General features: G+C 58.6%; 108 protein-coding genes, 1 tRNA gene and 1 pseudogene (2 of these 110 cut by a window edge). 70 read left to right on the forward strand and 40 right to left on the reverse strand.

The annotated features are described in order from the left end of the window. A protein-coding gene (locus tag VM554_11850; GenBank protein ID HVJ09066.1) for a sigma 54-interacting transcriptional regulator crosses the window boundary here: on the forward strand, positions 1 to 595 show its 3' portion. Its footprint begins 278 nt before the window's first position; 595 of the gene's 873 nt are visible here — the last part of the coding sequence; its start codon lies beyond the left edge, outside the window; it ends in the stop codon at positions 593 to 595. A gap of 70 nt (positions 596 to 665) precedes the next feature. On the opposite strand, the gene VM554_11855 is transcribed toward VM554_11850, so the two are convergent. Next, the gene (locus VM554_11855; GenBank protein ID HVJ09067.1) at positions 666 to 935 is read right to left on the reverse strand and encodes a DUF2277 domain-containing protein; all 270 of its coding nucleotides are present in this window, start codon (positions 933 to 935) and stop codon (positions 666 to 668) included. A 132-nt stretch (positions 936 to 1,067) separates the two neighbouring features. Between VM554_11855 and VM554_11860 the strand changes: the two genes are divergently transcribed. The 5 genes from VM554_11860 (at position 1,068) to VM554_11880 (ending at position 8,705) form a co-directional block, all read left to right on the forward strand. Next, positions 1,068 to 2,849, forward strand: a complete 1,782-nt coding sequence (locus VM554_11860; GenBank protein HVJ09068.1) for a DUF885 family protein — start codon at positions 1,068 to 1,070, stop codon at positions 2,847 to 2,849. 29 nt (positions 2,850 to 2,878) lie between these two features. Then, positions 2,879 to 3,718 carry a pyrroline-5-carboxylate reductase gene (proC, locus tag VM554_11865; protein HVJ09069.1) on the forward strand — a complete coding sequence of 280 codons (840 nt, stop codon included), beginning with the start codon at positions 2,879 to 2,881 and terminating at the stop codon, positions 3,716 to 3,718. A 281-nt stretch (positions 3,719 to 3,999) separates the two neighbouring features. Beyond that, positions 4,000 to 6,381, forward strand: coding sequence for a phosphoketolase family protein (locus tag VM554_11870; GenBank protein HVJ09070.1), 2,382 nt, complete (start codon positions 4,000 to 4,002; stop codon positions 6,379 to 6,381). Next, the gene (locus tag VM554_11875) at positions 6,371 to 7,555 is read left to right on the forward strand and encodes an acetate/propionate family kinase (protein HVJ09071.1); all 1,185 of its coding nucleotides are present in this window, start codon (positions 6,371 to 6,373) and stop codon (positions 7,553 to 7,555) included. The genes VM554_11870 and VM554_11875 overlap by 11 nt, the downstream gene beginning before the upstream one ends. A gap of 172 nt (positions 7,556 to 7,727) precedes the next feature. Continuing rightward, complete coding sequence (locus tag VM554_11880; protein ID HVJ09072.1) at positions 7,728 to 8,705, forward strand: COX15/CtaA family protein; 978 nt, start codon at positions 7,728 to 7,730, stop codon at positions 8,703 to 8,705. A 101-nt stretch (positions 8,706 to 8,806) separates the two neighbouring features. Here the strand turns inward: VM554_11880 and purU are convergent, their stop codons facing one another. From purU to VM554_11915, 7 genes are all read right to left on the reverse strand, one after another. Next, entirely contained in the window at positions 8,807 to 9,661 is an 855-nt protein-coding gene (gene purU / locus VM554_11885) for a formyltetrahydrofolate deformylase (GenBank protein ID HVJ09073.1), read from the reverse strand. A gap of 98 nt (positions 9,662 to 9,759) precedes the next feature. After that, the gene (locus tag VM554_11890) at positions 9,760 to 10,914 is read right to left on the reverse strand and encodes an aminopeptidase P family N-terminal domain-containing protein (GenBank protein HVJ09074.1); all 1,155 of its coding nucleotides are present in this window, start codon (positions 10,912 to 10,914) and stop codon (positions 9,760 to 9,762) included. A 43-nt stretch (positions 10,915 to 10,957) separates the two neighbouring features. Then, positions 10,958 to 12,544 carry a ribulokinase gene (locus VM554_11895; GenBank protein HVJ09075.1) on the reverse strand — a complete coding sequence of 529 codons (1,587 nt, stop codon included), beginning with the start codon at positions 12,542 to 12,544 and terminating at the stop codon, positions 10,958 to 10,960. Between the two features lie 110 nt (positions 12,545 to 12,654). Beyond that, complete coding sequence (locus VM554_11900; protein ID HVJ09076.1) at positions 12,655 to 14,085, reverse strand: L-fucose/L-arabinose isomerase family protein; 1,431 nt, start codon at positions 14,083 to 14,085, stop codon at positions 12,655 to 12,657. 23 nt (positions 14,086 to 14,108) lie between these two features. Then, the gene (locus VM554_11905) at positions 14,109 to 14,321 is read right to left on the reverse strand and encodes a hypothetical protein (protein ID HVJ09077.1); all 213 of its coding nucleotides are present in this window, start codon (positions 14,319 to 14,321) and stop codon (positions 14,109 to 14,111) included. Positions 14,322 to 14,353: 32 nt separating this feature from the next. Next, the gene (locus tag VM554_11910) at positions 14,354 to 16,159 is read right to left on the reverse strand and encodes a sodium:solute symporter family protein (protein ID HVJ09078.1); all 1,806 of its coding nucleotides are present in this window, start codon (positions 16,157 to 16,159) and stop codon (positions 14,354 to 14,356) included. 47 nt (positions 16,160 to 16,206) lie between these two features. After that, positions 16,207 to 16,917 (reverse strand): L-ribulose-5-phosphate 4-epimerase, encoded by a 711-nt coding sequence (locus tag VM554_11915; GenBank protein ID HVJ09079.1) that lies wholly within the window; start codon positions 16,915 to 16,917, stop codon positions 16,207 to 16,209. 466 nt (positions 16,918 to 17,383) lie between these two features. Here VM554_11915 and VM554_11920 point away from each other — a divergent pair. Next, positions 17,384 to 19,055: pseudogene (locus tag VM554_11920) on the forward strand (beta-galactosidase). Then, a complete protein-coding gene (locus VM554_11925) occupies positions 19,050 to 19,283 on the forward strand; it encodes a Beta-galactosidase C-terminal domain (protein HVJ09080.1) in 234 nt (77 codons plus the stop codon). Before VM554_11920 ends, VM554_11925 begins: the two are co-directional and overlap by 6 nt. Before the next feature lie 85 nt (positions 19,284 to 19,368). Here VM554_11925 and VM554_11930 read toward each other — a convergent pair whose 3' ends face one another. Further along, positions 19,369 to 19,740 (reverse strand): response regulator, encoded by a 372-nt coding sequence (locus VM554_11930; protein ID HVJ09081.1) that lies wholly within the window; start codon positions 19,738 to 19,740, stop codon positions 19,369 to 19,371. A gap of 236 nt (positions 19,741 to 19,976) precedes the next feature. On the opposite strand from VM554_11930, the gene VM554_11935 reads away from it, so the two are divergent. From VM554_11935 to VM554_11960, 6 genes are all read left to right on the forward strand, one after another. Next, positions 19,977 to 21,323: a nitrate/sulfonate/bicarbonate ABC transporter ATP-binding protein gene (locus tag VM554_11935; protein ID HVJ09082.1), complete on the forward strand. Its 1,347-nt coding sequence runs from the start codon at positions 19,977 to 19,979 to the stop codon at positions 21,321 to 21,323. Then, a complete protein-coding gene (locus VM554_11940) occupies positions 21,320 to 23,062 on the forward strand; it encodes an ABC transporter permease subunit (protein HVJ09083.1) in 1,743 nt (580 codons plus the stop codon). The genes VM554_11935 and VM554_11940 overlap by 4 nt, the downstream gene beginning before the upstream one ends. An 18-nt stretch (positions 23,063 to 23,080) precedes the next feature. Further along, a complete protein-coding gene (locus tag VM554_11945; GenBank protein HVJ09084.1) occupies positions 23,081 to 24,976 on the forward strand; it encodes a CHASE3 domain-containing protein in 1,896 nt (631 codons plus the stop codon). 32 nt (positions 24,977 to 25,008) lie between these two features. Next, entirely contained in the window at positions 25,009 to 25,449 is a 441-nt protein-coding gene (locus VM554_11950) for a response regulator (protein HVJ09085.1), read from the forward strand. Continuing rightward, positions 25,428 to 26,960, forward strand: coding sequence for an ATP-binding protein (locus tag VM554_11955; GenBank protein HVJ09086.1), 1,533 nt, complete (start codon positions 25,428 to 25,430; stop codon positions 26,958 to 26,960). Before VM554_11950 ends, VM554_11955 begins: the two co-directional genes overlap by 22 nt. Positions 26,961 to 27,144: 184 nt before the next feature. Continuing rightward, the gene (locus tag VM554_11960) at positions 27,145 to 28,212 is read left to right on the forward strand and encodes an oxidoreductase (protein HVJ09087.1); all 1,068 of its coding nucleotides are present in this window, start codon (positions 27,145 to 27,147) and stop codon (positions 28,210 to 28,212) included. Between the two features lie 109 nt (positions 28,213 to 28,321). Here VM554_11960 and VM554_11965 read toward each other — a convergent pair whose 3' ends face one another. Then, positions 28,322 to 29,326, reverse strand: a complete 1,005-nt coding sequence (locus VM554_11965) for a LacI family DNA-binding transcriptional regulator (protein ID HVJ09088.1) — start codon at positions 29,324 to 29,326, stop codon at positions 28,322 to 28,324. A 375-nt stretch (positions 29,327 to 29,701) separates the two neighbouring features. Between VM554_11965 and VM554_11970 the strand changes: the two genes are divergently transcribed. From VM554_11970 to VM554_12005, 8 genes are all read left to right on the forward strand, one after another. Continuing rightward, entirely contained in the window at positions 29,702 to 30,301 is a 600-nt protein-coding gene (locus VM554_11970) for a TetR/AcrR family transcriptional regulator (GenBank protein HVJ09089.1), read from the forward strand. Positions 30,302 to 30,306: 5 nt separating this feature from the next. Continuing rightward, positions 30,307 to 31,644: a TolC family protein gene (locus VM554_11975; GenBank protein ID HVJ09090.1), complete on the forward strand. Its 1,338-nt coding sequence runs from the start codon at positions 30,307 to 30,309 to the stop codon at positions 31,642 to 31,644. Between the two features lie 55 nt (positions 31,645 to 31,699). Then, positions 31,700 to 32,734 (forward strand): efflux RND transporter periplasmic adaptor subunit, encoded by a 1,035-nt coding sequence (locus VM554_11980; protein HVJ09091.1) that lies wholly within the window; start codon positions 31,700 to 31,702, stop codon positions 32,732 to 32,734. After that, positions 32,734 to 33,687 carry an ABC transporter ATP-binding protein gene (locus tag VM554_11985; GenBank protein HVJ09092.1) on the forward strand — a complete coding sequence of 318 codons (954 nt, stop codon included), beginning with the start codon at positions 32,734 to 32,736 and terminating at the stop codon, positions 33,685 to 33,687. Before VM554_11980 ends, VM554_11985 begins: the two co-directional genes overlap by 1 nt. After that, positions 33,680 to 34,621 (forward strand): ABC transporter ATP-binding protein, encoded by a 942-nt coding sequence (locus VM554_11990; protein ID HVJ09093.1) that lies wholly within the window; start codon positions 33,680 to 33,682, stop codon positions 34,619 to 34,621. Before VM554_11985 ends, VM554_11990 begins: the two co-directional genes overlap by 8 nt. Continuing rightward, entirely contained in the window at positions 34,618 to 35,751 is a 1,134-nt protein-coding gene (locus tag VM554_11995) for an ABC transporter permease (GenBank protein ID HVJ09094.1), read from the forward strand. The genes VM554_11990 and VM554_11995 overlap by 4 nt, the downstream gene beginning before the upstream one ends. A gap of 9 nt (positions 35,752 to 35,760) precedes the next feature. Further along, positions 35,761 to 36,894, forward strand: coding sequence for an ABC transporter permease (locus tag VM554_12000; protein HVJ09095.1), 1,134 nt, complete (start codon positions 35,761 to 35,763; stop codon positions 36,892 to 36,894). A 213-nt stretch (positions 36,895 to 37,107) separates the two neighbouring features. Next, positions 37,108 to 38,064, forward strand: a complete 957-nt coding sequence (locus VM554_12005; GenBank protein ID HVJ09096.1) for a universal stress protein — start codon at positions 37,108 to 37,110, stop codon at positions 38,062 to 38,064. Positions 38,065 to 38,079: 15 nt separating this feature from the next. Here the strand turns inward: VM554_12005 and VM554_12010 are convergent, their stop codons facing one another. From VM554_12010 to VM554_12025, 4 genes are all read right to left on the reverse strand, one after another. Further along, positions 38,080 to 38,754 carry a Crp/Fnr family transcriptional regulator gene (locus tag VM554_12010; GenBank protein HVJ09097.1) on the reverse strand — a complete coding sequence of 225 codons (675 nt, stop codon included), beginning with the start codon at positions 38,752 to 38,754 and terminating at the stop codon, positions 38,080 to 38,082. Positions 38,755 to 38,952: 198 nt separating this feature from the next. Further along, positions 38,953 to 39,441, reverse strand: coding sequence for a Crp/Fnr family transcriptional regulator (locus tag VM554_12015; GenBank protein HVJ09098.1), 489 nt, complete (start codon positions 39,439 to 39,441; stop codon positions 38,953 to 38,955). Between the two features lie 17 nt (positions 39,442 to 39,458). After that, entirely contained in the window at positions 39,459 to 40,049 is a 591-nt protein-coding gene (locus VM554_12020; GenBank protein ID HVJ09099.1) for a hypothetical protein, read from the reverse strand. Continuing rightward, positions 40,043 to 40,951: a universal stress protein gene (locus VM554_12025; GenBank protein HVJ09100.1), complete on the reverse strand. Its 909-nt coding sequence runs from the start codon at positions 40,949 to 40,951 to the stop codon at positions 40,043 to 40,045. The genes VM554_12020 and VM554_12025 overlap by 7 nt, the downstream gene beginning before the upstream one ends. Positions 40,952 to 41,227: 276 nt before the next feature. On the opposite strand from VM554_12025, the gene VM554_12030 reads away from it, so the two are divergent. Together VM554_12030 and VM554_12035 are read left to right on the forward strand one after the other, a co-directional pair. Beyond that, positions 41,228 to 43,630, forward strand: coding sequence for a glycoside hydrolase family 3 C-terminal domain-containing protein (locus VM554_12030; GenBank protein ID HVJ09101.1), 2,403 nt, complete (start codon positions 41,228 to 41,230; stop codon positions 43,628 to 43,630). Between the two features lie 121 nt (positions 43,631 to 43,751). Next, complete coding sequence (locus VM554_12035) at positions 43,752 to 44,675, forward strand: DUF5996 family protein (GenBank protein ID HVJ09102.1); 924 nt, start codon at positions 43,752 to 43,754, stop codon at positions 44,673 to 44,675. 108 nt (positions 44,676 to 44,783) lie between these two features. On the opposite strand, the gene VM554_12040 is transcribed toward VM554_12035, so the two are convergent. The 5 genes from VM554_12040 to VM554_12060 form a co-directional block, all read right to left on the reverse strand. Continuing rightward, positions 44,784 to 45,665: a Ku protein gene (locus tag VM554_12040; protein ID HVJ09103.1), complete on the reverse strand. Its 882-nt coding sequence runs from the start codon at positions 45,663 to 45,665 to the stop codon at positions 44,784 to 44,786. 106 nt (positions 45,666 to 45,771) lie between these two features. Then, positions 45,772 to 46,587 (reverse strand): nickel pincer cofactor biosynthesis protein LarB, encoded by an 816-nt coding sequence (larB, locus tag VM554_12045; GenBank protein ID HVJ09104.1) that lies wholly within the window; start codon positions 46,585 to 46,587, stop codon positions 45,772 to 45,774. Further along, positions 46,584 to 47,957: a nickel pincer cofactor biosynthesis protein LarC gene (gene larC, locus VM554_12050; protein HVJ09105.1), complete on the reverse strand. Its 1,374-nt coding sequence runs from the start codon at positions 47,955 to 47,957 to the stop codon at positions 46,584 to 46,586. Before larC ends, larB begins: the two co-directional genes overlap by 4 nt. Next, complete coding sequence (gene larE / locus VM554_12055; GenBank protein ID HVJ09106.1) at positions 47,954 to 48,841, reverse strand: ATP-dependent sacrificial sulfur transferase LarE; 888 nt, start codon at positions 48,839 to 48,841, stop codon at positions 47,954 to 47,956. The genes larC and larE overlap by 4 nt, the downstream gene beginning before the upstream one ends. Positions 48,842 to 48,863: 22 nt before the next feature. Then, positions 48,864 to 49,856, reverse strand: a complete 993-nt coding sequence (locus tag VM554_12060) for an aldo/keto reductase (GenBank protein HVJ09107.1) — start codon at positions 49,854 to 49,856, stop codon at positions 48,864 to 48,866. Between the two features lie 389 nt (positions 49,857 to 50,245). Between VM554_12060 and VM554_12065 the strand changes: the two genes are divergently transcribed. The 4 genes from VM554_12065 (at position 50,246) to VM554_12080 (ending at position 55,603) form a co-directional block, all read left to right on the forward strand. Next, positions 50,246 to 51,040, forward strand: coding sequence for a glycosyltransferase family 2 protein (locus VM554_12065; GenBank protein HVJ09108.1), 795 nt, complete (start codon positions 50,246 to 50,248; stop codon positions 51,038 to 51,040). Further along, positions 51,037 to 52,524 (forward strand): DUF6798 domain-containing protein, encoded by a 1,488-nt coding sequence (locus tag VM554_12070; protein HVJ09109.1) that lies wholly within the window; start codon positions 51,037 to 51,039, stop codon positions 52,522 to 52,524. The genes VM554_12065 and VM554_12070 overlap by 4 nt, the downstream gene beginning before the upstream one ends. Positions 52,525 to 52,618: 94 nt before the next feature. Then, positions 52,619 to 54,379: an ATP-binding protein gene (locus tag VM554_12075; GenBank protein HVJ09110.1), complete on the forward strand. Its 1,761-nt coding sequence runs from the start codon at positions 52,619 to 52,621 to the stop codon at positions 54,377 to 54,379. Between the two features lie 6 nt (positions 54,380 to 54,385). Continuing rightward, entirely contained in the window at positions 54,386 to 55,603 is a 1,218-nt protein-coding gene (locus VM554_12080) for a universal stress protein (protein ID HVJ09111.1), read from the forward strand. A 32-nt stretch (positions 55,604 to 55,635) separates the two neighbouring features. Here the strand turns inward: VM554_12080 and VM554_12085 are convergent, their stop codons facing one another. Continuing rightward, entirely contained in the window at positions 55,636 to 56,892 is a 1,257-nt protein-coding gene (locus VM554_12085; GenBank protein HVJ09112.1) for a cellulose synthase operon protein YhjQ/BcsQ, read from the reverse strand. A 241-nt stretch (positions 56,893 to 57,133) separates the two neighbouring features. Between VM554_12085 and VM554_12090 the strand changes: the two genes are divergently transcribed. Then, positions 57,134 to 57,209, forward strand: a tRNA-Lys gene (locus VM554_12090). Positions 57,210 to 57,307: 98 nt separating this feature from the next. Here VM554_12090 and VM554_12095 read toward each other — a convergent pair. Beyond that, positions 57,308 to 58,354, reverse strand: a complete 1,047-nt coding sequence (locus VM554_12095) for a UDP-glucose--hexose-1-phosphate uridylyltransferase (protein ID HVJ09113.1) — start codon at positions 58,352 to 58,354, stop codon at positions 57,308 to 57,310. Between the two features lie 48 nt (positions 58,355 to 58,402). Then, positions 58,403 to 59,575 (reverse strand): hypothetical protein, encoded by a 1,173-nt coding sequence (locus VM554_12100; protein ID HVJ09114.1) that lies wholly within the window; start codon positions 59,573 to 59,575, stop codon positions 58,403 to 58,405. Positions 59,576 to 59,753: 178 nt separating this feature from the next. Between VM554_12100 and VM554_12105 the strand changes: the two genes are divergently transcribed. The 3 genes from VM554_12105 to VM554_12115 all read left to right on the forward strand — a co-directional run bounded on the left by VM554_12105 (position 59,754) and on the right by VM554_12115 (position 62,344). After that, positions 59,754 to 60,350, forward strand: coding sequence for a DUF4254 domain-containing protein (locus tag VM554_12105; protein HVJ09115.1), 597 nt, complete (start codon positions 59,754 to 59,756; stop codon positions 60,348 to 60,350). A 241-nt stretch (positions 60,351 to 60,591) separates the two neighbouring features. Further along, positions 60,592 to 61,164: a tetratricopeptide repeat protein gene (locus VM554_12110; protein HVJ09116.1), complete on the forward strand. Its 573-nt coding sequence runs from the start codon at positions 60,592 to 60,594 to the stop codon at positions 61,162 to 61,164. A gap of 43 nt (positions 61,165 to 61,207) precedes the next feature. Then, positions 61,208 to 62,344 (forward strand): gluconeogenesis factor YvcK family protein, encoded by a 1,137-nt coding sequence (locus VM554_12115; GenBank protein HVJ09117.1) that lies wholly within the window; start codon positions 61,208 to 61,210, stop codon positions 62,342 to 62,344. A gap of 16 nt (positions 62,345 to 62,360) precedes the next feature. Here VM554_12115 and rlmN read toward each other — a convergent pair whose 3' ends face one another. Beyond that, complete coding sequence (gene rlmN, locus VM554_12120) at positions 62,361 to 63,545, reverse strand: 23S rRNA (adenine(2503)-C(2))-methyltransferase RlmN (GenBank protein ID HVJ09118.1); 1,185 nt, start codon at positions 63,543 to 63,545, stop codon at positions 62,361 to 62,363. 63 nt (positions 63,546 to 63,608) lie between these two features. Between rlmN and VM554_12125 the strand changes: the two genes are divergently transcribed. From VM554_12125 to VM554_12175, 11 genes are all read left to right on the forward strand, one after another. Next, positions 63,609 to 64,883 carry a pitrilysin family protein gene (locus VM554_12125; GenBank protein HVJ09119.1) on the forward strand — a complete coding sequence of 425 codons (1,275 nt, stop codon included), beginning with the start codon at positions 63,609 to 63,611 and terminating at the stop codon, positions 64,881 to 64,883. 194 nt (positions 64,884 to 65,077) lie between these two features. Next, entirely contained in the window at positions 65,078 to 65,632 is a 555-nt protein-coding gene (locus VM554_12130; GenBank protein ID HVJ09120.1) for a type II secretion system protein, read from the forward strand. 41 nt (positions 65,633 to 65,673) lie between these two features. After that, the gene (gene lolA / locus VM554_12135) at positions 65,674 to 66,375 is read left to right on the forward strand and encodes an outer membrane lipoprotein chaperone LolA (GenBank protein ID HVJ09121.1); all 702 of its coding nucleotides are present in this window, start codon (positions 65,674 to 65,676) and stop codon (positions 66,373 to 66,375) included. A gap of 140 nt (positions 66,376 to 66,515) precedes the next feature. Next, entirely contained in the window at positions 66,516 to 67,670 is a 1,155-nt protein-coding gene (locus tag VM554_12140) for a hypothetical protein (GenBank protein ID HVJ09122.1), read from the forward strand. A gap of 15 nt (positions 67,671 to 67,685) precedes the next feature. Then, the gene (locus tag VM554_12145) at positions 67,686 to 68,963 is read left to right on the forward strand and encodes a type II secretion system F family protein (GenBank protein ID HVJ09123.1); all 1,278 of its coding nucleotides are present in this window, start codon (positions 67,686 to 67,688) and stop codon (positions 68,961 to 68,963) included. Between the two features lie 5 nt (positions 68,964 to 68,968). Next, entirely contained in the window at positions 68,969 to 70,591 is a 1,623-nt protein-coding gene (locus tag VM554_12150; GenBank protein HVJ09124.1) for a GspE/PulE family protein, read from the forward strand. Further along, complete coding sequence (locus VM554_12155) at positions 70,591 to 71,508, forward strand: hypothetical protein (GenBank protein HVJ09125.1); 918 nt, start codon at positions 70,591 to 70,593, stop codon at positions 71,506 to 71,508. Before VM554_12150 ends, VM554_12155 begins: the two co-directional genes overlap by 1 nt. Before the next feature lie 100 nt (positions 71,509 to 71,608). Further along, entirely contained in the window at positions 71,609 to 72,346 is a 738-nt protein-coding gene (locus tag VM554_12160; protein ID HVJ09126.1) for a hypothetical protein, read from the forward strand. Beyond that, entirely contained in the window at positions 72,343 to 72,924 is a 582-nt protein-coding gene (locus tag VM554_12165; GenBank protein ID HVJ09127.1) for a GspMb/PilO family protein, read from the forward strand. The genes VM554_12160 and VM554_12165 overlap by 4 nt, the downstream gene beginning before the upstream one ends. Position 72,925: 1 nt before the next feature. Next, positions 72,926 to 73,543, forward strand: coding sequence for a hypothetical protein (locus VM554_12170; GenBank protein ID HVJ09128.1), 618 nt, complete (start codon positions 72,926 to 72,928; stop codon positions 73,541 to 73,543). A 32-nt stretch (positions 73,544 to 73,575) separates the two neighbouring features. Next, entirely contained in the window at positions 73,576 to 74,556 is a 981-nt protein-coding gene (locus VM554_12175) for a hypothetical protein (protein HVJ09129.1), read from the forward strand. 110 nt (positions 74,557 to 74,666) lie between these two features. On the opposite strand, the gene VM554_12180 is transcribed toward VM554_12175, so the two are convergent. Together VM554_12180 and VM554_12185 are read right to left on the reverse strand one after the other, a co-directional pair. Then, complete coding sequence (locus VM554_12180; GenBank protein ID HVJ09130.1) at positions 74,667 to 75,038, reverse strand: iron-sulfur cluster assembly accessory protein; 372 nt, start codon at positions 75,036 to 75,038, stop codon at positions 74,667 to 74,669. Positions 75,039 to 75,158: 120 nt separating this feature from the next. Beyond that, a complete protein-coding gene (locus VM554_12185; protein ID HVJ09131.1) occupies positions 75,159 to 75,611 on the reverse strand; it encodes a helix-hairpin-helix domain-containing protein in 453 nt (150 codons plus the stop codon). 243 nt (positions 75,612 to 75,854) lie between these two features. Between VM554_12185 and VM554_12190 the strand changes: the two genes are divergently transcribed. Next, positions 75,855 to 76,130, forward strand: coding sequence for a hypothetical protein (locus VM554_12190; GenBank protein HVJ09132.1), 276 nt, complete (start codon positions 75,855 to 75,857; stop codon positions 76,128 to 76,130). A gap of 165 nt (positions 76,131 to 76,295) precedes the next feature. Here the strand turns inward: VM554_12190 and VM554_12195 are convergent, their stop codons facing one another. The 4 genes from VM554_12195 to VM554_12210 all read right to left on the reverse strand — a co-directional run bounded on the left by VM554_12195 (position 76,296) and on the right by VM554_12210 (position 80,708). Then, positions 76,296 to 76,886 carry a YceI family protein gene (locus tag VM554_12195; protein HVJ09133.1) on the reverse strand — a complete coding sequence of 197 codons (591 nt, stop codon included), beginning with the start codon at positions 76,884 to 76,886 and terminating at the stop codon, positions 76,296 to 76,298. 37 nt (positions 76,887 to 76,923) lie between these two features. Continuing rightward, positions 76,924 to 78,075: an NAD(P)/FAD-dependent oxidoreductase gene (locus VM554_12200; GenBank protein HVJ09134.1), complete on the reverse strand. Its 1,152-nt coding sequence runs from the start codon at positions 78,073 to 78,075 to the stop codon at positions 76,924 to 76,926. Further along, positions 78,075 to 79,124: a 3-oxoacyl-[acyl-carrier-protein] synthase III C-terminal domain-containing protein gene (locus VM554_12205; GenBank protein ID HVJ09135.1), complete on the reverse strand. Its 1,050-nt coding sequence runs from the start codon at positions 79,122 to 79,124 to the stop codon at positions 78,075 to 78,077. The genes VM554_12200 and VM554_12205 overlap by 1 nt, the downstream gene beginning before the upstream one ends. Positions 79,125 to 79,292: 168 nt before the next feature. Then, positions 79,293 to 80,708 (reverse strand): aspartate aminotransferase family protein, encoded by a 1,416-nt coding sequence (locus tag VM554_12210; protein HVJ09136.1) that lies wholly within the window; start codon positions 80,706 to 80,708, stop codon positions 79,293 to 79,295. A gap of 171 nt (positions 80,709 to 80,879) precedes the next feature. Here VM554_12210 and crcB point away from each other — a divergent pair, with 171 nt between their 5' ends. The 3 genes from crcB (at position 80,880) to VM554_12225 (ending at position 82,780) form a co-directional block, all read left to right on the forward strand. Then, positions 80,880 to 81,257 carry a fluoride efflux transporter CrcB gene (gene crcB, locus VM554_12215; GenBank protein ID HVJ09137.1) on the forward strand — a complete coding sequence of 126 codons (378 nt, stop codon included), beginning with the start codon at positions 80,880 to 80,882 and terminating at the stop codon, positions 81,255 to 81,257. A gap of 33 nt (positions 81,258 to 81,290) precedes the next feature. After that, entirely contained in the window at positions 81,291 to 81,635 is a 345-nt protein-coding gene (locus VM554_12220) for a DUF190 domain-containing protein (GenBank protein HVJ09138.1), read from the forward strand. A 158-nt stretch (positions 81,636 to 81,793) separates the two neighbouring features. Further along, positions 81,794 to 82,780: a bifunctional enoyl-CoA hydratase/phosphate acetyltransferase gene (locus VM554_12225; GenBank protein ID HVJ09139.1), complete on the forward strand. Its 987-nt coding sequence runs from the start codon at positions 81,794 to 81,796 to the stop codon at positions 82,778 to 82,780. Between the two features lie 208 nt (positions 82,781 to 82,988). On the opposite strand, the gene phoU is transcribed toward VM554_12225, so the two are convergent. From phoU to VM554_12240, 3 genes are read right to left on the reverse strand one after another with little or no spacing between them, the layout of a single operon-like run. Further along, positions 82,989 to 83,702, reverse strand: coding sequence for a phosphate signaling complex protein PhoU (gene phoU, locus VM554_12230; protein HVJ09140.1), 714 nt, complete (start codon positions 83,700 to 83,702; stop codon positions 82,989 to 82,991). Between the two features lie 35 nt (positions 83,703 to 83,737). Further along, on the reverse strand, positions 83,738 to 83,959 hold the full coding sequence (locus VM554_12235; GenBank protein ID HVJ09141.1) for a hypothetical protein: 222 nt from the start codon (positions 83,957 to 83,959) through the stop codon (positions 83,738 to 83,740). 59 nt (positions 83,960 to 84,018) lie between these two features. Next, on the reverse strand, positions 84,019 to 84,828 hold the full coding sequence (locus tag VM554_12240; protein ID HVJ09142.1) for a phenylalanine 4-monooxygenase: 810 nt from the start codon (positions 84,826 to 84,828) through the stop codon (positions 84,019 to 84,021). Positions 84,829 to 85,051: 223 nt separating this feature from the next. Here VM554_12240 and hppD point away from each other — a divergent pair, with 223 nt between their 5' ends. The 6 genes from hppD to VM554_12270 all read left to right on the forward strand — a co-directional run bounded on the left by hppD (position 85,052) and on the right by VM554_12270 (position 90,577). Next, positions 85,052 to 86,182 (forward strand): 4-hydroxyphenylpyruvate dioxygenase, encoded by a 1,131-nt coding sequence (hppD, locus tag VM554_12245; protein HVJ09143.1) that lies wholly within the window; start codon positions 85,052 to 85,054, stop codon positions 86,180 to 86,182. A 4-nt stretch (positions 86,183 to 86,186) separates the two neighbouring features. After that, complete coding sequence (locus tag VM554_12250; GenBank protein HVJ09144.1) at positions 86,187 to 87,143, forward strand: fumarylacetoacetate hydrolase family protein; 957 nt, start codon at positions 86,187 to 86,189, stop codon at positions 87,141 to 87,143. Positions 87,144 to 87,169: 26 nt separating this feature from the next. Further along, complete coding sequence (locus tag VM554_12255; protein HVJ09145.1) at positions 87,170 to 88,318, forward strand: homogentisate 1,2-dioxygenase; 1,149 nt, start codon at positions 87,170 to 87,172, stop codon at positions 88,316 to 88,318. Positions 88,319 to 88,346: 28 nt separating this feature from the next. Further along, a complete protein-coding gene (locus VM554_12260; protein HVJ09146.1) occupies positions 88,347 to 88,958 on the forward strand; it encodes a flavin reductase family protein in 612 nt (203 codons plus the stop codon). 444 nt (positions 88,959 to 89,402) lie between these two features. Further along, complete coding sequence (locus tag VM554_12265) at positions 89,403 to 89,975, forward strand: YceI family protein (protein ID HVJ09147.1); 573 nt, start codon at positions 89,403 to 89,405, stop codon at positions 89,973 to 89,975. 152 nt (positions 89,976 to 90,127) lie between these two features. Further along, positions 90,128 to 90,577: a MarR family transcriptional regulator gene (locus VM554_12270; protein HVJ09148.1), complete on the forward strand. Its 450-nt coding sequence runs from the start codon at positions 90,128 to 90,130 to the stop codon at positions 90,575 to 90,577. Positions 90,578 to 90,629: 52 nt separating this feature from the next. Here VM554_12270 and VM554_12275 read toward each other — a convergent pair whose 3' ends face one another. Further along, positions 90,630 to 91,457: a response regulator transcription factor gene (locus VM554_12275; GenBank protein HVJ09149.1), complete on the reverse strand. Its 828-nt coding sequence runs from the start codon at positions 91,455 to 91,457 to the stop codon at positions 90,630 to 90,632. A gap of 1,159 nt (positions 91,458 to 92,616) precedes the next feature. Between VM554_12275 and VM554_12280 the strand changes: the two genes are divergently transcribed. The 3 genes from VM554_12280 (at position 92,617) to VM554_12290 (ending at position 94,403) form a co-directional block, all read left to right on the forward strand. Further along, positions 92,617 to 93,018, forward strand: a complete 402-nt coding sequence (locus tag VM554_12280; GenBank protein ID HVJ09150.1) for a hypothetical protein — start codon at positions 92,617 to 92,619, stop codon at positions 93,016 to 93,018. Between the two features lie 69 nt (positions 93,019 to 93,087). Continuing rightward, positions 93,088 to 93,879 carry a hypothetical protein gene (locus VM554_12285; GenBank protein ID HVJ09151.1) on the forward strand — a complete coding sequence of 264 codons (792 nt, stop codon included), beginning with the start codon at positions 93,088 to 93,090 and terminating at the stop codon, positions 93,877 to 93,879. A 35-nt stretch (positions 93,880 to 93,914) separates the two neighbouring features. Beyond that, entirely contained in the window at positions 93,915 to 94,403 is a 489-nt protein-coding gene (locus VM554_12290; protein HVJ09152.1) for a hypothetical protein, read from the forward strand. Between the two features lie 71 nt (positions 94,404 to 94,474). Here VM554_12290 and VM554_12295 read toward each other — a convergent pair whose 3' ends face one another. Continuing rightward, complete coding sequence (locus VM554_12295; GenBank protein HVJ09153.1) at positions 94,475 to 95,455, reverse strand: aldo/keto reductase; 981 nt, start codon at positions 95,453 to 95,455, stop codon at positions 94,475 to 94,477. 9 nt (positions 95,456 to 95,464) lie between these two features. Beyond that, positions 95,465 to 96,013 (reverse strand): NUDIX hydrolase, encoded by a 549-nt coding sequence (locus VM554_12300; protein ID HVJ09154.1) that lies wholly within the window; start codon positions 96,011 to 96,013, stop codon positions 95,465 to 95,467. 147 nt (positions 96,014 to 96,160) lie between these two features. Here VM554_12300 and VM554_12305 point away from each other — a divergent pair, with 147 nt between their 5' ends. After that, complete coding sequence (locus VM554_12305; GenBank protein HVJ09155.1) at positions 96,161 to 97,114, forward strand: L-lactate dehydrogenase; 954 nt, start codon at positions 96,161 to 96,163, stop codon at positions 97,112 to 97,114. A gap of 271 nt (positions 97,115 to 97,385) precedes the next feature. On the opposite strand, the gene VM554_12310 is transcribed toward VM554_12305, so the two are convergent. Both VM554_12310 and VM554_12315 read right to left on the reverse strand, forming a co-directional pair. Then, complete coding sequence (locus VM554_12310; GenBank protein ID HVJ09156.1) at positions 97,386 to 98,435, reverse strand: hypothetical protein; 1,050 nt, start codon at positions 98,433 to 98,435, stop codon at positions 97,386 to 97,388. 168 nt (positions 98,436 to 98,603) lie between these two features. Continuing rightward, positions 98,604 to 99,311: a glutamine amidotransferase gene (locus tag VM554_12315; protein ID HVJ09157.1), complete on the reverse strand. Its 708-nt coding sequence runs from the start codon at positions 99,309 to 99,311 to the stop codon at positions 98,604 to 98,606. Between the two features lie 189 nt (positions 99,312 to 99,500). On the opposite strand from VM554_12315, the gene VM554_12320 reads away from it, so the two are divergent. From VM554_12320 to VM554_12365, 10 genes are all read left to right on the forward strand, one after another. Further along, positions 99,501 to 100,310, forward strand: a complete 810-nt coding sequence (locus tag VM554_12320) for an alpha/beta hydrolase-fold protein (GenBank protein HVJ09158.1) — start codon at positions 99,501 to 99,503, stop codon at positions 100,308 to 100,310. Between the two features lie 180 nt (positions 100,311 to 100,490). Continuing rightward, entirely contained in the window at positions 100,491 to 100,736 is a 246-nt protein-coding gene (gene rpsP, locus VM554_12325; protein ID HVJ09159.1) for a 30S ribosomal protein S16, read from the forward strand. A gap of 243 nt (positions 100,737 to 100,979) precedes the next feature. Next, positions 100,980 to 101,240: a KH domain-containing protein gene (locus VM554_12330; GenBank protein ID HVJ09160.1), complete on the forward strand. Its 261-nt coding sequence runs from the start codon at positions 100,980 to 100,982 to the stop codon at positions 101,238 to 101,240. Between the two features lie 47 nt (positions 101,241 to 101,287). Beyond that, positions 101,288 to 101,911 carry a ribosome maturation factor RimM gene (rimM, locus tag VM554_12335; GenBank protein ID HVJ09161.1) on the forward strand — a complete coding sequence of 208 codons (624 nt, stop codon included), beginning with the start codon at positions 101,288 to 101,290 and terminating at the stop codon, positions 101,909 to 101,911. Positions 101,912 to 102,136: 225 nt separating this feature from the next. Then, entirely contained in the window at positions 102,137 to 102,958 is an 822-nt protein-coding gene (trmD, locus tag VM554_12340) for a tRNA (guanosine(37)-N1)-methyltransferase TrmD (GenBank protein ID HVJ09162.1), read from the forward strand. Positions 102,959 to 103,039: 81 nt separating this feature from the next. After that, positions 103,040 to 103,834, forward strand: a complete 795-nt coding sequence (locus VM554_12345) for an NIPSNAP family protein (protein ID HVJ09163.1) — start codon at positions 103,040 to 103,042, stop codon at positions 103,832 to 103,834. 180 nt (positions 103,835 to 104,014) lie between these two features. Beyond that, positions 104,015 to 104,368 carry a 50S ribosomal protein L19 gene (gene rplS, locus VM554_12350; protein HVJ09164.1) on the forward strand — a complete coding sequence of 118 codons (354 nt, stop codon included), beginning with the start codon at positions 104,015 to 104,017 and terminating at the stop codon, positions 104,366 to 104,368. Between the two features lie 199 nt (positions 104,369 to 104,567). Continuing rightward, positions 104,568 to 105,296 (forward strand): ribonuclease HII, encoded by a 729-nt coding sequence (locus VM554_12355; GenBank protein ID HVJ09165.1) that lies wholly within the window; start codon positions 104,568 to 104,570, stop codon positions 105,294 to 105,296. Between the two features lie 27 nt (positions 105,297 to 105,323). Beyond that, complete coding sequence (locus VM554_12360; GenBank protein ID HVJ09166.1) at positions 105,324 to 106,070, forward strand: PIG-L family deacetylase; 747 nt, start codon at positions 105,324 to 105,326, stop codon at positions 106,068 to 106,070. A 27-nt stretch (positions 106,071 to 106,097) separates the two neighbouring features. Next, on the forward strand, positions 106,098 to 107,240 hold the full coding sequence (locus tag VM554_12365; protein ID HVJ09167.1) for a carboxypeptidase-like regulatory domain-containing protein: 1,143 nt from the start codon (positions 106,098 to 106,100) through the stop codon (positions 107,238 to 107,240). A 20-nt stretch (positions 107,241 to 107,260) separates the two neighbouring features. Here VM554_12365 and VM554_12370 read toward each other — a convergent pair whose 3' ends face one another. Then, on the reverse strand, positions 107,261 to 107,884 hold the full coding sequence (locus VM554_12370; protein HVJ09168.1) for a protein-methionine-sulfoxide reductase heme-binding subunit MsrQ: 624 nt from the start codon (positions 107,882 to 107,884) through the stop codon (positions 107,261 to 107,263). 36 nt (positions 107,885 to 107,920) lie between these two features. Continuing rightward, positions 107,921 to 108,892, reverse strand: coding sequence for a protein-methionine-sulfoxide reductase catalytic subunit MsrP (gene msrP, locus VM554_12375; protein HVJ09169.1), 972 nt, complete (start codon positions 108,890 to 108,892; stop codon positions 107,921 to 107,923). A gap of 141 nt (positions 108,893 to 109,033) precedes the next feature. Between msrP and VM554_12380 the strand changes: the two genes are divergently transcribed. Then, entirely contained in the window at positions 109,034 to 109,825 is a 792-nt protein-coding gene (locus VM554_12380; GenBank protein ID HVJ09170.1) for a hypothetical protein, read from the forward strand. A gap of 53 nt (positions 109,826 to 109,878) precedes the next feature. Here VM554_12380 and VM554_12385 read toward each other — a convergent pair whose 3' ends face one another. Further along, positions 109,879 to 111,348, reverse strand: coding sequence for an APC family permease (locus tag VM554_12385; GenBank protein ID HVJ09171.1), 1,470 nt, complete (start codon positions 111,346 to 111,348; stop codon positions 109,879 to 109,881). A gap of 81 nt (positions 111,349 to 111,429) precedes the next feature. Between VM554_12385 and VM554_12390 the strand changes: the two genes are divergently transcribed. Further along, entirely contained in the window at positions 111,430 to 114,357 is a 2,928-nt protein-coding gene (locus VM554_12390) for a PIG-L family deacetylase (GenBank protein HVJ09172.1), read from the forward strand. Positions 114,358 to 114,709: 352 nt separating this feature from the next. Beyond that, positions 114,710 to 115,343 carry the 5' portion of a hypothetical protein gene (locus VM554_12395; GenBank protein ID HVJ09173.1) on the forward strand. Its footprint extends 1,172 nt past the window's final position, so only the first 634 of its 1,806 coding nucleotides appear in the window; its start codon is at positions 114,710 to 114,712; its stop codon lies off the right edge, out of view.

Below are 115,343 nucleotides of genomic sequence, written 5' to 3' on the forward strand. Positions count from 1 at the left end.
CCGCCAGGCTATGCTGCTTCACTTCCTCCGCTGCCGTGAGTCTTTCACGTTGGAACCCACCCCCATCCCGCTGCAGGTCGTGGTCTCCTCCACGCGATCCTTGCGCGCGCTGGTGGCCGCCGGTTCCCTGATGCCCGATCTGGCCTATCGCCTCACCGCAGTTCGCTTCTATCTACCTCCCCTGCGGGAGCGCCACGAGGATATCCCGGTCCTGGCACAAGCCTTTCTCGACAGCTTCGCCAGAAAATATCGCAAGCCGATTCAGGGATTGGGGACGGGTACGCTGGCGCGGCTCTTCTCCCACACCTGGCCTGGCAACGTGCGCGAACTCCACAGCGTACTGGAGGCTGCCGCCCTGGAGGTCGACGGACAGTGGATCCGCCCGATCGACATTGTGCTCACGCCTCCGGTGTCCATAAAGCTTGCGCAGGAGGCAGTCACACAGTCCTTGACGCGCAAGGACTGGACGCTCGAAGCGGCCACGCGCGACCACATAGCCACCGTCATGGCCTTCACCGGCGGCAACAAGAAACGTGCCGCTGGTCTGCTCGGCATCAGCCGCTCAACTCTCTATCGCTTGCTCGAACAAAGCTGAGCTTTCTTCTGCGGCATCGTGAGTGTGGCATCGTGAGGACGGCACCACATCCTGCCCGCAGCACGGAGACTCAGGCAGGGAATCTTTCCGCAGCACGAGCCTTCGCCTTTGCGGCCTCTTCCTCCCGATTCTTTGGCGGTGCGCTCGTTTCGAGCGATTGCAGCAGGCGGTTCGAGATTTCGGCGATCTGCTCCACGGCAGCCAGAAACGCTGCTTCGTTCGCCTTTGAGGGTTTGTTGAAGCCGCTGATCTTTCTCACAAATTGCAGCGATGCATCGCGAACCTCTTCGGCGGTAACGGGTGGATCGAAGTTGAATAGGTTTTTGATATTCCTGCACATTGGCTCACGCCTCCCCTGCTGGGCCTGAATCGGCTGGATAGATGGGCCATTTGGCCCGTTGCCCTATGCGCTCCAGCGATTTGCAGATAAACTTTGCATACATCGTGCCCACTCCCAGTGTGGCTTTGAAACATGACAAAGTCCAAAATACTCGCTCTCCTTCTCGTCGCGTCTACGTTGATTCCCTCTTCCCTCCTCTTTGGCCAGGGCCAGAGCGTGGAAGGACGGCGCAAGGCCCTGAATGCGGTTCTGTCGGATGTCTGGGAAGATCGTCTGCGAACATCTCCCGAGTTTGCCTCTTCGATCGGGGATAGCCGCTACAACGACCAGCTCTCGGACTACTCGATCAAGGCGTATAACGAGAATCTCGCCCGCGGCCGTGCCTATCTTCTGCGCCTCAGTGAAATCGATACCACGGGGCTGACCGATCAGGAGAAGCTGAGCAGCGACCTGATGGTTCGTGACCTGGTTAACGAGCAGGATGAAGCCCGCTTCAAGCCGTGGCAGATGCCGCTGAACCAGTTCTCCGGCCTGCACACGGAACTCCCGCAGCTAGTGGACCAGCTCAGCTTCAAGACGGTGAAGGATTACGACGACTGGATCGCCCGCCTCCACAAAATGCCTGCGGCGCTGCAGCAGATCACCGACAACATGTCGCTCGGCATGGAAGAGCATCGCATGCCCCCGAAGTATCTACTGGAGAAGGTGCTGGTGCAGGTGAACACCATCGCCGCCCTCAAGCCGGCCGACAGCCCGTTCGCCCGGCCCATCAAGAAGTTCCCAGCCACCATCTCAGCCAGGGAGCAGGAGCGCATCAGCCAGGAGACGCTCGACGCGGTCAGCCACGATGTGCTGCCGGCCTATGCGCGCCTTTCCCGCTTTCTTGAGCACCAATACATCCCGCAAGGCCGGACAGAGCCAGGAGTGTGGTCCCTGCCCGACGGCGATACCTATTATGCCTTCGCCGTGCGCCGCAGCACCACAACCAGCCTGACTCCGGAGCAGATTCACGAGATCGGACTGGCCGAGGTCAAGCGCGACGAAGAGGAGATGCTGGCCATTGCCAAAAAGCTTGGTTTCAATGATCTGAAGTCGATGCAGGCCGCCATCGCCCGGAACCCCAAGCTGCACCCCGCGTCCAAAGAGGCGCTTCTGGCCGCCTACCAGGGCCACCTGGACCAGATGAAGCCCCGGCTGCCTGAGTTGTTTGGCCGTCTTCCCAAGGCTCCTCTCATTGTGGAAGCCACGCCCTCCTACATGGAGAAAGATCAGGCAGCGGCATATTATCTGCACGGCACTGCGGATGGCTCGCGTCCCGGCAAAGTTGTCGTCAATACCTACAACGCCACCTCACGCTCACTGGCCGACGTGGAGGCGATTGCCTACCATGAAGGCCTGCCCGGTCATCACCTGCAGATTTCCATAGCCCAGGAACTCCAGGGCCTGCCCGAGTTCCGCAAGCACACCTACTTCACCGCCTACACGGAGGGCTGGGGATTGTACGCAGAGCGCCTCGGCAAGGATGTGGGCTTTTATCAGGATCCTTACTCTGACTATGGCCGCCTGGAAACCGATATCTGGCGCGCCATCCGCCTCGTCGTGGACACCGGGGTTCACTCCAAGCATTGGACGCGCGATCAAATGGTGGACTACTTCCGCCAGCACTCCGCCATTGACGAAACCAATATCCAGGCAGAGACGGACCGTTACATCGCCTGGCCGGGCCAAGCCCTGGGATACAAGATTGGCCAACTGAAGCTGCTTTCTCTGCGGGCCAAGGCGCATGAGGCCCTCGGGCCGAAGTTCGATATCCGCGCATTCCATGACGAAGTACTCGACTCCGGCGCATTGCCGTTGGATCTGCTGGAAGCCCGGGTTACGGCGTGGATCGCCCAGCAAAAGGCAGCAAAGTAGCCTATCACCAATAGAGATTGGGGAAATCGATGCAGGAAAGCGATACAGGAAACGAGTTAGCGAGCCTCAAAATTGCAGTTTTAGGCGCGGGCAAGATGGGGGGAATTCTGCTTCAGGCATTCCTGGCGCAGAATCTTTTTGCGCCAGAGCAGATCCTCGCCACGGTTGCTCATCCAGAGCGCGCCGTAGCTCTCACCGCACAGTGGGGCGTGAATGTCTCCACGGATAATGTGGCGGCCGCCCGTGCCGCAGACCTTATCCTGCTCGCGGTTAAGCCCTTTCAGGTTCCTGACGTGATGGAGCAGATCCGCCCCGTACTCACGCCGGAAAAGACCCTCATCTCGGTCGTCACGTCGGTAAAGACCAGGGCAATTGAAGATGCTGCTGGCATAGAAATTCCGGTGATCCGCGCCATGCCCAATACCCCCTCCATGCTTGGCGCCGGTGCAGCCGCATTGTGCCGCGGGCGCTTTGTGGACGCGGGACACATGCGGCTCGCCGAGCACGTCTTCCAGACCGTTGGACGCACCGTGGTCGTGGATGAAAAGAACATGGACGCCGTTACCGGTCTCTCCGCCAGCGGGCCTGCCTTCATCTACATCATCATCGAGTCGCTGGCCGAAGCTGGGGTCAAGGTGGGCCTGCCCCGCGATGTCGCCACGCTGCTGGCCGCCCAAACCACCTATGGAGCTGCACGGATGGTACTCGAGACTGGCTCCCATCCCGCCCTGCTCAAGGACCAGGTGACAACGCCCGCCGGCTGTACCATCGATGGCATCCTCGAGTTGGAGGACGGGGGCCTCCGCGTAACCCTCATCAAGGCGGTGATGCGTGCGGCGCAGCGCGCCAGGGAACTTGCCAACGACTAGCTCCTCCCATTGCAGGCGCATCCCGGATAAAACAGCACGAGGCAGCTCTTCCCGTCAGAAGAGCTGCCTCGATTCCTTTGCTGCTGGCCCTATCGGTAGAAACTCAATCTCAGCCACCTGCCGGGAAAAAACACGGCTCCCTGGCCCGGCGAAATGCATCCCAAACTTTACCGTGTGTTTCATGCCCGGGTGTAGAGTTCTCCCTGTGATACTCGTCACGAGCGAACGCAGTTCGCGCGCGATACCCTCTGTACAGCCAACATTCTTGCGAGGTATTACCGATGAATGGCCCTCTGAGCCAGGAACTTCTCTCCAAGATGGACGCCTACTGGCGCGCCTCAAATTACCTAACCGTTGGCCAGATTTATCTGAAAGACAATCCTCTGCTTGAAGAACCCCTCACAATTGACCACATTAAGCCGCGACTGCTGGGACATTGGGGAACGACGACCGGGCTGAATTTCATCTATGTGCATCTCAATCGCATCATCAATGAGCGCGATCTGGACATGATGTACATCATCGGACCTGGTCATGGCGGTCCGGGCCTGGTTGCGCAGACCTACCTCGAAGGCTCGTATACCGAGATCTACCCCAACATCGAGCAGAATCGCGATGGAATGAAGCGCCTCTTCCGGCAGTTCTCGTGGCCCTATGGAATCCCCAGCCACGTCGCTGCAGAGACACCTGGATCCATACACGAAGGCGGAGAGCTTGGCTATTCGCTCGTGCACGCGTATGGCGCGGTCCTCGATAACCCTAACCTGGTGGTCGCCTGTATCGTCGGCGATGGAGAAGCAGAGACCGGACCGCTCGCTACCTCGTGGCACTCAAACAAGTTTCTTAATCCGAAGACAGATGGCGCGGTTCTGCCAATCCTGCACCTTAACGGTTACAAAATAGCAAACCCAACCATTCTGGCGCGCATCCCGCATGCGGAGCTGGAAGAACTCTTCCGCGGATATGGCTACGAGCCTATCACCGTAGAAGGGGATGACCCGCCGGTTGTGCATCAGCAGATGGCGGCCGCACTGGACACCATCATGGATAAGATCGCCGCGATCCAGAAGAGCGCCCGTGAGGACAACAATCTGGAGCGGCCGCGCTGGCCTCTGCTCATCCTCAAGACGCCCAAGGGATGGACGGGCCCCAAGATGGTCGATGGCAAACAGGTAGAGGGCACCTGGCGCTCGCACCAGGTACCGTTCTCTGAAATGCATGATAAGCCCGAGCACATCCACATTCTCGAGCAGTGGATGAAGAGCTATAAGCCGGAGGAGCTTTTCGACGAGAATGGCAAGTTTCGCGCCGAGCTAGCCGATATCGCGCCCAAGGGCCGCCGGCGCATGGGTATGAATCCCAATGCCAACGGAGGACTTCTGCTGAAGCCGCTGCGGATGCCGGACTTCCGCGACTTTGCCATCGAGACTCCTGGGCCGGGCCAGGTGAATGCAGAGGCAACTCGCGTCCTGGGATATTTTCTGCGCGAAATAATGCGCAACAATCTGGAGACAAAAAATTTCCGCGTTGTGGGACCCGACGAGACGGCTTCCAACCGCATTGACGCCGTAATCGAGGTCACCGGGAAGCGATGGGTGGCCGAGACGCTGCCGGTGGATGAGAATCTATCCGTTGATGGACGCACCATGGAGATTCTGAGCGAGCACATGTGCCAGGGCTGGCTGGAAGGCTATCTGCTTACAGGCCGTCATGGCTTCTTCTCCTGCTACGAGGCGTTCATCCACATCGTCGATTCGATGGTGAACCAGCATGCAAAGTGGCTGAAAGTGACGCACTCGCTGCCGTGGCGCAAGCCGATTGCCTCACTCAATTATCTGCTGACCTCCCACGTCTGGCGTCAGGACCATAATGGCTTCTCGCATCAAGATCCAGGATTCATCGACCATCTGGCGCACAAGAAGGCCGGGGTGGTGCGCATCTACCTGCCGCCGGACGTGAATACCCTGCTCTCGGTCGCGGACCATTGCTTGAAGAGCCGCGATTACATCAACCTCATTGTTGCCGGCAAACAACCCGCGCCAGTCTACCTGACGATGGAAGAAGCCGAGCGGCATTGCACCGTGGGCCTGGGCATCTGGAAGTGGGCAAGCACGGACGATGGCAAGGACCCCGATGTGGTCATGGCATGCTGCGGAGACGTTCCAACGCTCGAAACACTGGCGGCGGTTGAACTGCTGCGTGAGCAGGTACCGGACATCCGTATACGCGTCGTGAACGTAGTAGACCTGATGACCCTGCAGCCAGCCGAGGAGCATCCACACGGGCTTGCCGATGGCGACTTCGACGAAATCTTCACCGCAGACAAGCCGGTAATCTTTGCCCATCACGGCTATCCCATGCTTATCCATCAATTCACCTATCGGCGACGCAATCACGGCAACATCCATGTCCGTGGCTATAAGGAAGAAGGCACCACAACCACGCCTTTCGATATGTGCGTTCTCAACAATATCGATCGCTTCCAGCTCACGCTCGATGCGATACACCGCATACCTCGGTTCAAAGACAAGGTCGATCAGGCCAATCAGGCTTACTCGGAAGCAATACAGCGTCACAAACTTTATGTTTCTGCATTCGGAGAAGACCTGCCGGAAGTAAGAAATTGGAAGTGGAAAATCAGTAGAGGAACGGATGCAAAATAAACCAATACTTGTAATCAACAGTGGATCATCTTCAATCAAATTTTCGCTTTTTCATGCGTCGGAGCACGATAGAACTAAGCTCTTTGAAGGCGCGGTAGACGGCATCGGCACTGACCGGGGCTCATTCTGGATCAAGGACGCTTCTGGCAAGAAGCTTCGTGACGAGACCCCGGCGCTGCCTACCCGGAATGTCGCCTTTAAACTCGTTACCGATACTCTTCGCAATCCCCAATTCCCCTATCCCGCCGCCATCGGCCATCGTATGGTCGCTGGCGGCCCGAACCTGACCAGGCATCAGCGCATCACGCCGGAGGTTCTCGACGAGATGGAGCGCAACGTGTCCTTCGCACCGTTGCACACTCCGATCGCTGCCTACATCATGCGAGAAGCGCGGGTTCTCTTCCCAGACGTGCCGAACTTCGTCTGCTTCGACACTGCCTTTCACACCACAATCCCCGAAGTTGCACAACGCTTCGCCATCCCCGAGAAATACTGGAAGCAGGGTGTTCGCCGCTATGGGGCCCACGGCATTTCGTATGAATCGATCGTCTACCAGCTTGAGCAGCAGAAGGCCCTGCCTGAGCGCCTGATCGTTGCCCACCTGGGCAATGGAGCCAGCATCACGGCCATCAGGAAAGGCAAGTCCCTGGATACCAGCATGGGACTGACGCCGACCGGCGGTCTCATCTCCGGCACTCGCACCGGTGATATTGATCCTGGCGTATTGCTCTACATACTGCGGGATATCAACGGCAGCGCGGATGAGTTGGAGACCATTGCGGCGAAGAAGTCCGGCCTGCTGGGGGTCTCGCAAATCTCAAATGACATGCGCGAGCTGCGCGACGCCATTGCTGCGGGGAACCAGAATGCAGCCATGGCGGTAGCTTTGTTCGCCTACTCTGTGAAGAAGTTCATCAGCAGCTATATCGGTGTCCTTGGCGGCCTCGACATGCTGGTGTTCACGGGAGGCATTGGCGAAAACGACATCGCTGCGCGTGCTGAGATCTGCGCCGGACTCGAGCACCTCGGAATCACCCTGGATGCGAAGCGCAACAATGTTCGCGGCGAGGCTGTCATTTCGAGTGAAACCTCCCCGGTGCTCGTGCGGGTCATTCCACCAGCCGAAGACCTGCTGATCGTCAACCACGTCTATAGGATGATGCAGGAAAAATAAGCCGATAAAGGCGTAAAGAGACAGCGGCGTGATGCAAATCATGCCGCTGTCTTGCTTTGCTATGGCGGCGTCAACTTCCAGCCTGGGCATAAAATACTACCTGTCAGGTTCTCTTTCGTTGTCAGACGCTTTCCCTGATGTAATAATCCGCTGTTTACCGCAGGAGCACTGGATGAACGCGCACGCCGTCGAAGTACCTGTCCCCGCTCAGAACCCCGCAAGCGGCAAACTTGCGAGCTTCGCCTGGGGGATCCTGGGCTATAACATCGCCGTCATTCTATGGGGAGGACTGGTACGTGCCACCGGCTCCGGCGCCGGCTGCGGAGAGCACTGGCCGCTCTGCAATGGCACGGTGGTGCAGCACTCACCCAGCGTCCAGACCATGATCGAAATGACGCATCGCATGACCAGCGGCATCACTTTGCTGGCTACGATCGCGCTCGTCGTCTGGACCTTCCGCGGAACAGTGCGCAGGCACATCGCGCGCATCACAGTCGTTGCTGCCGCGATCCTCATGCTGAATGAAGCATTTCTGGGTGCCCTGATTGTGGTCCTGGGCAAAGTTGCCCGCGACCAGTCCCCTTCTCGCGGAGCCTACCTCTCCCTGCACCTGGCAAATACCTTGCTGCTGGTTGCGGCTCTCACGCTGACGGCACACTTTCTTTCCCGCCGTGCCGGCTTCCTGCGCGGCGACGTAAGATACCGCTCCATCGCACTGGCTGCGCTCGGACTGGTGGCCACGCTCTTTGTCGGGGTCAGCGGTTCGCTGGCCGCGCTGGGTGATTCCCTGTTTCCCTCGACGTCGCTCCAGACCGCCCTGCGCCAGGACTTTGCCACGACCGGAACACTGTTATTGCGACTGCGCTGGCTGCATCCGGTGCTCGGCTTTACCGCTGGATTTTTCATTTGCTGGCTCGTCTACCGCAGCGTGTTTCAGCGTAGCTATTGGGACAATAAAAAGCTGGCGCTGAGCGTGATCGGATTGCTGCTGCTGCAATACGCTCTTGGCGTGGCAGATGTCATGTTGCTGGCGCCTGTGTGGATGCAAATCGTGCATCTTCTTGGTGCGGATCTCTTGTGGATCACGCTGGTAGTGCTTGCCGCCCGACTCTGCGTACAGCCGGCAACCGTTATCAAGGCCCACGCTTGACTTCATCCATTGTCGTCCGGCCGCCACACTTGTCATCCTGAGCGAAGGATCGGCTCCTACATAACCATTGTCATCCTGAGCGAAGCGAAGGATCGGCAGACTCAGTCAAAGATCACGGTCTTGTTGCCATAGCACAAGATGCGGCGCTCCAGATGCCAGCGCACCGCCCGCGATAACACCACGCGCTCCAGATCGCGTCCCTTGCCAACCAGATCTTCCAACCGGTCGCGATGGGAGATTCGCATGACGTCCTGCTCGATGATTGGTCCCTCGTCCAGCACCTCTGTCACGTAGTGGCTGGTGGCACCGATAAGCTTTACTCCGCGCTGGAAGGCTGCATGGTACGGTTTCGCTCCCACAAAAGCGGGCAAAAAGGAGTGGTGCACGTTGATGATCTTTCTGGGATATCTGGCGACAAACTCCTGCGAAAGAACTTGCATGTATCGCGCAAGCACGACCAGTTCTATGCCGTTCTCCGCCAATAGATCCAGCTGCTTCCGCTCGGCAGCTAACTTGTTGCCGGAAAGAACCGGAATGAAATGGAACGGTATGTTGTGGAAACTCGCCAGGTCGCGCGCATCTTCGTGATTGCTGATGATGAGAGCGATCCTGCAGGGAAACTCGCCAATCTGGTGGCGATAGAGCAGGTCTACCAGGCAATGCTGATAATGCGAGACAAAAATTGCGACTGCGGGACGGCATTGTCCAAAAGTCACCTGCCACTTAAAGCCATACTCCTCCGCAACCGGAGTAAACGCCGCGGCAAATCCCCGCTCGTCGAGATCGAACTCAGCGAGGGACCACTCAATCCGCATGAAGAACAGGCCCAGATCCGCGTCCTGGTGCTGATCGGCATGCAGGATGTTTCCTCCATGCTCCAGCAGAAACTGCGCAATGCCGAAGACCAACCCCTTTCGGTCGGCGCAATAGAGCAACAGGATGGCACTAGAATCCATGACGACTCCCATGACAAAAGATCTCTACAGATGGAGACAATGTTTCAGAGATAAAGGGCGAGCCGCTGAGAGTCGCCCTTGTTCAGAATGATGGCCCTCTAGCGGATCAGTACCCCGGTGGCCGAATATACCGAATCATCTACCGGCGCTTCGATTCGCGGCAGGCTAGGAGTGGGCGTCAGCAACTCCCAAGCCCCACCTTGCAGCAGCAACGTATCTTCTACCTTGCCACCGCGAATGCTCGGGTTCCAGGCAAATGCCTGGGCATCGACGACGGTGTCCGATCCTGCGGGGGTTGCTACCCATTCGCGCTCCAGGTATCCGGTGGGGCCACCCTGGTGGTGACGCTCCTCTTCACCCGCAAAACCGACCTCCTGATAAGCCTTTTGCGCCACGGCAAACAGATCGGCGCCAGTCGCGCCAACCCGCGTGGCATCCAGCAATGCAGCATTCACCTTTGACGCAGCTACAAAGCGAACGGCCAGTTCCGATGGCAGAGGACCAAAGTGAACGAAGCGCGTCATCGAGACAGAGAGGCCCCACTTCCGGCTGCAGAGGTTCAGCATGCCGAACTCCTCAAGAACCGCCCCGCGAGCCACGGCGTGTTTGTACCGCAGCACACGATCATCGGCAGCCATCAAGAGTACCGACGGCAGAATCCCGCGGCGCAGCAACGCATGGCCAATGCGGCCCTCCATCTCATACTCGGTAATGCCTGGCTCAAGCGACTCCAGCACCTCAACGGTTGCGTCGGCAGTCTGCCGGCCAAGCCATCGATAACGCGCGATCTCCGGCTCAGTCAGGCTGGCGCGAAGAGGATAGAAATTGACTGGCGTAAAGTCCGCCGTAGGATAATCGCAGCCCAGGGGGCCGCCAGCAAGCTTGCGCGCCTGGGACAACAGTTTGTCCTCGTACCAGGGATAGGTGACGGCCTCGAAGTCGAGGTCCTCGAACTCCTCCTCCGCCTGCCGCCGTGATTCATTCTCAGTGGTCAGATAGAAGCGGCGGCCCTGTGCGGTGATGAGCAGCGCGCCCACTGCGGTCTCCTGCGGGATGCAGACGCGCATCTCCACCGCTCCGCCTGTAGCCCACGCGATGTTTTCACTTCGGCGAATCAACACCGCGGCAAGCCCCTGGGCTCGCAGGAAAGCACTTAATCTGGCGTGTTTGCCTTCAATTTCCGCATTCCAAGCTGACTCCGCGACCAGCGTCTCGCCGCCAATAATCAATTCTCTGCTGATGATCTTCGTCATCCCTCTCCTATTTCGTCCTGGCCGCTACGGATCCTGACCAGGCTCAGTTGATCCTTGTTCTGGCCTCGGCGGCTATAAGGCGCAGCTCCGGCAGCACATCTCCAAGACTACAGGACTCTGACGAACGTGTTCCCAGGGCAAAGTAAGCTTTGCGGTAGAGGCGATACAGACGTTGATAGACCAGGACCGCAGCCGGATCCGGCTCAAAGGTCGTGTGCGAGAGGCACATCGCCTGCTGCGCCTCTTCGATGGTGCTGAATGCATCTGCCGCGCACATGGCGATGATGCCCGATCCAAGGCTGGTTGGCAAACCCGACGGCACCAGCACCGGCTTCCCCAGTACATTGGCATATACCTGGTTCAGAACGCGATTGTGCTGCGGTATTCCGCCTGCGTTGATCACCCGGTCGACAGGAACTCCATGCTCCGCCATTCGCTCCAGAATAATGCGCGTGTGAAAGGCGGTTCCCTCGATGGCGGCAAACAATTCGTCCTGTGCAGTCGAGAGCAGATTCCAGCCGAAAGTCACGCCGCCAAGCTCCGGGTTCACCAGCACGGTGCGGTCGCCATTGTCCCAGGTAAGCCTCAGGAGGCCCGTCTGCCCGGGCTCATAGGATTCGAGGCCCTTCGACAGCTCCGCTACTTTGACGCCCGCCCGCCGGGCAATGGCTTCAAAAATATCTCCTGTAGCCGAGAGGCCCGCCTCAATACCGGTATATTTCGGGTGCACACTGCCGGGAACGACGCCGCAGACACCAGGAACCAGTTGCGGGGCCTTCGCCATGGCAATGATGCAAGTAGAGGTGCCGACGACGTTGACCACATCTCCCTCGCGGCAGCCCGCGCCCAGGGCGTCCCAGTGAGCATCGAAGGCTCCAACGGGAACGGGTATTGCGGAGCGCAGGCCGAGTTCGCCGGCCCAGTACTGGCTAAGATGCCCGGCAAGGAAATCAGAGGTGTGATACTCGCCAGCAAGCTTGTCAACCACGCCGTCGAGTAGAGGATCGACACCGCTGAAAAAAGCCTGCGGCGGGAATCCGCCCCAACGCGGGTTCCATAACCATTTGTGGCCCATGGCGCAGACGCTGCGCATGACTTTTGCAGGCTCGGTGATGCCGCAGAGCGTGGCCGCGACCATATCGCAATGCTCCAGCGCCGTGCCGAGCTGCTCGCGCTTTTCAGGATTGTGCCGCAGCCAATGCAGCAGCTTGGCGAATCCCCACTCATGCGAATAGACGCCGCCGCACCAGTCAATCGCCTCAAGATGCTCCCGATGCGCCGCCTCGGTTATCTCCTGAGCTTCCTTCTTCGCGCGATGATCGCACCATAGATAGTAATCATCGAGTGGCTGAAGCCGGGCATCGACGGGGATAACGCTCGATCCCGTCGTATCCAGCGCAATGGCCTCCACCTGGTCTCCCTGGATGCCGGCGTTTGCAACCGCCTCGCGCGTGGCCTGGGTCAAGGCCCGCATGTGATCTGCATGAGACTGGGTCGCATAGTCCGGATCGTCTCGCCGGCGATGCAGCGGATACTCCACCGTTGCCGCACCCAGCCTGCCTCGTTTGCTGTCCAGGATCGATACGCGAACACTCAGAGTTCCAAAGTCAACACCCGCTACGATCGCCATCTCCAGCCCTTCTCCTCAAAAAACTGCATGTCCCCTGATCGGGGGCTAATGGATGGGGGCACGGTCTCTCCCGTGCCCCCATCCATAGCTTGTCGGCTGCTGCCAGGAAATTAGTCGTTGAATTCAGGATGGAAGTGGCTCTCCCACCCAAGGTAACGGACCGCTGCCTCATGCACCGCGGATGCGGTCTCCGAGAAGTTCGCCGCAACGTGATGCTCGAAGCCCTCACGGCAGATGTAGCGCAGGAGCTTTTGCATCTGCGGAATCTCCACCACGCCCGCACCGCCAAAGGTGGCCAATGGATCGTCGGTAAACCGGCCGTTGCCAGTGTAGCCACGAATTACGCCGCGACGATCGTCGGTAGAGTAGCGTGCGAAGCTCATCGCTCCAGCCTTCACGGTGCCGACGCAGGTTCCAAAGGTATTTTCCTTGCCGACCGTGCCCGCGATGATGGCCTGGTAGTCCATCTTCACCACATCCTTAAAGAAGTGCTTGGGCAGGTTGGAGCAATGGAAACAGACCGCCTTATCCGGGTTATCGCCATAGTTGTTGTTCCAATCCAGCAACGCCGAAGGAGTACCGGAGGCCAGCGCCAGCATATACATACTGAGTGTTCCTGGGACATCCACTTCACAGGCACTCGGGATAAGCTCGTTCGACATCATGCTCATGATGGTGCACGGCACAACGCCAAAGAACTCTTCCATCGACGTCCAGCACTGCACCGCGCTGATGGTGACGTTGGTCTTCTTCATCCACCTATCGATCACCGCGCCAAGCTTGGCCATCTTCAGCAACGCATCTTCCGGAATGCCGCTCGTTGTGACATAGGACTTGATCGCAGCCAGCTTAGCCTGTGCCGCATCGTCGTTATCCTGCATGCGGTTGATACCGCCAAATACCTCGGAGAGGTCCAGCGGTTCAACCGAGATACCGCTCGACTCAAGAATCCGCTCACTGTAGCGAACCGTGTTGAATGCAGCCGGACGCGCGCCAATGGAGCCAATACGCAGGTTCTTGAGGCCACTGACGACCCGGCAGACCGAAGCAAACCACTTCAGATCCTTCTGAAAAAGCTCCGATGCCGGATCTTCCGTATGCAGAGTGGTCAGCGAATAAGGGATCTTGTACTGCATCATGTTATTGCAGGCCGACATTTTGCCGCAGAAGCTATCGCGGCGAAAAGCGATCGTCATCTTCTCGGTTTTGTCGGGGGTAGCCTGCACCAGTACAGGAACGTTAAGGCCAGCGAGACGAATTGCATCGACGATGCCGCGCTCTTCTCCAAAGTTCGGCAGCGTGACGATAATGCCTTCAATCTCATCGCGATGTTTCTTGAAGAGATCGGCGCATCGGCGCGACTCTTCATAGGTTTCTACCGCGCCATGCTCGCTGTCTTCCGGGCCAAGCACAATGGGCTTGATGCCGGCAAGTTGCAGCGCAGCAATAATCTCGTCGCGGCCAGTTTTAGCTAGATGACTCGGAAAAAATCCGCGATTTCCTACAATAACTCCCATCGACATTGGCTTTGGTGTCGCCATTTGTATTCTCCTAAGAAAACTGTTTATTTATGGCCCGGCTTGAACCTGAGGTCATAGAACAGGCCGAGCCCAAGCAGGACTGCTCCCCACCATATCGGCGCGTGATATTGCGCCAGTTGAACATTTGCATAGTGTCCGGTGACCCACTCAGACACGCCATAGCCCAAAATAAGCGCACCGTAAATAGTCAGCAGCACGCCAATGAAGAACCAGATTGAAAGACCGGAAGAATGCATCGTACGACTCCAATTCCTGATTCAGCGTTGGACTACCAGAAGATCAGGTTCAAGATAAAGAACACCACTATGACGACTGAAGCCCAGAACCAGTGATTCTTATAGAGCGGCACGGGACCCTCGGAGGGAATCGCCGTCTCTCCATAGACGAGTCCCGAGAGCTCCTCCAGCGACTTCGGCTTGGTAAACATGCTGACGACGAAGGTCACGGTTACGCAAACGACAAAGGACCACAAGGCACGATAGAGGTTTTCCGCCATGTCCTTCGCATCGGAGGAAAAGGCAACGATCGACAGCGCACTGTGATCGACCTTGACCCAGGTGTAGAGACCGATGGAGGTGACTGTGCCCGCAAGCAGGCCCCAGAAGCCCCCGGGGGCCGTGGCTCTCTTCCAGAACATGCCGGCCAGAATCGTACCCAGCAAGGGCGCGATGAAGAAGCTGAAGAGCGCCTGCACATAATCCATAATGCCCTGCGCGTGCATCACGAGATAGGCGGTTCCAATGGAGACCAGCACCCCGAGGATTGTTGCCCAGCGGCCCACCATAACGTAATGCTTATCCGGTGCATTCTTTTTAAGGTGTGGCTGATAGATATCGTAGGTCCACACCGCCGAGAAGGCACTGACGTTCCCCGCCATCCCGGACATGAAGCCCGCAATCAAAGCGGTAATCCCCAACCCCAGCAGTCCAGGCCCGCAGTAGCGCACCATCAGCAGCGGAAGCACCTCGTTATAGCTGTGGGGATTCGCGGCGCTCAACGCGTTCTCACCAACCAGGTGCATCAGGCTGCCATCCGGATTCTGCAGCAGAACCAGCCCCAGCAGGCCAGGAAGAATCACGATGAACGGAACCGCCATCTTGAAGACTGAAGCTATGATTGGCGCCATCTGCGCCGAGCGCAGGCTATTTGCAGCCAATACCCTCTGCACCACCAGAAAATCGGTCGTCCAGTATCCGAACGAGATCACAAAGCCGAGACCGAAGACAATCCCCGTCCAGTGCACTCCCATGGGATTACTGGAAAAGTGAGCCAGGCCGCGCCACATGTGCGTATAGTCCTGATTCTGGTAGTTCATTAAAATCTTCGCCTGCAGGTTATGCCATCCGCCCGCCTGGATGAGCCCCAGAATCGGGACCAGCAACGCGCCAGCCCAGATCAACACAAATTGCAGCACTTCATTGAAGATCGCGGAGCGCAACCCGCCCAGCGTCACGTAAACCGCTACGGCGATTGACGATACAAAGATGCTGAAGGTTATATTCCAGCCGAGCACAACCTTCATCACCACGGCCATGGCAAACATATTCACGCCGCTCATCAGGATCGTCATGAAGGCGAAAGAAACCGCCGCCAGCACACGGCTGGACTCACCAAAACGAAGCTTCAGATATCCCGGCACCGAGTGCGTCTTCGATACGTAGTAGAACGGCATCATGACCAGGCCGAGAAACAGCATGGCGGGAATGGCGCCAATCCAATACCAGTGCGCGGCCAAGATGCCGTATTGATAGGCTGATCCGGCCCAGCCCATCAATTCGAGAGATCCCAGATTCGCCGAGACGAAGCTCAAACCCGCGATCCACGCGGTCATCTCGCGACCGGCCATAAAGAATTCTTCGCTCGTGTTGGCTTGCTGCTTCAGATGAAAGCCAATAAAGAGCACCATCGCGAAGTAAACCGCGATCACGATCACATCCAGCGCCGTAAGATGCGCCAAAGATTTGCCAGGCTGGAAAAACATCGCCAGGGAGGAGACGCTAAGGCCAGCTGTTGTAGTCAGGAGTGGAACCATTCTGTCGAAGCCCTCATTCCCGTCGCTCTCCGCGAAGGGCATTCCGTCGATCTATCCTCTTCATGCAACGCTGCAGAAGTTGGTGCGTATCAATGCTTCTCTTCAGGAGTGCGCTGTCCGTAGGTAGCATTCGCACCGTGCTTGCGCTCATAGTGACGGCGCAATAATGCGGGCGAAACCGGCCCAAGTTCTGGCCGGAGCAGGTTCGCGCGGAATGCCAGCTTTGCCAGATACTCCAGGATGACCGCGGTATGGGCAGCGGCTTCCGGAGACTTGCCCCATGTAAAGGGTGCGTGTCCCGCCACGAGGACTCCAGGCACGGCTTCCGGATCGAGGCCTTTGAAGCGATGTACGATCACGGCGCCTGTGTTTTTCTCGTACTCTCCCTCGATCTGCTCATCGGTCAGCGGCTCTGTCACGGGAACCTCCCCGTTGAAATAATCCGCATGGGTCGTGCCGAAGCAAGGTATCGGCATCTGCGCCTGTGCCCAGGAGGTGGCGAACTCCGAATGCGTATGGACCACTCCTCCGATCGTCGGAAATTCGCGATAAAGGAGCACGTGCGTATCGAGATCGGAGGAGGGATTGAGCGTTCCCTCGACGATCCGGCCCTCCAGATCGGTGATCACCAGATCCTCAGCCTTCAAGCGTTCATAGGGGACGCCGCTGGGCTTGATTGCGATGAGTCCTGCCGAGCGATCGATACCGCTCGCATTCCCGAAGGTGTAGAGCACCAATCCCTGTCGCTGAAGCTCCAGATTGGCGTCTAATACGCGCTTTCTCAAATCGGGGAGTAGCATTGGTTCCTTTGCAGGCTCCGTCCGCCGCAAGACCAAAATTCAGGGCAAGCGGTTCGCGGATTGCGATTGTCATGGGACGCATCCCAGGGTAAATTGATTTACGCTTGAAAATCCAAGCAAAGATTGTCGGAGAATCGTCCACTTATGAAGACTCGGGACGCCAGGATTTTCGCAGGCGACGGGAATCAACGAAAAGACGACTCCGCAATACAATACAACTTCTCAGGAAACGTTTACAACGGGGTATTCTCGCATGCGACGCTTTTTTATTATTTCCCGGTTGAGATCCCAGGCAGCGAGGCATCTTTCCGCACTTGTGCTGGGCATCGCTCTGCTCCTCCACTTCCCTGCCAGGATGGTATTTGCCCAGGCGACGGGGTTTCCGAATGTTCCGCCGCTCCTGGTCGGGGCCGCCTGGTACCCGGAACAATGGAGCGAAGCCACCTGGGACCACGATCTGGCCCTGATGGAGGCTGGAAATATCCACCTCGTGCGCGTGGGAGAGTTCGCCTGGAGCAGCATCGAACCCTCCGAAGGCCAATACAAGCTGGATTGGCTGGAGCGCGGTTGCCAAAGCCGCTGCACATCACATTGTTGTGGTTATGGGAACGCCCTCTGCCGCGCCCCCGGCCTGGCTTACGACTCAGTATCCTGAGACCTTGCGCATCGACGAGAACGGCCGTCGGGACGAGCATGGCAACCGCACCCAGTTCTCCTTCGCCAGCGCCCGCTATCGCCAGTTGGCCCGCCAGGTCGCCGAACAGATGGCCATCCGCTTCGGCAAGAATCCGAATGTAGTCGGCTGGCAGTTAGACAATGAATATGGCAACACATCGTTCGATCCGGAGACACGGCAGCAGTTCCACGCCTGGCTCAAGGCTAAATATGGAACCATCGACAACCTGAATGACCACTGGACGACCACCTATTGGTCGCAAACCTATGACACCTTCGATGAGATTCCGGTTCGTCCGACCGGCGAGAACCCCGGTCTGCTGCTCGACTGGAGACACTTCGTCAGCGAAACCTGGAAGAGCTATTCGCAGAACCAGATCGACGTAATCCGTGCGCATGCTGATCCGCGCCAGTTCATCACGACGAACACGATGGGTTGGTTCGATGGCTTTGATCACTACATCGTTCACTCCAACCTTGATATCGCCGCCTGGGACGACTACGTGGGCGCAGGGCCGTATGACTTCCTCACGAATGGCATGACGCACGACCTGGTCCGCGGGTTCAAGAACAAGAACTTCTGGGTCATGGAGACGCAGCCGGCATTCGTGAACTGGGCGTCGAACAATGCGGCACTCCATCGTGGCGAGGTTCGGGATATGGCGTGGCAGGCCGTGGGCCACGGAGCGGAGGCGGTCGAGTATTGGCAGTGGCGTAGTGCCTTGAATGGCCAGGAACAGTACCATGGCGTGCTGGTTGGAGCCGATGGAACGCCCGTTCCCGTCTATGACGAAATCAAGCAGGTGGGAGCGGAATTCGCCAAAACAGGGACAGCCATTGCCGGTACGACTCCGGACTCTCAGGTCGCTATTCTGCATACCTATGACAGCGTCTGGGCGATCGACTTTCAGCGGCACAACAGGGAATATCAGCCCATCGCCGCGATTGCGCAGTACTACCGGCCATTGCGCCAGATGGCCCAGTCCGTCGATGTGATTTCACCCGACTCCCCGTTGAACAAATACAAGCTGATTGAAGCTCCGGGCCTGAACGTTCTCTCGCAGCAGACTGCAAACCGCCTGATGGACTATGTCAAGCAAGGCGGCAACCTGGTTCTGGGAGCGCGTACGGGGATGAAGGATGAGTACAACGCTCTCTATCCGCAGCGGCAACCCGGCCCTCTGGTGGATTTCCTCGGTGGGCGAGTGGAGCAATTCTACTCGCTGAAAGAGACGATTCCTGTCTCAGGAGAAGCAGGAAGTGGCACAGCAAGCATCTGGGCGGAGCAACTGAGCACCAAGGACCCTTCGACCAAAGTCTTGCTGCGTTACGGAGCCAGCAATGGATGGCTGGATAACCAGCCGGCGATGATTACCCGCGCAGTCGGCAAGGGGACCATTACCTATGTTGGCGCGTGGCTGGACGACGTATTGATCCGGAAGCTAACCGCCGACCTTGTGAAGCAGAGCGGAGTTACGCCTGTCCTGCCAGGCACGCCAGACGGAGTTGAGGTCTGTCAGCGGTCGAATGCCCAGCGCCGGGTCCTCATCCTGATTAACCACACCACGAAGGCTGAGCGCATCGATTTGCATGGCTCTCTGCGTGACCTGCTCGCCGACGGCACACCGCAACGCTCCAGCATCGAACTGGAACCGTATGGCGTCGCCGTGCTCGAACAGTCAAACCGCTAGGCGCCGCACGCCTGCAAAGCACAAGAAGGGTGCCCGGAAGGCACCCTTCTGCATTTTCAAGAAGATTTCATCAACCCGGTTAGACCTAACTGCGCAGTCGCGCCAGCAAATCCTGTGGGTGAACAGGCTTGGCAAGAATCTCAAACTCGTGTCCCTGGCTGCGGGCACGATCGAGGAGATCCGCCGTCGCCGCCTGGCCGGAAAAGAGAAGAATCTTGCACGATGGGAGCATCGCGCGGATCTGGATCGCCGCATCGATACCGTTCAGGTCCGTCATGATGACGTCGCTGATCACCATATCCGGCTGAAGGACCTTCGCGGTCTCTACCGCCTTTTCGCCGCTATATACCGCTGTTGCGCTGAATCCGCTCTGGTTGAGAATGATGGCCAGCGTATCTGCAATCACTCGCTCATCATCGGCTACCAGAACCTTGGGTTTCACTTGGTTGTCTGACATTCGCTCCCTTTTGAACTGGTGCAAGTAACGCGGGTTTCAGAGCAATTGAAGATGCCTCGGTGAGTATGCTCCCTCAAGCAGTGTATCGCTTGATGAAACGCTCCGAATCATACGTTTAAGATGATACGCTTGGCGCAATAGGATGCCTTACTTCGCACCTCACCTTGTCATCTTAAACTAGACATATATCCGGACGGTATTTCCGCCTCCACTTTCGAACTTAGGTAGATTTTGCTATGGCCGTTACGATTATTCGCGCACAGCAGGTAGAAAAATACTACGCGCAACCCAGCGAGAACCGTATCCAGGTAATCTCGCCCACCGATCTATCCATTGTACCGGGAGAGATCGTTGCCTTACTGGGGCCATCAGGCTCCGGCAAGTCCACGTTACTGCGCATGCTGGCCGGGCTATCCAAACCCTCGGCGGGCGAAGTCTTCTGGCATGAGAAGCCGATTGCATCTGCTGCGATCAACGTCTCGATCGTCTTCCAAAGCTTTGCCCTCTTTCCGTGGCTAACAGTACTGGACAACGTGGAGGCTCCGTTGAAGGCGCGCGGGATGAGTGCGGGAGAGCGCCGCAAACGAAGTGAAAAGATCCTCGACACCGTCGGGCTCGATGGATTCCAGGCAGCCTTTCCCAAAGAACTCTCCGGCGGAATGCGGCAGCGAGTTGGTTTCGCAAGAGCTCTGGTTGTTGAGCCTGAGGTGCTCTTCATGGACGAGCCCTTCTCCGCGCTGGACGTATTGACTGCGGAGAATCTGCGCAGCGAACTGCTCGAACTCTGGGCCAAGAAGACCATCCCCACACAATCCATCTTTCTGGTAACTCACAACATTGAAGAAGCCGTACTTCTTGCCGATCGCATCATTGTTCTGGGGCGAAACCCGGGCCACGTCCGCACGGATTTCAAGGTCACGCTTCCTCACCCCCGCGACCGCAAGGCTGCACCGTTCACGCAGTTAGTTGACTACATCTACAAAGTCCTGACGCGGCCTGATGTTGTACCGGCCGAGGTCCCTGCAACCGTCGGCGGAAAGGCGGTTCGCGACCAGCGCCAGATGCATTATCAGATGCTGCCCCATGCGCGGCCGGGCGGCATTGCCGGACTCCTCGAACTCCTGATCGATCATGGTGGCAGAGACGATATCTATCGCCTGGCCGACGACCTCGCCTTTGAGATCGACGATCTGCTGCCAATCGTCGATGCCGCGCAGTTACTCGGCTTCCTGACCGTCGAAGAGGGCGATGCCGTCATTACAGCGGAAGGGCGCGAGTACGCAGACTCCGAAATCCTCCAGCAGAAGACGCTCTTCCGCAAGGCAGCGTTGGAACACGTTCTGCTACTGCGACAAATCAGCCGCGCTCTGGATACCAAGTCGGACCACACGATCCAGGAAGAATTCTTTCTCGACATGCTGGATGAGCAATTCAGCCAGGAGGAGACGCAGCGGCAGTTGGAGACAGCAATCAACTGGGGCCGATACGCAGAGCTGTTTGACTTCGACGCATCGCGCCGGCGCTTCATCCTGCCGGAAAACGATGAGAGTCCCGAGCCTGTAACGGAAGGGCCTGCCGAGTGAAGAATCGATATGCGCTCTCGCGGCCCCTCGTGCTGGATCGCACATGGCCGATATTCATTGATTTGAGCGTTACGTTGGCCGCACTCGCCGGCTTCTTTGCGCTCGTCAAGATCGCCAGCTACTGGATGGGGAAACCAATCCCGGCAGTCGAAATTTCACAATCTGTAAGCGCACTGCCCCTGTATGCCTTCTACTCGCTGGTACGCATTGGAGCGGCATATCTTCTAAGCCTGATCTTCGCCGTGGGTTATGGCTATATCGCAGCCTACAACCCCCGCGCAGAAGGCCTGATGATCGCGATTCTCGACATCCTGCAATCCATTCCCGTCCTCAGCTTCCTTCCAGGCGTCATGTTGGCGATGGTGGCGCTCATCCCTACACGCCAGTTGGGCATTGAGATGGGTGCGATCCTGCTCATCTTCACGGGTCAGGTGTGGAACATGGCCTTCAGCTTCTATTCTTCGCTGAAGAGCATTCCGCGGGAGTTGCGCGAGGCAGCCAATATCTACCGCTTCTCAGCCTGGCAGCGATTCTGGCAACTTGAGCTTCCCTACTCTGCCATCGGCCTGGTATGGAACTCGATGGTATCCGTCGCCGGCGGCTGGTTCTTCCTGATCGCCTGCGAGATGTTCGTATTGGGCGACCGCGATTTTCGCCTGCCCGGATTGGGATCGTACCTGCAGACCGCGGCGAACTCCGGCAACAGCCGGGCTATAGTGTGGGGACTTGCGACGATGGTCCTGATCATCGTCGCCATGGACCAGTTGATATGGCGCCCGGTGATCGCATGGTCAGACCGCTTTAAGTTCGAGATGTCCGAGAGCAGTGATCGTGTCAGCTCGCCAATCCTTCATCTCCTGCAGAGATCCAGCTTCCTCACTCTATTGCGGGAAAAGACCATCGATCCCTGGGGCGAGAGTATCTATCGACACCTGGCCCAACACTCCGCGCAACGCAGGATCGAACCGCTGGAGGATCAAGGAAAGAGAAAGATTCCACCGTTAGCGATCGTTCTGGCGATTGTCGCCGCACTCGTCGTCTTGTATGCCGCAACGCAGGCTCTCGCAATGCTGCGGCATATTCAGATCAGCGAAGTAAAGCTGCTCCTTATGGGTGCGGGCTCTACCTTTCTCCGCGTGAATGCTTCCCTTCTCATCGCCTCTCTCTGGACAATTCCAGTTGGAGTCATGATTGGCTTTAACCCCAGGCTGGCACGCTTTACGCAGCCAATCACGCAGATCGCAGCCGCATTCCCGGCGCCCTTCCTGTTCCCTATTATCATCGTGGGACTGCAACACCTCGGCCTCGGCCTGGGAGTCGGCTCCATCGTTCTGATGCTGCTCGGCACGCAGTGGTACATCCTCTTCAATGTGATTGCCGGGGCGATGGCCATCCCCTCCGACCTGCGTGAGGTTGCCGACCTCTTCCATTTCAGCAACCTGCAGCGATGGACTACCGTCATCCTCCCAGGAATCTTTCCTTATCTCCTAACCGGTCTGGTGACTGCATCGGGAGGCGCATGGAATGCAAGCATCATCGCGGAGTACTACAACCTGAGGGGGCATACCCTGCAGACTCTGGGTCTTGGCGCACAGATCAGTGCCGCCTCCGACAAGGGACAATTCCCGATTCTGTTGCTGGCCACCATGATTATGGCTACGATGGTCGTCACCATCAATCGCCTGGTATGGAGGAGGCTCTATCGCCTGGCGGAGACAAGATACAAGCTGGAAGGATAAGTTCACTATAGTGCGATCATGAAATCCAGAACTACGGGGCCAATCGTAATTGCCACTCTTGTCGCCACAACTTTCATTGTGGCCGGCAATGCATGGCTTTCGCTTCGCTCTATCAAGGAGCTGGACCAGAGCCAGAACCTCGTGACCCATACCTGGCAGGTGATCACAGCGGTCGAGCGAATCACCAATAGCTTCAAAGATGCCGAGACAGGCACCCGTGGCTATATGCTCACCGGCGATCCTCTCTATCTCGGTCCTTACCAGCTCGCTCAACATGATCTCCCCATAGAGCTGGAAACGGTAAAGAAACTCACCGCTGACAATCCTGACCAGCAGGAGCGGATACGAAGGCTCAGCGAAATCACTCTGCAGCGCATGCAGATGCTCGACAAGGGAATTCAGGAGTATCGCCGGCACTCGGTAGATCCCGCACACCACGCGACGGAGCAGAGCATCGCAGGAAAGGCGGCGATGGATCAGGTTCGCTCCATCGTTGCTGAAGTTCAATATGACGAACAGGTTCTACTGAATCATCGTGTTGCCAGCTCTCGTAACAGTGCGGATCGCGCCCGGGAGACCAGCCTCCTTGCAAGCTTCATAGACCTTCTCCTCATCCTCCTTATGATCCGCTACATCCTTCGCGAGCGGCAGGTGAGGATCGAGACCGACCTTCTGAACGACAACCTGCATAGGCTGCAAATCATCAGTGATACAGCCTTAAGCCAGCTTAGCCTGGACAATCTCACCGCGGAATTGTTGGATCGTCTACGAAACGTACTGGCTGCGGACTGCACCGTACTGTGCCTGTGGAGCGATGGCGAGCTGAGAATCCAGGCGGCAAGCGGCGCCTCAATCCGCCAGGGACAGATTGTCCCAATCACCTCCGACAGTCCACTCTACCGAGTCATTCACCGCGGGCAAGTTGCGTCGATCAGTGAAGCCTCGTCTGCGATTCCCATTGAGGAATTGCGCGGCAAAATGGCAGCGTTTCTCATGCTTCCACTGGTTATTTCTGGAAGGGTTCAAGCTACTCTTATCGCGGGAAGACAGGAAGCGCGCGCTTTCTCTGAGCAGGAACGGGACCTGCTCTTCCTTGCCGCGGATCGAATTGGCATTTCGCTGGACCGAGCCAATGCCTATGAAGCAGAGCGCGCCGCACGGCGACTCGCAGAGAGCCACTCCAATGCAGTACGAATACTCAACAGCGAACTCGAAGCCAGGGTGAAGCTCAGAACTACGGAACTCGAAGTTGCGAATCAGGAGTTGGAGGCCTTCAGCTACTCGGTTTCCCACGATCTTCGCGCCCCGCTGCGCACAGTGGATGGCTTCAGTCTTGCCCTGGAAGAAGACTATGCAGCCCGCCTGGATGATACAGCGCGCAATTACCTTGGCAGAATTCGCTCCAGCGTCCAGCGCATGGGTCAATTGATCGATGCCCTGCTGCAGCTTTCACGTATCACCCGTGCTGAACTCGTACGCGAACCAATTGACGTGACCCGAATGGCGTCAGAAGTTATGCACGAGTTGGAGCAGCTAAACCCGGATCGGGAGATTGAATTCAACGTCGAGCCGGGACTCCAAACGACAGCCGATCCAAAACTATTGCGTGTCGCGCTCGAGAACCTTCTCGGGAACGCCGTGAAATTCACAGCGAAAACCGCACATGCGCAGATCAGCATGGGTAAAGAAGCAGGCTCCGGCGAATTCTTTCTCCGCGACAATGGAGCAGGGTTTGACATGAACTATGTCAACAAGTTATTCAATGCCTTTCAGCGTCTCCATGGGGACAAAGACTTTAAGGGATCAGGGATTGGGCTGGCAACGGTTGCCCGCGTTATCCGCCGGCATCACGGGGAAATCCGTGCCGAAGGCAAAGTAGGGGAAGGCGCAACCTTTCGGTTCACGCTAGGATGATTGGAGAGCTCTTTTGGTTAGGACGGGTTCCCATGATTGATAAAGCACGCGTCATTCTGCTGGTGGAAGATGACCCGGATCACGAAGCACTTACGAAGCGTGCTTTGAAGAAGTCCAACGTGGCAAATGACATTGTCGTAGCACACGATGGCGAAGAGGCGCTGCATCTGCTCTTCGATCCTCCGCCTGCCGGTTTGCATACGCTTCCTCAGGTTGTGCTGCTCGACCTGAAGTTACCGAAGATAGATGGATTGGAAGTACTGCGCGCAATCCGCACGAAGGAGATCACGCGCCTGCTGCCTGTGGTCATCCTTACATCTTCCGACGAAGAGAGCGATATGGTCCGCAGCTATAGCCTTGGCGTGAACAGCTACATTCGCAAACCAGTAAACTTCAGTGAATTCGCCGAAGCAGCACGACAACTGGGAATGTACTGGCTGGTATTAAACGAATGCCCACCTACGAACAAGTAACCCGACGGCATTTGGAGATCCTGCTGGTCGAGGACAGCGAGGATGACGCTGCCCTGCTGGAGTTGTACCTCAAACGGTCGGGCTACGCACCTGTAATCACTCGGGTGGAAACCGCGGCAGAGATGTCCCAGGCTTTGGCGGATCCTGCCCATCCATGGGACGTTATTCTCGCGGATTACAACTTACCTTCCTTTAGCGCACCGCAGGCGTTAAGGCTCCTGAAGTCCACCACACTTGACCTGCCATTCATCGTAATGTCTGGAGCTGTAACCGAAGAAACCGCCGTAGCCTCCATGCGAGCCGGCGCCCACGACTATGTTTCCAAGCAGAATCTTGCCCGGCTGATTCCCGCGATCGAACGCGAAATCGGCGAAGCCAAAGACCGCCGCGACAGGCTTGCCGCCGAACGTGCTCTGCGCCTGAGTGAAGAACGGTTTCGCCAATTGGTAGAAGCCATGCCCCTGGGATTGCTGCTCAGCGATCGCGCTGGACGAATCCTCTATGGCAACGCCGCTCTGCTGAAGCTTCTCGGATACAGCAAGCAGGAAATTGAAAGTGGCACCATCACCTTCGCGCAACTCTTCGCCCCGAAAACAGGCCACAGCGGCGCATCGCACGATGCATGGGAAGGCCACGGGGAGCCGGTTGAGACTTCTTTGATAACCCGGGAGGGAGCAGTTGTGCCAACGCTGATGGGAACCGCCCTGCTCAACCCTCAGTCCCCACCCTATGAACAGCAGATTGCGGCTTTTCTCGCCGATCTTACCGACCAGAAGCGCGGGCAGGATGTTCTGCGCCGAACGGAAAAGCTCGCGGCAGCCGGACGCATGGCGGCTTCTATTGCTCACGAAATCAATAACCCGCTCGAGGCTGTCACCAATTGCCTCTATCTCATCGCTCAAACGGACTTAACTGAGGATGGCCAAAAATATGTCAACCTGGCGCAGACAGAATTGGAACGAGTCATCCACATTACCACCCAGACACTGCGCTTTTATCGCCAGAACTCGCAACCGGTAAAGACCGACGTCCACGATCTAATCGAGACCGTTCTCGCTCTCTGGGACAAGAAATTGCACAGCTACGGTATCAGAATCGACCGCCGCCTGGAACAGATACCGAGGATCGTCGCGTACGATGGCGAAGTGCGTCAGGTGATCGCGAACCTTATCTGCAATGCCATGGATGCAATGCAGAACAGCGGCGGCAAACTGGTGGTGCACACAGCTCCTGCAACCGATTGGAAGCAACTCACCCCAGGCATCGCCATCACCATAGCCGATACGGGCTCGGGCATGGATCGAAAAACACTGGAGCGGATCTTCGAACCATTCTTTTCGACTAAAGGCCTCACCGGAACGGGCCTTGGTCTCTGGGTAAGCCATGAACTGATCGAAAAACACTACGGATCGATCTCGGTGCGAAGCTGGGCGGCGCAACCAAGCGGCACGGTCTTTCGTTTGTTTCTGCCGCTGGAGCCGCCCGCAGCATACAGCCTCGATACTCTCTAGGTCATCGCAACAGCCTGAAAAGAAATACATCCCGAGTAACACTTCCCTTTTGATCGAGCCTCCCAAGGATTTATTTCGTCTGGCAAGGCAAGTCCAATGGCAAGCTTTTACGAATGGAAAGGCTGACGCGGACCCCAAGTCTGCAGCATAATAGAGCTACTCCCATCCTCGAGGACATGTAACCGTGACGGATACAATTCGCACTTGTGTTATCGGCTTTGGCCAGGCAGGACGTTTTTTTCACACAGCCGTCGTCCATGCTGTTCCCGGACTTGAACTCACTGGCATTGTGCAGCGCCATGGGAATGAGGCGGCACAGGAGTATCCCTCAGCCACCATTTACCGGGAGGCGCAGGATGCCATCGATGACCCCAGGCTCCAGCTCATTGTGGTTGCAACGCCGAACGAAAGCCACTTCGATCTCGCGCGGCGTGCGCTGGAAGCAGGAAAGCACGTCGTCGTCGACAAGCCTTTTACGCTCAGCTCCAGCGATGCCGCAAAACTTGTAGAGCTAAGCCGCGCTAAGAACCTTGTTCTCTCGGCCTACCAGAACCGGCGCTGGGACGGTGATTTCCTGACATTAAAGGACCTTGTCGATGCGCACAAGGTGGGTTCGCTCGTTAGCTACGAATCCCACTTCGACCGCTGGCGTCCGCAGCGCAAACCGGAAGTCTGGCGCGAGAGTGGCGCAGCCGGCGGCGGTCTGACATGGGATATCGGTCCCCATCTTATCGATCAGGCATTAGTGCTCTTCGGCCCTCCGAAGGCAGTGTTTGCGGATATACGCACGGAGCGCGAAGGCGCCATCACGGATGACGCATTCGACATCCGTCTCTACTATCCCAAGCTCTCGGTTCTGCTGCGCGTCACCAGCCTGGCGCTCGTTCCCGGACCGCGCTTCGCCATCTATGGCAACAAAGGATGTTACATCAAGTATGGACTCGACCCGCAGGAAGAGGCCCTCAAACGCGGAGAGCGCTTCGAGTCTCCCGCATGGGGAACGGAGCCTCCACAGAACTGGGGCATCCTCACTCTTGAGGAAGAGGGCGCTCACGTCGCCATGCCGGTTGAGACGCGCACCGGGGACTACCGAGGCTATTATGCGAATGTGCGGGATGCGATCCTGGGCCGCGCTCCCCTGGCCGTTACCGGCAGTCAGGCGTGGCGCGTCATCCGCATGGTGGAGCTCGTCCTCGAAAGCCACCGCAAGCGCGCTGTACTCGATTGCGATCTGCAACAGTTTCCTGACTGATGTTGAGTCAAACAATGATGCAGCTTCTTTCTTGAAAAGAAGCTGCATCGGAAACGCCCGGTGAGTAAGCCCATCCTTCGCGTCGGAATTCTAAGACTCCCCCGCAGAACTACCGTTCTGGATTGGCTCCCGTACTATTGCGAACGATCAGTTGAGGCTCAATCCGGTACTCTACTCCGGGCCGTTCTTCCTTCGGATTCTCGGTGTAGAGTGCATGGAAAGCGCGTTCGGCGATCTCCGACCGCGAAAGCCGAACCGTGGTCATCGTCGGATGCATAAAGGAGCACAGCTCAATGTCATCGAAGCCTGCGACGGAAATATCCTCCGGCACGCGCAGGTTCCTTTGGTGAATCGCGCCTATGGCTCCAATAGCCGTCAGGTCATTGGACGACACCACCGCTGTTGGCCAGGGTTTGCGATCCAGCAGACGCTCCATTGCGAGGCGGCCTCCATCCGGGCGATGGTTGGCCAACTCCATCAGCTCGTCCTTCAGCGGAATTCCATACTCTTCCGCGGCTGCGAGAAATGCATCGCGACGCGCACGCGCGGAGGCCAGATTCATCGGCCCGGAGATGAATGCGATGCGCTCATGGCCTAACTCCACCAGATGTGCCAGAGCCGCCCGGATTCCCTTCCCATAGTCGACGACGATGTTGCTGATGCCCATGCCCAGTCGGCCGGTATCCAGAAACACGATGGGAATATGACGGCTGCTCAGGCGATCGATGAGGTGAGCATCCATCTCGGAAGTCATGATGGCGACTCCGTCTACCTTGCGCTCCAGCATGCGCTGTACGCAAAGTTCTGTGCGCTCCGAACTGTAGCCAGTGTTCGCGATGATCACGTCCTGGCCATGGGTTACCGCCACATCCTCAAAGCTCTTAACCAAATCCGGAAAGAATGGATTCGTGATGTCCGAGATGATCAAACCATACAATCGGCTGCGTCCCGAACCGAGGGCTCGAGCGTTGGTATTCGGATAATAGTTCAGTGCCAGTATGGCGGTACGCACCCGCTCGGCGGTCTCCGGAGAAACTTTGTCTGAGCCGTTGATCGTACGCGATACTGTCGCGGTCGAGACGTTAGCCTTCCTGGCTACCTCTCGAATATTCATGGACATCCCCGAGGAGAAACAGAATTTGCTGTGTCAGTCTATGCAATAAATGCAAGAGAAACAACAGCTTTCACAAAATTGCCGAATGTCGCCCTTAACATGCATCCAGTATGGACCCATCGACATACCGATGAATTTATAGTTTGCCTGGTCCGCGTAAGACAGCGGCAGACCGCCGTTCCCTCCTGAGTCGCATCGACCGGTCCTTTTTTGTCCCCCTAACTTTCCCACCGCCGACAACTCTGCCACTTGACAGTCGCATGTTTCGGGGACCACCATTATGACCGTGAGTCATATATGGTCGTTGGTCGCAATATAGAATCTCCCGGCCTCGCAAATACTCTTGATTCCCAGGGGCTCCCGCATCTCCAAAGCATGGGACGTCGCGAGCGTCGCGCCGCAGAGACACGCCTTCGCCTGTTTCGCAGCGCGCTCCAGTTGATCGCAGAGCGTGGACTTTCCCATGTTACGGTCGAAGACATTACGAAAGCGGCGGATGTCGGCAAGGGGACATTTTTCAATTACTTCCCTACGAAAGACCATGTCCTCGGCGTGATGGCCGAAATTCAGCTCGGCAAAGTGCACGAGGCCCTCGATCAGGCCACGAGCGGCAAACGCACCATTCAGTATGTGCTCCGCCATCTCATGGCTCGCATTGGGGAGGAGCCTGGGCGCAGCCCCGATCTTGCCCGCGCCTTTATATCATCCTTTGCAGCCAGCGCAGTGGTTCGAGAGCAGATCGATCGCAACATGCTCGATGGGCGGGGTATGGTCGCGAAGATCATTGAGATCGGCCAGCAACGTGGCGAGATCGATTCACGCCTGAAGAAAGAAAAGCTGGCATGGCTGCTCCAGCAAACATTCTTCGGAACTCTTCTGGTGTGGTCTTTGCATGGCGAGCCACCGCTGCAGGATTTAGTTCATGAAAACTTTAAATATTTCTGGAGAGCGATAGCCGCTCCCCGCCGAAGGTGAAGGCGATGAAGCGAAACTTTGTCAGTCTTATCCTCTGCCTGCTGATTGTTGTCAATTGTCGGTCCGGGCGGACCCAGGAAGCAACGATCTACCGCCTGACAATGCGCGACGCCATAGAGAAGGGCCTGCGGGAAAACCTCTCCGTCCTTGTTGCAAACACTCGTATCGACGAGGCCAGCGGAACGAGGGTACGGCGCATGTCTGCTGCTCTTCTTCCACGTGTTCAGGCAGAGAGCTATGCCAGCCTGCAAAACAGGAATCTGCGCGCATTTGGTATTGCGTTCCCCGGCGTCCCATCGGTCGTGGGCCCATTTTCCAACTATGACTTCCGCGTCTCCGCAACACAGAATGTTCTCGACCTTCAGGCCTATCGAAGCTGGAAGGCAAGCGAGCATGCCGTCGATGCCAACAGAATGGACTATCAGGACGCTCGCGATCTCATCATACGAGCCATCGCCGGTCTATATCTCAATGCGGAGTCTGCCGCCGCGCGAGTGGATGCAGCGCAATCCCGCGTAACCGAATCCAGTGCTCTGTATCAGCTTGCCAAAAACAAACACGATGCGGGAACTGCCACTGGTGTCGATGTCCTTCGCTCCCAGGTACAACTCGCCAATGACAAACAGGCATTGCTGGCAACACAGAATCAGCACAAACAAGCATTGCTTATTCTGGCGCGCAATCTCGGCATCGAGCCCGCTGCTCCATTGGAACTAGCCGAATCGCTTCGCTATCAACCGCTCGATCATCCAGCGGCTGAAAGCATCTTGTCATCGGCACTGCTCGCGCGGCCCGATTACCTCTCCCTGGCAAGCCAGAGAAAGGGACTAATCGACCAGCAGCGAGCCAATCATGCACGCTATCTTCCCCGGCTCAGCATCAATGGTAACTATGGCGGGTTGGGACGCACCATCGGCAGCGTTCAAGGTACAGGCCTCCTTCAGGGCCAGGTCGATATCACTCTCTTCGACCGGGATCGCAATGGTGAAGAACAAGAGCTTGCCAGCCGTCTCAAGCGCATCGACGAACAGATTGCTGACCTGCGTCGCGGTATCGATCAGGATATTCGCGAGGCGCTGCTGAACCTTGAGTCTGCTTCCGCGCAGGTGGCCGTGGCCAGCGAGGGCCAGGGTCTTGCGCAGCGGGAGCTTCAGCTCGCGCAGGATCGATTCCGGTCAGGCGTCACGAATAATGTTGAGGTCGTTACTGCGCAGGACGAGCTGGCCCGCGCACAGGAGAACTACATTCTTGCTGTTTCCAGCTACGCGGATGCGAACTTCGCTTTGGGGCGTGCTGCAGGCGGCACGGAGAAGAACATCGGCGAATATCTGGGTAATCCCTGAACCACCGGGATGCTGCGTGTGTATCAGAGAAACCCAGCCTGCGAGGTTTGAATCTATGAAACGTCGTCTTATTGTTCTGGTTGTATTGGCGGCCCTGGTTGCCGCCGGAGTGTATCTCTATCCGCGCTTCAAGCGGAAAGCTCCGCCCGCCAACCAGCTCACGCTCTCCGGTAATATTGAAGCGCACGAGAGCCTGGTCGGCTTCAAGGTGCCAGGACGCATCGTCGAACTTCCCATCGAAGAAGGCCAGTGGATCGAACGCGGCACCCTGATTGCACGCCTGGATCAGGCCGACTACCAGCAGAAGGTGCACATCGATCAAGCTAACGTTGGCGTGCGCCAGTCCAATCTCAATCTCGTTCTCGCCGGTACTCGCGAGCAGGACATCAAGGCCGCGCAGCAGACTATGCTCGATGCGCAAGCCGACCTGCAGCAGAAGAAGCTGGATGCGCAACGCGCCGAGCGGCTCTACAGCGAAGACGCCATCTCGGCGCAGGATCGCGATCTTGCCGAGACTGCGCTCAAGCGTGCCCAGGCATCCTTTGAAGCCAACGAGCAGCGCTACAACAAAGCCCAGGAAGGCAACCGCAAAGAGGACGTAGCCATCGCGCGCGCCGACCTCAACGCGGCACGCGCCAACCTCGGTATGTCGCACGTCAATCTGAGCTACTCAACTTTGTATGCTCCAACATCCGGCGTCATCACCGTGCGCCAGGCGGAACAAGGAGAGGTGGTTGTTCCGGGCACACCCGTAGTTACCCTCGCCGATCTTGATCACATCTGGCTACGCGCCTATCTTGCTGAGACCGATCTTGGCCGCGTTCGCTGGGGACAGGATGCTGTCATCACCACAGACACCTACCCCGGCAAGCAATACCACGGACGAATCTCGTTTATTGCCTCGAATGCCGAGTTCACTCCGAAGAGTGTGCAAACGTATCAGGAGCGCGTAACGCTGGTCTACCGGATCAAGATTGATATCGACAACACGAATCACGAATTGAAGCCCGGCATGCCAGCAGATGCCCACGTCACGATTGCAGGGAGCAGCAACTCCGCGCCGCAACAAAAGAACGTGCAGGAGAAGTGATGGCAGCTCCTTCGTCATCCGCGATCACGGTTCGCGATCTCACAAAGAGCTTCGCTGGAGTCTGCGCCGTCGATCATCTCTCGTTCGATGTGCAGCCCGGAGAGATCTTCGGCCTGGTCGGACCGGATGGCGCAGGCAAAACAACAACTCTGCGCATGCTCGCCGGCATCATGCTGCCAGACGAAGGCGGAGCCACTGTCGCCGGCGTTGATGTGGTGCGCACTCCGGAGGCTGCCAAACACGACCTTAGCTACATGCCGCAGCGGTTCGGCTTATACGAGGACCTCACCGTCACCGAAAACATTCGCTTCTATGCCGATCTCTTTGGCGTAAAAAGAGCAGAACGAGACACGCGTGCTGCGCAACTGCTTCAGGCCGCGGGGATGAGCGAGTTCCCCAAGCGCCTTGCTGGAAATCTTTCCGGCGGAATGAAACAGAAACTGGGACTCGTCTGCGCCCTGATTCATCGGCCCAGGATTGTTCTTCTCGACGAGCCTACAACCGGCGTCGATCCGGTTTCACGCAGGGATTTCTGGCGCATTCTCTATGAGCTCATCTCCGAAGGTATCGCCATCCTCACATCGACTGCTTACCTGGATGAGGCAGAGCGCTGCCATCGTGTCGCATTGTTGCATCAAGGCAAGCTGCTCTTCTGCGACACTCCAGACAATCTAAAGATGAAGTTTGGAAAAGACGTGCTGTCGATTCCATCCTCGGATGCACGCCGCGCCCATCAAGAACTAGAACATGCGGAGGGAATCTCGAGTCTGATCCTGACTGGCGATGGCGTGCACGTAGTCGTAGACAATGCTGGCCGTCGCATCCCGGAATTCGAGAATCGGCTGCGCAACTCTGGCATTCCTTACGATGCAATCCGTCAGGTTACGCCAACCATCGAAGACCTCTTCGTGGATGCTGTAACGAGTGGGCAAGGAGTATCGCCCCATGACTGAGAACGGCAACTCCGTCGTGGTCGACAATCTCGTGAAGAAATTTGGAGATTTCGTGGCTGTCGATCACATCAGCCTGGAAACACGGAAAGGCGAAATCTTTGGCTTTCTCGGCCCGAATGGCGCAGGCAAGTCCACGACGATTCGAATGCTCTGCGGCCTGCTTCGGCCCACCTCTGGCCGAGCCGTGGTTGCAGGCTTTGATGTCAGCCGCGCTCCTGAGATGGTTCGACAGAACATCGGCTACATGTCGCAAAAGTTTTCGCTCTATAACGATCTTAAGGTCATCGAAAACCTTCGCCTCTTTGCCGGTCTCTATGAAGTTCGTTCCAGCGAACTCAAAGCACGCATCGATTGGGCTCTCGAGATGGCGAATCTGAAGGGCCGGGAGGATTCCCTCGTAAGCACGCTTCCCGGCGGTTGGAAGCAACGTCTTGCCCTCGGATGCGCCGTCTTGCATAAGCCACCTGTCCTATTTCTTGACGAGCCTACCTCCGGTGTCGATCCTATCTCGCGCCGCCAGTTCTGGGATCTGATCCACCAGATGTCGGGAGAAGGTGTGACGGTCTTCGTCACCACCCACTACATGGAAGAGGCAGAATACTGCAACCGGCTCGCACTGATTTTTCGCGGCAAAATGGTCGCGCTCGGCACTCCTTCAGAACTCAAGCAGAAATCGATGACAGGAGATTTGCTGTTGGTCGAATGCGAGCCGCTCGGTCCGGCGGTGGAAGCATTGCAATCCGCTCCAGATGTCCTCGATGCAGCTGTCTTTGGAAATGCGCTGCACCTGGTTGTGAAGCATGCCGATGCCGCAATACCCGCAGTGAAAGGCTATCTGCGAAACCATGGTGTGACCGTAAGACGCGTCGAGACGATTCGTCCCAGCCTGGAGGACGTCTTCGTCGCTCTCACCGCGGAGTCAAAACCGTCATGAGCATCACCCGTTTTTTTGCCGTCGCGCGGAAGGAGTTTATCCAGATTCGCCGCGACTCGCGCAGCTTGATCATCGTCCTGCTCATGCCCGTGATCCTCATGCTGCTGTTCGGCTATGGCGTGAATCTCGACCTGAAACACCTGCCGGTCTATGTGTATGATCGCGACGGCAGTCAGCAAAGCCAGGATCTCCTCAAACGCTTCCAGGCGAGTGAGTATTTCAACATCGTCATGGTCGCAAGGAATTATCCGGAGCTCGTTCGAGCCATGGATAGCGGCCGTGCCAGGATGGGGATCGTGATTCCCTGGGATTTCTCGCAGCGGCTCCAGGATGGGCGTTCCACACAACTGCAAGCAATTGTCGATGCGACCGATGACAACACTGCCAACATACTCATTGGCTATACCAGGGCTGTGGTCCAAAGCTACTCGTCGGACATTCAACTCAACTGGCTTCGCAGTCAGGGGCTACAAGCCCAGACCGCTTCGGTTAGCGTCGAAACCCGTACCTGGTACAACGAGAATCTCGATAGTAGCGCCTTTATCGTTCCCGGCGTGCTTGCGCTGGTGATGTCGGTAATCGGAGCGTTCCTCACCTCCCTTACTATCGCGCGGGAATGGGAACGCGGCACGATGGAGCAGTTGATCTCCACTCCGGTAACATCGCTCGAAATCATGCTGGGCAAGCTGGTTCCCTACTTCATCATAGGAATGGTCGATGTCGTGATCTGCACTTTGCTCGCAGTGGAGTGGTTTCACGTCCCCTTCCGCGGATCAGTACTTACGCTCCTCATCAGCTCCGCGATGTTCCTGGTGGTGGTGCTCTCCCTCGGATTCTTTATCTCCGTCGTCGCAAAGAGCCAACTGGCAGCGAGTCAAATCGCTCTCCTCGTTACATTCCTTCCAGCATTTCTGCTTTCCGGTTTTCTCTATTCGATTGAACAGATGCCTGTGGTGCTGCAATGGATCACGCACATTCTACCGGCGCGTTACTACGTCTCCATACTGAAGAAGATCTTTCTCAAGGGCACCCCCATAAGTTTGCTTGCGGCGGATCTGCTTCCCCTGGCTGTCTTTTCTCTGCTGCTGGCGCTGCTCGCTACGCGAACCTTTCACAAGAAGCTGGTTTAGGAGACTGATATGTTTGCGCGTCTCAAGCAGTTGCTCATTAAGGAATTCATCCAGGTCTTCCGGGACAAGCGCACGCGCCTTCTGCTCATCGGCCCCCCTATCATCCAGATGCTCGTCTTCGGCTATGCCGCGACCTACGAGATTCATCACGTGCCCACCGTCGTGCTCGATCTCGATCACAGCCAGGAGAGCCGCGATCTCATCTCAAGGTTTACGTCGAGCCCCTACTTCACCGTCGAAAGGCAGCTCACCGATTCTCGCGAGTTAGGCAATCTCGTCGATCGCGGCAAGGCAACAGTCGGGTTACAGATCAACCCCGGATTCGCGCAGAATCTGAGAAAAGGCCAGACCGCCTCTCTGCAAGTCCTTGTCGATGCGACGAACTCGAATACAGCTCTCATCGCGTCGGGCTACATCAATCAGATCGCGCTCGGCTTTGCGCACGATTACCAGCAGGACCGGCTCTATCGCATCTCGCCTCAGATCACGGAGAGGATTCCCTCAGTCGAACTCGAACAGCGCCCCTGGTACAACCCCGATCTGAGGAGCCGTTGGTTTTTTGTACCCGGAATCATTGGCAGCCTGACGCTTGTGCTTGTGGTCAGCCTGACAGCCTTTGCCGTCGTGCGCGAACGCGAGATCGGCACACTGGAACAAATCATGGTCACGCCCATCAGCCCCCTGGAGTTCATGCTGGGCAAGACGCTGCCGTTCTTCCTCATTGGGTTGTTCGATGTCTCTTTGATTGGCATCCTGGGAACGCTCTGGTTCCAGGTGCCATTCCGCGGCCACGTTCTGGTTCTGTTGCTGGGCACAGTTCTGTTCCTGCTTTGCATGCTGGGTATGGGGCTGTTGATCTCGACTATCTCATCAACGCAGCAACAGGCTCTGGTAACGGCTTTCTTTTTCATTATGCCGGCGATAACCTTCTCCGGCTTCGGATTCCCCATCAGCACCATGCCCCAATGGATGCAGAACCTTACCTATCTCATTCCACTGCGCTACTTCCTCGTGGTGCTTCGCGGAACATTCTTGAAGGGCTCCGGTTTAGACCTGCTGTGGCCGCAGATGCTGGCTATGGCCATCCTGGGAGTCAGCCTCCTCACGATGGCGGTGCTTCGCTTCCACAAGGCGCTCGATTAAACGGACGCCCCGGCAGCAGATACCCCTTCGCATCTGCCTCCGGAGGGGTTCCCAGCCCATCCCCCTGAGGGGCTTTCATTCCCGGCTCTTTGGTCGTAGAGTAGAGCCGTCAGAGGCTTCCCGTACGAAGCAGTTGTCACAACCGCCAGTGCCCGGGAACACATCCAATGCATGGCGGGAAGTGGAAAGCTTCTTCCCGGCAGGAGATCCAACATGTTGGAACCTGGCAGCCATCGCTGGAGCAAGCCGGCATCGATCCTCGTCGCAACAGATCTGGGGGACGTTGACCGGCTTTTTCCGTTTGCCCTCCAACAGGCCAAACAATCTGGTGCCCGCCTCTTCCTCCTGCACGTTTTGACAGCAACCAATTCCATCGCCGTCGATCCCGGCGGACTCCCCTATTACAGCCCATCTGAAGCCATCCACTATGCCGAGAAGTTCCTTGCGTCTTATTGCGCCGAGGCGCGGCAGGCCAATATCGATTGCGAAGTGCTGGTCCGCGAGGGCACGCCAACGCAACAGATTCTGGCTGCGGTCCGGCAGCTCCATATAGACCGGGTACTGCTCGGCACGCGGAGCCGAAGCAAGTGGGGGAAACTGCTTCTGGGCTCCGTTGCAGAGCAAGTGCTGCGCTCGGTGTCGGTCCCTGTATTTACCGTGGGGCCAGAGGCTCACCAGGGTGAAGCTGCAGTCGATGGTCAGGAGACCATCCTGCACGCAACGTCACTCAGTAAAGCCTCCCGCGCCAGCGCAGCACTTGCGTGCGAAGTAGCGCGTGCCTCTCGCTCGCAACTCATTCTGCTGCATGTGCTTACGCCGGGCGGTTCAAATCACGACCTCGCTCCTGGCGCAGAGGGGTATGCCACAGAAGGGTGGGCCAAGGATCAACTGGTGTCTCTGATCCCCAGCGATCTCGCCTGCCAGTGCGCATGCTCCACACGAGTTGTCACCGGACATATCGCCATTGAGATTCTTGCGCATGCCTCCGCCGTACATGCCAGCCTCATCGTGCTGGGAGCGGTCCATAGCTCTGCCATGGGGGCGATCGCTCGCGAAGGAACTGTCTATCGCGTGCTGGCGCACGCGCGCTGCCCCGTCCTAACCCTTAGGGAGCCAGACCAGGTGGAGGAAACTTCACTGAATCAACAGGGTTTTGTGTTACATGAATAAGCTGGAGAGCGGAGCCTAAGCGGTTAGCTTTTCCAGCTCTTCCGGCTTGAGAATCGTAAGTGCAGTTCCCTTGATGCTGATAAATTGATTGCGTCGGAACTGATTCAGCAGGCGGGTGACCGTCTCCCGGGAAGTGCCCGCCATATTGGCGATCTCTTCGTGGGTCAGGGCAAGGGTAAAACGCATCTCCGGCTTGCCGCAGGAGACAGAGCCACCCCAATCCAGCAAAAGACGCGCCAGTCTGCCGGCAGCGGAGCCGGAAAGCGCAAGCCGCTTGGCATCGTGGAAGACGGTAAGGTATTCGCTGGAAAGCGACTGTGCCGCGTGCATGCTGGCGATGCCGTGTTTCGCCAGAAAATCGACAAACTCCTGCTTGCGGATCGCCTTGACCTGGCAAGGTTCAATCGCCTCGGATGTCACTTCATAAGGAACATTCGCCAACACCGCGCTCAGTCCCAGAACATCCCCAGGGCCGGCGATCTTGAGGATCATCGTCTTGCCATCGCGTGATGTAGAAGAAATCTTCACCTGGCCACTGCACATGATGAAGACATTCCGTGCCGCATCGCCCTCGGCAAAGAGCTTGGCTCCGCGGGCATGGCTCATCTGGATACCAATGCCGTCAAAGTCCTTCAACGCCTCTGGAGTCAGGTTGCAAAACATCCGCAATGTGCGGTGCTCGCAATTCATGCAGTCTTCTGTTGCGTGATGACCTTGAGGGGAAGACATAGTTGTCGCGTCAAAGATTTCTCTCTCAGTATAGCGCAACTCTCCTCGCTGCCAATACCTTGAAAAATCTTCCTCTTCCAGCTCTGCCGGAAACGCCACAGATTCCCCTTTTTCCACGTCTAAAGGAACTCCTGCCGCACAGATTTAGCTCCCATGGGTCTAGCGCCCGCCTCCGGGGTGACGTATCCTCGTCTTCCGCGGCAGGTAAACCAGCCCATACGCCCGCGAAACCTCGCGGCCCAGCTCCTCAAGAAGATGCATGCGCAGCGGCGGATACTCCTGAAACGCGGCCTGGAGCACGCTCATCGGGAAGACGAGGGCCGCAGCGTCCGTGGACGCAGCCAGCGTGTAGTTGTGCCGGTGGTCACCGAGTACGGCTGCCAGTTCTACCAGATCTCCCGCATGCAAGGTCCCCAGGGTCAGGCGTTTCTCCCGCCGTTGGGCCGACCGGGCAAACTCACCAGTCAGCAGCAGGTAAAGCCCGTCGCACTCAGTGCCCTGGGCAAACAGCAACTCTCCGGCAGCGTAGTGTCGCCGCTGTGCGGCAGCGCCTAGCTGTTGCTCAAGCTGGCCCGGACATGCGAGCAGTTCCGTCAGCGGCCTGGGTGTCAGGGCGCTCAGGTTGTCTTGTCGATCATAGCTCAGCATGAAATTCCTTTCCTTCATCAGGAAACGGCGACCGCCGCGTGATGCCCGGTCGCCAATTGGCTCCCCATAAACATCAGGCGAAGCCCAAAATACAGTGCATAAAATCCAACAGCGCGGATCGCCATAGCCTCCGTTCCCAGCGCGCCCACCACCAGCAGCACTCCAAAAGTGATGCAAAGGAAAGCCGAAACCAGCAGCAGGTTCCGCGGCAGCGGATGGCGGCTGAAGCTGGGAAGCATGGCCAGGTCCAGAGCCGTCACTAGAAGCGCATGAAACGCCGCAACCACGGCCAGCAATCGCATGGTAATGGAAGGAGCCAACAGTACCGTCAGCCCCACCCCCAGGCCAATCAAGCCCGGCAGCCACCACACCAAAACCGTATGCATTCTTCTTTGCCGAGCCGTAACCTCGACGGCAACTACCAGGTCAAGCAACCCTGCCGCTACCAGCACAAAACCGGTACTTAACAACACGACTACTGTTACGAACGTCCCCATCAACCGGTCTTCAATCAAGGGACGCAAGCTAATCAACCCGATGCTCAGCAACAAAGTCAGCCCGCCCTGCACAAAGCAGATCCAACGGTGCTGGATCAGTTGCTTCAGCATCGCACTACCATTCCTTCCGGGGGAGCTGGATCCGCCGCAACCGCCACCGCAGGAGGAATAAAAAATACCGGCGTCCTCGCTCGCGTAATGACCTCGTATGCCGTGCCGTGCGCACTCTTGCTGCGACTCTCCCGCTTGACGGGCACCACAATCATGGAGACTCGATACTCCGCAGCGACCGAGGCAATCACATCCGCTGGCGTCCCATCCTTTACCAGGCAGCGCACAGGAACCCCAGCCGTCCCTTGGGCAGCATTCACGCTGGCTGCGGTCGCAGCGCAGGGATCGGTCTTGGCCAATGCCTCTGCCTGCGTCCGCGCATGCACCAGGATGATGCCACCATGAATATGCTTCGCAAGCGACTGAGCTACGGAAATCGCCTTTCCCGCTGCTGCGTCGCTCTCAATCGGCACCAGAATTTCACCCCCGGTAAGCTCTGCCTCGCTTGTACTGACAACATCCGCGGCCACTGCCATTACCGGGCAAGGCGCCAAGCGAACAAGCTGCTCCGCAACCGTTCCCACCACTACCGGGCCAATCCCCTTCGCGCCGCGCGTACCCAAAATCACCAGATCGGCCTTGTACTGTTCGATCACCTGCAGCAACAGGTGAGTCACCACGCCCTGCCGTACCTCGGAGTTGCTCGGAATGCCCGCACTCAGAAACTCATCGGCCAGGCGATCCATCTCTTCCCGCGCCGCGTCCGTCATCTCCTCCAGTACCTGCCGCGGCACGTCGGAGAGATTCGCATAGGAAACCGGGTCGATCACGTGAGCCAGAATGACGCGCGCGCCATAGACGCTCGCCAGCAACCGCGCATAATGCAGCGCCGCCGCAGAAGTTTGGGATAAGTCCGTCGCTACAACAATGGTTTTGATCTCAGGAGACGCCGTGTACGGCATGAAGTCACCTCTACAGATCTTCGAGTTTGGCTCCATGTAGCAACAGAAACAGTGACGGAATTCACGTCTGCCTGTGACTTACATCACAGGATCGACGGCATTCGCGTGTAATGACAGGCCGTGCCCCGGAAATCCCTTTGCAAAAAGAAACCTGCTTCTGTAGGCTGGACGCGATTCCGGAGCGCTCAAAAGATGCGTAATCAATCGTTTGCTTTAGCCATTTTTCTGTCTGCTTCCCTGTGTACATCCGTGGTTCGCGCGCAAGCACCTGTGCCAATGAGTCCGGCCATCGAACAACGGGCTCATGCCATGCTCGGCAAGATGACGCTCGAGGAGAAGATCGATCTCATCGGCGGCGAGAATGACATGTTCATCCGCGCGATGCCTGACGCGGGCTTTCCTCAACTGAAGATGTCCGACGGCCCAATGGGTGTTCGCACCTGGGGCCCCTCCACGGCGTACGCAGCCGGAATCGGACTGGCTGCCGCGTGGGATCCTGAACTTGCGGAAAAGGTCGGCGTTTCGCTGGGAAGAGATGCCCGTGCCCGCGGAGTCAACTTCCTGCTCGGCCCCGGCGTGAACATCTACCGCGCCCCGATGAATGGGCGCAATTTCGAGTATCTCGGCGAGGATCCTTACCTCTCGGCCCGCAACGCTGTCCGCTACATCGACGGCGTGCAAAGCCAGGGCGTGATTGCAACCGTCAAACACTACGCCGCCAATAACCAGGAGTTTGATCGCCACAATGTCAGCTCCGATGTGGACGAGCGTACCTTGCGCGAGATCTATTTCCCCGCCTTTGAAGCTGCGGTTCGCGAGGCTCATGTTGGAGCCGTGATGAACTCCTATAACCTCGTCAACGGCGTGCATGCTACTCAGAATCCGTTCCTCAATCTTCAGGTTCTGCGCAAGGATTGGGGATTTCAAGGCATCGTCATGTCGGACTGGGATGCGACCTATGACGCGGTGGGCGCCGCGAACAATGGACTCGATCTCGAGATGCCCTATGGCAAGTTCATGAACCGCAAGAACCTGCTGCCTGCCGTCCACGATGGCAAGGTAACCACGGCAGCGATCGATGAGAAAGTACAGCGCATCTTCGCGACCTCTCTCCGCTTTCACTTTCTCGATCGTCCGCAACTGGATCTGAGTCTCCCCCTCTATAGCCAGGAGGGACGTCGAGTGGCCCTTCAGTGTGCCCGCGAGGGGATCACGCTCTTGAAGAATGAAGGCGGAGTGCTTCCCCTGAGCGCAGATACCATCAAGACAATTGCCGTGCTTGGCCCGGATGCGTGGCCGGCTGTCAGTGGTGGAGGCGGCAGTTCCGAAGTGACGCCATTTGAGTCGGAAGGCATCATGACGGGACTCAGCAACTTTGGCCACGACAAGGTGAGAGTGCTCTACGCCCGTGGCCTGCCAACCTTCCGCGAGATTCTAAAGCAGACAAAGTTCGACAGCGGCGTACGGGTGGAGTTCTTCGACAATGACCAGTTCACCGGCACGCCAAGGATAAGTACGGAACAGCGCATCGGCCCCTCGAAAAACGCCGAATCGACTCCGCGGCCAACCGCCATCCGCTACACCGCAAGCTATACTCCGGCCAAAAGCGGTAACTATTTCTTCCTGGTCTCCGGGTCGAACTCTGACACCTACAAATTGACCGTCAATGACAAGATGTGGCTGGAGCAGCACCATAGGGAGGGCCAGGCCCCGCGATGGGTCGAGATACCGCTCCAGGCCGGCAAGCCCACTTCCATCCGGCTGGACTATATCGGCAACTCCGCCGGTCGCAACCTCAACCTCGGCATACGCTCCGCCGACGAGATGATTTCGCCCGAGAGCAGGAAGATCGCGGCTCTCGCCGATGCTGCGGTCGTTGCCGTGGGTTTTGACACCGCAACTGAAAGCGAAGGCTCCGATCGTACCTTCCAACTGCCCTGGGGACAGGACGCATTGATCCAGGCCGTTGCGTCGGAGAACAAGAAGACGATCGTCGCCATCACCGCCGGCGGAGGGGTAGACATACGGACATGGATCGACAAGGTTCCCGTCCTCCTCCAAAACTGGTATCCCGGAGAGGAGGGCGGAAGGGCCATAGCGGAGATTCTCTTTGGCGCGCACAATCCTGAAGGCAAGCTGCCCGCCACCTTCGACGGCTCCTGGGAGGAGAGTCCGGTCCACGACAGCTACTACGCCACAACCGGCGCGGACGGAATCCCTCACGTGAAGTACAGCGAAGGCCTCTTCTATGGCTACCGTTACTACACGTCCGCCAGCAGGAAGCCCCTCTTTCCCTTCGGGTTTGGCCTCTCTTACACGACCTTCAGCTTCTCCGGTCTTGAAGTCACTCCTGCCAGCGTCAAGGCCGGCGACGAAGTGACCGTCTCCTTCGACGTCACGAATACCGGCCGTCGCGAGGGGGCGGAGGTAGCGCAACTCTATGTGAGCGATCCCTCGGCAACTGTCAAGCGTCCGGTCATGGAGTTGAAGGGATTCGAGAAGGTTCGCCTGGCGCCCGGTGCGAAGCAGCGCGTCACGCTGAAGCTGAACGACCGCTCTTTCTCGTACTACGATGTTGCCTCCCATCAGTGGAAGATCGATCCGGGCAAGTTCACCATCCTGGTTGGCGACTCTTCCGAAAACACTCCGCTTAAGGGCGATCTCACCATCGGCAAATAAGCAAAGGCACCTTAGCTCATGCCCGGCTGCATCTTCCTATGCAGCCGGGCTTTTTTGGGCGCACGCTCATCATCGGATTTCAATGCCGTATATTGAATGGGCATCAGGGTGGAGGATTTTCATGTCGACATCGCAATCGCCACAACAGAAATGGCCCTCTCTTCGCTGGGATGAGTGGAAGGACACCGCTGACACACTCCATATGTGGACACAGATCGTCGGAAAGGTTCGGCTGGCGCTCAACCCGCTCCGCAATCATTGGTGGAATGTTCCCTTTTACGTCAGCGCAAGAGGCCTGACCACCGGGGGCATTCCCTACAATGGCTCCGTGTTCGATGTCGAGTTCGACTTTGTTGCACACGAGCTCGTCACCCGCATGGGCGATGGCCAGGTGATTGCCCGTCCACTGCGGGCGCAGTCTGTCGCGGCGTTCTATGCCGAGTTTCTGGAGACATTGAAGGTGCTCGGAATCGAGGTATCCATCTATGAAAAGCCGGTGGAGATCAGCAACCCGATTCCCTTCCCGCAAGACGTCCAGCACGCAAGCTATGATCCCGAATACGCTCACCGCTTCTGGCAGATCCTCGTGCGATCCCAGGCGATCTTCTCGAAGTTCGAGACTGCGTTTCTGGGCAAGGCAAGCCCGGTCCATTTCTTCTGGGGCAGCTTCGATCTGGCGGTGACGCGCTTCTCCGGCAGGCCAGCACCGCCCCGCAAGGACGCGGACAGCATCACCCGTGAAGCCTACTCCCACGAAGTGATAAGTGTAGGATTCTGGCCGGGCAACGGAGGTTATGGAGCCGCGGCTTTTTATGCCTATGCCGCTCCGGAACCCGCCGGACTCAGCCAGCACGCCATCCAGCCGGCAAAGGCCTTCTATGATAACAACCTGAAAGAATTCATCCTCAAGTACGACGACGTATGCTCCTCCTCCACGCCAGATGAGGATGTCATGCAGTTTATTGAGAGCGTCTACGATGCCGCATCAACACTCGCAGGATGGGATCGCCACTCGCTGGAGAGGGCTCCGGCCGCTGCAGTCTAGATCGGGAGCCATCCCGCGGTGCCACTAAAGAAGATGGCCGCGAGTTGCAAGCAACTCACGGCCATACCTTCGTATCTTTAGCCAATCGAAGCCGAAGCAAATCAAACTTCAGCCTGCCTTGCGTTTCCGCTGCGGAGCGGACTTCCGCTCGGCGCGGGATTCCTCGACCGCCACTTTCTTCGGCGGCTTCTTCTCTCCCTGCACCTTCGGCTCTTCCATCTGGCGAGCCTCGATGCTCTTCTTCAGAGCATCCATCAGGTTGATCACCGGAGCCAGCCGGCGATGCTGCGTCTGCGCAGGTGCGGCCAACTGGCCGGCTCCCTTGCTCTCCACCAGCTTCTCTACGCGGGATTCATACTCGTCCTTGAATTGCTCCGGCTGAAAGTGGCCTGTGAGCTGCTTCATGAACTGCTCCGCCAGTTGTACCTCCTGCGGCTGCAGATTAAGGTCTTCATCCTTTCCGAATTCGCTCACCTCTCGTACTTCAGAGGCATAGTAGAGCGTGTGCAGGACGAGCCCCTTGTGGTAAGGACGGATCAACACCACCTGCTCGCGCTGGTGCATCGTCAGCTTGGCAATGGCAGCCACCTGGAGCCGCTCCATGCCCTGCATCAACAGGGCATAGGCACGGCGTCCCGGTTCTTCCGCAACGCTGTAGTAAGAGGTTTCGAAATAGATGGGGTCGATATCGTCCAGCTTGACGAATTGCAGGATCTCCATCGCCTCGGACGACTCTGCCTGGAGCCCCTTCAGCTCCTCGTCGGAGACGAGAACATAGGTGTCCTTGTCTACCGGGTAGCCCTTGGCCAGCTCGCTCCGCTCCACAACCCGCTCGCAGTGGGGACAATAAAGCTGCTGCTTGATGCGCGTCCCGCAGACTTCGTGGATCTGATTGAAGCTGATATGCGTCTCCCGCGCCGCTGCAAACAGGCGCACAGGGACGGAAATCAGGCCAAACGTAATATATCCCTTCCACACAGTCGATGCCATGGATCTCCCTCAACGCGGAAGCGTGCCGCGCATGTGGGATGTGACCAGGCGCGCGTGAGGTTTTCTCGCAGCCTTGAAAAATTCTCCGGATTCGGACCTACCCGGCTTATTTGGCCAGCTCGGATTGAACTCCGCGGCCCTCGGAGTTGCTCGGATCATCGGCGGCAACGGCGCTCTGGCGCAGAATCATGCTCGCAACATACGCAGCGCCAAAGCCATTGTCGATATTCACCACAGTCACATTCGGAGCGCAGGAATTCAACATGCCAAGCAGCGCGGCCACCCCGCCAAATGCGGCGCCATAGCCAACGCTCGTCGGCACAGCAATCACCGGTGCGCCAACCAGGCCACCTACGACGCTCGGCAGCGCGCCCTCCATACCGGCACAGACGATCACCGCCTTGGCGCGGCCCAACACCTCATGCTGCGACAGCAATCGATGCAGCCCCGCGACTCCGACGTCATAGACGCGATCGACCGAGGCGCCCATCGCCTCCGCCGTGATCGCAGCCTCCTCCGCTACGGGAAGATCGCTGGTACCCGCACAGAGAACGGCGATGTTTCCGGGCAGTTGTCGCACCGATTGCTGACGCAACGTGATGATGCGTGGAACCTCGTGATACTTTGCCCCAGGCACCAGCTCGCGCACCGCATCGAAGGCCGCAGCATCCGCGCGTGTCGCCAGCACATCTCCGCCCTTGCGCGCCATGCGGAAGAAGATCTCCGCCACCTGCTCCGCCGTCTTGCCCGCGGCGTAGATCACCTCCGGCAGGCCAATGCGCAGGCTGCGATGGTGATCGATCTTCGCAAATCCCACGTCCTCAAAAGGGAGATGCGAGAGTTGCCCCAATGCTTCGCTCGGATCGACGATTCCGCTGCGTACCTCTTGCAGCAACGCCAGCAATGTCTCCCGCGTCGTCATCGGATGGCTCCTGCCTCTGTCGAAGGCGCCGCTTGCAGAGCAGCCGCTGCTATAGCGGCCTGCAACACCACCTTCACCGGCACGCCGCGCTCTTCGGCCAGCAGACGGCAGTCTTCATACTCCGGTGCAAAGTTATAGTCCACGCCCGCAAAGGCTCCTCTCTTGATACGAACGCGCCCGTAGGCTGTCTCCACCTCGGTCCAGGCACGGTCCAGGCATACCCGCGATTCTTCGCGCACGCGATAGCCAAGGGTGCTGGTCTCGCGCAGCAACAGCTCGCCAAACTCCGCGCTCCGCTCCGGGGCCACCAACAGCGTGAGCAGCGTTCCCAGGCGCCCCTTCTTCATCGTCACCGGGGTGGACATCACATCCAGCGCGCCACGCTCCAGCGCAAGCTGCATGCAATGCGCCAGCACCTGCGGACTCTGGTCGTCGATGGCGCACTCCAGCACGGCCACCGTCTCACGGGGCATCAACACAGGAGCATCCTGCGACTGCCCGATGCTGAGGCGCACGACGTTGGGAAATCGTTCAGGATTGCGATGGCCCGCTCCGTACCCGATCGACTCCGTTCGCATGCGGGGCTGCTCCGCGAAATCGCAGCCCAGCGCTCGCAGCAAAGCCGCTCCGGTGGGGGTCACCAGTTCCATCGGGATGCCGGAGGAGTAGGTCGGAGCGCCTCGCAGCAACTCCGCCGTCGCCGGCGCGGGAACAGGAAAACGCCCATGCGCGCAATCGACCCAGCCACTACCCACATTGAGGGGAGAACAAATCCATCGCTCAACGCCCAGCGCATCCAACCCAACCGCATTGCAGACGATGTCCACAATCGCATCCACCGCGCCAACCTCGTGGAAGTGAATCTTCTCCACAGGCACGCCGTGAATCCGCGCCTCTGCCTCACCCAGGAGGCGAAAGGCATCGCTGGCCAGTAGCCGCGCCTTCGAAGAGATCTCCGCTTTTTCGATGATCTTCAGAATCTCCGGAAGATTGCGGCTGTGCTCATGCGAATGGGCATTTCCAGCCTCTGGATCGGCAAGCTCGTGCGGGTGATCCGCATGTTCGTGGTCATGGCTATGTTGGTGGTCGTGCGCATGCTCGTGCCCGTGCTCATGCGCGTGGTCATGCAGGCGCTTCTGAGAATGCTCATGTGAGCCTGCATCTTCCGCCAGCTCCCCGCCCACCAGCACGTCCACCTTCGTGGCCTGGATGCCGCTGCGGTTGACACGCGCAACGCGAAGCGTCGCACCCAATCCCAGCGCCGCTGCAGTCTGCTCCAGCATCGCGGGAGAAACCCCTGCATCCACCAGCGCGCCCAGCAGCATATCGCCACTTATTCCCGCAAAACATTCGATATACGCAGTCTTCATGCGCTCGTCTTATCTTCCTTCACTCTGTCTAAGCTTGCAGGTGCATGCCCACCGGCACCACTTAAGACTTCCACCGGCAGAATCTCGTTCATCGATCCCGAGCGATAGCCCTCGCAATCGATAGCTACATAGCGAAACCCAGCGGCCTTGACTGCCTTGGAGATCACCTTCATCGTTGCTACATCGAGCGCCGCAGCCATCTCCTCAACGGCAATCTCTATGCGCGCAATGTCGCCATGGTGCCGTACCCGAAAGCGGCGAAAGCCCAGCCGCCGCATCGCCTCTTCGGCATCCTCGATGGTCCGCAGCACCTCTGGCGTTACCCGCCTCCCATATTCCACTCGCGAGGAAAGGCAGGCGGATGCGGGTTTGTCCCACAGCCGCAACCCCGCTTCGTGGGCCAGGGCGCGCACATCTTCCTTGGTCAATCCTGCCTCGGCCAGCGGCGCAAGAATCCCATGCTCGCGCGCGGCCTTCTGGCCAGGTCGAAAATCCTGATTGTCATCGAGGTTCAGCCCATAGGCGATTGCGGCAAACTCGCCCGACCCCATCTCGTGCTCCATCACGTCGAACAACTCGTTCTTGCAGTGGAAGCAGCGATCCGCGCCGTTCCTTGCGTACTCGTCCTTCTCCAGTTCATGGGTCGTCACGATCCGCAATGGGATGCTGTGTTCCGCGGCAAAATGTTGCGCCTCCTCGCGTTCCCTTCGCGGCAGGCTTGCCGAATCCGCCAGCACCGCAAGCATCCGGTCCCCGAGAATGCGGCTGGCAGCGTAGGCGAGATAGGCGGAATCGATTCCGCCGGAATAAGCAACCATCACGCTGCCAATTTCTCGCAGGCGCTCCTCCAGCCGCCGCTTCTTCGTTTCCAGAATCAAGCTCATACCTTCTACCCCGCGATGCCGCTCAACCCAGCCATTGCGGATTCCTGCCCGTCCCGTCAAAGTTCTGGGTGTTCTTGTACTTCTCCAACTCGCCAGTCACCGCTTCGCTCGAAGCACGCGCCCGCAAAGCCTTCATCGCCGCCTCATCCATCGGGCGGAAGTTCCGCGCCAGATCAAGCGCCTGGTTCAGGATCTGCATGGAATCGCAGCCGGTAATCTGGCAGTGCACCTTCTGGCTTATCGAATAGTGCAGGCACTCCACCGGCTTGACGGTCTTGCTCTGCAGGAAGATGCCGCCGCCCAGCCCCTTCATGCCCAGGATCCCCATCCCCAGTTTGGACGCTACCGGGATCACCTGGTTGGCAAAGCTGTTGAATTGCGCGTCCATCACATTCACCGGCATCTGCACCGTGTCGAAGGTATAGTGGTGCTGGCTGGCCGTGTCAATCATGTGCAGGTGCATTGCGGGACTCTTATGACCGGTAAATCCGATGAATCGGACCTTACCCGCCTTCCGAGCTTTTTCCAGTGTCTCCAATGCGCCACCGGCAGCGAAAACCCGCTCCGGGTCCTCCATGCGGATCACTTCGTGGATCTGGATCAGGTCAATATGGTCGGTCTGCAGGCGGGAGAGCGATTCGTCCAACTGCTTCTGCGCCGCAACCGCGGTGCGCCCGTCGATTTTTGTCATCAGGAAGGCCTTCTGACGGTAGCCATCGCGCAGAGCCTTCCCCATGCGCCGCTCGCTCTCTCCACCGTTATAATCCCAGCAATTATCCAGAAAATTAATACCCGAATCCAAAGCAGTGCGGATAATGCGGATGCCCACTTCCTCCGGTACGGAAGAAGCCCCGATGTGATAGCCGCCTACCCCTACGATGGAGACCGGAACACCTGTGCGGCCGAGCACGCGCCGGGGAATCTCTCCCCCAGACGCGAAAGCATTGGCCGAGGAACCCAGGCCGGTGATCAACGCCGCACCAGCCGCCGACTTCAAAAACTCTCGACGTTCCATGTGTCACTCCTGCAACTTTCGCGTTAGATTTCAGGGCCTGGACTTCGAAGTTCTCTTGACGGTCAAAAATATTGATGGAAACCACCGTGACTTTTTTGTCCCTGGATGGTCTGATTAAGTGGTTCCACTCCATGCTTGCTTCTTACGACGTCGTGCCTTCTGGCGCCATAAGGCTGGGCTTTATTTTAACGCCACAGCGCCCATGAAGATTCTGAGGGCCTCAGGTATGCACGGGGAAGATACCTGTTTATCTAAAAGTAACGAGAAAAGATGCAACGCTGCTATAAAATCCCGACTGGTGCTTCAAGCGTTGTTCAGACTGCGTTCTCCGGACGGGGTGCATCTCACGAAAGGTACAGCACTCGCCGTAATGGACCTGTGACCCAAGCATGATCAATGGAAAACGAATCGTAGTTGTCCTGCCAGCATATAATGCGGAGTCCACGCTTGAGGCCACGGTACGCGAGATACCGGACGTGGTGGATGAAATCATCCTCGTCGATGATTCCAGCACCGACGAGACGGTAAAGCTCGCCCATGAACTCGGCCTGACGGTTGCCGTACATGAGCAGAACCAGGGGTACGGCGGAAACCAGAAGACCTGTTACTCCAAGGCGCTCGCCTGGGGAGCCGACGTTGTGGTGATGATTCACCCCGACTACCAATACTCTCCCCTGCTTCTCACTGCGATGGCCAGCATGGTGGCCTACAACGCCTACGACCTGGTGCTCGGCTCCAGGATGCTTGGAGGGGGCGCTCTTCGAGGTGGCATGCCTCTCTATAAGTATGTGGCCAACCGCGCACTGACCGGCTTCCAGAACCTCTTGCTGGGCGCTCATCTGTCGGAGTATCACACCGGATATCGCGCCTACAGCAGCGAACTGCTTCGCTCCTTACCCCTTGCCCACAACTCGGACGACTTCGTTTTCGATAATCAGGTGATCGCTCAATGCATCCTGCTGAAGGCACGCATTGGCGAGCTATCCTGCCCGACGCGGTATTTTCCCGAAGCGTCATCCATCAACTTTCAGCGCAGCGTGAGGTATGGCCTTGGCGTGCTGGCGACAACGCTGCAGTGCCTGTTCACCAAGATTGGCTTCGTAACTCCAGATAAATTCAGATTTCCCGAGCCCTTTCTACCCCAGGACGAGCAGGTCTTCGCGCTTGAGGATACGCACCGGTGAATTCCGATCGTCCGCGCGAACCATTTCTGAAGCTTCTGCTGGTTGCCCTGGGAGCCGTCCTCGTCCACGGATATCACCTGGGTGCGGACGATGCCGCCATCTATGTTCCGGCAGTCAAGAAGGCATTCGACCCGGCGCTGTATCCCTTCGGAGCCGAGTTCTTTGAGCACCACGGTCGTCTGTCCATCTTCTCCTGGCTGGTCGCGCAGACCGCGAAATTAGGCCACATGCCTCCGGATCTCGCCATTTTTCTCTGGCATATCCTCGGCATCTTCCTCATGATGATCGCCGTCTGGCGGCTCGCGACACTCTGCTTCGAAGGCGCCTCCGCTCGTTGGGGTGCGGTGCTCCTGGTGGCAGCCGTGCTGACGGTTCCCGTCGCCGGAACCGCGCTGGTCATCATGGATCCATACCTGACGGCCCGTTCCCTGTCGACACCCACCACCATGCTCGCCGTGGCAAGCTTCCTCGCCAGTCACAGGAAGGAAGCCTTTCTCTGGCTGTTGCTCACCGCGCTGGTGCATCCCCAGAATGCCGCCTACGGCTTCGCCCTGTGTGCGATTCTGGCCCTTCCTCTAGGTTGGTTCGCAGTGCCGGAGCCCGCGCCGGCCTATGCCTTTGTCGCAGATCGGCTGCCTACCGGCTTTGAGTTTCAGCCCACGCACGGCGCCTACCACGATGTTCTGTACATGCGCACCTTCTTCTTCGCGCAGCTTTGGCAGTGGTATGAGTGGCTAGGCGTGATTGCCCCCATGCTGATTTTGGCGTGGTTCTCCCGCCTTTCTCCAAAAGGAACGCTCCCGGGCTTTCGTCAGTTGAGCCGTGCGCTCCTGCCCTTTGGACTGCTGACCACCATCGCTTTCCTCATACTCAGTTCTACCCGGCGCTTTGAACCCTTTGTCCGGCTGCAGCCCATGCGGGGATTCCTGCTGGTCTACATCATCTTCTTCGTGCTGCTCGGCGGGCTCGTCGGCCAGTACGTTCTCAAAGCCCGCGCATGGCGCTGGCTCGCGCTCTTTCTGCCCCTCGCCAGTGGAATGTGCCTGGCACAGAGAAGCGCATACGCCCACAGCCGCCATATTGAGTGGCCGTGGGTAGAGCCGAAGAATCAGTGGGGCGAGGCCTTCCGCTGGATCCGCTCCAACACGCCGAAGGACGCGGTCTTTGCCCTGGAACCGAAATACGTAACCATGCCTGATGTCGATCAGCACGGCTTCCGCGCCATCGCCGAACGCAGCGTCCTCTCCGACTACTACAAGGACAGCGGTGCCGTATCGCTCTTTCCGCAGTTGGCCGACGAATGGGCCGCAGAACAGAAAGCGCAGCAGGGATGGGAGACGTTCACCGTCACCGATTTTGAGCGCCTGGCAAAGGAGTACCCTGTAAGTTGGGTGGTTGTAAGGCATCCTGCACCAGCAGGATTGCCCTGCCCCTACAGCAACCCGACCGTAAGTGTTTGCCAGATTCCTGCGCCTTCGCATTAGCAACGGCTCCGCAGGCTTCGCTCGCAATTCCGCTCATCTTGAAGGAGAACCGCGGCGGCAAACTCCGGTATGCTGCTTTTGAGACTTCTTTGCGATGCTGACGATTCTTCAGAGACTGATCCTCGGCTGTTCTCTGCTCCTGGCGATCCTGCTGGGCCTCGGTCTCTCCTATCGCAATACGACCCGGCATCTCGTGTCGGCCAACGATCAGGTGCAATCGGCCGATCGCGCTGTGGCCGCTCTCGCAGAGCTTCGGTCCTCCATGCGCAGGGAAGAGAGTCTCGACCTCCGCATCGCAGCAGGAGACGCGAACCTGCAGAGGGATCGCGAAATCCAGCACAACCAGACACAGCGGCTGATGAAGATGGCCGCAGAGACCCTGCGAGCCCTCGACCCCAGTGGAGCTGCCACCCTTGGAGCGATAGCCCAGGATCGCGTGCTGTCCTCCGCCGGACGCACTCTCGATAATCTGATCGCGGCTGAGGCTGCGAAGCAGCGCGTCATAACGGAGTCCGGGCTGGCGCGGCGTCAGACTCTCGAACTGCGAGCCGCCCTTTGGCCGCTGCTCGCCATGCTGGGGGCCATCCTGGTAATGGCCTTCCTGGTTCTGTCCATATTGCGTCCCCTTCACCTCGTGGCAGAGAGCGCACGGCGCATGGCTCAGGGAGATCTGCAGCAGCGCGTTGAGTGGCGGCCACAGGACGACCTGGGTGTCATCGGTAATGAGTTGAACCGGATGGCGGTTCGTCTTCGCGATCTGCGGGATACAGAATCAGGACGCCGCCAGATGGAATTCCAACTGAGCAACGCGGTGCTGCAATCCATCTTTGAGCCTGTCATCGTAACCGACGCAAAGGGCCACGTGCTCAAACTGAATCAGGCGTCAAGCGACCTGATGGGCGTGACTTCGATCGACCGATTGGCGCTCTCCAGCACTCCGGGGGGCCAGAAGATTCTCGACTCCGTACGCGAAGCCGTCTCCATGCAGCGCGCCATCGCAAATGAGGGAGAGGCGGCAATGCTGCCCATGCGAATCGGCAAGGCGCAGCGCAGCTATCGTCTGCGCACCACCCCCATACGAGACTCGGAGGCGCGGTTGCTGGGCGCGGTCACTGTGCTCGAAGACGTTACAGAAATGCAGGACACCGACCGCTTCAAGACTCGCTTTCTCGAGGTAGCCTCGCGCAAGCTCAGGAGTCCGCTGGAGAAGCTGCGGCTCAGCCTCTACACGCTTTCCCATGGCTTCAGTGGACCATTGCGCCCCCTGCAGGCCGACCTGATCGCCGGTGCAACAGAGGAGGTCGAGAGACTCAACGACCTGATGGCCGATTTGATCGACGTCGCCGAACTCGACATGGGCCATCGCAAGCTCACCCTGCAGAAGCTCCGCCCCATCCAGCTTCTGCAGGACGCCTTCGACCGCACGTCCGATGAAGCAAAGAAGAAGAACATCGAGATAGAAATCGTCTGCTTCGCCGATCTCCCACTCGTCATTGCCGATCGCCGGGCTGTGCGCAGCATCCTGGATAATCTGCTCAGCAATGCCGTTCGCTATACGCCAGAGGGCGGCACGATCCGCCTGGAAGCGGAAGAGAGCGGTACGGACAAGATTCAGTTCCTCGTACGCGACTCCGGTCGAGGCATCGAAGCGGAGCGTCTTCCAACGATCTTCGGGCGCTTCAACGCCTCCGCCGAGGAGGGTACCGGACTGGGCCTTGCACTGGTCCGGCGATTGGTGGAGTCGCTCGGCGGCCAGGTATCCGTGGAAAGCCGCCTAGGTCACGGCACCTCGTTCCGCTTTACCCTTCCGGTCGCAGCTGTGACCGCCAGCCGCCATCCTGTGGAGAATGGGTAACGATTGATGCCAGAGCTGCCAGCAGGAAAAGAGAGACAATCGCCCCAACCCGCCGACCCCTCAGTGGACCCATCGGTCGAGCCGGCTCTTCCGCTTGTTCCCGAGCCACGCGAGAGCCCCGAGCCAGGCAAGCTGCGCGTCTACCTGGGAGCAGCGCCGGGGGTGGGCAAAACATATCGCATGCTGCAGGATGCGAACCTGCTGCGCGATCAGGGTGCGGATATCGTCATCGGCCTGGTAGAGCCGCACGGACGTTCAGAGACCCGGGAACAGATCGGAAACCTCGAAATCATTCCTGAACGCGAGATCGCGTACCGCTCCGTCATACTGCACGAGATGGACCTCGATGCCATTCTGGCACGCAAGCCGGAGATCTGCCTTGTCGACGAGCTGGCGCATACCAATGTTCCCGGATCGACCAACCGCAAACGGTACGAGGACGTACTGGATCTGCTCGAAGCAGGCATCCATGTCTTCGCAACCGTCAATATCCAGCACCTGGAGACGCTGAACGACGCAGTCTCCCGCTCCGCAAACACCACCATCCGCGAAACGATTCCCGACAGCTTTCTGGCCCGCGCCAACGAGGTCATCAACGTGGACGTGACCGTGGAGGAGCTTCGAGCGAGACTGCGGCAGGGAAAAATCTATCCCGCGGATCGGGTGGAGCAATCGCTCTCCAACTTCTTCCGCAAGGGCAACTTGAATACGCTGCGGGAGCTCTCCCTGCGGACCACAGCCGAGCAGGTGGGAACACGCGCATCGGAGTATCGCCGGGTTCAGGGACTGGAGCAGGCCCCGATTCCAGAGAAGGTCATGGTGTGCCTCTCTACCCGGCCTGGCACGGAGCGCCTGCTGCGCGTCGGATCTCGGATCGCAGGCCGTCTGGCCACCAACTGGTACGCGGTATATGTGGAGTCCGACAGGCGCCCCAAGGACCCGGCGGCCCCTCAGCGGCTGGAAGAGATCCAGCGAATGGCGCGCGATCTGGGCGCGAATGTCATAACGCTGAAAAGCAGAAATGTCTCCGACGCGCTGATCCAATTTGCGCAGCGGGAGAACATCTCGCACGTCGTCTTTGGCCAGTCGGCGCGATCGCGCCTCGATATCCTGCTGCGCGGCTCGGTGCTCAACCGTTTTCTCGCAGAGGTTCGAGACATCACCGTCCAGGTCGTCCCGATGAGCAAGGTGGTCCCGGCGAGCAAGCAGAGCAAGCCCAGATAATCGTTGCTCCCCCCGTGGTGGCCTCGATCAGATTATCTTTCGCTCCAGCGCACGCCGCGAAATCCGGTCGCTGCCGGCGCGGTCGTGCTGCGCACCCAATTCGCCAGCGCCAGGAAGTCCTCTGCTACCGGAGAATTCGGAGCGTAATCCACAACCGTCATACCTTCCGCCAGAGCCTCGCTGACCGCCGCGCTGCGCCGCAGCACAAACGGCAGCAGACGATCCCCCAGTTCTTCCCGCAACACTTCGCGAACGTCCAGGTGCAGCGGCAGAGACGCATCAAAGTGGCTCAACAGGAAAAAAGGCTGCACCGGAGGCGCGTCTCCATCCGCGTAACGACGGAAGAAGGCATCCAGCACGCTCAGACTCACCACCGAATTCATATCCGGCGTGATCGGCACCACAAGCGTAGGCGCCAGATGCAGAAAGCTGCGAAGCAGCGGTCCGGACGCCGTCGCCAGATCGACCAGGACACGGTTGCTCCCCCGCCCGAAGCGGCGAAGATCGGCCACCAGGCTGTCCTCCGCCGGCCCTTCCCCAGTGCTGCCCTGATGCTCCACCAAATGGATGGGTACATCGGTGCTGCCCCCTGGCGGCGAAAAAGTACGCACCTGTCCCGGGTGTAACTCCCGCGCGCCAAAGTAAAACGGCAACGGGCTATAGGAGGCGGCATCCACAAGCAGCACGCGCTCCCCATACCCGGAGAGGGCCCGGCCCAGAGTCGCAACGATGCTGGTCTTGCCAACTCCCCCGGCCAGAGAAAAGACGCCGAGGTAAGGAACGTGAGCTTCTCTTTCCGGGACGGGAGTACTCGCCGCCTCATCGCCGCCCGCATTCAAGACGCCCTTCAGCGCAAACCATCGCGACGCCACGCGTTCCCGCGATTGTTGCAGCGGCTCCGTGGAAGCCGCCGAGCCACTCATGGCCACGGAGCCATTCACTGGCATCGAAGCATTCCCTGATCCAGACACATTTGTCAGTCCGGCACGGCTGCCATGCACCCAGGCTGGCTCTTCCAGCGGGATCTCACTCTCCCCATCGCGGATATCGTTCCCGTGAAATGCCGAGGCCCGGGCCTGCAACCCCGAAGAGAGTGATTCGGGATTCATCGCTTCCAGCCGCACAGCTTCCTGCGGCGAGCCTCGCTGCTCCGTCCCCGCACGATCGCCAATGTACCTTTCGTCGCGCTCATAGAGGCTGCGATACTTCCCCGGCTCAAGATTGGCCCACGGGAGTCCGGTTGCATGCTCGGGTTTGGTGTGTGCGCCGTTGCTCTTGTCATCCGTCATGCAGATTCTCCAGCACGTGGCGTTCCACTCCCGAAGCCAAGCCTCCGGTATCCCTCATAAATAAAACGTAAAAATCAACTTAGCCCTCCCAATCGTGCGACGCAATGATACCGCTGCGTTCTCCTCTGTGGCACTTTCGGGGTATGCCGCCCTTCTCCTCTCCCCGCGACAGGCTGCCGCCCCTATTCCGGGGACGGAGCGGTCCACCCTGTGTTAATTTGGAATTGGAAGTCCATGGTGAGAGCTCGTAGCTCAGCTGGTAGAGCATCGCCCTTTTAAGGCGCTGGTCCTGGGTTCGAATCCCAGCGAGCTCACCACAAACTTCCAAGTCCCTCCTTCTAAACCCCTCGCCGCCATCCTCCCGGATCGCGTTCCAGGCTCCATTCCCTGGGTCACTCCATCAAGCTCGTACCGCCTACCTCAGCGTGAAATGCAGGTCCGGCAGCACCCTCAACCTCTCTGCGGCTCCCTCCGGCGTGATGTCCCGCTGCGGCATACCCAGCATCTCAAAGCCGACCATGAACTTCTTCACTGTCGCCGATCGTAGAAGCGGCGGATAAAAGTGTCCGTGGAAGTGCCACTCCGCATGCTCCTTGCCATCGGTGGGTGTCTGGTGAAAGCCCATGGTGTAAGGAAAGCTGGTCTCAAAGAGGTTGTCATAGCGCGTCGTCAACTGCTTCAGGATGGCGGCCAGCGAGCTGCGCTGACGGTCACTGAAGTCCGCCAGGGACCCCACGTGCTGCTTTGCCAGCAGAAGCGTCTCAAACGGCCACACCGCCCACCACGGAACCACTGCCAGAAAGTCGTCATTCTCACAGACAATCCGCGAAGCCTCGGATTTTTCAACCGCGAGGTAGTCGCATAGCATGCAGCTTCCGTGGCTCCTCTGGTACTCGATTAGAGAGTCGGTTTCCGTCGCCGGCTCGTCGGGAATATGCTCCGTAGCCCAGATCTGGCAGTGGGGATGAGGGTTGCTGGCGCCCATCATCGCGCCGCGATTCTCAAATATCTGGACATGGCTGATGGCTGGATTGCTGCCCAGCTCCTGATATTGCTCGGTCCAGGCGTCTACTACCCGGCGGATATCTCCCAGCTCCATGCGGGCCAGCGTGAGTCCATGATCCGGGTGGAAGCACAGCACCCGGCAGCGCCCCCGCTCGCTCTCGGCCAGCAGCAGCTCAGGCCGCGTGGACACACCGGGATCCGGGGAATCCGGCAGCAAAGCCGCGTAGTCGTTATCGAAGGAAAAGACACCCTGGTAGGCCGGATTCTTCTTGCCTCCTGCGCGCTCGTTTCCGGGGCAAAGGTAGCATTTGGGGTCGTAATGGATGTCAGGAAAGCCGGACGACGGATTTACTTCTCCCTGCCACGGGCGTTGGGTGCGATGCGGCGAGACCAGCACCCACTGGCGGCGAAGAGGGTTGTAGCGTCGATGCGGAAATTGCCAGGTGGAATCAGACATGGATACAGTTTTTCTCTTTCTTTGGGCAGGAGCCCTGTCAGGCGGCTGTTACACCGCGCAAAAGTTTTCCAGAAATTGACGGCCGTAGTCTTCGAGCAGGCCCCGGACACGCTCCGGGTCGGGCGACTGAACAATCAGGCCGGCATGGTGATGTTTTTCCACCCGGTAGACAATCTCCGGAGCCGTGAAGGCGGAAGTATCCGGCTCATCGGTTCGTGCCAGGCACAGGATGCTGCCGGCATAATCGCCATGAAGCCGCGGCGGCCGGTAGATCTCTCCGCGCAGGTGGGCGATCTCGATGCGAGCCCACTCCCTCCACAGATTAACTCCCGTCGCGTACTGCACCAGGTCAGCCGCAAACGAGCCACCCACGCGAGCCGCAGCCTCCAGAAAGTAGTATCGGCCATCCTGCTCGGAACGAATGTATTCGGCATGCGTGACCCCGCGAACCATGTTCAAGGCCGGAATCACCCTGCTGTTCAGTTCGCGCAATGCAGCCGAGTCCGGCGAGGCGCGATCGATGGTGGCCGTGGTGAATACGCCGGTTTCCTCAAGCGGTGGCCTCCCGCAGCGGTGTACCTCCGAGAAAACAACCCTTCGTTCGCTGGTTATGGACTCCACGTGAAAGATGGCGCCGGGAACAAATCGCTCCAGCAGGTAATCGCTCTGCCGGTCTCCCAGCACATCCAGCGTGCGCCAGAGCTGCTCAGATTCCTGGATCTTGCGAATTCCGATCGCCGAGGGCTCCCAGCGCGGCTTCAGCATCCAGGGCGCGGGAACAGCGGCCATGTAGGCCCGCAGGTCGTCGTAGTTGAGGATGGCTGTGAACTCCGGGACCAGGAAGCCGGACCGCTTGGCCTCCGAATGCATCGTCAGCTTGTCGCGGAAATGTCCTGTCGTAGAGATGCCCATGCCGGGAACACGCATGTGCTCCCGTAGCGCGGCGACGTTCTGCAGGTTGAACTCGTCCAGCGAGATGATGCGGTCGAATCGGCGGCTCCGGGCCAGATAGGTGACCGTGTTCTTCAACTGCTCGTAGGTCAGGCCCTCCGGCATGGTCAGGAGCTCGTCGAGGATCTCCCGCGGCCAATCGCCATGAGCCAGCTTATCCAGGGTGAGCAGCGTTACTCCGCAACCGAGACGGGCTGCCTCCCGCAGGAAGTCCCCGCCCTTCTCGCAGCTCGCGATACAAAGAATCAGTTCCTTACGATCCATAGCCATCGGACGCTCTCATGCTGAAGTCCACAACAGGCTGCTAGCTTTCCCTCTGTGCCGTTGCGATAGTTCTACCATAAGATCGCTGGGTAGCTTGAGAATCAAGATCGCTGGGTAGCTTTGAGAATCCCGGCATAGCCGGCGGCACGAATCCGTGCAGGTGGAGAAAGGGTTTAGGGGAAGCATGCTCTCGGCATGGAACATTACAGAATTGCAGGACGAGTACACACGCCTGTGGCACCAGCACACTGAGGCTCTGCCAGCCGAGTCGCGGGATGAGTTTTTGCAGGTGGTGGCGGCGCAGCATCTTGCCAATTTTGAGTTATGGCATGAGGAAGACAAGGCCCGTGCCCCGGGGGCGAGCGATCATGAGGTGGCCGAGGTCAAGCGATCGATTGACCGCCTCAACCAGCGCCGCAACGATCTGGCCGAGCGTTGTGACACCATGCTGATGGACTGGCTCTCCTCCCGCGGACTTCCCGCTCCCGAGGCCGAGCTGCACTCGGAGACCCCAGGATTGATCATCGATCGACTCTCCATCCTTGCGCTCAAGCTGTTTCACACCCAGGAGGAGATCGTGCGGCAGGAAGCGCCCCCTGGACACGCGGCGCGCAACCGCCAACGCCTGCATATTCTGTCGGACCAGCGAAGCGATCTGGCCGAATGTCTCGATCGGCTGTGGCAGCAGGTGCTGGCCGGTCAGCGCCGCATCAAGCTTTACCGTCAGATGAAGATGTACAACGACCCAACGCTGAACCCTGTACTCTATGGCAGGAAGTGAACGCGGCCTCACCGCGTTGAACCACTGTAAATTCAGGCGGAATCAACGGCTTCATGCCCTCACATCCGTTGCGGGAAATTGCGAGTGGTTGACGACAGACGCGGTTCTGCGTATAAAAACGATTTCAACGGGAAAGCAATTTTCAGGCGGCACTCGGAATCGCATTAGCTTCCCGTGCTTTGCTCAAGAGAATGGCCAGGGGCCTGGCTCCGGGCGCTTTACGGACAAGGAAATTTTCGTTATGCAAGAAGCACGTCATGGGAATGGCACTCGTCGCACACCCCGCCCAGCAGCGGGAAAGCCTCAAGCCGAAGGCAGCCCTGTCCATCACCCGCTGCCGCAAAAGGCCATGCATGACTACCAGTCGGGTCTGCAGTGGATGCAACAAGGCAAGTTCGAGAAGGCCAGAGTTCTCTTTCAAAAGCTTGTGGACTCTGGCCCGCCGGAACTTGGGGAAAGGGCGCGCGTGTATTTAGTCGCCTGTGAGCGAAACGCTCGCGAATCCAAACTCACCTTTGGGAATACGGGCGAGCAGTACGACTACGCGATCTCCTTGCTCAACACGGGGTACTATGAAGAGGCGCGGGAGCAGTTCGAGGATATTCTCCGCACCGACTCTGCGGCCGACTATGCGCACTACGGGCTGGCGATACTTCACAGCATGACTGGACAGGGCGAGGGTTGTCTCGATCATCTGGCGAAAGCAATTGAGTTGAACTCCCAGAACCGCATCCAGGCCCGCAGCGACTCTGATTTTCAGGACATGGCGGATGACCCTCGATTCACCGAGCTCCTCTACCCCGAGATCTCCTGACCAAACTTCGCCGGGAGCTGGCTCCCTGCAGAATGCTGGATCCATGACCGTCAATACAGCCATACAATGCGGCTCCGGGAAGCTTTCTACCTCGGGGACAGCCGATCTGACTTTGGAAACGCTCGCGGAGAGCGCGCATACATCCGCGCTACGGGTGGTCGCCATGGGCGGCGGAACCGGCCTTTCGACCTTGCTGCGCGGCCTGAAGTGGTACGTAGCCTCTCCTTCGCCGGCTACGGCTGGCTCACCGGCGGCTCAGCCGCACGGCGACTGCCCTCCTCTGATCAGCGATCTGGCGGCTGTCGTGACGGTTACCGACGACGGCGGTTCCAGCGGGCGCCTGCGCAAGGACTTCAACATCCTGCCCCCCGGCGACCTGCGCAATTGCATGGTGGCGCTCTCGGAAGATGAAACCCTCCTCACCCGGCTCTTCTGCCACCGTTTCCGCAGCGGCGAGGGGCTGGAGGGGCATAGTTTTGGCAATCTCTTCGTTGCCGCTCTGGCTGAGATTACGGGCGACTTCGCACAGGCGATCAAGCTCTCCTCGCAGGTGCTGGCCACACGCGGGCACATCTATCCGGCGACCATCTCGAACGTCAGCCTGAGCGCACGCATGGACGATGGCTCGGTGGTGCATGGAGAGACCAACATTACCGCCAGCAAACACCGCATCGCGCAGCTCATTCTGGAACCGGCAGACGCCGTGCCGCTGCCCGAGACGCTGGACGCCCTTGCGCGAGCGGACCTCATCACCATCGGTCCCGGATCTCTCTACACCAGCCTGATCACCAATCTTCTGGTCAAGGGCATTCCGGAGGCTCTGGCGGCTGCTCGCGGAACCCGCGTCTACGTCTGCAATCTGATGACACAGGCCAACGAGAGCCTGAATCTGACCGCCTCCCAGCACATCGAGCGCATCTACGAGCACACGGGTGGTCCCATCTTCGACTACGTTCTGGTGAATACGGCTCCCGTATCCGAAGAGCTGCGGACCCGCTACGCCAGCGAAGGTGCAGCCCCGATTGAGGCCGACATCGATCGCATCGAAGCCCTGGGAGTACGCGTAATCGTGGGCGACTTTGCCGCCGAGGGAAGCGTTCTTCGCCATGACGCCGACTGCGTCGCCCGCACCCTGATGCAGATTGGAATTGCGAGTCAGGCCCGCAGGAGTGCTGACTAGGGTCTGCTAACTTGCCTTAGTTTGCTGCGCTGGCGGTTCGTTTGAGCTGTCCGCAGGCCGCATAGATGTCGCGCCCGCGTGGCCGCCGGATGAAGGCTGGAATGCCACTCTGCACCAGTTTTGCCTGGAACTGCTCCACGTCTTCCGGTTTCGGCATGTGAAATTCAACTCCCGGCCCCGGATTCCAGACGATCAGATTCACTTTCGCAGGGAGATTGGCGCGACGCAGCAGCGATACCACCTCGGCCGCATGCTCGCGCGTATCGTTGATGCCTCCCAGCAGCACATACTCGAAGGTCACCTTCTCCCGGGCCCGCAGCGGAACCCGGCGAACCGCGTCGAAAACATTGTCAATACTCCACTTACGAGTCACCGGCATAATGTGCTCGCGCACCTGGTCATTCGATGCGTTGAGCGAAATGGCCAGCTTCGGGCGCACCGGCTCGGCTGCAAACCGCTCAATCCCCGGCACGATTCCCGAAGTAGAAACCGTCATTCGCGACTCGGCAATCCCCACCTCACCCACCAACAGCCTGACTGCGTCCATGAACGCGTCGTAGTTCAGGAATGGCTCGCCCATGCCCATGAAAACAAGGTTGATGCGGTCGCGCCCTACGCGCGCCTGCTGCTGTTTGAGCACAGCTACCACCTGCCCCGCAATCTCCCCGGCGGTCAGGTTCCGCTGCAGACCAAGCCGAGCCGTCAGGCAGAACTGGCAGTTGACGGCACAACCTATCTGGCTGGAAACACAGATAGTTGCGCGATGATGGCCTTCCTCCGCCTCGTTTGCCTCCGAGCCGTCTCCCTCTTCGCCGCCATCGCCCTCGGGCATCCAAACTGTCTCGACCGTCTGCCCGTCGCCACAGGCGATCAGGTAGCGCTCCGTGCCGTCGGTCGAGCGGAAGGTCTCCTGAATTTTCGGCAGACCCACACAATACCCTGCCGCGACTAGCCCTTCACGCAGCTCTTTCGGTAAAGTAGAGATATCGCTCAGATCGGTGGACCACTGGCGATACAGGGCCTCGGAGAGTTGCCGCGCACGATACGCCGGTTGGCCGAGCTTCTCCATCAGAGCCGCAAGTTGCTCATTTGAAAGACCAAAAAGTGCCTGCTCCTTAGGGCTCCCCGGCGCGTCTAATAATTGAACGTATTTGTCCCTGCCCGGCGTCATTTCCGCATCCTGAGTCGTTTCGACGAGCATAGCACTGTCCCCGGCGGGTAGAGTTCTGGCCGCCGCAAGCAGCCACCAAAAAGAAAGAAGTACATGGTTCAAAATCGCAATATTCGCCAGACTGTTCTCCCCAACGGCCTTACCATCCTCACCGAGCGCATGGAACATGTGCGCTCCGTAGCCATGGGCGTCTGGATCAAAGCCGGATCGCGCCATGAAACCGCCGAGGTCAATGGCGTCTCCCACTTTGTGGAGCACATGGTCTTCAAAGGCACCCGCTCCCGCTCCGCGCAGCGCATCGCGCGCGAGGTGGACGCTATCGGCGGCAACCTCGATGCCTTTACGGGCAAGGAATCCATCTGCTTCAACATCAAAGTGCTGGATGAGCACGTCGCTTCGGCGCTCGATGTTTTGTCAGACATGGTCATCAACCCCGTCTTCTCCAACGACGACATCCAGCGCGAACGAGGCGTGATTCTCGAAGAGATCAAGATCGATGAGGATAATCCCGACTACCTGGTTTCCGAGATCTTCACCCAGAACTTCTGGAAGGATCACCCGCTGGGCAAGCCGATCCTGGGCACCCGCGAAACCGTGAAGCACTTTGAGCAGCAAACCCTCTTCGGCTACTATGGCGAGCGCTTTCGCGGCGGGAACATCATTTTTTCCGCAGCGGGCAATCTGGAGCATGACGCCTTTGTCGAAAAGGTGATTCAGCGCTTCCAGGGGCTGCCCGGGGGCGTAAGCGACGGCCTGGGCGAAAAGCCAAAGACAGCCTCGCGCATCATCCTGCGCAACAAGAAGGCGCTGGAGCAGGTTCAGCTCTGCCTCGGCGTGCCCTCTCCGCCGATCGCGCACGATCAGCGTTATGTCACGCTTGTTCTGAATACGATCCTGGGCGGCGGCATGAGCTCGCGGCTCTTCCAGACGATCCGCGAGGAGCGCGGCCTCGCCTACGCCATCTACAGCGACCTGAATCCCTATCTCGATACGGGCTCGCTCTGCATCTACGCGGGAACCCCAGCTTCGAAGGCGCTTGAGGTGATCGAGCTGATCATGGTCGAGTTTCGCCGGCTGAAGCAGGAGCGGCTGCCCGCCGACGAGCTGCGCCGCGCCAAGGATCAACTCAAGGGCAATATCCTGCTGGGGCTGGAGAGCTCTACCTCGCGCATGTCGAACCTGGCGCGCCAGGAGATGTACTTCCAATACTTCTTCAGCATGCAGGAGATTCTGGACATGGTGGAGAACGTGACCGCCGAACAGGTCATGTCGATGGCGCAATCCCTCTTCCGGCCCGAGGACGTCGCCGTGACTCTCCTTGGCCGCCTGGACGGACTGAAGCTGACGCGAAACCAACTGGTCTGCTAAGAAAAGCAGGGGAACAGGGAGGAAGGGATCGTTCTCTTCCCTGTTTCCCTGCTTCTCGTTTCCGCCGCATTTTCTGGCCTTCCCAGCCCTGCTTCGCGAGCGCAGCAGTTCACCTTTGCGTCTGGTTAGATTAGGATTGCCATCGGGCGGCTCTATCTCCAACACACCCGAGCCGCGCAAGGAAACGGAGAAAGATGAAACTCAGTTTCGCTCGAATGCTTGTCAGGGATTCCATCTCTTCCCCAACCCGGGAGAGCAGGCAGCACCGCATCAGCGGCTTCACCCTGATGGAATTGCTGATCGTCATGTCCATCATCCTCATCCTTATGCTGATCGCGATTCCGAATTTCAGCAGCATGAAGAGCCAGGCGAACGAGACATCGGCAATCCAGTCGCTGCGCGCCATCTACCAGGCACAGATTCAGTACCAGACCACCTATCCGGCAAACGGATTTGCCTGCTCGCTGTCCACTCTGGGCGGCACGGCCGGTTCCACCGCGCCCAGTTCGCAATCGGCGCAGGTTCTACAGGGAGATCTCGCCACCGGCAACAAGAGCGGCTACACCTTTGCCATCGTCAACTGCACCAAGGTGACGGTGAACAATCAGGACATGTACACCTCCTACGAAGCCACGGCTGTTCCCCAGGCCGTCGGCAAGACCGGGCATCGCGGCTTCTGCATCGATCAGGCAGGCGAGATCAAGGCTGACCCGGCAGGTGGAACCAATTGCACCGTACCGCTGCAATGACGCAAGTGACACAGACACGAGGCGCTTCGACTTTGAGGGCAATGCGCGAGCAGAAGCGGCGGCTCGCAGTTCTGCTGCTGTCCGGAGCGCTCGCCTTCCCGGCGACGGGGCTGGCTGGCGCGGTAAATCCCAGTGCCGCCAATCCGGTTAAAGGCACGGCCGAGGTATCCGTGCAGTCGCTCGCCGCCTCTGTCGACCACCACTACAACTCTCTCCGCAGCCTGCGGGTGGAGTTTTCGCAGCAGTACGCCGGTATGGGCATGAATCGCCACGAGAGCGGAACCCTGCTGCTGAAGAAGCCAGGCCGCATGCGTTGGATCTACAGCCAGCCAGCCGGAAAGCTCTTTGTGCTCGACGGCAAGTACGCCTATTTCTACGGCCCCGGCGATACCCAGGTGCAGCGAGTGGCCGCCAAACAGTTGGACGACCTGCGCTCTCCCTTGCGCTTTCTGCTGGGGCATACCCAGTTGGAGAAGGAACTGATCGGCTTGACGGCAACTCCCTCTGGCACAGGATACGTTTTGAGCGGAACTCCCAAGGGGATGGAGAAGCGCATCGAGCGGATGAGCCTGGAAGTGACTCCGGATGGAGTCATTCACGCCATGAAGATCGAAGAAGTGGATGGCGCCCTGACTACCTTCAAGCTCAGCGGGGAGCAGACGAATCCGCCAACCTCGGATGCGGAATTTGTCTTTCAAGCACCGAAGGGTGTACCGGTAGTCGAGGGCCTGCCGCCAGTCTAAAATTTTTGGAACCGGAATTCTGGAGCCGAATTCTGGAACTCCGGAATTTGCGAGTGCAGCCAACCTGCGCGCGTCCTGTCCCCGCGACGTTTGTAGCCTCTCCTGGCTCCTTTGCGTTATGTTCTCCGAGGGCTTTTGCCATGGACTGCGCCCGTATCCTGCTTGCTGCCGTTCTCGCCGCCGCTTCCCTGCCTGCCTGCGCGCAGTGGGAGATGCAGCAGTCGCACACGCAGGCGGACCTGCGCGGCATCCACGCCGCCGGCAATGGAGTGGCCTGGGCCAGCGGCAATCATGGCACCGTCCTGCGCACCGAAGACGGCGGTTATCTGTGGCAGGTCTGCTCCGTGCCTCCCGGCGCGGAGACGCTGGATTTTCGCAGCATCGTCGCCTGGGACGCGCAGACCGCAATGGTGATGTCCTCCGGACGCGGAGAGGAATCGCGCCTCTACAAGACCACCGACGGCTGCGTTACCTGGAAGCCGCTCTACACCAATCCCGACCCCAAGGGCTTCTGGGACGCGATTGCCTTTACCAGCAGGAAGCATGGCGTGATTCTCGGTGACCCAGTCGATGGCAGGTTCGTCATCTTCCGGACGGAAGACGGCGGGCTGCACTGGAGAAGAGTGGATGACCCCGCCCTGGCTGCGGATCCACACGGCGAGGGCGCCTTTGCCGCCAGCAATTCTTCCTACGTCGCCATCCCCTTCACCGGCAAGTACACCCTGGATACGCCGCTGGGAGCGGCTCTGGACTTCTTCGGTACGAGCGGACCCGGCGGCCCGCGCGTCTTTTATTTGGCAATGCGAGATAAAGAATCCCCGGCAAAAAACTTGTCAAAAAACTCGGCAAGAGGCTCAAAGACGGCCCGTGCGAAGACGGCGGAGCCGAAGGTGTCCCTGAGATGGATGAGCGCAGCGGTTCCCATGGCGAAGACTGCGCCCTCGATGGGCATCTTCTCCCTGGCCTTTCGCGACGCCTCCAGCGGCGTTGCCGTTGGAGGAGATTACCTGCAGCCCGGCGAAAGCTCTGGCACCGCAGCGTTTACCGTGGATAATGGCCAGACATGGACGAAGGCTGCGCGGCCTCCGCATGGCTACCGCTCCTCGGTTGCATGGAGCGCCGCAGACAACGCCTGGGTCGCCGTCGGGACCAATGGCGCAGACATAAGCCGCGACGACGGCAACACATGGCAGCCCACAGTGATCGCAGCCGATGGCGGCCCGTGGAATGCGCTGGGCCTGCCCTGGGTCGTCGGTCCCAAAGGCCGGATCGCGAAGCTGATATCGTTGAAATAATAAGTGCCCGAAAGCATGCCGCGCTGCAGGAGCAGGCGGCAGAACCACAACCACCAACTGGAGAATCGCTGGAAACACTTCGGCAGGGGAACGATGGCGGAGTTTGTCATTAAGCTGGCGGATGAACGAGGCAGGATCTCGGAGCAGATTCAGGCTGCCTCGTCTGCGGAGGAGCTGAGGCAGCGCTTCACGCAGTCGGGCTACTTCGTCTACTCGGTGCGCCCCCATGGCTTCGCCTCCAACCTGCGGAAGAAGGTCAAGCTCGAAACCTTCCTCATCTTTAACCAGCAATTCCTCACCCTCATCCGCGCCGGAATGCCCATCCTCGGCTCCCTGGATATGCTGGCCAGCGGACAGAAGAACGCAACCTTCGCTGCCCAGCTCCACGACGTCACCACCCGCGTACGCACCGGCGAGTCGCTTTCCGGAGCCTTTACGGCGCAGGGTGGCTTTCCGCTCATCTACACCACGACGATTCTCGCTGGCGAGCGCAGCGGCAATCTGGAAGAAGTGCTTGGCCGGTATCTCGCCTTCCAGCGCATCTCGCTGACCTTCCGCAAGAAGCTGCAGGCATCGCTCATTTATCCGGCGCTGCTTATCTGCATCGTCATCGGCCTGTTCATCTTCCTGATCAGCTTCGTGGTCCCGCGCTTCGCCACCCTCTACGACCAGATCGGCACCAAGCTGCCCGCCCTGACGATGATGCTGCTGGCGGTGGGCACCCATGCGCAGAGATACCTCCTTTACGTGCTGCCAGTCGTAGCCGCGGTGGGCTACCTGCTCTATCGCTGGAGCAAGACGCCCAGCGGAGCCGACAGCATCGATGGCATCCGCATTCAGCTTCCCGTCTTCGGGAAGATCTGGATCAAATACCAGGTGGCGCTCTTCGCCCGCACCCTTTCCACCCTGCTCACAGGCGGATTGCCCCTGGTTCCCTCGCTGGAGACGGCGGCGCGCAGCATTTCGAGCGGACGCATCGCCAAGGCCGTCTTTTCTTCAGTGACCAGCGTGCGAGAAGGCACCGGGCTGGCCAAGAGCCTGCGCGGAACCAAGGTCTTCCCCGAGTTATCGGTCGAGATGATCGAGGTAGGCGAGTCCACCGGCGCATTGCCGCAAATGCTCAACTCCGTCGCCGAGTTTTTTGAGGAGGACGTGCAGACCGCGCTCACCGCATCGCTCGCTTTGATCGAACCCGCCATCCTGATTGTGATGGGCGTGGTTGTTGTCGTTATTTTGATTGCGCTCTACCTGCCCATCTTCTCGCTGGGGCAGGCAAGCAGCGTCGGAAGGTAGGAGCCATGGCAGATACGCCCATCGCGTTGCCCATCGAATTCGACGAACCGGCTCATGCGCAGTCGCTCGCCCGGCGTTACCGGTGCGATTTCGTCGACCTCAAGAATTTCCGCATCCAGCATGACCTCTTCCGCACCGTGCCAGTGGACATGATGTTCCGGTACAATTTTGTTCCCCTGGAGCAAAAGGAAGATCACCTTGTCATTGCGGTCAGCGACCCCAGCCGCCTGATGACCATTGATGAGATTTCGGGCCTGCTGGGCCAGCGCGTTGTCACCTGCGTCGCAACGCTAAGCCAGATCACCGACCTGCTGAAGAAAACCGAGCAGTCGCAGCGCGTGCTGGACGAGGCTACCGAAGGATTGACCTTCGACGTCCTCCCGGAAGAGAATGCCGACGAGAACATCTCGATTGAGAAGCTCACGTCGGAAGAAGACATCAGCCCCATCATCCGGCTGGTGGACACCACCATCTTTACCGCACTCGAACGCCGCGCCTCCGACATCCATATCGAGACCTACGATGATTCCCTGATCATCAAGTACCGCATCGACGGCGTGCTGCAGGCGGCCATGGCGCCGATCGCGCGCGAACATCATTCGACGATCCTTTCGCGCATCAAGGTGATGAGCGAGCTCGATATCGCAGAGCGCCGCGTGCCTCAGGATGGCCGCTTCCGCGTGCGCTACAAGGGCCGCCTTATCGACTTCCGCGTATCCATCATGCCGACGGTGCATGGCGAGAACGCCGTGCTGCGCGTACTCGACAAGGAATCGATGAGCGAGAAGTTCCACAAGCTCACGCTGGATGTGGTGGGCTTTGGCGAAGACGATATTCGCCGCTTCCGCCGCTACATTCGCGAGCCGTACGGCATGGTGCTGGTCACCGGACCCACCGGCTCCGGCAAAACCACGACGCTCTACGCCGCGCTCAATGAGATTAAGAGCGACGAAGACAAGATCATCACCATCGAAGATCCGGTCGAGTACCAGATTCGCGGTATTACGCAGATTCCGGTGAACGAGAAGAAGGGCCTCACCTTCGCCCGCGGCCTGCGCTCCATCCTCCGCCACGACCCGGACAAGATTCTGGTCGGCGAGATCCGCGATACGGAGACGGCGCAGATTGCGATCCAGTCCGCGCTCACGGGGCACCTTGTCTTTACCACGGTGCACGCAAATAATGTGGTCGATGTGATTGGGCGATTCCTCAACATGGGCGTCGAGCCCTATAACTTTGTCTCGGCACTCAACTGCATCCTTGCCCAGAGGCTGGTGCGCACCATCTGCGAATACTGCGACAGGCCCGTCCGCCATGACCGGGATTTTCTTACCGCCAGCGGGCTGGACTACGACGAGTGGAAGGACTTTGAATTTCACGAGGGCATCGGCTGCATCGAGTGTGGCGGCACCGGCTATCGAGGACGAACCGCGATCCACGAGCTGCTCGACCTTACCGACTCGATCCGCGAACTGATTCTTGAGAAGAAGCCAAGCTCGGAGATTCGCCGCGCCGCCCAGGCCGAGGGCATGAACTTCCTGCGTGAGTCCGCATTGCAGCGAGTTCGGGCAGGACTGACTACACTGAAGGAGATCAACAAAGTCACCTTCATCGAGGCGAGCCGATAGTGGCGAACATCCTGCGTTTCCTTGCGCCAAACTCTGCCGTGACGCTGCGCCCCCGTCTGGCCTGCGAGATCCTGCCGGAAGGTGTCGTTGCCGCACGCCGGGAGGGCTCTGTGGAGGACAGCGTCCTGGCCACCTACGCACCGCTTGCCCCCGGTTCAGCTACAGCGGCGCTCCATACCCCGAATCTAGCCAACCGGCAGGCCGTGGTTGCCTCCCTTCGCAAGGCGTTGGACGAGGTAGCCTCCCGCGACCGGCATCTCACGCTCGTGATACCGGATGCCGCCGTACGTGTGCTGATTCTTGACTTTGACACGCTGCCGTCGAAGGCCGCCGAAGTATTGCCGGTGATTCGCTTTCGCCTGCGCAAGCTGGTGCCTTTCGAAGTAGAGCATGCATCGATCAGCTACCAGGTGGTAAGTGCAGCGGATGCATCGCTGGTTCGCGTTCTGGTCGCGATCATGCCGCAGGACGTGCTCGCGGAATACGAATCAGCGGTTAGCGAGGCGGGATATGAGCCGGGCGTGGTGCTCTCCAGCAGCCTGGCCGCGGCGGCTGCCGTCTCCTCCAGCGAGCCCGCACTCGTCCTGAACCGTAACGGCAACACCGTGACCACCGTTATCACCGTTGCCGACGACATTTTGCTGCACCGCACGCTGGAGTTGCCTGCCGTGGAGAGTGAGGCGGTATCTGAGTTGCAACGAACCGTCAGCGTAGCAATGGCATACTTTGAAGACGCGCTGCACACCAGGCCACAAAGCCTGTTCTATGCCGGGCCGGGTGGCGCTCCGGCCTTGGCTCCGATGGTGGAGGAGGAAGGACTTCGGGTGCGCGATCTGGTTCCTGCGCCCGCAACCGGAGCCACCAGCGCGGTGCCGAAGGGCCTGTTGTCCGGAGTTGTGGGTGCGCTTTCGAACTAAGTGTTGGCCTGCTCCACGAGGAGCAGGAGTGGATGTGTCAGGAGCAAGAGGCGTGGGGTATTCGGAAGTGATGAACGACGAACGGCAGAATGGGTTCTAGATGCGCATAACCCTCAATCTCGCGTCACGGCCCTTCATCGAGCTGCGGCCCCTCTACTCCCGCCTGCGCCTGTGGATGGTGCTGCTGGCGCTGGCTGCCATTCCCCTGTGGCTGCTGCTGCGCGTGGAAGAGCGGCGGTCCGCCGAGGCGCAAGCACAACAGAACGTCCTCACCAGCAACATGCAGAAGCTGCGGCAGGAGCAGCAGTCTTACCGGCAGCAGATGCAGCAGCCGGCAAACGCCGCCGTGCTCACGCAATCGGAGTTTCTCAACCAGATCTATAAGCGCAAGTCTTTTTCCTGGACTGCCGTAATGATGGATCTCGAGACGGTTCTGCCGGCAGGTGTCCAGGTCATGAATCTGGAGCCGATCACCGCCCCGGATGGGCATGTGACGATCCGCATGCGCGTCAGCGGACAGCGAGACCGCGCCGTGGAGCTGGTTCGCAACCTGGAGCACTCGCGCCGCTTCCAGTCTCCGCGGCTGGCAGGAGAAACCGCCGAGACAACTGGCGCCGCCAGTCAAGCGGCCCTGCAACCGGTAAGCGCCTCCAGCGGCGTCAGCTTTGACGTCCTGGCGGACTACAATCCGTTGTCTCGCAGCGTCAGCAAGGCGCAGAGTGCGGATCACGCATCTTCTCAGGAGCAGGCGGCCACTTCATCAGCGAATCCTGCTTCATCAGCGAAATCTGCTTCCGCGTCATCCGCCACGCGACGCCCCCGCGGAGGTGCACGATGAAATTGCGTTTGCCTGAAAACGTGCTGACGGGGCTCAACCTGCATATCGCGGGAGTGGTACTGCTAGCCGCGCTCAATCTCTTCCTGGCCGCAAGGCTGGCTCTTGCATGGCACAATGCCAACGCGCAGCGACCCGAGGTGGTGCAGGAGCAGCAACTCGCCTACAAAACGCTGGAACTGCAGACCGCTCCCCTGCGCGGCCTGTCAGGGAAGGTGGAGCAGGCGCGCAGCGATGCCGATAAGTTCTACGCGCAACGGATTCCTGCCACCTACTCCTCCATTGCGGCGGAGCTGGGGTCGCTGGCGGTGAAGAACGGCATCCGCCTCACGCGGGTTCAGTACACACAGACCCCGGCGCTCGCAGGGCTGGCGGAGATTCGCATGGATGCCTCGCTCAGCGGAGAGTATCCCGGGCTTATGCGGTTCATCAACGGACTGGAACGGGACAAGAGCTTCTTCCTCATTAGCGGGCTGACGTTGACCGGACAACAGGGCGGAGTGGTGAACCTGCGCCTGCGCGTGATTACCTATCTGCGCGCAGCCGATGCCGTCGCTGTGCCTGTTGCGGAGGCGAAATAGTATGGCTCTGCGCATGGGAGCGGAAGATAAGAAGAAAGTCGCCATCGCCGGAGTGCTGGGCGTGATCGTGCTCATTCTCGGCGGCAGAACGCTGATGGATACCTTCAGCACCCCGGCGCCCGCGCCGGTTCCGCCTGCCGTGGTAACGACGCAGCAGGCACCTGCCAACGCTGGCGGTACGGGGGGCAGCACAGTGAGCCCAGGCCATCCCGCGACGAAGCTTGCCTCCACAAATCTTGATCCGACACTGCATCCGGAGTGGATGGCAGCGACCGAATCCATGACCTACTCCGGGACGGGCCGTAACATCTTTTCGCAGCTCTCCGCCCCGGCGGCGATTGAGAAGCCCAAAGCCTCCGCCAGGCCCGTGAAAGTCGTGAATGCAGGCCCACCCCCACCCCCTCCTCCTCCGCCGATTGACCTGAAGTTTTTCGGTTTTTCCGCGACGAAGAGTGGCTTGCATAAGGCATTTCTGCTGCATGGAGAAGACGTCTTTATTGCCGCGGAAGGCGACGTAGTGGACCGCCGCTATCGAGTGGTCAAGATTCTCCCCTTCTCCGTGCAAGTGGAGGACCTGCCTTACAGGAACACGCAGACGCTCCCCTTACTCAAGAATTAGCCGATGAACGAGGTTTTACGTCCAATTCATAGATGCTGAATCATCGTGCCAACCCGTCAACGACTCCGGCCTCTTCGCAAGGCATTGCCGAGGAGGGCTACATTCTGATCGGCGTCCTGGTGCTGGTGGCGCTGGTGCTCATCGCCCTGGCAGCCGCTGCGCCACGCGTCGCAACGGATCTGCAACGCGATAAAGAAGACGAGCTGATGCATCGCGGAATGCAGTACACCCGCGCGATTCGCCTCTACTACAGGAAATTCGGGCGATTCCCTTCGAATCTTGATCAGCTTGAAAATACCAATGAGATCCGCTTTCTACGGAAACGCTACAAGGATCCGGTATCGGGAAAGGACGAGTGGCGGCTCATCCACTTCGGAGAAGCGAAGGTCAAGCCGACAGGTCTCTTCGGGCAACCGTTTGCCAGTGTGGGTGCTGCTCCGGGAGCCTCCGCCACCGGTACGAGCACGCCGCAAACGGGCTTCATGAGCTCGACGTTCGGATCCTCATCGTCCTCATCCTTCGGGTCTTCGGGGACGGGGTTGGGCAACTCGCCAGGCCTGAGCTTCGGTCCGGGCACCGGCTCGCCATCGGATAGCAGTGGCGGCAGCGCCTTCGGGTCCTCCAGTCCAACGCCAACGGGAGGAACAGGTGCGACCGGCGAAGCAGGTTCCACCGGGTCTGCCACCTCGGGGATTGGCGGCAGCGGTATTGGCGGCCAGACATTCGGAGGAGGCGGCATTGTGGGCGTCTCCAGCACCAGCACCAAGGCATCCATTCGGGAGTTCAAGAAACAGAAGCACTACAACGAATGGGAGTTTGTCTACAACCCCCTGCAGGACCAGAACGGATTGGGCGGCCAGAACGGCACCGGCATCCAGCAACAACCGGGAGCCAACAATCCGAATAGCTCGTTTGGCTCAGGCACCACGGACCTAGGGACCAGCCCCATTGGCGGCGCAACATCGCCGACGCCGACGCCTGCCCCATCACCAGCCCCAACCCCACAGCAGTAGATCCCACACGCACCGCATAGATCCCGACGCTCGACGGTGCAACAGGAAAAGGCCCCGCCAGTTGTGGCGAGGCCTTTTTTGAATGCGCGGGATCAGATCCCTTGGAAATTCTACGCGCTGAAGGAAGATCCGCAGCCGCAGGTGCTCTTGACCTGTGGATTGTCGAACTTGAAGCCGGCAGCCTCCAGCGTTTCCACGTAGTCGACCGTGCAGCCCTTCAAATACATCAGCGAGGTCGCATCGACGAAGACCTTGAGATCTTCAAAGTTAAATACCTTATCCATCATCCCGCTCTCGTTCTCGAAGGACATGGAGTATTGGAAGCCGGAGCAACCGCCGCCTACTACGCCGATGCGGAGACCCGCTGGCAACGGATCCTGTGTCGCCATAATCTCGCGAACCTTGGCAATGGCGGAGGGCGTCATGTTCAGCGGTGCGGTCTGGGTGCTTTCAGCAGGTACGGGTGTGGTCGTGGTTGCCATTGTGTAGATCTCCCTCAATAAGAATCCGCTTTTAGTTTAACTCCCGCCGCAGCGGCACAACAAGCGGAGAAACCGTCTCTCCAGTGGATGCGGGTGCAAGCCGTTTCGACTCAGAGTCTTTTATCGCGCCGTGATCTGACTCGAAATTCGCTCATATTGAGACTCCGTCAAAATCCCCCGGACCACCAGGTCATGCGTCGATTCATAGGGCCTGGCCTTCACGATCTGCTCCGCTTTCGCCTTGCTGATCCCCGGCAACGACGCCACCTTTTCAACCGTCGCAGTGTTCAGGTCCAGGCGATCCGGATTGGTCTGCAGGCCCTCTTTTACGCCTGCGGCCACCGCATTCAGTTTGCGCTGCGCGTCCGCCGTAGCCTCTTTCGTCTTGGAAGCAGCTTCCTGGGCGCCCTCTTTGATCTTGACCGTAGCCTCAGCCGATTTCTGCTGGATCTCCCTGTCCTGCTGCTCCGCTGTTTTGGGCTTCTCCTGGCAGGCCCCAATTCCAAAGACCAGGGGAAGCAGCAGAGCTCCCGCTTGAAGTATTCGTAGATGTTTGGCGCGTAATCTCTTCATTTAGCGATCCTTACACTTAATCTAGCGGAGAGCGGCGGCCGCGTACATCAACCCCATAGAGAGATTGACAGGATCATCCTCAGGTTGCCCAATTTGGCCGTGTCGCAAAAAATAAATATGTGTTCACGTACCACTTTTTGGGGATAACATAATCCGCGGACGGCCCCATCTACTGCGGGCCTGGCGAATCTTGGCCATGCCCGTGGCGATGAGATCGGCTCAAAGCGGCACCTGAGGTGATGTATGAGCATCATTCCTCTTATGTGGGCCCTATGGGCAGGACTAACAACTCTCCTGTTGATTCTCCTGCTCTATCGCAGCAACCTCACGCGCTACGAAGAGGACCAGGTCTTTCTCGATGAATCTTCGGAGCACCATAACCAGGATAACCAGGCATTGCTGAGGAAGGTCAATCGCGTAACTCCCCTCGTGAAGATTGTTACGGTCTGCACCTGCGTGATGACAGCAGCGATTCTGGGGTTCTATGTGTGGGACGCTGTAAAGCAGTTCTACATGTAACCAGATGTAACCAAGGATACGGAACCAGCGGCAAGTATCCAGAGATTTCGCATCGCCGGGATTTCCCCTCCCGGCGATGCACAACTAGCTCGGAGTTCTACCAACCTCTGATTTTCAGAGGTTGCTAGCGTGTTGTCATTTCCCCAGATTCTGCCTTGAATCAGCTTAGTGAGCGGCCTCGATCGTGCCGTGCGTCACGACGTCCACGTCTACTTGTTTGCCCGCCTTCAGCACAAAGTTGCTGGGATCTTTCATTCCCCAGTCCACATAGGGAACCACAAAGTGAGTGGTGGCAGCGATCTTGTCTCCGTCCATCTGAACCTTCAGCCCCATGCGCAAGGCATGATCCGCACCGTGAATATTGAATGTGCCATCTACGGTCACATCCTGCATGCTGGCTGGCTTCGGCTCTCCTGCAATCTTTGCGGCGCGAAAGGATATCAGTGGATATCGATCGGTCTGCAGAACCTTCTTCTTCATCACCCCGTCGCGCATCGAGCTGCCGCTATCCCCGCTATCCGCATCCACCAGGAACTCGCCCTCCGCAAGGCCAACCGCCGGATCGAAGCTCATCTTTCCGGTCTTGAGCTTGAATGTCCCGTGGATGTTGTGCAGCGTGTCCGTCAACTTCCAGCGGATCTCCGTCTGCGCAGGATCCAGGCGAACCGTCATCTTTTGCGCATGCAACGCAGACCCAAAAGCAAGGAACAGCACGACAGCAGTCACAGGATAAAAATAGCGAGCAAAAGTTTTCATGGATCTAACCTTGGTCAAGTGTACAAGCAGCGCGGTTCTACGTGCGTGCCGCCGAGGGTACCAGCATTCTCCAGCCCAGGTGCAGCCCGTCCTGCCGGACGAACCGCGGCAACGACTCCGCTCCCATGTGAACCTCGAGCAGCCGGGAAAACAATGCCGGTTCGCTGGCCAGTACCCGCATGGCACGGTTGCGAAAGAGCGGCCACCGATCCATCAGCAGCATCATTCGAGCCATCGTCATAGGCAGGTGCAGAATCGCCGGATGCCCCGCAGCATAGTGGGAGAGGTTGCCAACCTCTATCGCATCCGCAAGCAGTTGTGCCTGGCGAAAGACCATCGCCAGGCCCTCGCCGGTGATGGCATCGGCCGAGCCGGAGGCATCGCCGATCAGGGCTACCCGATCTCGTGCCACGCATCGCAACCGGCGTGTTGTGGTAATGGCTCCCCGCTGCTGGCTGGTTGTGTCCTGCCCCCGCAGCGCTTCGCGCAGATATGGGATGGAGTCCACCACCTGAACCATTCGCACCTGCGGATCGCTGGCGATGGTTGCAACGCAGAGCTCCTCTTCTCCCACCGGCGTAACATAGGCCTGCCCGCACGCTCCCCAGTGAACCTCGACATTCTCGCTCCATGGCCGAACGCGAAAGTGGCGCCGGAAGCCGAAGCGTCTGCTGATGGTCGATCCAGCCTCCAGTCGAGCCCAGCGCCGCACGCCGGAGGCCTGGCCGTCGGCCCCGACAAGATATCCGTACGCGCAGGGCCTGCCGTCCACTTGCACCTCTCCGCGCTGGCGAAGTTCCACGTGGACGCCCCACCGCAATTGGACTCCCAGAGCCAGGGCGCGTTCGATCAGAGCCTCGTGAAGGCGCACCCTGCGAACTCCCAGGCCGGCACCGTTGGCGAACTGTGCGGTGACGCAGTCCGTCCGGCCGCTGTTGCGATTGGCAAAGTGAATGCCGCGAAATTCCTTTCCATCCGCGGGTCCCAGGCTGATTCCGAGGCTGGCTAATTCTCCGCGAGAATCCGGCATCAGCCCCTCTCCACAGGCCTTGTCGATCGGAGGGCGCAGGGCATCCACAACCACGACATCCACGCCCCTCTGTCGCAGCGCGATGGCAGCCGACAAGCCGGCGGGACCGCCGCCAACCACCAGCACCTCCGCACAGTTTGGAATCTGAGAGTCGCTCATCACCATTCCAGTAGCAGGATCTCCGCGCAAAAGCCCGGCCCCATGGCTGCAAGTACGCTGCGAGTTCCCTTTGCAGGACGCTTGTGCTTCATGACGCCATCCAGAACAGTCAGCACTGAGGCCGACGACAAATTGCCGATCCGGCGCAAGGACGCCCAGGAATCGTCAAGCGCATTCTCCGTCAATCCTAGTGCTTCGGCCGTCGCATCCAGAACCTTGGGGCCTCCGGTGTGCATAATCCAGGTTCCGATGTCGGAGCGCTTCAACCCCTGCGTTGCCAGAAAAGCGTCCACGTCCCGGCCGAGGTTCTCCCGGACCACGTTGGGAACATCGGGCGAGAGCACCAGGTTGAAACCTTTCTCCGAAATGTCCCAGCCCATGACCCGTTCCGTATTGGGGTAGAAGGAGGAGGTGCTGGCAACAATCTTCGGTCCCCGCAGCTTCGTTTCCTCGCCTGCTACCAGCACTGCCGCAGCGCCATCGCCGAAGAGGCCCGAACCGATCATGTTCGCCACGGTGAGGTCGTCCCGCTGCCAGGTAAGCGAGCACAGTTCCACACTGAGCAGGATCGCAACCTGGTCAGGATAGGCACGCACATAGTCCGCCGCACGGGCCAGGCCCGCCGCTCCCGCGACGCAGCCCAATCCGAAGATCGGATTGCGCTTGATATGCGGATTCAGGCTCATCTTATTGACCAGTCGTGCATCGATGGAGGGGCTGGCCACGCCGGTGACACTCACGAAGTAAAGAGCGCCCACGCGGTCCCGCCCTATGCCTGCCTGCTGCAGAACGCAATCGATCGCCTGCTCGCCAAGCTTCAGCGCCACCTCAATCCAGACATCGTTCGTTTTTCCCCAGGTATCCAGGGCGTAGTAGTCCTCCAATGGCCGCGCAAAATAGCGCCCATCTACACCAGTCCGCGAGAACAGGCGCTCCAGAACCGCCGCGTTCTCCATTCCCTTATCCCAGTACTTTTCCAGTGCCGCTACGACTTCCTGCTGCGTGAAGTAGTGTGGTGGAAACGCTGTAGCAGTGGCTGCAATGCGCATGTCCCTCTCGATCTTTCTTAACCCGATGAATCCTTCAGCATACGAGCACGGAGCAACCGCGACCTCCCGTGCGACCAATCGCGTTTCTTGCCATCAAACAACGGAAAACAGGAGCACAACCGAAAAACAGAACCGCAACTCATCCGGCCTGTCGCGGGCACAACTTTTTTAGATACTGGCCGCACGTCCCGCAAGTGCCAGTGCATCTTTCCAGAACTGGAGCGAGGAATGCACCGCATCCATTACTTCTACGATGGCTGTGACGAACGCATCCAGGCTCTCTTCGCTAGCATTCAGGGGTGGGGCTGCTTTCAACACCAGGAAATTATTCCCGCATATCTGGGTCAGGATTCCATGTTCCCGATAGAGGCGCATCACCAGCATCTGGCCGAACATCGCAGGGTGCACGCGTGTAAATGCCTCAAAGGAGAGCCGCAACGTGAGCGACCTGGGCGGAGCAAACACGATACCGGAGAAGAATCCGGCGCCGCGCACCTCCGCAACCATCTCGTAACCGGCAAGGGCCTCCCGCAGCCGCTGCCGAAACAGCTCGCCGAGTTCCATCGCGCGTTCGCCCAGAGCCTCGTCGTCGAGCACCTGCAAAGTGGCCAGTCCGGCGCGCATTGCCAGGCTATTTTCGCTGTAGGTGGAGGTGTGAACGATCGCCCGACGCAACGAGCCGTAGACACGCTCGTAGACTTCGTCGGTCATCAACACCGCGCCCGCCGGCACCAGTCCCCCGCTCATGGCTTTGGCCAGAATCACCATGTCCGGATCAAGCCCGTACTGCTGGCTCGCAAGAAACGTGCCGGCACGATAGAGGCCGGTCTGCACCTCGTCCATCACCAGCAGGGTTCCATATTTGCGGCAGAGTGCCTGGGCGCCCTCCAGATAGCCCTTCGGAGGCAGAACAATCCCGCCTTCTCCCTGGATCGGTTCGAGGAAGAGCGCGGCAAACTTTTTAGTCTTCAGCAGTTTTTCGAGCGTGGCGAGATCCCCGAAGTTGACGAACGAGACCTCGGGCAGAAGCGGGCCGAATCCATCCGACCAGAAGCCGTGATCCATCAGCGACAATGCGCCGCACGACAGGCCGTGGAATGCCGCCTTTGCCGCCAGCAAGCCATTTCTCCGCGTAAAGGCACGCGAAAACTTGATTGCCGTCTCCACGCCCTCGCTGCCGGAACTGCAGAAATACGCCTTATTCAGGCGGCCTCCGGCCTTGCGGCAGAGGACCTCCGCAAGCTCGCCCGCGGTCTCGGCCACATGACTCTGAAGCATCGATGGGCCGTTGCGATCCAGCTCGCGATGCAGCGCATCGAGGATCGCCGGATGATTATGCCCAACGTTGTACACGCAGTAGCCGGAGAGGAAGTCCAGGATGGTGCGTCCATCCTCGGTGAAGAGCTTCTCTCCGCGGCACTCGACGTACCGCGTATTCATTCCCAGCAGCTCGAGCAGCCGAACCCATTGCGGATTGACATGCGCGCCGTAATTCCCATTGGGATCTGCATTTCCTTTAGGATTTGCGCTCGGGGTCACCTGCTTGGAAGGCGAGGAGGGCGTCCGGGCTGCGGAGTTTGGCATGTGGATTCGGTTTCCCCCGTCTGAATAAATATATGTGACAACAAATATTTTGTAAGACGTTTGGATTTCGTCTTCGTCAACCGGTTTGGAGGAGAATCGATGGGATAATTTTGTGAGAACACCCGGGACGCGGCCATGCAAGGTATTGAGGCTGCGGGGAGTAAGTCGGAAATGTCGAAATATCTTTGGGTGGGCATCGGCGGCTTTGCCGGCTCCATTGCACGCTATGCCCTGGGAGTCTGGGTCTACAGCCGTATGGGCACTCGATTCCCCTACGGCACATTTGTCATAAATATTTCCGGCTGCTTTCTGATCGGCGCCATCCTCACGGTGTTGGATGCGCGCATCGGGCTTTCTCCAGCGTGGAGGCTCGCGATTCCTATTGGCTTCATCGGAGCCTACACCACGTTTTCCACCTTCGAGTACGAGACGATACGGCTGGCACAGGCAGGAGAGACACAACTCGCTCTGCTGAACATTGCACTCAGCACCGTAGTGGGCTATTTTGCTGTGTGGATTGGCGTAATGGTCGGCCGAGTGCTGGCCTAGCCTCTCCCCCAGCCTCTCGTTAGGAGCGTACCTATGCTCATGCCAGTCAAGGCGATCCGCGTCACCATGTATCTGAAGGAAGACCGCGTTCCAGCCGTCCTTGATTTCCTGTTCCACCACGAGGTCGCGGGAGCAACTGCGGTACATGCGTTTGCCGGATTCGGGAGCCATCACCACATGCACACCTCGGCTCTGGTTGACCTTTCGGTCGATCTTCCTGTCATTCTGCAATTTGTCGATACGCCGGATAAACTGGAACAGTGGTTTCCCAAACTGGCCGAGACGGTCAAGGGCGGTTTGCTCTCCACGCAGGAAGTGCTGATCTTCCGTCCCCCGCCGCCCAAGCCTTCAGAGGACAGCGGTTCTCTGTTGAAGTGAATGCAGGGTGAATTTCGCAAGGCGGTCGATTCCCCGCCAGACACAAGTTGACAAGGAGTGACGTTGCACACATCGCCCCGGAACGCCCCGGAGCAAAATAGGGAGGCTGGCAATCCAGGCTTCGTGCAATTCATTCGCCGATTGAGGAGTAAAAGCTAATGAGTGATCTGGCTCCCCTTGCCGAGGGCGGTGTGGCTGAACCGCTGGTTGTGCATCCGCCCGACTTTCACGTCTTTGACAAGTTTCTCGTCCGCTGCAAGGACCTGCCCGCGATCAACGTGGCCGTCTGCTGGCCGCTCACCGATGTGGCCCTTTCTGGCGCGACGGAGGCCGCGGATGAGGGATTGATCGTGCCCGTCCTTGTGGGCCCGTTGGAACAGATGGAGGCGCTCGCCCGGTCGCTTAATCTGGACATCAGCAAATATCGCCTGATAAATGCCGCCAGTGAGAGCGAGGCAGCTACCAGGTCGGTGGCCCTCTGCCGCTCTGGCGAGTGCCAGGCGCTGATGAAGGGCAGCCTGCACACCGACGAACTGATTCAAGCCTGCCTGGACAAGGATCTGGGCCTGCGAGCCGGGCGGCTGATCAGCCATGTCTTCCTGCTGGATACGCCAGCTTACAATCGCACCCTCCTCATCACGGATGCTGCCATCAACATCTATCCCACGCTGGTGGACAAGGTTGATATCGTGCAAAACTGCATTAACCTGGCCCACGCTCTCGGCATCCCGGAACCGAAGGTCGCTCTGCTCTCCGCCGTAGAGACGGTAAGCCCAAAGATTCTCTCCACTCTGGATGCAGCCTCCCTCTGCAAGATGGCGGATCGCGGCCAGATCACGGGCGGTATCCTCGATGGCCCACTCGCCTTCGATACCGCGGTGAGCGCCCAGGCAGCAAAGATCAAGGGACTCGTCTCCAGCGTTGCCGGGGAGGCGGATATTCTCATGGTGCCCGATGTGGAATCGGGAAATATGCTTGCCAAGCAGTTGGAGTATCTTGGCGGCGCCCAGTTAGCAGGCATCGTCGTCGGTAGCCGGGTGCCGATCATCCTCACCAGTCGCGCTGACTCCGCAGAGGCGAGACTCGCCTCGACAGCAGTCGCAGTCCTTCTCCACTATGCGAGTCTGGCAGCGCCGAAGGCCTAAGAGGATAGGGCCTCCGAAATGGAGGCCCTATCGGAATGAGACTGGGTTCGTGGCATGCCTGCAACATGCTGCTGCGGTGCTGTGTTGTCGTGGTAAAAGCAGGTCCTTCGCTTCGCTCAGGATGACAATAGTGGTGCGTTTCGCTAGTGGTGCGTTTCGCTCAGGATGACAACCTCAGCGGGAGTGCCGCCGACTACGTGTCCATCTGCTAGTCAATCGCCAGGCTGAGCTGGTGGCGGATATCCGCGCCGCGCACCCAGAAGATGACGTCCGTCGCGATATTGGTGGCGTGATCGGCGATCCGCTCCAGGCTGCGTGCGATCAGGATAGAGTTCAGCGCCTGCATCGTATAGTCCGGCTGCTTCTGAATCACCTGGAGCAGTTCGCTGTGGGCTGCGCGGTTCATCCGGTCGATCTCGTCGTCCATCTCCAGAACCGAATCGGCGACTTGGGCATCCGCATTCAGCAGCGCCTGAATCGATGTGCGGATCATCCGCCCGGCAAACTCACCCATCCCGCCAAAATCCACAGGCAGTTCGACTTCCGGCATCTTGATCATCTCCTGCGTGCGGATGGCAATGCTCATCGACTGGTCTCCGATGCGCTCCAGGTCGCCATTGATCTTGATCACCGCAAGAATGAAGCGCAAGTCGATCGCCATGGGCTGCTCCTTTGCGAGCAGTTCATACGCCATCTCGTCCAGATCGCGCTGCGCACTATTAATCGCCGTCTCGTTCTCGCGAACATACTCGCAAAGCTTTGGATCACGGCGCAGGTTCGCTTCGACTGCGGACTCGACGGCCTGCTGGGCAAGAGCAGCCATCGCAAGAAGCTTGTCTTTCAATTCAGCCAGTTGCTGCTGGAAGTGAATGCGTGGCAAATTCGGAATCTCCAACTTGAATTGTGCATCAATCACTGTCACAAAGTCGCTAATTTTGACAGTTTGAATCCCTCGGCCTATTCGGAGTCACGGTCTACGCCATGGGGATAGAACCAGAAAACTCCTCTAAATGGGCTATAACTGGCAAAATCGGGGATCGCCTGCACATAAGAACTTGGAATGCTGGAACTCTCCTGCATCCAGCGCGGGTGATATGGGACGCGCTGCCCCGGCTCAGAACCCGGCATCGACCAATGCCACGCGAGATGGCCCGTCTCCATCTGCCAACGGGATCTCATTGTAACTACCTCCGTAGCATCAGCGTGCCTACCTTTTCGCTGCGGCACGCGAAAACCTGTCAGCCAAGCCGTGATTCGGCCTGCTGGGCTGCCTGGTAAATCTCGTCGAACGACTCCACCGCGTAGAGCACCGGCTGCATTTCCGAGGTGGAAAAGCGCTGCTCCATCACCTGGTCCAGATTGAAGTCGCGAATCTCCGGGCCGCCGCGAACGACATGCTCGGACTCTCCCTGCGAGGAGATCAGCCCGCTGCCGTAAAGCCGGATCGCTCCCTCCTGCCGTATCACCCCAAACTCGACCGTGAACCAGAAGAGCCGCCCCATGCGCTCCAGATCCTCATGGTTGGTGAGCGCTGCGCAGACCCTGCCGTAATGCTGCAGAAAATCTGCAAATACCGGGTGGGCGTGCATCGGAACATGCCCAAAGACGTCATGAAAGATATCGGGCTCGGGAGTATAGTCCAGCGATTCCCGGCTGCGCAGATATGTGGTCGTCGGAAACTGCCGCGCCGCCAGCATCTCAAAGAATGCATCGGGAGGCAGGAAGCCGCTCACCGGGGTGGCGCGCCAGCCCGTGCGTGGCTGCAGGCGCTCATTCACATCCGCCAGGTTCGGAATCGAATCCTCACGCAGCCCAATCACTTCGAACCCTTGCAGGTACTCGCGGCAGGCATGCTGACGCAGTTGCGTCATGCGCCGGCGCACAAGCTCGGCCCACACCGCATGCTGATCCTGCGTGTACGCGCACCAATCCTGCTGGATAAGATATTGTCCAGCAATCGGGAGGCTCTTGCGGTCAATCTCTGCAGCCGGCCTCTGGCTGGCAAGGTACCCTTCTCTTCCGTGATTCTTCACGACCTCGGGATTCATGGCATATACCCCGACACAAGCTGCGAAACCTCCGCAACTTTGCGCCTTATGTTCATCCGATGTCAATCAGGCCAGGCGGGGCTGGGAATGAGTTTCACATTACTGAATTGCAGCTTCCACCGGGAAGCCTGCCAGCACATTGCTCCAGGGTGTATCGTATGTGGTCGTTGGGGCCAGATGCTGACCCCAACCGATGCATCTTAAACGTGGGGAGTATTACACCATGTCCACGCTTACACATCCCGAAGTAGAAACCAGGCATGACTTTCTGCCCCTGAATGGTACCGATCATATTGAGTTGTACGTGGGTAATGCGCGCCAGGCTGCCTATTACTACCGAGTTGCGTTTGGCATGACTCTGGTCGCGTATGCCGGACCTGAGACAGGACTTCGCACCCGCGCCTCCTACGTCGTCCAGCAAGGCAAGATCCGCTTCGTCCTCACCACTCCGCTGCGCCCCGACGGCGAAATAGCAGAACACATCCACCGCCATGGAGACGGCGTGCGTGACATAGCCCTGTGGGTTGATGACGCCAGGCAGGCATGGAAGGAAACAACCAAACGTGGCGCCCGCAGTGTTCTCGAACCTACGGAACTGAGAGATGAATATGGCATCGTCCATATTGCGTCGATCGCTACGTATGGAGACACGGTTCACACCTTCGTCGAGCGCCGCCGCTACTATGGCCCATTTCTCCCTGGCTATCGCGCCATCGCGAACGATCCCCAGGCGCGCCCTGCCGGTTTGCAGCATGTCGATCACGTGGTGGGAAATGTGGGCTGGCACGAAATGGACCGCTGGGTTGACTTCTACCGGAACGTCATGGGGTTCGAGCTATACCAGCACTTTGACGACAAGGATATTTCGACCGAGTACTCCGCACTGATGTCCAAGGTGATGAGCAACGGGAACGGCCGCGTCAAGTTTCCAATCAATGAGCCGGCAGAGGGCCGTAGGAAGTCGCAGATCGAGGAGTACCTTGAGTACTACCATGGATCCGGGGTCCAACATATCGCTATGGCAACCAGCGACATTCTGGCGACTGTGGCCTTGCTGAAGCAGCAGGGGGTTGAGTTTCTCTCCATACCGCACGCTTACTATTCCGCGCTGGAGAGCCGCGTTGGCCGCATCGATGAGCCACTGGAAGAGTTGGAGAAGCTGGGGATTCTCGTCGATCGAGATGAGGAAGGCTACATGCTCCAGATCTTTACGCGCCCTGTCGAGGATCGGCCCACGCTCTTCTTTGAGATCATCCAGCGCAAAGGCAGCCGGAGTTTTGGCAAAGGAAACTTCAAAGCGCTCTTCGAGGCCATTGAGCGCGAGCAGGCGGCACGTGGAAATCTATTAAGGTAAGCGCATGAAGCTGTGCACGTTCGAAGTGCAGACCCATTTAGGAAGCTTTCGCCGGCTCGGCGCCGTCTGTTCCGACAGCGTCATCGACCTTAACTTTGCAGCGGCATTGCACCTGGAGAATTCGCGGCACGCCGATGCCCTGGTGCCGCCTTCGCTGCTTGCGTGGCTCGAAGGCGGCACGCTCACGCACAAGACAACCCTGGACGCCATCGCCTATCTTCCTGCGCATCTGTGGCAGGGCAAGCACGGCGAGACGCTCCGGTATCGCCATGATGAAATCCGGATGCTGACGCCGCTGCCGGATGCGCGTTCCCTGCGCGACTTCTACGCCTTTGAGGCCCACGTCCAGAGCGGCTTTGAGAAGCGCAATGAGGCCATGCCGAAGGAGTGGTACGAGATACCCGTCTACTACCAGACAGGCCACCACAACCTTATCGGCTCCGACCAGGACGTGCTGTGGCCGAGCTTTACGGAGCGATTTGACTATGAGCTGGAACTGGCCGCTATCATCGGGCGGGAAGGCCGCAATATCAAGGCCGAAGAGGCACGCCAGTACATCGCTGGATACACCATCCTGAATGACTTCAGCGCGCGGGATATGCAAAAGCGCGAGATGAAAGTTCGCCTCGGACCTGCGAAGGGAAAGCACTGGTGCTCTGGACTGGGACCATGGATGGTGACCGCCGATGAACTGACCAATCCCTACGACCTGGTGATGACCGCACGCGTGAACGGCGAAGAATGGTCTCGTGGCTACTCCGGCGATCTGCATTGGAAATTTGAACAGATGATTGAGTTCCTCACCCTGGATGACACCATCTATCCCGGCGACATCATCGGCTCGGGAACCGTAGGAACGGGCTGCGGACTGGAGTTGGACAAGTGGGTTCAGCCGGGCGACACACTCGAACTGGAAATCGAAAAGATAGGAGTACTGCGCAATCGCGTAGTGCGAAAGTAAGCGGAGCCACAAACGGAGAGTGCCCTATGTTTCCCCTGAAAAAAGGCAAGACCGCACAACAAGCGCACGTTGGACTACCGCAGGGTACTTACGAAGAAGAACATGGGCGCAAAGGTTTCTACGGAAAAGCCGCGCACCTTTACCACACACATCCGCCGACAGACTGGATTCGCTTCGAGGGGAAACTCCGGCCGCATCTTTTCGATCTGAACAAGCTGGAGCCAGGCGACCATAAAGACCCGGCAGGAGGGCCGGAGACCTTTCTCCACAACCAGGATGTGCTCCTCTCCGTGTCCCGTCGGTCCCGGCCCATGCCGTTTTATTTTCGTAACAGTGATGGAGACGAATTGTACTTTGTCCATCGCGGACATGGCAGCATCGAGACGGACTTTGGTCCGCTGGAGTACGAGAAGGGCGATTACATCGTGCTTCCCCGCTCCGTTACCTACCGCGTGGTGCCGGCGGTGGAGGATAATTTCTTCCTCATCATCCAATCGAAGGCGGAGTTCAATCAGCCGGAGCGCGGCCTTCTCGGTCAGCATGCTCTCTACGATCCTGCGGTCATTGTCGTGCCTGAGCCCTCGCCGCTTTCCTCGAAGGCCGAGGATCGCGACGAGTGGGAGGTGCGCATCCGCTGTGAAGGCGAGCACTCCAAGGTCTTCTACCCCTTCAACCCTATTGACGTCATCGGGTGGAAGGGCGACTTGACGGCATGGAAGATCAACCTGCGCGACATTCGTCCGGTGATGAGCCATCGGGCCCATCTACCACCGAGCGCACACACCACGTTCGTCACCGAGGGAGCCGTGGTTTGCAGCTTTGTTCCGCGCCCGCTGGAGCAGGAGGCCGACGCGATGAAGGTCCCCTTCTTCCACCGCAATACGGATTACGACGAATTCATCTTCTACCACGATGGAGACTTCTTCAGTAAGGACAACATCGAGCCCGGTTATGCCACGCTGCACCCTCGCGGAATCCACCACGGCCCCCACCCCAAGGCGCTTGCGAATCAGGGGAAGAAGACGCACACCGACGAGTACGCGGTCATGTTGGACGGCCTGAACCCCATCCATGTGCTACCCGCGGGAGAGCAGGTGGAGTGGGCAGATTACTGGGCAAGCTGGGGCGCCGCAGCACGAAACAAAAAACGCCGGCAAACGGAAACGGTACCATAAGAACATGCCTGAGCAAGACTCCCAAGACATGCTGACTTTCGATCCCGCGAACTATGCCCCACAGGACATCTATAAATTGATGGTGGGATCGATTGTGCCGCGCCCCATCGCATTTGTATCTACCGTGGATGCAAATGGAGTTGGCAACCTGGCTCCCTTCAGCTTCTTTACAGCGGCCAGCGCCAATCCCCCGGTCGTCTGCTTCTGCCCCATGCTTCGCCGTGTCGGTCCGCCGGAAAAGGATACTCTGCGCAATGTGGAGGCTACTCGTGAGTTCGTCGTCAACATCGTTTCCGAGGAGTTTGCGGAACGGATGAACCTTTGTTCCGCCGAGGTGCCGCCGGAGGTCAATGAATTTGATATCTCCGGGCTCACTCCGCTCGCCAGCGAACTGGTTCGTCCCCCTCGCGTTGCGGAGTCGCATGTGCAGATGGAGTGCCGCCTGCTGCAGGTAGTCCGAGTCAGCGACAAGCCAATGGGAGGGGTGCTCGTGCTGGGCGAGGTGCTGCGCTTCCACGTCCGCGAGGGATTGGTCGCCGAGTTTCGCATCGATCCTGCCAAGCTGAAGGCCATCGGTCGCATGGCCGGGACCACGTACGTCCGTACCACCGACCGTTTTGACATGGATCGGCCGCACTGACCGCTCCACGCTACCCATCGCTGGAAATTCATGTTTGCCCAATCTGAGAATCAGAAAACATAAAGGCAGGTCCATCGTTGAATCGCATTCTTGACTTCCTTGTGGAAACGTTCATCGCGACTTTTGGGATCACCCGACCCAGGCCAGAACAGCAGCAACTCGTCCGCTTTCTGCTCGGCGGATTTATTCTTGGCGCGATCCTGCTAGCTGTTGGTATAGTCGTTTTCTTCTGGTTTCAGCTTCGCTAGACCGGAGGCGGTGATTCTGCCGAGGGCAAACCTGCTCTCAAGCTGCAGATTTTTCAGCAAATTCTAAAAAAACAAAATATTTGTTGCAACGAATATCTCGCTGTATCATCCATTTAAGTGGAGCTTGTTCACGGCCAGCTTGGCGCAGGAAAGCTCGACAACCAGCAGCAGCAGCTTCCCAAGAGGAGATTGATCGATGAAGTTCAAGGCATTGGCAGTAGCGACAGTATTGGCAGTAGGTGCTTCCCTAGCGAGCGCCCAGACTTCGACATGGAAGTTCGATTCGGCGCACAGCTCCGCTGATTTCGTAATTCGCCACATGGGCATTTCGAATGTGCATGGACACTTCGGCAATGTGAGTGGAACCATCAACCTGGACGACAAGGACATCACCAAGTCCTCTGTTAAGGCCACCGTGGATACCACGACTGTCGACACCGGCGTCGAGCAACGCAACACCCACTTGAAGAGCGCTGACTTCTTCGATGTGGCAAAGTATCCTGATATGACCTTTGTGAGCAAGCAGTTGGTGAAGAAGGATGGCAAACTGGAGCTGATCGGCGACCTCACCATGCACGGAGTGACCAAGAGCGTGACTCTCGATCTGGATGGCCCCAGCCAGGTTATGGTCGATCCGAAGGGTGTCTCGCACCGCGGATTCTCTGCCACCACCAGCATTCACCGCGCCGACTTCGGACTCACTTACGGAAACGGAATCCTGGGAGACGATGTGAAGGTCTCTCTCGACGTGGAAGCAATCAAGCAGTAAAAGATACGGCAGGGACAATCGCAGGGGGGATGCGCTCGGAAGCACTTGAGGCGCATTCCTCCAGCACGTCTCTGCGGGGTGGATCTATGGTCAGGAAGCTCCAAGAGGAGATTAAACAGTCACTACCCTTCTCCACGCTGGAAGAAGAAGCGATGCTGAACCTGTCACGGACAGCAGACCGTTTGCAGAGCTCCTTTCGACAGATGCTGAAGCAGTATGCGCTTACCCCGGCACAATACAACGTGCTCCGCATCCTGCGGGGCGCCGCGCCGTCGGGACTGACCTGCAATGATCTGGGTTCGCGGATGATCAGCGAAGACCCGGACATCACCCGGCTGCTGGATCGGCTGACCAAGCAGAATCTGGTTCGCCGGCGCCGGGATCAGACCGATCGCCGCGTGATTTATACCTGGATCACTCCAGCGGGACTGGAGAAATTGAAAGAGCTGGATCCCCTGGTAATCAGCTATATCCAGAATCAGGTGAAACATATGAGCCAGGAGCGGCTCCTGTTGCTTATCGATCTGCTGGAGGAGGCTCGCCAGTCAGCCGACACTCCTGTAGAGAATGCTCCGGCTGCGGCACACACACTCCACGAATAGTCCCAGAGAATCCGGCTTCGATTCCGCAGGTTGAGCGGCAGGATTCCCCTGGTTAGTGACTCACATCCTCGGTAAGGGACGCGGGCGCGTGGCCGTTTGTCTTTCCGCCTTCGAGAGCCTCGCTGGTTATGGTAGTGGAGCCTCCAGCCGCCTCTGGGGAAGATTTGTGCAGCTCATGGTGCAAGCAATAGAGCGCCAGCTCGAGTCTGTCCGAGACGCCCAGCTTGTCATACACCTTGCGCAGATAATTCTTGATCACCTGCTCGGTGGTTCCGAGCTGATAGGCAATTTCCTTATTTCTCTTACCCTGGGTGATGCAGGTGATGATTGCCAGCTCCTTGGGGGAGAGACGAGGCTGGGTACGGGAGCTGGTCGGATTCATCGCCTGCGACCGATACGCTTCGATGACCCAGTTGACCGACTGATTGTCGATCCAGGTCTCACCCGCAGCGATCTTCCGCACGCACTTTACCAGCAGATCGGGGGAGATGGACCGCGGAATGATTCCACGCACTCCACGACGATACAGCTCCACTGTGTTCGATTCATCCGACGCCATGGTCTGAATGATGATCTTGACGTTGGGGGCGCGGCGTACGATCTCCGGAATCGCGTCTGTGGTGCCGCTCAGCAGGTTCCCCTCAAGCATCACGATGTCGCAGGGAAAGCGCTCGACAGCCTCATGAAGACCGGCGATGGAATCCACCTGAGATACGACGCGTATGTCGTCCTCAAGAGCGAATATTTTGCGCATGCCAACGCGGTAGATTGCCTGGGAATCCGCCAGGAGAACACGGATGACAGCGTGGGTTGCGGCTGTATCTGCCTCGGGCTGCTCAGATTCGGGTTCTTCAAAAAAATTGGATTTGGCAGGAACCATAAGTATTCATTCCGTGAAGCGATATTCATCAATGACAGCCGCCGCATGACACCTTGGCGGGCTTGCGTAGGAGCGCACCACGTGGCCTACACAATGAATAATCACGTCAGCCGATGTTCCCAGCGTGACAGCAGGCATAGTCAAAGCAAATTGGAGACGCGCGTGAATCGGTAGAAGCTGGTCGCTCTCAAAGAGAACACCACTCGACGAAATATTTGCGGTTACCGTCTCCATAATCCCGTGGTCAGTGATAACCCTCATCGGTAAGCGAAGCGGAAACCGCACTGCCGACCTGTCTTCGGTCACGGAACGGTTGCGCTTCACGGGATGATCAGCACTCCCCATGGGGAAAGGCGTCCGAAAAATGTCTTCCTACAAGTCTGGAAGTTTCTACACAATAGCGCGAAATTTCGGAATTTGCACGTGACTAAAGTTTGAAATAACACCAAAGTGTTAATCGAGTCGTCACTTTTCTGCACAAATCCCTGATTACCGCAAAGAAACCACCCCATAGCCAGCGGCATTGGCTGCTAACTAAAGAGGTTCTGTGAAAATGTCGCAAACGGGAACCCGAAGAGTACCTATCCCGGAATTACCTCTGAAGAAATTACGTGCCGCGGACCAGGGATCGACAGGTTGCTGCCAGCCAAACCTGCTGCGGCTTCATCGCCCCCGTTAGGGAGCAGCTCAGCTCAATGGGCACGCAAAGCGTGATCCGCCGTTTCGTTCAGCAAAACGAAATCGCGATCGCTGTGTCTCGACAATTGGCCGCCTATTTCTTCGTGAAGTCCGCGCCAATCGCGGTAATTCCCCTTGTTCGCCCGTTGGGAAGGCTACATGGTTGGACGGCGGGATTCCTTGTCAAGACCCAGCACGAGGGTTACTAAGTGGCTATTAAAAATGGCACTTCGGGCCCCGATTCGAATCTGCCTTAGATCTGGAAAGGCCTCTCACGGGCTTGGCTGCGATGCGAATCGCCGATGAAAATCTAAACCGTGACTTTAGGTAATCCCGCCCAGGCAAAGGTACAACAGGGCAAAGTCACAAAAAAACAATCGATTTATAACCAAAAAGTTGTAGCTGATAGAGAGAAATCGGTCTACCCTGCCCTTAACACATGAATACCTCACTCTGAATTTCCTACTCTAGGAGCCTGTTTATGACCGCGCTGTCCTACAAGTCTGCCGCCCTGGTTACCGCCCTAATCATGACGATTGCAACAACGTCTTTCGCTTCGACCCACAGCCCTAGTGCACCGCAACCGATTCCTCCTGCTGGAGACTCCTTTGCCGCTCTCCGCAGCCCCAGCGCTCCTCAGCCCATTCCTCCCGCTGGTGATTCATTCCGCAGCCCAAGCGCACCGCAACCGATTCCTCCTGCCGGAGACTCCTTTGCCGCTCTCCGCAGCCCAAGCGCACCGCAGCCCATTCCTCCTGCTGGAGACTCCTTTGCCGCTCTCCGCAGCCCCAGCGCTCCGCAGCCCATTCCCCCGGCTGGCGATTCGTTCCGCAGTCCAAGTGCACCGCAACCCATTCCTCCTGCCGGGGACTCGCTAGCTTAGGAGGTGGTTGTGCAGGTTTTTACCTCAAAGGGCTGGCGGCTAAGTTATTCTGCAACCGGAAGGTGAACAGTGAGCCTGCCTGGCATCGATAGTTTGTTGTGGGTGGCGGGCTACGGCGCGACGGCGATCCTGATCGTCGCCATTTTTTCGCGTGGTCTGCACCGGACCTTCCCTATCTTCACCGGCTATTTAATATCCGCGCTTGTCACAGACCCGCTCTTATATTGGGTTCATTCTCAATTTCCCACGCGATATTTCGACTCGTACTTCGCCATGAATGGAGTTGACTACCTCTTTCAATTGGCGCTGCTGTTTGAGATCGGGGCGAATATTGTGCGGCCGGTGCGGAAGTCTTTGCCGGCCGGAGTCGTGTGGCTCCTGGCTGGCTTTCTTGTTGCGGCTGCCACGGTGACCGCAATCTTTGCCTTTTACTCCACCCCTCATTCCCTTTCCCATCTCGGCGTTATCTTCGTAAAGATGAACCTGGGAATGGCAGTCCTCCGATTGGGTATTTTTGTATCGATCGCAGCGTTTGCCCAGATGCTGGGGATTGGCTGGAAGAGCCATGTGCTGCAACTGGCTACAGGCCTGGCCTTCTACTCTGCGATCAGCCTGATCGTCGCCAGCGCACAGAGCAGTACGGGCTTAACCCATTTGTTTCACCCACTTGCACAGATACAGGTCGCAAGTTACGTGGGTACCCTGGCTTTCTGGATCTGGTCCTTTGCCCGTGAAGAAGCGCCGAGGAAAGAATTTAGTCCACAAATGGAAAATTTTCTGCTATCTATAGCAGGAAGTACACGGTCTGAGCGTTTAGCTCTTCAAGCGGGAATCGACAAACCCAGGAATCGAGAGCGATAACAATGGTCCTCCCTCTGCTTCAGGTTTTGGTCACGATGCTGCTACTGCTTTATGCAGGCCGATGGCGGCGGAATCAGGTAAAAAAGGCCAATGAGAGCTGGGAATCTATCGTGGCCCGGCTTCGCGCCAACGACTGGGGGCTCGAAGAGGTTTCCGAGCGTTATCTCTATAGCGGAGCGATCAAGGCGACCACGCATGGAATCTGGGCAAAGATCGACGGCGCCAAGGGCCTGTGGGCGATGTACTGCAACGCCCCGGTTCTGATTCAGCTTGCCGATTATGCTGCCGAGCACGGCGATGGCGTCTCGGAAGAGATTCTGGAATCACTCCGCAGCGATGCATTTCAAATTCGGATTTGTGTTCTTATGGCGCTTGCGCAGCATGTCCTGTCGCGGTCCTCAGTCGCTGCCGAGGTCAATGCTCACCGCGCGACGGAAATCTATAGCGCGATGCTGCACCGCTTGACGATGCTGTTTCAGGATCACTCCACCATGCTCTTTCCGCGCTTCCTGGCGGCGATGTAGTTCGAGACCGGATCGTAAAAAGCGCGTCTCCTGGAGACGCGCTTTTTCATTGCCTCCAAGTCTGTAAATCCTTAGGCAGGATTCTCCTCCACAGAAGCGGTAATGCGGGTAAACTCGTCCTCCGTCAGCCGGAATGTCATTGCCTTCACCGTTCCCTCAATCTGGGCTGGCCGGCGTGCGCCGACGATTGCTGCTGTCACCGCAGGGTTGTGGAGTGTCCATGCGATGGCGACCACTCCGGGCTCGACACCATGGCTGTTACCAATCTCCCGGAGTAATTCGACCAGCTTGAGGTTGCGAGAAAGCTTCGGCTCGTTGAACTGTGGCGCCTTGCGCCGCCAATCATCCGCCGGGAGCTTCTGGATCCGCTCCGCAGTCATCTTGCCGGTCAATAGCCCGGAGGCCATCGGCGAGTAATTGATGACGCCAATTCCATGCTTCTGACAGAACGGCAAAAGCTCTGCCTCAACTCCGCGGTTCAGCAGAGAGTAGGGCGGCTGCAGGGAGGTGATCGGCGCAATCCGCAGGACTCGCTCCATTTGCTCCACGCTGAAGTTCGATACGCCGATGTATCGCACCTTCCCTTGCTGCTGGAAGCGAGCCAATGTCTCCCAGCCTTCCTCAATCTCGGCCTCGGGATTAGGCCAGTGAATCTGATAGAGATCGATGACATCGACATTCAGGCGGCGGAGTGAGCTCTCCAACTCCTCCTGCAGAGAGGCGGCCTTCAGGCTGCGATAGATCTTGCGATCCTCATGCCAGCGCATGGAGCACTTGGTAAAGATGTATGGCTTTTTCGACCGCCCCTTCAGCGCCTTGGCAACCATCTCTTCTGAGTGGCCCAGGCCATAGATGGCAGCCGTGTCAATCCAGTTCACACCGAGGTCGAGAGCTCGCTGGATCGCGGCGATCGATTCTGAATCGTCCTGGGCGCCCCAGGCAAACTCCCAGTTGCCGCCACCGATGGCCCACGCGCCAAAACCGATAGGGGTAAGTTGCAGATCAGAGTTGCCAAGAGAACGGGTAGAGATAAGAGTAGAAGTCGTAGACATGATGCTGAATTAGATGCGTTCACCCCCAGGGCGGGCTTCGTACATTTTCAGCAGCATCCAGGCAGAGATCGTGCCGGCGTCCTTGATGCCGCCGCTTTGGATCATCGATTCGAACTCCGCGATGGTCACGCGCTTGACGGTTAGGTCCTGCTCTTCCGGCTCCAGGCTGGGCTCGCCCTGTGTAAGGCCGGTGGCGCGAAATATGTGGAAGCCCTGGTTCGACATTCCATAGGCGATATAGAGGTGGCCGAGATAGTCCATCCGATCCGCTAACAGGCCCGTCTCTTCCTGCAACTCGCCGCGAGCCACATCTGCCGGGTCCGCAGTGGGGTTTTGCTCCCATGTGCCCTGCGGAAACTCCAGAAAGCGCGCTCCAACCGGATAGCGAAGCTGCTCGACCAGATAAACGTGCTCCTCCTCGATGGGGATAATCAGCGCAAAATCCGGCTTTTCGATAACTCCATAAATACCTGCGGTGCCGTCCGCGCGCTCAATCGCGTCCTCCCGCACACGCATCCAGCGGTTCTCATAAACAATGCGGCTTGAGATGGTCTTCATCGGTCCTCTTGAACCTGTCATGAATCTAGCATCCATACGCTGTGTCGTGCCCGGCCTCTCTCTCAAGGTTCGCTGTCATCGGTTTGCTGCCACCTCTGTGACTTTGGTCGATTGCGGCGGCACATAGCCGTGTTACGCTGCGATCAAATGGCAAACCAACGGACCAACAAGATCGGAATCATTGGCGCGGGTAGCGTAGGCGCAACCATCGCCTATGCGTGCATGCTACGCGGAGTCAGCCAACGCATCAGCCTCTTCGACGTCAATCAGGAAAAGGTGAATGCCGAAGTACTGGATCTGAATCACGGGCTGCAATTTGTCCCCGTCGCTGAGGTGAATGGCTCCGATGACATGAATGTGCTGGAAGGCTCCGATGTGATCGTCATGACGGCCGGCGCGAAACAGAAGCCGGGCCAGACGCGCATGGACCTAGCCGAAGCCAACGCAAACATCTGCCGCAAGATCATTCCCGAGGTGTTGCGCGTGGCTCCGGATGCCGTTCTGCTCATGGTCACCAACCCGGTAGACGTGATGACCTACATTGCTCAAAAACTGAGCGGCCTGCCGGCAAACCAGGTGCTGGGCAGCGGAACGGTCCTCGATAGCTCACGGTTTCGCTATCTGATCGCGAAGCGCTGCGCTGTCGCTGTGCCGAATGTGCATGCCTACATTGTTGGCGAGCATGGGGACAGCGAAATCCCGCTGTGGTCGAGCGCAAGCATTGGCGCAGTTCCTCTGGATCAATGGGCGGTCCCCGGCCATGGCCAACTGACCGGCAATGATCGCACGCATATCTTTGAAAGCGTACGCACCGCGGCAGACCAGGTAATTGCCGGTAAGGGCGCAACGAATTACGCCATCGGGCTCGCCGCGAGCAGCATCCTTGAAGCCATCCTGAACGATGCGAACCGTGTATTGCCGGTTAGTTCCCTGCTCACCGAATATCGCGGAATTTCCGGCGTATGTCTTTCGATTCCCTGTATCGTCAACCGGCGCGGTGTGGAAGCCGCACTCCCTGTGCCCATGAATGTGGACGAGATGGAGGGTTTGAAGGCGAGCGCTGACAGGATCTGCGAGGTCGTTCATTCGCTGGGATTCTAGAAGGTTTGCGCGAATTCTCAGAACGATACTGCTGCCTAAACCAACAGCATCGCGAATTGATGCATCTCTTGCTTAAGAAGGTCATGGTTGGCGGAGGAGCGCGGGTTTTCGCGATTTCCTCCGCTTGCTATCGGCGAAGGAGAATCGCGCCAGCCGATAGACTTCGCCAACCGCTGATTTTGGAGTTCACCGCGAATACCTGCTCCGGCCTCAACACCTGGAGCCGCGGCGAAGTTTGTCTCAAACCGCCTTGCAGCTGCCGCAGATAATCTTACGTGTGCGGTTCCTCAACAGCAATCGAGGCTGGCGGTTGCGATGCAGCCTTCTTTGCAGAGGATTTTTTCGCAGCCGACTTCTTCGCCGAGGACTTCTTTCTGGCTGACGGCTTCGGCGCGGCTCCTAAGAGCTGTGCCCACCGGCACTCCGGCTTATGTGGTGCAGCCTTTGCTTTTTTCACCGCGAGTTGGGCAACGGCGTTCACAATCCACTCAAAGCTCTCGGCTCCTACTGAGTTCAAATCTGCATCCGGCGCGGGATTCATGAAGTCGATGGCATAAGGCACTCCATCCTCGACGGCAAACTCCACCGTGTTGAAGTCGTAACCGAGAGCGCGGCAGAGTGTAACGGCATCCCGCCTCACTCTCGCGATCAGCTTCCTGTCGTAAGCCGGAGGATCCTGCACATACCGCTCTGCATGCGGCCGGCGCGGATCGTAAGGCATCACGCGTACATGCTCCTGGCCCACAACGTAGCAGCGGAAATATTCCTTGAAGTGCACGGCCCGCTGCAGGACCATGCAGAGGTCGCGGCTCTGATCGTAGGCGTTGAAGAACTCGTCGCGATTGTGTACGTGAAACACATCCCGCCAGCCTCCACCATCGATGGGCTTGAGGAAGCTGGGAAAGCCGATGGAGTCAAACAGATCATCCCACTTCAACGGATACTCCAGATTGCGCATGGAGCGGTCCGTCGTGCCGATGGGATGCTTCTTGTGCGGCAGAATCGCCGTCCTGGGCACAGCTACCCCCAGTTTGTCCGCCAGAGCGTAATTGAAAAACTTATCGTCTGCCGACCACCAGAAGGGATTGTTGATGACGTATGTGCCGTGCAGTACCGCGAACTTAAGAAAAGCACGGTAGAAGGGAATGTCATGCGAAACGCGATCGACAATGACGGAGTAGGCCGGAGGTTTGTCGAGCCGCACTGCACCTGTCTCTACAAACTCCGCGTGCACATCCTCGTGGCCCAGGGAGTTGATCCGTTCGACCAACGCGCCGGGAAAGCTATTCTCCATGCCAAAAAGGACCCCGATTGTCTTCACGTTCGTCTCCCCTATAAAAAATCAGGTGAACGTACAATACCTGGTCAGATGAACCGCAGAGAGCCGCCTGGCGCGTTGCTCTCACCTTAGCCCAGTAAAGCGCAAACTGGTCCGGCGATGTGTAAAAATCTTCGCCCAAGGCTCGGAGATACCGGCACGCGTTCTGGCCTAAACGAGACCCATCTGGCGCAACCATTCCTCCAGACAGCTTTGTCCTGCGGCTTCGAGTGCCGCACTCAGGGTCTGCGTCTCTCGTCGAATCGTGGATGGCTGGACGCTGTTCTGCGCAAGCTCACATGCGTGACCGAGCAGCCACGGCTCGATGCGCGCTCCAACCAGTTCAGGATGACACTGAAAGGCCAGTGCATGGCTCCCCCAGGAGTACGCCTGGTTCGCGCAAATATCGGTCGAAGCCAGCAGGGTTGCGCCCGACGGCAGATCGAAGGTATCGCCGTGCCAGTGGAACATGCTGGTTGCCGTGGGCGATAGATGCCGCACTGGCGACGACAGGCGGGCAGCCGTGAGCGTCAGCGGCTTCCAGCCGATCTCCTTCCGCGGTCCGGGATACACACACGCTCCCAGAGCACGAGCCATGATTTGCGCTCCCAGGCAGATGCCGAGAAGAGGAAGATCCTTCTTAAGGCGCGCTTCCGCGATCCGCAGCTCGTCCAGCACGAAAGGGTACTCGGCCTCATCGCAAGCACCGATTGGCCCCCCAAGCAGGACGACGAGATCTGGCTCCTCCGCCGAAAGCCGCTTCAGGTCGTCGGTTCCCGCGTCGCGGTAGGAAACCTCAAAACCCAGCCTGCCGAACGGGACCGCAAAACTGCCAACGTCCTCAAAAGCAACATGGCGAATCGCCAGAATCTTCTTCATACATTCAGATTCCGACAGGATCGCGCAACTTTCAACCTCTGAGGGAATGGTTGCAATGGGAATGTGCGGTTGCTGCTACTGTAAGAGCAAAGGATCTACGAACGGGGATCTACGATGCCGGGCGCTGAGGATGGCGCAGCGGAATCTCGCAGGAGACTGTGTTTCGCGATTTTGGAGATAGATTCAACGATGCACCCCGGCCTCTATCCCTCGTCCGCTGGCGAGGGTCGCAACTCGCGGCTGCAGATCCATCGCAGGTGGCACAGCCACTTTCTTCCGGAGCGCGACATCGTCGTCTATCTGCCTCCCGGCTACGAGGAAGATGCGGAGCGGCGCTATCCCGTGCTTTACCTGCATGACGGACAAAATCTGTTCGACCCGGAGACTTCCTTCATTCCCGGCAAAACGTGGCAGGTACGCGAGCGTGCCGATGCCGAGATTGTTGCAGGCCGCGTTGCGCCACTCATCATCGTGGGCATATACCATGCCGGTGCGCAGCGGCTGTCGGAGTACACCCACATTCCCGACGCGAAGATGGGCGGAGGGAATGCGGATCTTTACGGCAACCTGATCATGCGAGAGCTGATCCCCTTCATCGATCGCACGTATCGAACCCGAACGAACCGCGACAGCACCGGCATGGGTGGTTCCTCGCTCGGTGGCTTGGTGACGCTGTACCTGGGTCTGAAGTATCCGGAGAAATTTGGCAATCTGGCGGTGCTGTCGCCTGCAATCTGGTGGAGCCACCAAAACATCGTGGAATATGTGCAAAAAGTTGCACAGCGGCATCCTCTGCGGCCCCGCATCTGGCTCGACATTGGAGATGCCGAAGGCAGGCGGGCTTTCGAGGAAGCGGAGTTGCTCCACCGCAAGCTGGCCGCTAACGGATGGCGCGGGGACCACGATCTTCATTTTGAACTGGTCCGCGGAGGCACCCATGATGAAACGGCATGGGCAGGCCGCGTAGCTCCGATGCTGCGCTTCCTCTTTCCTGCATAGAGTTGAAAAGCCCGCATGCTGCGCTGCAAATCAGCTGATGCGGGTTGCGGAAAGCTCTGATTTCGGCAATACTTAGGAGTTGGGAAATGTGTGGCCGGGCTGTTCAGCTTGACCCTGGAGCTCTTTTCCTGAATGGCTTAAGCCCTACATACAAGTTTGAAAGGATTTTGACCTGTGCTGATGATTCGTTTGGCGCGCTTTGGTGCGCGTAAGCAGCCGTACTATCGAGTAGTGGTAATTGAGAAGGACCGCGCCCGCAACGGCCGCTCCATTGAAGTGGTGGGCACGTACAATCCCCGCACCAGCCCCGCGACTCTGGACTTCAAGCGCGAGCGCATTGATTACTGGACCAGCAAGGGCGCCCAGCTCTCGGAACGGGTAGCCAAGCTGTTAAAGACTCTGCCTGCGGAGACTGCGGCCGCCTGACGCCCCGGTTCCCAGGGCTTGCTGTACCTGTGAAGTTCCAAGAAGACAGCGAGGCCGGACAAGAGTTTCTCAGCCGGCCAACGCAATACTCCTCCCCCATGACTGACGCACGATCCATGGCAGGTTGACGAGTGTACTTTCTCGGACAATCCCACTGTTGTTCCTGCGTCGGGACTGCTACTATTGCGCTGCCTTAGGCGGCTGGTTTCCGTTGGGGGGCGAACGATGACAAAAGCAGAGAATATGCAAGAACTAGTGGCCGAAATTGCACGCGCGCTCGTCGATGATCCCGGCGCGGTCGTGGTTGAATCTGTCCAGCACGATGAGAATACGATCTTGAAGCTGCGCGTTGCCCCGCAGGATGTGGGCAAAGTGATCGGCAAGCAGGGCCGCACGGCGCGGTCGATGCGAACGATCCTGGGCGCGGTGAGTATGAAGCTGCATCACCGATTTACCCTGGATATTCTGGAAGAAGACAAGACTCCGGCGGCTCCGGCCGAGTGACAGGATCACCCGGATGGCCGTCTCAGGTAAGGTAACGGGCCTCACGGATGGCTGAAGAAACATGGGTATTACTGGCACGATTGGTTCGCCCGCAGGGACGCCGAGGCGAAGTGCTTGCCGATCTGCTGACCGATTTTCCTGAAAAATTCCATGAGCGCAACAGAGTTTTTCTTTTGCCTCCAACGATTGCAAAAAAGCCTGTCGCGCCTCGCGAGATGGAGTTGCAGGAGCATTGGCTGCACAAGGGGCGAGTCGTGCTCAAGTTCGCCGGCATAGACTCGATCAGCGATGCCGAGACGCTCCGCGGAATGGAAGTAGCCATCCCCCGCGAAGAGCGTGCCGCTCTTGCGGAAGATGAAGCCTACATCAGCGAATTGATCGGGTGCCACGTCTTTGCCGGGGAGAGCCTGGAAGACATTGGCGAGATCACTGACGTCGACATGGACTCCACCTCCGTGCCGCTGTTGATTGTGCGACGCCCACGCGGCGAGGAAGCGCTCATCCCCTTTGCCAAAGATTTTCTAAAGCGAATGGACGTTGCCGAAAAGCGCATTGAGATGACTCTGCCCGATGGCTTGCTGGAAATCAACGCTCCCCTGACCGAGGCCGAGCGCGCCGCGATGCAACACGAGGCAGAATCCGAGGCCTCTGCGGAAGAGCCAAATAGTTAAAGCTCAGCTTTAACAAATTCGCCCGCACTCCGCTTGATTGTTCAAGTACTTGTCGAGGGTTTCGGTTCATGTCTCGGTTTAGGTATTTATAGCAAGCGATTGATTTTAAACAGCAACAGCTTTTCCATGAGCCTCTTGCGGCAGCGAAAAGTAGAATCGCAGCAAAGGGATAGTACAACCGAGGAAGACCGCGGCTCCGAATCGCGGCAGGGATAGACAGTTCGCATGCGCTTTGACATCATCACCATTTTTCCAGGCTTCTTCACCGGCATCCTTGAGAACGGCGTGATGAAGCGCGCCATCTCGACGGGGCTTATCGATGTGGGCATCCATGATCTGCGGAACTTTACGCACGACCGTCATCGCACGGTGGACGACCGGCCCTTTGGCGGAGGCGAAGGCATGGTTTTAAAGCCCGAGCCTCTGGCCGAAGCGGTTGAATCTCTCGGCATCGCCGCAAAGGAAGGACGCGATACCAGCCGGGAGACGGTGGTCCTGCTCTCCGCCCAGGGCAAGCGGTATACCCAGGCCACGGCACGCGAGTTCTCGGCGATGGAGCGCGTGGTGATGCTATGCGGGCGCTATGAAGGCGTGGACGAGCGCGTGAGCGAGGCGCTGGCTGACCGCGAGCTATCGATCGGCGACTATGTGCTGTCCGGCGGAGAACTGGGCGCGGCTGTCATCATGGATTCGACCATGCGCCTGCTGCCCGGTGTGCTGGGGAACGAGGCATCGAGCGAGTTTGAGAGCTTTGGACGGGCCGATGGGCTGATGCCGCCATGCGACGAAGGCGGGCCGCCACGCTCCACGCATGGCGCCGGGGGATTGCTCGATTATCCGCATTACACGCGCCCGGCAGAGTTTCGCGGACGGACCGTTCCCGAGGTTCTCTATGGGGGAAATCACGAACAGATCCGTAAATGGCGCAGAGAACAGGCTCTGGAAAAGACTCTGCGCAATCGTCCGGATCTGCTGGAGCACGCGGAGCTGACGCCGGAAGACCGACGATTCCTCGCCTCCCTCAAGGCAAAAATCCACAGGGCGTAAGATGCTCGATCTATCTGGCGGTGTTTGCGATATGATTCTGCTTCCATTCCCTTCTTCCATTCCCATGACTGGAGAAATCCATTGGAACGCCGCCGCTTTCTCAGTTCGTCGCTTGCCGCATCGGCCCTTGCCATGACAAATCCTTCCTGGTCGCAGGGTACTTCCGGCAAGCCGCGCGAGTTCTATGAACTTCGCAAGTATTACCTGCAGTCGGGTCCGCAAACCAGGCTCACGGAGAGCTATCTGGCTGATGCTCTTCTCCCTGCGCTGAACCGGCTCGGCATTGCACCGGTGGGAGCCTTCCGGCTCGACATTGGGCCTGAGACCCCAACCCTGTATCTGCTGCTTCCCTGCACCGCGCTTGAAACGCTGGTTACCGCGGAGCTGCGCCTGGGGCGCGACGAGCAGTTTCTTAAGGCTGCCGAGCCGTTCTGGAATGCGCCCGCTACCGCGCCTGCCTACGTGCGCGTGGAGAGCTCTCTGCTGATTGCATTTGAAGGCTGGCCGAAGCTGGTCGCTCCAACAAAAGGCGAACATCCCGAGAAGCGCATCTTCCAGCTACGGATCTATGAGAGCCCCAGCAACCAGGACCACGTCCGCAAGATTGAGATGTTCCACAGTGGCGAGTTCGAGATCTTCCAGAAGGCCGGCTTTGCGCAGGTCTTTTATGGCGATACGTTGATTGGGCCGCGACTGCCCAACCTAACCTACATGCTGAGCTTTGCGGATCAGACGGAACTGAATGCCCGGTGGAATACCTTCCGCAACGATCCGGCGTGGAAGAAGTTGTCCGGGTCGCCCAGATACAACTTCGAATCCATCGTGAGCAATATCTCGAACTTGATCCTGAGCCCAACGTCTTTTTCGCAGATCTAGTAATGGTTCTCAGATCTGGCGCGGGGAGTTTGGGTAGTGGGGTCAGATCCTTCGCTTAGGACGACAAGACTGAGTGGCGGGCAGGGAGAGGTTGGAAACTGACCGGCCTTTGACACAGTTTCGCGAATCTGCGAATTCCGTGTAAACTAAAGATTCTGAATTAACGACTAGGAATCAGTTATGTCTATTCATCCAATAATGCAGCGGCTGGCCGACAAGCTCCAGCGCACAGATATTCCCGCGTTTGCCGCTGGCGACACCGTCCGCGTGCAAGTCAAGATCAAAGAAGGCGAAAAAGAGCGTCTACAGGCTTTCGAAGGCGTCGTGATTGCAACCAGGAAGGGCCCAGAAGGCAGCTTCACGGTTCGCAAGATGAGCTTTGGCCAGGGTGTTGAGCGCATCTTCCCTTATAACTCCAAGGTTATCGACAAGGTTGAGAAGGTTCGCTCCGCTCGCGTACGCCGCGCCAAGCTCTTCTATCTCCGTGGCCTGCGTGGCAAGGCTGCCCGCCTGAAGGAAGTCGAGCGCACGTAGTTCGTCCTCGGCCATATTCATCAAGGCTCCAGATCAGACGCCCCGGAACTGCCATCGCAACCGGGGCGTTGCTGCGTTGTCGCCATGGCGGCCCATCTATTGCTGCGGCATTGTGTTGCTGCGGCCGCATCCTTCGTATTGACTCGTCAGGCTCGCTGTTTTGCACAGCGGCAATGTGCACTAGACTTGTCCTTGGATCATGCCTTCCAATCCCAACGCGGTCGATCTGGAGCTTGAGTGCCTCGATGAGGAACCTGAGGTCTCGGCGGCAACGCTGAAGCTGCGCATGCTGCGGAAGCTGGTGTGTGGCAACAAGTATGAGCGGGCCGCACGAGCTGCTGGTGCGACGGTGATTGCCGGAGTCGACGAGGTAGGCCGTGGCGCCCTGTTTGGCCCGGTGGTTGCAGCCGCAGTCATACTCCCGGAGGGATGCAGAATCCGTGGCTTGCGCGACTCCAAGCAGTTGACGCGGGAGGAGCGCGAGCGCATGGCGTCGATCGTCGAGCGCAAGGCCATTTGCATCGCGATCGAAGAGGTAGACTCCGCGACGATCGATCGCGTGAACATCTACCAGGCCACACGCATCGCCATGACGGCCGCGGTTTCGCGGCTTTCCCCTGCTCCGGATCATCTTCTGATCGACGCCATGCGATTGGACCTTGCTTGTGCGCAGACCAGCATCATCTATGGCGACAGCCTGAGCGTTTCCATCGCGGCGGCATCTGTGGTCGCGAAGGTCTACCGCGACAACGTCCTCCGAGAGCTGGACCGCAAATATCCGCAATATGGGCTGGCCTCACACAAGGGATATGGGACGCCAGACCACCGGGCAGCCTTGTTGCGCTATGGGCCAAGCGATCTCCACCGCCGCAGCTTTCGCCCGGTAGCGGAGTCTTCGCAGGCATGGGGTGAACCTTCCGAATCCTGAGCCGCGTCTAATTCTGAGGAGAACAACTTGGGATTGAGACTGATGTGTACCACCGCGCATCCTGACGACGAGAGCGCCGCGTTTGGCGGCTCTCTGCTGATGGCACACGAGCAGGGCGTCGAAACCAGCGTCATCTGCATGACGGATGGCAATGCGGCAACCTTTCGCGGCGAGGCGAAGAATGCGGCGGAGCTGGCAGCGATGCGACGGAAGGAGTTTGCCGCAGCCTGCAATCAACTGGGCGTGGCACATGGCGAAGTGCTCGACCTGCAGGATGGCCAGTTGCCACACGCTGACTTCTACCAGGCTGCCGGGGAGCTGGTGCAGCGCATCCGGCGTTACCGTCCCCAGGTAATCCTCACCTTTGGCAGCGAAGGCGGCGTGAATCTGCACCGTGACCACACGATGGTCAGCTTGATGACGACGGCGGCATTCCATTGGGCTGGCCGCAGCGCTTATTTCCCGGAGCAGATTGCTCAGGGATTCGCCGCCTATGCGCCGCAGAAGCTGTATGTGTTGCAGGCTCCCTTTCTTGCTTCGCGTGAGGCGGAGAGAACGACGGCAATCACTCCCTGCTCGTTGAGGCTGGACCTTGACCAATACAAACAGAAGAAGCTCGATGCTTTTCTTATGCACTCCACCCAACGAGGCGTGGTGGACCGCGTGCGAGACGAATTTGACAAGCATGGCGGGCAGGAATGTTATCTGCTGGTGGCCAGCCGGATAGACGGCTGCAGCGACACCTCCTTGTTCGGTGGAGTGCAGGAAGACTAGGGGAAGCTTGTGTGCAAGAGCACCAGGTTGTCGCGAGAAGGAACAGCGCGGAAGGCGCTCCCGCTCCTGCTGGCCTGCTGCTGTTCGATTCTGGCGATGTGGGCATGCGTGGGAGCAAACGCGCAGGAGCAAGGCGAGATCACCCCGGGCAACGGCTCCGTGGCAGGTCACGTCTTCTGCTCGGACACGCAGAAACCGGCCCGCTTTGCGCAGGTACGCTTGATTCGCGCAGCCGATGGAGCGCGCGGCTTCGGCGGTGGCAACACTGGAGTGACCACCGCAGACGGCAGCTTCTCGATCGGCAATGTTCCGCCGGGAGACTACTTCGTCAGCGCGCAGATGCCTGGGTATATTGATCCTCTGCGAAGCCTTGGACTGCGTGGATTGCGGCAAGGCGCTGCGTTGCCAGAGGCCGTCAAGGCCATGCTCACCAAGGTTACGGTGGCAGCGGATCAGTCAGCAACGGTACAGGTGACCGCCTTCCGTGGCGCGGTGCTTGCCGGCACCCTCACCTACGACGATGGAACACCAGCCGCCGGAATTCCCGTCTCCGCCCAGCGTATGGAAGACTCGAACGCTGACGGAGATATCTCAGAATCAGGAGGCCGGGACCTTGCCTTTACGAACAGCGGCGATCGTGGCGACTTCCGCCTGGGAGGGCTGCCGGATGGCGTATACATCCTGAGAGCGCGGCCGCGTGGCTCCAATGGGCCGGGAACGCTGCCCATCTACTATGGGAACACCTTGCGAAAGAGCGAGGCCAGGCGCCTGGAGATCAAGGCGGGCGAAGAACGCTCCGGGCTCGACATACAGATTCCCGCACTGAGCCTTCGGCAGGTCAGCGGTGTAGTCCAGGCTGCTAAGGATGGCCACGGAATCGGGCGGGCGACGGTCTCGCTCACGTTAAACGGCGAATCGAGCGAGGCCTTGAACACGATCTCCGGCCCGGACGGAGGATTCCGCTTCGTGGGTGTGCCCAATGGCAAGTTCACGGTGCGCGTCAGCGGCGCCTCCGATGCGGCGGCAGGACATGGTGCAGCGGGAGACACGACCGAGAGCGTCGTTCCCTACGGCCCGGACGAGCAGAACATTGAGTTGAACGGGAGCGATGTGGACCACGTGATCCTGAGCCTTCCAGCGCTGAACGCGCAGGGCTCTGCGAATCCCTAGCTCTTCCCCGAAGCGAAAATCTACGTGCTTACGCTGACGGCAGCGGCGCGGGAGCGATGCTTGATCCGCGCGGTAAGAGGCCGCGCGAGAAGCACGATCGCCAAAATCACGGTAATGGTGAGTGGAGTTCTCACTCCTGCCTTCACCAGCCACCAGTAATGAATCACGCCGAGGATGGCTGCTGCGTATACCAGGCGATGAAGCTTCTGCCAGTTTTTGCCGAGCTTGCGAATCGACCATTTGGTTGATGTGAGCGCCAGCGGCAGCAGCAGGAGCCACGCCGAGATGCCCGCAGTCACGTAACGCCGCTTCAGAATGTCCGCTGCCATAGCCTTCAGGTCGAAGTAAGAGTAGAGGCCGACGTAGGTAAGCAGATGCAGCGATGCATAGAAGAAGGCGAACAGACCCAGCAGCCTGCGAAAGCGTATCAACCAGGAGAGACGCGGGGAGAGCCGTCGCAGAGGCGTGATGGCGAGCGAAATCACCAGCAGCCGGATGGTCGCCAGTCCGGTGCAATAAGTAATGGTGCGTGTGGGGTCCGGCCCTAAAGAGGTGAACACGGCGCGATACACCAGGCTGGCCAACGGGTAGAGGCAAGCCATCCAAACCAGCACCTTGAGCACTACGATCTTGCGATTCGACATGCGTTGCCGTCCATCGCGCAGGCACCCTGCGCTGCATTAATAATTTTTCTTCAGATCCATGCCGGCATAGAGATGCGCGACCTGATCGCCATAGCCGTTGAACATTAGAGTGGGGCGGCGCTGCTTGTAGAAAGGCTCCCCGATCCGCCGCTCATATTTCTGCGTCCATCGCGGGTGATCGACATTCGGGTTGACGTTGGAGTAGAAGCCATATTCGCCCGGAGTCATATCATTCCACGCGGTATGCGGCTGCTGGGCAACAAAGCGCACCTTGACGATTGACTTGGCAGACTTGAATCCATACTTCCACGGCACGACTACGCGAACCGGAGCGCCATCCTGATTGGGCAGCACTTCGCCATACAGGCCGAAGGTCAGCAACGTCAGGGGATGCATCGCTTCATCCATGCGCAGTCCCTCCGAGTATGGCCAGTTCAGGGAGACCATCTTGAGGTACGGCATTTGTTTGGGGTCGTCGAGCGTCAGGAACTGAACATACTTCGCGGTGCTGAGCGGCTCGCATCGCTTGATGAACTCCGATAGTGAGTATCCCACCCAGGGAATCACCATGCTCCACGCTTCCACGCAGCGAAGCCGATAGACACGCTCTTCGAGAGGAACCAGCTTCAGCAACGTATCGATATCGAAGGTCTTCTTATTCTTAACGAGGCCATCTACGGTGATGGTCCAGGGACGGGTCTGCAGCTTTCCGGCATAGCGGGCCGGGTCGCCCTTGTCCGTGCCAAACTCATAAAAATTGTTGTAGGTGGTGATGTCTTTCAGGGTGGTCAGCTTTTCTCCGGTGGTGGAGAGGGGGCTGCTCACGGTCGCCAGTTTTGTTCCTGCATGTACTACGGAAGACGAATCGACCAGGCGCCTCACACGGTCCGCCCCCAGCGCCATCGCACCCGCTGCCACCGCTGCCCCAATAAAATTGCGGCGGTTGAGATAGGCGGAGTGAGGCGTAATGTCGGAAGATGGAATGTCGTTGGGTTTGCGGATGAGCATGGACGCTACCTCTCAAAGATCTTAGACGTAACTGCGAGCCGAAGATTACCGCCCGGGATTATAGTCAGATTCAGCGACCCTTCACGAGGACTCATTCCTTTAACGGAGTGAGATGAATTTGAATTCATAAAGAGAGACGGAATGATAGACGACAAGAGTGCGAACCCGCAGGACCGCGACCGCATGCGGCAGGCAGCCGAACTTCTGCTGAAAGCCAGGCGCACCGGCAATCCCATAGACGAGCTGCCGGAAGCCTTGCGCCCCCACACGCAGGAGGAGGCCTACGCTCTGCAGGACACCATTGCGGAAGCGCTTGGGGCGATTGGCGGCTGGAAGATTGGAGTGCCGAATCCGCAAGCGACTCCGCTCTTTGGCCCTATGCCGCTGATGGGCGGCTTCGCCCGCTCGGGTGACACGCTGGCCGAGGACTATCGGCGTCTGCGCGGACTGGAGGCGGAGATTGCGTTCCGCTTTGGCCGTGACTTGCCGGTGCGCCCGCAGCCGTATTCGCGAGAAGAGGTTCTCGCCGCAATCGAAAGCTGCCATCCGGCGATTGAGGTGCTGGAGTCCGGCTTCACCGATCCGGACAAAGTGGACCGCCTGTCGATGATTGGCGATCTGCAGATGAACGGTGGATTTGTCTATGGCGAGTCCTTGCCGCACTGGCGCGACATCGACTTCGGAGCCGAGGGAGTCACAATCTCAGTGGACGGCGCGGTGCGCGTTGAGGCACGAGGCTCATGTGGCGCCGGAAGCGACCTGGTGCACCTGCTGGTGTGGCTGGCGAATGAAGGGCAATATCGAACCGGAGGCCTGAATGCCGGGGACTGGGTGACGACGGGCAGTTGGACGGGCAAAACTATGGCCGAGGCGCACTCGGAGGCAGTGGTGCATTTCGAGCATTTCGGATCGGTGTCGATTCGGTTTGCTTGAGGCTCTGACCAGGGGATCGGTCTGACTAGGAACGGGCTCGACTACGATCCGAGTCAGCTAAGGGTCTTTTCCGAATTTGCTACTGTTGCAGATGCAAATGGCCATTCTCCGCGGATGCGGGAGCGGATCAGGAAGATCACCGTGCCCGAGATGGCAACGGCAGCGGCGTAGGAGAATTCCCGCATCGCCTCGTGCCGCGATAGAAGGATAAAGAGGAAGCCGGCAAAGGCGAGAATGGGCGGCAGCGGATAGAGCCATATGCGAAATGGCCGCGGCCGCTCCGGCTCGCGAATGCGCAGAAGGATGACGCCCACCTGCTGCAACAGGAACTGGAGAACGATGCGGATGGCCACCAGAGCCGCGATTACATGCGGCAGGTCAAAGAAACAAAAGATGGTTGCAACGCCGCCCAGCGCAATCAGCGAGCGGTAGGGAAAGTGATGCACCGGGTGCAATTTGGCGAAGAAGCGGAAGTAATTGCCGTCTAGCGCAGCGGCATAGGGTACTCGCGAGTAGCCAAGCACCAGGGAGAAGACCGAGGCGAACGCGGTCCATATAACCAGGCCGGCGATTGCATGGGCGGCAAACGTTCCGAAGGTCCTCTGCATCACCACGGCAACCACAGCGAGCTTGGAACTGATGTCTGCGCCGGAGCGCAACTCCTGCCACGGCACCACGCCCAGCACGCTGAGATTCATCAGCAGGTAGAGGGCCGCCACCAGCACAACCGAGAGCAGGATGGCACGAGGAATATTGCGTCCGGGATTCTTGATCTCCGCCCCCAGAAAGCTGACGTTGTAATAGCCCCAGTAGCAATATGTAGCCAGCAGCGTAGCGGCGCCCAGCCCTTCAAAGAAGGAGCGATCCATGCGGAATGCCCCCGGTGGTAGCGTGAACGCCAGCGCGGGATGAAAGTGTGTGAAGCCGGCAACAATTACGGCGGAGATGGTAAACACCACACCTGCCCACAGCACCCACGCCAGATACGTGATGGAGCGGACATTGCGGTAGAGCAACACGACGACCAGTACGCAGGAGCCCGCCGCCGAGAGGCTCGTATAGTGCAGAAATCCCAGCGCAGGAATGGCGGGAAAGACCTTCGCGGCCAGGGGAGGCCAGAGGTAGGCAGCGTATTGCGACAGTCCAATGCAGCCTGAAGCGATGGAGAGCGGGGCGCTGAATCCCACCTGCCAGACGTAAAGAAACGAGAAGAGGCGCCCGAGGCCCTGCGGTCCATAAATCTCGCGAAGAAATGCGTAGGACCCGCCGGCCTTCGGCATGGACGCGCCCAGCTCCGCCCACACCAGCCCATCGCAGATCGCAATCAGGGCGCCCAATACCCAGCCCAGCATAGCTTGCGGGCCGCCCATGGCGATGATGATGAGCGGCATGGCGATGAAGGGGCCGACGCCGATCATGTTCAGCATGTTCAGGGAGACAGCGCTGCCCAGGCCAATCTGCCGCGAAAGCTGCGGTGCGGCAGCAGAATCACTCTCGGGTTGGGATGAATTTACGTCGGACATCGAGGATTGCAACAGCGAACGGGTGAAACTGGATTGTACACTGGCAATACATTTCAGGCGGCCACGCGGGAAGCGGAGTCAATGATCTTTCGAACCAACGATGGATGGGGATTTGCCGAAATTCGAAGCAGATTCTTTGGGGCTCAATCCGGAGTACAAGCAAGGAAGAACAACACGAAGTATGGCCTGGTGCTCGCTACCACGGCCTGTCTTATCCTCTCCCAGTCCAGTGCTGCACCGTTCGCCGCGGCACAGGCCGTTCCCTACGCCACCACAATCCGCCCGGCAACTTCGCAGGAGAGCGTTCCGGAGGATCGCGGCGCCGCGGGCCTGTGGCAGACGCTGCGCAAGCTCGACACCTGGGCCAGCCTGATGATGATTACCGCCCATCCGGATGACGAGGACGGCGGCATGCTGACCTATGAGTCTCGCGGCGCTGGCGTGCGTACTTCCCTGCTCTCGCTGACCCGCGGCGAAGGCGGGCAGAATGCCATGTCCGGGGAATCCTATGACGCGCTCGGCCTGTTGCGGACGCAGGAGCTGCTGCGCGCGGATCAGTTCTATGGAACGGAGCAGATGTGGACCCGCGTCGCCGATTTCGGCTTCTCCAAGACCGCGGATGAGGCCTCTGCTCGATGGGGACGCGATCGCGTTCTCTACGATGTGGTTCGCGCCGTACGCATCCAGCGGCCACTGGTGGTCACGGCAGTCTTCATCGGAGGCATTACGGACGGCCACGGCCAGCACCAGGTCTCCGGCGAAGTTGCCCAGGAGATCTTCCACGCTGCGGGAGATCCCAACGTCTTTCCTGACCAGATCCAGGCCGGGCTCCGCCCCTGGGCTCCCCTTAAGGTATATGCGCGCGTGCCCACCTACTCCATAAGCGCAAAGGGCATGTATGACTACGCCACGGGAAAGTGGGCCGCACCGCGCTTCTACGATTATGTCGACCAGAAGTGGAGCGATCAGGCTCCCGAAACCAACGTCGAGATTGCCGAGGGCGTTTATGACCCGGTGTTGGGCCGCTCCTATGCGCAGATTTCCAGACAGGGATGGGGTGAGCAGAAATCTCAGAATGGCGGCGCCACCACTCCCCTGCCGGGCACAGTGACGGTTCCCTACCATCTCTATGGCTCTTATGTTCCGGTGCTGCCTAAGGAGCGCTCGTACTTCGACGGAATCGACACTTCGCTGGTTGGCATCGCGATGCTGGCGCATGGCGATCGGACCGCAGTCGAAACGGGACTGAAGGAGATCCGTCAGCACGTCAACAATGCGATGCTTGGCTATCTCCCCTCTTCTCCAGAGAAGATCGCTCCGGAGTTGCACGCCGGATATTTGAGTACCCGGAAGCTGATGCAGCAGGTAAGCGACAGCGCGCTCTCTGCGGACGACAAGGCGAATATCAACCACGAACTCGGCATCAAGCTGGTGCAGTTCAACACGGCCTTGGCGATGACCCTCGGACTCGACCTCCGCGCCCTCGTGACTCCACAGAAAAACGTCAATCCCGCGGCTGCGCTGCCTTTGGCTCCGGAGGAAACGATCCGCGCAGTTACCCCGGGGCAGGATCTGCGCGTCCGCGTACACGTCAGCACGGGAATCGGCCAGGCGCGGTTGGTCAAGGTGTGGCTTACCTCTCCCGAAAAGGAGACGTGGAACATTACGCGCGTCGGTGCACCCGGGCTGGATGATCCCTCGACGACTGCTGGTGACACGGTCTTTCGTGTCAGCGTGCCGCTGAATGCCGCTGCTACCCGGCCTTACTTTACGCGTCCGAATACCGAGCAGCCCTACTACGACCTGCTGGACGATCGTTGGTTGAATGAATCGTTCGCGCCATATCCCCTGACGGGATGGGCGGAGTTTGATTACGACGGCGTCCCGGTGCGGCTCGGACAAGTGGTGCAGACGGTCCATCGCGTACATGGTACGGGTGCCGTCTACGAGCCTCTTATGGTTACGCCTGAGGTTTCCGTGATGCTGGACCCGCCGTCCGCTATTGTTCCCCTGCCGGGCGCAGACTTTCCCGTACACGTCACGCTGCATAGCGAAGCGGATGAGCCGGCCCTAGGAACACTGCGCCTCCAGCTTCCGGAGCAATGGACGGCAACACCGGATACGGCTCCCTTCCGCCTCACCACCGGCGAGGATCAGACCGTCACCTTCACGGTTCATCCGAAGGGATTGGCGCCGCAGCTATACACCATCAAAGCGATAGCACGCAGCGGCAATTACGACTATAGCGAAGGCTTCCAGAAAGTCGGCTATACAGGACTGCTGCCCTACAACCTGTATCGCCCTGCCATCTATGCAGTCCGCGGAGTCGACGTAAAAGTTGCTCCCCGGCTGAAGGTCGCGTACCTGATGGGTACGGGCGATCAAGTGCCTCAGGCGCTTGCCAATCTCGGCGTGGAGGCTCACCTGCTCAATACACAGGAGTTGGCTACGGCGGATCTGAGCCGCTATGACACCATCGTGCTCGGCATCCGCGCGTATGCGGCCCAGCCCGAACTGCCGCGCTGGAATCGGCGTCTCCTCGACTACGTGCGCAATGGTGGCTGCCTGGTGGTGCAGTACAACAGCGGCGAGTACGACCACGGATACGGGCCATATCCCTACACACTGGGACGCTCGCCGGAGAAGGTCGTCGACGAAAAAGCCCCGGTCACTCTGACCGACCCAGGTAACCCGGTATTGAGCACGCCGAACCGCATTACCTCTGCCGATTTTGACAACTGGGTGGAAGAGCGCGGTCACTCCTTCATGGAGTCCTGGGATCCAAATTTCGTCGCGCCTACGGAGACGCACGACGAAGGTCAGGATCCACAAAAGGGCGGTCTCCTCACCGCGCATTATGGCAAGGGCGTCTATATCTATGTGGCGTTTGCGCTGTATCGCCAGCTACCGGAGGGGGTGCCTGGAGCCTATCGCCTGCTGGCAAATCTTATCAGCGCCGGAAAAACCGCGGCGCCTGCTTCGGCCAATCCTCCGACTGAATCAAAATAACCCGCAACAATAGATTTCCACACTTGGCGAAGGCCTGCAGCAGGCCTTCGCCATACCCCATACGCTTCCCTCCCGCACTGGAAATGGCGATATGTAGCCTTTAGCCGCGCCCATTCAAGGGTTATTCATCTTAAATTGGTCAAATTTTCACCATTGTCTGCGACCTTTGAGTCATGCGCATTCAAGAGGGAAGCGGTTTAGTCACTCGGTGGGCTGCGCCGAAATTACAGTCGCCCCACGGGTTCGCCGTTGCTCCTCCAAGCACGCCAAGCACCGATCCTGGCGCTCTGGCATGCGAATCGCATTCGATGCACGATCGAAATCTTGCACCTACATACCTAAGAGAGGCCAAATGAACAGTCACCTTAAGGCGCTGGCCAGTCTTATGCTTGCAACGGCTCTTGTAGCCGGACAAGCACAGACAACAGCGAGCGGGACAACACGCACCACCACCAAAACTGCGAAGAAGAGAGCGGCGAAGAAGCCCGTTAAGCCTTCTCTCGCCACGCAGATCGAGCAGCTTCGCACCGACATGCAGAATCAGATTCAGGGACTGAAGCAGCAGCTGTCGGAGCGCGACCAGCAGTTGAACCAGGCCCAGCAGGCGGCGTCAGCAGCTCAGGCGGCGGCAGCACGGGCCCAGGAGGCTGCGGACAGCCAGCAGAAGACTCTGACGGATAATAGCCAGGCTGTGTCGAATCTTGAGGGTGCAGTATCTGACCTGAAGACCAATACAACCTCTCTGGTCACCACCATCCAGGAAGACCAGACCAAGACGAAGGCCGCAATCGAAAACCCGACCGCCCTGCACTACAAGGGAATCAACCTTACGCCGGGTGGGTTTGTGGCGGCTGAAACAGTGTGGCGCAGCTCCGCAACTGGCGGCGACATCCCGACTGCCTTCAGTGGCCTGCCGTTCGATCACACTGCCCAGGGGCATATGAGCGAGTTCTACGGTACTGCCCGTCAGTCCCGCCTTTCGCTCA

Source organism: Acidisarcina sp. (genome assembly GCA_035539175.1).
Classification (GTDB): Bacteria; Acidobacteriota; Terriglobia; order Terriglobales; family Acidobacteriaceae; genus JANXZS01.

Coding starts and splice junctions, on each gene's coding strand:
- VM554_11855 (HVJ09067.1), bottom strand. CDS start 935: ATGTGCAGGAATATCAAAAACCTATTCAACTTCGATCCACCCGTTACC.
- VM554_11860 (HVJ09068.1), top strand. CDS start 1,068: ATGACAAAGTCCAAAATACTCGCTCTCCTTCTCGTCGCGTCTACGTTG.
- proC (HVJ09069.1), top strand. CDS start 2,879: ATGCAGGAAAGCGATACAGGAAACGAGTTAGCGAGCCTCAAAATTGCA.
- VM554_11870 (HVJ09070.1), top strand. CDS start 4,000: ATGAATGGCCCTCTGAGCCAGGAACTTCTCTCCAAGATGGACGCCTAC.
- VM554_11875 (HVJ09071.1), top strand. CDS start 6,371: ATGCAAAATAAACCAATACTTGTAATCAACAGTGGATCATCTTCAATC.
- VM554_11880 (HVJ09072.1), top strand. CDS start 7,728: ATGAACGCGCACGCCGTCGAAGTACCTGTCCCCGCTCAGAACCCCGCA.
- purU (HVJ09073.1), bottom strand. CDS start 9,661: ATGGATTCTAGTGCCATCCTGTTGCTCTATTGCGCCGACCGAAAGGGG.
- VM554_11890 (HVJ09074.1), bottom strand. CDS start 10,914: ATGACGAAGATCATCAGCAGAGAATTGATTATTGGCGGCGAGACGCTG.
- VM554_11895 (HVJ09075.1), bottom strand. CDS start 12,544: ATGGCGATCGTAGCGGGTGTTGACTTTGGAACTCTGAGTGTTCGCGTA.
- VM554_11900 (HVJ09076.1), bottom strand. CDS start 14,085: ATGGCGACACCAAAGCCAATGTCGATGGGAGTTATTGTAGGAAATCGC.
- VM554_11905 (HVJ09077.1), bottom strand. CDS start 14,321: ATGCATTCTTCCGGTCTTTCAATCTGGTTCTTCATTGGCGTGCTGCTG.
- VM554_11910 (HVJ09078.1), bottom strand. CDS start 16,159: ATGCCCTTCGCGGAGAGCGACGGGAATGAGGGCTTCGACAGAATGGTT.
- VM554_11915 (HVJ09079.1), bottom strand. CDS start 16,917: ATGCTACTCCCCGATTTGAGAAAGCGCGTATTAGACGCCAATCTGGAG.
- VM554_11930 (HVJ09081.1), bottom strand. CDS start 19,740: ATGTCAGACAACCAAGTGAAACCCAAGGTTCTGGTAGCCGATGATGAG.
- VM554_11935 (HVJ09082.1), top strand. CDS start 19,977: ATGGCCGTTACGATTATTCGCGCACAGCAGGTAGAAAAATACTACGCG.
- VM554_11945 (HVJ09084.1), top strand. CDS start 23,081: ATGAAATCCAGAACTACGGGGCCAATCGTAATTGCCACTCTTGTCGCC.
- VM554_11950 (HVJ09085.1), top strand. CDS start 25,009: ATGATTGATAAAGCACGCGTCATTCTGCTGGTGGAAGATGACCCGGAT.
- VM554_11955 (HVJ09086.1), top strand. CDS start 25,428: ATGCCCACCTACGAACAAGTAACCCGACGGCATTTGGAGATCCTGCTG.
- VM554_11965 (HVJ09088.1), bottom strand. CDS start 29,326: ATGAATATTCGAGAGGTAGCCAGGAAGGCTAACGTCTCGACCGCGACA.
- VM554_11970 (HVJ09089.1), top strand. CDS start 29,702: ATGGGACGTCGCGAGCGTCGCGCCGCAGAGACACGCCTTCGCCTGTTT.
- VM554_11975 (HVJ09090.1), top strand. CDS start 30,307: ATGAAGCGAAACTTTGTCAGTCTTATCCTCTGCCTGCTGATTGTTGTC.
- VM554_11980 (HVJ09091.1), top strand. CDS start 31,700: ATGAAACGTCGTCTTATTGTTCTGGTTGTATTGGCGGCCCTGGTTGCC.
- VM554_11985 (HVJ09092.1), top strand. CDS start 32,734: ATGGCAGCTCCTTCGTCATCCGCGATCACGGTTCGCGATCTCACAAAG.
- VM554_11990 (HVJ09093.1), top strand. CDS start 33,680: ATGACTGAGAACGGCAACTCCGTCGTGGTCGACAATCTCGTGAAGAAA.
- VM554_11995 (HVJ09094.1), top strand. CDS start 34,618: ATGAGCATCACCCGTTTTTTTGCCGTCGCGCGGAAGGAGTTTATCCAG.
- VM554_12000 (HVJ09095.1), top strand. CDS start 35,761: ATGTTTGCGCGTCTCAAGCAGTTGCTCATTAAGGAATTCATCCAGGTC.
- VM554_12005 (HVJ09096.1), top strand. CDS start 37,108: ATGTTGGAACCTGGCAGCCATCGCTGGAGCAAGCCGGCATCGATCCTC.
- VM554_12010 (HVJ09097.1), bottom strand. CDS start 38,754: ATGAATTGCGAGCACCGCACATTGCGGATGTTTTGCAACCTGACTCCA.
- VM554_12015 (HVJ09098.1), bottom strand. CDS start 39,441: ATGCTGAGCTATGATCGACAAGACAACCTGAGCGCCCTGACACCCAGG.
- VM554_12020 (HVJ09099.1), bottom strand. CDS start 40,049: ATGCTGAAGCAACTGATCCAGCACCGTTGGATCTGCTTTGTGCAGGGC.
- VM554_12025 (HVJ09100.1), bottom strand. CDS start 40,951: ATGCCGTACACGGCGTCTCCTGAGATCAAAACCATTGTTGTAGCGACG.
- VM554_12030 (HVJ09101.1), top strand. CDS start 41,228: ATGAGTCCGGCCATCGAACAACGGGCTCATGCCATGCTCGGCAAGATG.
- VM554_12035 (HVJ09102.1), top strand. CDS start 43,752: ATGTCGACATCGCAATCGCCACAACAGAAATGGCCCTCTCTTCGCTGG.
- VM554_12040 (HVJ09103.1), bottom strand. CDS start 45,665: ATGGCATCGACTGTGTGGAAGGGATATATTACGTTTGGCCTGATTTCC.
- larB (HVJ09104.1), bottom strand. CDS start 46,587: ATGACGACGCGGGAGACATTGCTGGCGTTGCTGCAAGAGGTACGCAGC.
- larC (HVJ09105.1), bottom strand. CDS start 47,957: ATGAAGACTGCGTATATCGAATGTTTTGCGGGAATAAGTGGCGATATG.
- larE (HVJ09106.1), bottom strand. CDS start 48,841: ATGAGCTTGATTCTGGAAACGAAGAAGCGGCGGCTGGAGGAGCGCCTG.
- VM554_12060 (HVJ09107.1), bottom strand. CDS start 49,856: ATGGAACGTCGAGAGTTTTTGAAGTCGGCGGCTGGTGCGGCGTTGATC.
- VM554_12065 (HVJ09108.1), top strand. CDS start 50,246: ATGATCAATGGAAAACGAATCGTAGTTGTCCTGCCAGCATATAATGCG.
- VM554_12075 (HVJ09110.1), top strand. CDS start 52,619: ATGCTGACGATTCTTCAGAGACTGATCCTCGGCTGTTCTCTGCTCCTG.
- VM554_12080 (HVJ09111.1), top strand. CDS start 54,386: ATGCCAGAGCTGCCAGCAGGAAAAGAGAGACAATCGCCCCAACCCGCC.
- VM554_12085 (HVJ09112.1), bottom strand. CDS start 56,892: ATGACGGATGACAAGAGCAACGGCGCACACACCAAACCCGAGCATGCA.
- VM554_12095 (HVJ09113.1), bottom strand. CDS start 58,354: ATGTCTGATTCCACCTGGCAATTTCCGCATCGACGCTACAACCCTCTT.
- VM554_12100 (HVJ09114.1), bottom strand. CDS start 59,575: ATGGCTATGGATCGTAAGGAACTGATTCTTTGTATCGCGAGCTGCGAG.
- VM554_12105 (HVJ09115.1), top strand. CDS start 59,754: ATGCTCTCGGCATGGAACATTACAGAATTGCAGGACGAGTACACACGC.
- VM554_12110 (HVJ09116.1), top strand. CDS start 60,592: ATGCAAGAAGCACGTCATGGGAATGGCACTCGTCGCACACCCCGCCCA.
- VM554_12115 (HVJ09117.1), top strand. CDS start 61,208: ATGACCGTCAATACAGCCATACAATGCGGCTCCGGGAAGCTTTCTACC.
- rlmN (HVJ09118.1), bottom strand. CDS start 63,545: ATGCTCGTCGAAACGACTCAGGATGCGGAAATGACGCCGGGCAGGGAC.
- VM554_12125 (HVJ09119.1), top strand. CDS start 63,609: ATGGTTCAAAATCGCAATATTCGCCAGACTGTTCTCCCCAACGGCCTT.
- VM554_12130 (HVJ09120.1), top strand. CDS start 65,078: ATGAAACTCAGTTTCGCTCGAATGCTTGTCAGGGATTCCATCTCTTCC.
- lolA (HVJ09121.1), top strand. CDS start 65,674: ATGCGCGAGCAGAAGCGGCGGCTCGCAGTTCTGCTGCTGTCCGGAGCG.
- VM554_12140 (HVJ09122.1), top strand. CDS start 66,516: ATGGACTGCGCCCGTATCCTGCTTGCTGCCGTTCTCGCCGCCGCTTCC.
- VM554_12145 (HVJ09123.1), top strand. CDS start 67,686: ATGCCGCGCTGCAGGAGCAGGCGGCAGAACCACAACCACCAACTGGAG.
- VM554_12150 (HVJ09124.1), top strand. CDS start 68,969: ATGGCAGATACGCCCATCGCGTTGCCCATCGAATTCGACGAACCGGCT.
- VM554_12160 (HVJ09126.1), top strand. CDS start 71,609: ATGCGCATAACCCTCAATCTCGCGTCACGGCCCTTCATCGAGCTGCGG.
- VM554_12165 (HVJ09127.1), top strand. CDS start 72,343: ATGAAATTGCGTTTGCCTGAAAACGTGCTGACGGGGCTCAACCTGCAT.
- VM554_12170 (HVJ09128.1), top strand. CDS start 72,926: ATGGCTCTGCGCATGGGAGCGGAAGATAAGAAGAAAGTCGCCATCGCC.
- VM554_12175 (HVJ09129.1), top strand. CDS start 73,576: ATGCTGAATCATCGTGCCAACCCGTCAACGACTCCGGCCTCTTCGCAA.
- VM554_12180 (HVJ09130.1), bottom strand. CDS start 75,038: ATGGCAACCACGACCACACCCGTACCTGCTGAAAGCACCCAGACCGCA.
- VM554_12185 (HVJ09131.1), bottom strand. CDS start 75,611: ATGAAGAGATTACGCGCCAAACATCTACGAATACTTCAAGCGGGAGCT.
- VM554_12190 (HVJ09132.1), top strand. CDS start 75,855: ATGAGCATCATTCCTCTTATGTGGGCCCTATGGGCAGGACTAACAACT.
- VM554_12195 (HVJ09133.1), bottom strand. CDS start 76,886: ATGAAAACTTTTGCTCGCTATTTTTATCCTGTGACTGCTGTCGTGCTG.
- VM554_12200 (HVJ09134.1), bottom strand. CDS start 78,075: ATGAGCGACTCTCAGATTCCAAACTGTGCGGAGGTGCTGGTGGTTGGC.
- VM554_12205 (HVJ09135.1), bottom strand. CDS start 79,124: ATGCGCATTGCAGCCACTGCTACAGCGTTTCCACCACACTACTTCACG.
- VM554_12210 (HVJ09136.1), bottom strand. CDS start 80,708: ATGCCAAACTCCGCAGCCCGGACGCCCTCCTCGCCTTCCAAGCAGGTG.
- crcB (HVJ09137.1), top strand. CDS start 80,880: ATGTCGAAATATCTTTGGGTGGGCATCGGCGGCTTTGCCGGCTCCATT.
- VM554_12220 (HVJ09138.1), top strand. CDS start 81,291: ATGCTCATGCCAGTCAAGGCGATCCGCGTCACCATGTATCTGAAGGAA.
- VM554_12225 (HVJ09139.1), top strand. CDS start 81,794: ATGAGTGATCTGGCTCCCCTTGCCGAGGGCGGTGTGGCTGAACCGCTG.
- VM554_12235 (HVJ09141.1), bottom strand. CDS start 83,959: ATGAGATCCCGTTGGCAGATGGAGACGGGCCATCTCGCGTGGCATTGG.
- VM554_12240 (HVJ09142.1), bottom strand. CDS start 84,828: ATGAATCCCGAGGTCGTGAAGAATCACGGAAGAGAAGGGTACCTTGCC.
- hppD (HVJ09143.1), top strand. CDS start 85,052: ATGTCCACGCTTACACATCCCGAAGTAGAAACCAGGCATGACTTTCTG.
- VM554_12250 (HVJ09144.1), top strand. CDS start 86,187: ATGAAGCTGTGCACGTTCGAAGTGCAGACCCATTTAGGAAGCTTTCGC.
- VM554_12255 (HVJ09145.1), top strand. CDS start 87,170: ATGTTTCCCCTGAAAAAAGGCAAGACCGCACAACAAGCGCACGTTGGA.
- VM554_12260 (HVJ09146.1), top strand. CDS start 88,347: ATGCTGACTTTCGATCCCGCGAACTATGCCCCACAGGACATCTATAAA.
- VM554_12265 (HVJ09147.1), top strand. CDS start 89,403: ATGAAGTTCAAGGCATTGGCAGTAGCGACAGTATTGGCAGTAGGTGCT.
- VM554_12270 (HVJ09148.1), top strand. CDS start 90,128: ATGCTGAACCTGTCACGGACAGCAGACCGTTTGCAGAGCTCCTTTCGA.
- VM554_12275 (HVJ09149.1), bottom strand. CDS start 91,457: ATGGTTCCTGCCAAATCCAATTTTTTTGAAGAACCCGAATCTGAGCAG.
- VM554_12280 (HVJ09150.1), top strand. CDS start 92,617: ATGACCGCGCTGTCCTACAAGTCTGCCGCCCTGGTTACCGCCCTAATC.
- VM554_12290 (HVJ09152.1), top strand. CDS start 93,915: ATGCTGCTACTGCTTTATGCAGGCCGATGGCGGCGGAATCAGGTAAAA.
- VM554_12295 (HVJ09153.1), bottom strand. CDS start 95,455: ATGTCTACGACTTCTACTCTTATCTCTACCCGTTCTCTTGGCAACTCT.
- VM554_12300 (HVJ09154.1), bottom strand. CDS start 96,013: ATGAAGACCATCTCAAGCCGCATTGTTTATGAGAACCGCTGGATGCGT.
- VM554_12305 (HVJ09155.1), top strand. CDS start 96,161: ATGGCAAACCAACGGACCAACAAGATCGGAATCATTGGCGCGGGTAGC.
- VM554_12315 (HVJ09157.1), bottom strand. CDS start 99,311: ATGAAGAAGATTCTGGCGATTCGCCATGTTGCTTTTGAGGACGTTGGC.
- VM554_12320 (HVJ09158.1), top strand. CDS start 99,501: ATGCACCCCGGCCTCTATCCCTCGTCCGCTGGCGAGGGTCGCAACTCG.
- rpsP (HVJ09159.1), top strand. CDS start 100,491: ATGATTCGTTTGGCGCGCTTTGGTGCGCGTAAGCAGCCGTACTATCGA.
- VM554_12330 (HVJ09160.1), top strand. CDS start 100,980: ATGCAAGAACTAGTGGCCGAAATTGCACGCGCGCTCGTCGATGATCCC.
- rimM (HVJ09161.1), top strand. CDS start 101,288: ATGGCTGAAGAAACATGGGTATTACTGGCACGATTGGTTCGCCCGCAG.
- trmD (HVJ09162.1), top strand. CDS start 102,137: ATGCGCTTTGACATCATCACCATTTTTCCAGGCTTCTTCACCGGCATC.
- rplS (HVJ09164.1), top strand. CDS start 104,015: ATGTCTATTCATCCAATAATGCAGCGGCTGGCCGACAAGCTCCAGCGC.
- VM554_12355 (HVJ09165.1), top strand. CDS start 104,568: ATGCCTTCCAATCCCAACGCGGTCGATCTGGAGCTTGAGTGCCTCGAT.
- VM554_12370 (HVJ09168.1), bottom strand. CDS start 107,884: ATGTCGAATCGCAAGATCGTAGTGCTCAAGGTGCTGGTTTGGATGGCT.
- msrP (HVJ09169.1), bottom strand. CDS start 108,892: ATGCTCATCCGCAAACCCAACGACATTCCATCTTCCGACATTACGCCT.
- VM554_12380 (HVJ09170.1), top strand. CDS start 109,034: ATGATAGACGACAAGAGTGCGAACCCGCAGGACCGCGACCGCATGCGG.
- VM554_12385 (HVJ09171.1), bottom strand. CDS start 111,348: ATGTCCGACGTAAATTCATCCCAACCCGAGAGTGATTCTGCTGCCGCA.
- VM554_12390 (HVJ09172.1), top strand. CDS start 111,430: ATGATCTTTCGAACCAACGATGGATGGGGATTTGCCGAAATTCGAAGC.